General features: G+C 68.1%; 116 protein-coding genes, 1 tRNA gene and 2 pseudogenes (2 of these 119 running past the window's edge). 57 read left to right on the forward strand and 62 right to left on the reverse strand.

All coding sequences use genetic code 11. The annotated features are described in order from the left end of the window. The 5 genes from gad to EGT67_RS13340 form a co-directional block, all read right to left on the reverse strand. Window positions 1-565 carry the beginning of a glutamate decarboxylase gene (gene gad, locus EGT67_RS13320; protein ID WP_127916546.1) on the reverse strand. 812 nt of this gene lie to the left of the window's left edge, so only the first 565 of its 1,377 coding nucleotides appear in the window; the start codon lies at window positions 563-565; its stop codon lies off the left edge, out of view. Between the two features lie 81 nt (window positions 566-646). Continuing rightward, the gene (locus tag EGT67_RS13325; protein ID WP_127916547.1) at window positions 647-2,632 is read right to left on the reverse strand and encodes a YhgE/Pip domain-containing protein; all 1,986 of its coding nucleotides are present in this window, start codon (window positions 2,630-2,632) and stop codon (window positions 647-649) included. A gap of 3 nt (window positions 2,633-2,635) precedes the next feature. Then, the gene (locus EGT67_RS13330; RefSeq protein ID WP_241566014.1) at window positions 2,636-3,316 is read right to left on the reverse strand and encodes a hypothetical protein; all 681 of its coding nucleotides are present in this window, start codon (window positions 3,314-3,316) and stop codon (window positions 2,636-2,638) included. A 164-nt stretch (window positions 3,317-3,480) separates the two neighbouring features. After that, the gene (locus EGT67_RS13335) at window positions 3,481-4,761 is read right to left on the reverse strand and encodes a metal-dependent hydrolase family protein (RefSeq protein WP_127916548.1); all 1,281 of its coding nucleotides are present in this window, start codon (window positions 4,759-4,761) and stop codon (window positions 3,481-3,483) included. 229 nt (window positions 4,762-4,990) lie between these two features. Further along, window positions 4,991-5,638, reverse strand: coding sequence for a hypothetical protein (locus tag EGT67_RS13340; RefSeq protein WP_127916549.1), 648 nt, complete (start codon window positions 5,636-5,638; stop codon window positions 4,991-4,993). A 233-nt stretch (window positions 5,639-5,871) separates the two neighbouring features. On the opposite strand from EGT67_RS13340, the gene EGT67_RS13345 reads away from it, so the two are divergent. Then, complete coding sequence (locus EGT67_RS13345; RefSeq protein WP_127916550.1) at window positions 5,872-6,342, forward strand: SRPBCC family protein; 471 nt, start codon at window positions 5,872-5,874, stop codon at window positions 6,340-6,342. A 1-nt stretch (window position 6,343) separates the two neighbouring features. Here EGT67_RS13345 and EGT67_RS13350 read toward each other — a convergent pair whose 3' ends face one another. The 4 genes from EGT67_RS13350 to EGT67_RS13365 form a co-directional block, all read right to left on the reverse strand. Then, a complete protein-coding gene (locus EGT67_RS13350) occupies window positions 6,344-7,030 on the reverse strand; it encodes a hypothetical protein (RefSeq protein WP_127916551.1) in 687 nt (228 codons plus the stop codon). A 110-nt stretch (window positions 7,031-7,140) separates the two neighbouring features. Beyond that, window positions 7,141-7,758, reverse strand: a complete 618-nt coding sequence (locus EGT67_RS13355; protein WP_127916552.1) for a LysE family transporter — start codon at window positions 7,756-7,758, stop codon at window positions 7,141-7,143. Window positions 7,759-7,806: 48 nt separating this feature from the next. Continuing rightward, complete coding sequence (locus tag EGT67_RS13360) at window positions 7,807-9,108, reverse strand: glycoside hydrolase family 1 protein (protein ID WP_127916553.1); 1,302 nt, start codon at window positions 9,106-9,108, stop codon at window positions 7,807-7,809. Between the two features lie 10 nt (window positions 9,109-9,118). Continuing rightward, window positions 9,119-10,744, reverse strand: a complete 1,626-nt coding sequence (locus EGT67_RS13365) for a GMC oxidoreductase (protein WP_241566015.1) — start codon at window positions 10,742-10,744, stop codon at window positions 9,119-9,121. Window positions 10,745-10,960: 216 nt separating this feature from the next. Here EGT67_RS13365 and hisD point away from each other — a divergent pair, with 216 nt between their 5' ends. From hisD to hisI, 11 genes are read left to right on the forward strand one after another with little or no spacing between them, the layout of a single operon-like run. Continuing rightward, window positions 10,961-12,283: a histidinol dehydrogenase gene (gene hisD, locus EGT67_RS13370; protein WP_127916554.1), complete on the forward strand. Its 1,323-nt coding sequence runs from the start codon at window positions 10,961-10,963 to the stop codon at window positions 12,281-12,283. After that, on the forward strand, window positions 12,280-13,413 hold the full coding sequence (locus EGT67_RS13375) for a histidinol-phosphate transaminase (RefSeq protein ID WP_127916555.1): 1,134 nt from the start codon (window positions 12,280-12,282) through the stop codon (window positions 13,411-13,413). Before hisD ends, EGT67_RS13375 begins: the two co-directional genes overlap by 4 nt. Next, window positions 13,410-14,024 carry an imidazoleglycerol-phosphate dehydratase HisB gene (gene hisB / locus EGT67_RS13380; protein ID WP_127916556.1) on the forward strand — a complete coding sequence of 205 codons (615 nt, stop codon included), beginning with the start codon at window positions 13,410-13,412 and terminating at the stop codon, window positions 14,022-14,024. Before EGT67_RS13375 ends, hisB begins: the two co-directional genes overlap by 4 nt. Before the next feature lie 4 nt (window positions 14,025-14,028). After that, window positions 14,029-14,181 carry a hypothetical protein gene (locus EGT67_RS25085; protein ID WP_164877562.1) on the forward strand — a complete coding sequence of 51 codons (153 nt, stop codon included), beginning with the start codon at window positions 14,029-14,031 and terminating at the stop codon, window positions 14,179-14,181. After that, a complete protein-coding gene (locus tag EGT67_RS13385; protein ID WP_127916557.1) occupies window positions 14,181-15,344 on the forward strand; it encodes an MFS transporter in 1,164 nt (387 codons plus the stop codon). Before EGT67_RS25085 ends, EGT67_RS13385 begins: the two co-directional genes overlap by 1 nt. Beyond that, complete coding sequence (gene hisH, locus EGT67_RS13390) at window positions 15,341-15,976, forward strand: imidazole glycerol phosphate synthase subunit HisH (RefSeq protein ID WP_127916558.1); 636 nt, start codon at window positions 15,341-15,343, stop codon at window positions 15,974-15,976. Before EGT67_RS13385 ends, hisH begins: the two co-directional genes overlap by 4 nt. Further along, window positions 15,973-16,257, forward strand: a complete 285-nt coding sequence (locus EGT67_RS13395) for a hypothetical protein (protein ID WP_421958128.1) — start codon at window positions 15,973-15,975, stop codon at window positions 16,255-16,257. The genes hisH and EGT67_RS13395 overlap by 4 nt, the downstream gene beginning before the upstream one ends. An 18-nt stretch (window positions 16,258-16,275) precedes the next feature. Then, entirely contained in the window at window positions 16,276-17,010 is a 735-nt protein-coding gene (priA, locus tag EGT67_RS13400) for a bifunctional 1-(5-phosphoribosyl)-5-((5-phosphoribosylamino)methylideneamino)imidazole-4-carboxamide isomerase/phosphoribosylanthranilate isomerase PriA (RefSeq protein WP_127916559.1), read from the forward strand. Between the two features lie 14 nt (window positions 17,011-17,024). Next, the gene (locus EGT67_RS13405) at window positions 17,025-17,858 is read left to right on the forward strand and encodes an inositol monophosphatase family protein (protein ID WP_127916560.1); all 834 of its coding nucleotides are present in this window, start codon (window positions 17,025-17,027) and stop codon (window positions 17,856-17,858) included. Next, window positions 17,855-18,628 (forward strand): imidazole glycerol phosphate synthase subunit HisF, encoded by a 774-nt coding sequence (hisF, locus tag EGT67_RS13410; RefSeq protein WP_127916561.1) that lies wholly within the window; start codon window positions 17,855-17,857, stop codon window positions 18,626-18,628. The genes EGT67_RS13405 and hisF overlap by 4 nt, the downstream gene beginning before the upstream one ends. Beyond that, window positions 18,625-18,972, forward strand: coding sequence for a phosphoribosyl-AMP cyclohydrolase (hisI, locus tag EGT67_RS13415; protein WP_127916562.1), 348 nt, complete (start codon window positions 18,625-18,627; stop codon window positions 18,970-18,972). Before hisF ends, hisI begins: the two co-directional genes overlap by 4 nt. A 17-nt stretch (window positions 18,973-18,989) precedes the next feature. Here hisI and EGT67_RS13420 read toward each other — a convergent pair whose 3' ends face one another. Then, window positions 18,990-20,456, reverse strand: coding sequence for an aminotransferase class I/II-fold pyridoxal phosphate-dependent enzyme (locus tag EGT67_RS13420; protein WP_127916563.1), 1,467 nt, complete (start codon window positions 20,454-20,456; stop codon window positions 18,990-18,992). Window positions 20,457-21,107: 651 nt separating this feature from the next. On the opposite strand from EGT67_RS13420, the gene EGT67_RS13430 reads away from it, so the two are divergent. Next, on the forward strand, window positions 21,108-22,076 hold the full coding sequence (locus EGT67_RS13430; RefSeq protein WP_127916565.1) for a TIGR03557 family F420-dependent LLM class oxidoreductase: 969 nt from the start codon (window positions 21,108-21,110) through the stop codon (window positions 22,074-22,076). A gap of 98 nt (window positions 22,077-22,174) precedes the next feature. Beyond that, window positions 22,175-22,282: pseudogene (locus EGT67_RS25315) on the forward strand (ChaB family protein); the annotation flags it as partial. A 60-nt stretch (window positions 22,283-22,342) separates the two neighbouring features. Here EGT67_RS25315 and EGT67_RS13440 read toward each other — a convergent pair. The 4 genes from EGT67_RS13440 to mbp1 form a co-directional block, all read right to left on the reverse strand. Beyond that, complete coding sequence (locus EGT67_RS13440) at window positions 22,343-23,359, reverse strand: iron-containing redox enzyme family protein (protein WP_127916687.1); 1,017 nt, start codon at window positions 23,357-23,359, stop codon at window positions 22,343-22,345. A 33-nt stretch (window positions 23,360-23,392) separates the two neighbouring features. After that, entirely contained in the window at window positions 23,393-23,635 is a 243-nt protein-coding gene (locus EGT67_RS13445; RefSeq protein WP_127916566.1) for a CDGSH iron-sulfur domain-containing protein, read from the reverse strand. After that, a complete protein-coding gene (locus tag EGT67_RS13450; protein WP_421958129.1) occupies window positions 23,632-24,273 on the reverse strand; it encodes a HemK2/MTQ2 family protein methyltransferase in 642 nt (213 codons plus the stop codon). The genes EGT67_RS13445 and EGT67_RS13450 overlap by 4 nt, the downstream gene beginning before the upstream one ends. A gap of 78 nt (window positions 24,274-24,351) precedes the next feature. Continuing rightward, complete coding sequence (gene mbp1 / locus EGT67_RS13455; RefSeq protein WP_127916568.1) at window positions 24,352-24,597, reverse strand: microaggregate-binding protein 1; 246 nt, start codon at window positions 24,595-24,597, stop codon at window positions 24,352-24,354. Between the two features lie 226 nt (window positions 24,598-24,823). Here mbp1 and EGT67_RS13460 point away from each other — a divergent pair, with 226 nt between their 5' ends. Then, the gene (locus tag EGT67_RS13460; RefSeq protein WP_127916569.1) at window positions 24,824-26,002 is read left to right on the forward strand and encodes a zinc-dependent alcohol dehydrogenase; all 1,179 of its coding nucleotides are present in this window, start codon (window positions 24,824-24,826) and stop codon (window positions 26,000-26,002) included. A 28-nt stretch (window positions 26,003-26,030) separates the two neighbouring features. Here the strand turns inward: EGT67_RS13460 and EGT67_RS13465 are convergent, their stop codons facing one another. The 16 genes from EGT67_RS13465 to EGT67_RS13540 all read right to left on the reverse strand — a co-directional run bounded on the left by EGT67_RS13465 (window position 26,031) and on the right by EGT67_RS13540 (window position 35,894). Next, a complete protein-coding gene (locus EGT67_RS13465; RefSeq protein ID WP_127916570.1) occupies window positions 26,031-26,516 on the reverse strand; it encodes a CinA family protein in 486 nt (161 codons plus the stop codon). A 183-nt stretch (window positions 26,517-26,699) separates the two neighbouring features. Then, window positions 26,700-27,434 (reverse strand): GAF and ANTAR domain-containing protein, encoded by a 735-nt coding sequence (locus EGT67_RS13470; protein ID WP_127916571.1) that lies wholly within the window; start codon window positions 27,432-27,434, stop codon window positions 26,700-26,702. Between the two features lie 31 nt (window positions 27,435-27,465). Then, the gene (locus EGT67_RS13475; RefSeq protein ID WP_127916572.1) at window positions 27,466-27,807 is read right to left on the reverse strand and encodes an STAS domain-containing protein; all 342 of its coding nucleotides are present in this window, start codon (window positions 27,805-27,807) and stop codon (window positions 27,466-27,468) included. A 350-nt stretch (window positions 27,808-28,157) separates the two neighbouring features. Beyond that, window positions 28,158-28,934: a SigB/SigF/SigG family RNA polymerase sigma factor gene (locus tag EGT67_RS13480; protein ID WP_127916573.1), complete on the reverse strand. Its 777-nt coding sequence runs from the start codon at window positions 28,932-28,934 to the stop codon at window positions 28,158-28,160. Then, window positions 28,931-29,371, reverse strand: a complete 441-nt coding sequence (locus tag EGT67_RS13485; protein WP_127916574.1) for an ATP-binding protein — start codon at window positions 29,369-29,371, stop codon at window positions 28,931-28,933. The genes EGT67_RS13480 and EGT67_RS13485 overlap by 4 nt, the downstream gene beginning before the upstream one ends. Before the next feature lie 117 nt (window positions 29,372-29,488). Next, the gene (locus EGT67_RS13490; protein WP_127916575.1) at window positions 29,489-30,706 is read right to left on the reverse strand and encodes a glycosyltransferase; all 1,218 of its coding nucleotides are present in this window, start codon (window positions 30,704-30,706) and stop codon (window positions 29,489-29,491) included. 30 nt (window positions 30,707-30,736) lie between these two features. Beyond that, on the reverse strand, window positions 30,737-31,000 hold the full coding sequence (locus EGT67_RS13495) for a gas vesicle protein K (RefSeq protein ID WP_127916688.1): 264 nt from the start codon (window positions 30,998-31,000) through the stop codon (window positions 30,737-30,739). Between the two features lie 71 nt (window positions 31,001-31,071). After that, window positions 31,072-31,275: a gas vesicle protein GvpJ gene (gene gvpJ, locus EGT67_RS13500; RefSeq protein ID WP_127916576.1), complete on the reverse strand. Its 204-nt coding sequence runs from the start codon at window positions 31,273-31,275 to the stop codon at window positions 31,072-31,074. Further along, window positions 31,272-32,054: a GvpL/GvpF family gas vesicle protein gene (locus EGT67_RS13505; RefSeq protein ID WP_127916577.1), complete on the reverse strand. Its 783-nt coding sequence runs from the start codon at window positions 32,052-32,054 to the stop codon at window positions 31,272-31,274. The genes gvpJ (EGT67_RS13500) and EGT67_RS13505 overlap by 4 nt, the downstream gene beginning before the upstream one ends. Beyond that, complete coding sequence (locus EGT67_RS13510) at window positions 32,041-32,457, reverse strand: gas vesicle protein (protein ID WP_127916578.1); 417 nt, start codon at window positions 32,455-32,457, stop codon at window positions 32,041-32,043. The genes EGT67_RS13505 and EGT67_RS13510 overlap by 14 nt, the downstream gene beginning before the upstream one ends. Beyond that, window positions 32,454-32,774, reverse strand: a complete 321-nt coding sequence (locus EGT67_RS13515; protein WP_127916579.1) for a gas vesicle protein GvpO — start codon at window positions 32,772-32,774, stop codon at window positions 32,454-32,456. Before EGT67_RS13515 ends, EGT67_RS13510 begins: the two co-directional genes overlap by 4 nt. Window positions 32,775-32,777: 3 nt before the next feature. Beyond that, on the reverse strand, window positions 32,778-33,023 hold the full coding sequence (locus EGT67_RS13520) for a gas vesicle protein GvpG (RefSeq protein ID WP_127916580.1): 246 nt from the start codon (window positions 33,021-33,023) through the stop codon (window positions 32,778-32,780). A 3-nt stretch (window positions 33,024-33,026) separates the two neighbouring features. Then, complete coding sequence (locus tag EGT67_RS13525) at window positions 33,027-33,809, reverse strand: GvpL/GvpF family gas vesicle protein (RefSeq protein WP_127916581.1); 783 nt, start codon at window positions 33,807-33,809, stop codon at window positions 33,027-33,029. Then, complete coding sequence (gene gvpJ, locus EGT67_RS13530) at window positions 33,806-34,207, reverse strand: gas vesicle protein GvpJ (RefSeq protein ID WP_127916582.1); 402 nt, start codon at window positions 34,205-34,207, stop codon at window positions 33,806-33,808. Before gvpJ (EGT67_RS13530) ends, EGT67_RS13525 begins: the two co-directional genes overlap by 4 nt. Next, a complete protein-coding gene (locus tag EGT67_RS13535) occupies window positions 34,204-35,265 on the reverse strand; it encodes an SRPBCC family protein (protein WP_127916583.1) in 1,062 nt (353 codons plus the stop codon). The genes gvpJ (EGT67_RS13530) and EGT67_RS13535 overlap by 4 nt, the downstream gene beginning before the upstream one ends. 5 nt (window positions 35,266-35,270) lie before the next feature. Further along, on the reverse strand, window positions 35,271-35,894 hold the full coding sequence (locus EGT67_RS13540) for a hypothetical protein (protein WP_241566018.1): 624 nt from the start codon (window positions 35,892-35,894) through the stop codon (window positions 35,271-35,273). Window positions 35,895-36,109: 215 nt separating this feature from the next. Here EGT67_RS13540 and EGT67_RS13545 point away from each other — a divergent pair, with 215 nt between their 5' ends. After that, entirely contained in the window at window positions 36,110-36,367 is a 258-nt protein-coding gene (locus EGT67_RS13545) for a DUF6480 family protein (RefSeq protein ID WP_127916585.1), read from the forward strand. A gap of 224 nt (window positions 36,368-36,591) precedes the next feature. Here EGT67_RS13545 and EGT67_RS25530 read toward each other — a convergent pair whose 3' ends face one another. The 4 genes and pseudogenes from EGT67_RS25530 to EGT67_RS25090 all read right to left on the reverse strand — a co-directional run bounded on the left by EGT67_RS25530 (window position 36,592) and on the right by EGT67_RS25090 (window position 38,129). Then, window positions 36,592-37,068 carry a hypothetical protein gene (locus EGT67_RS25530; protein ID WP_338324861.1) on the reverse strand — a complete coding sequence of 159 codons (477 nt, stop codon included), beginning with the start codon at window positions 37,066-37,068 and terminating at the stop codon, window positions 36,592-36,594. Next, a pseudogene (locus tag EGT67_RS25535) lies at window positions 37,046-37,231 on the reverse strand (DNA topoisomerase IB); the annotation flags it as partial. The pseudogene EGT67_RS25535 and the gene EGT67_RS25530, both read right to left, overlap by 23 nt. A 52-nt stretch (window positions 37,232-37,283) precedes the next feature. After that, window positions 37,284-37,862: a hemerythrin domain-containing protein gene (locus tag EGT67_RS13555; protein WP_127916586.1), complete on the reverse strand. Its 579-nt coding sequence runs from the start codon at window positions 37,860-37,862 to the stop codon at window positions 37,284-37,286. 111 nt (window positions 37,863-37,973) lie between these two features. Then, complete coding sequence (locus tag EGT67_RS25090; protein WP_164877563.1) at window positions 37,974-38,129, reverse strand: DUF6131 family protein; 156 nt, start codon at window positions 38,127-38,129, stop codon at window positions 37,974-37,976. Window positions 38,130-38,358: 229 nt separating this feature from the next. Here EGT67_RS25090 and EGT67_RS13560 point away from each other — a divergent pair, with 229 nt between their 5' ends. Then, on the forward strand, window positions 38,359-38,826 hold the full coding sequence (locus EGT67_RS13560) for a DUF6098 family protein (protein WP_241566020.1): 468 nt from the start codon (window positions 38,359-38,361) through the stop codon (window positions 38,824-38,826). A 202-nt stretch (window positions 38,827-39,028) separates the two neighbouring features. Further along, on the forward strand, window positions 39,029-39,208 hold the full coding sequence (locus EGT67_RS13565) for a tautomerase family protein (protein WP_127916587.1): 180 nt from the start codon (window positions 39,029-39,031) through the stop codon (window positions 39,206-39,208). A gap of 16 nt (window positions 39,209-39,224) precedes the next feature. Here the strand turns inward: EGT67_RS13565 and EGT67_RS13570 are convergent, their stop codons facing one another. After that, window positions 39,225-39,719 carry a MarR family winged helix-turn-helix transcriptional regulator gene (locus EGT67_RS13570; protein ID WP_127916588.1) on the reverse strand — a complete coding sequence of 165 codons (495 nt, stop codon included), beginning with the start codon at window positions 39,717-39,719 and terminating at the stop codon, window positions 39,225-39,227. 149 nt (window positions 39,720-39,868) lie between these two features. Between EGT67_RS13570 and EGT67_RS13575 the strand changes: the two genes are divergently transcribed. Continuing rightward, on the forward strand, window positions 39,869-40,636 hold the full coding sequence (locus EGT67_RS13575; RefSeq protein ID WP_127916690.1) for a dioxygenase family protein: 768 nt from the start codon (window positions 39,869-39,871) through the stop codon (window positions 40,634-40,636). A gap of 7 nt (window positions 40,637-40,643) precedes the next feature. Here the strand turns inward: EGT67_RS13575 and EGT67_RS13580 are convergent, their stop codons facing one another. Then, the gene (locus EGT67_RS13580) at window positions 40,644-41,102 is read right to left on the reverse strand and encodes a peroxiredoxin (protein ID WP_127916589.1); all 459 of its coding nucleotides are present in this window, start codon (window positions 41,100-41,102) and stop codon (window positions 40,644-40,646) included. A 58-nt stretch (window positions 41,103-41,160) separates the two neighbouring features. On the opposite strand from EGT67_RS13580, the gene EGT67_RS13585 reads away from it, so the two are divergent. The 12 genes from EGT67_RS13585 to EGT67_RS13640 all read left to right on the forward strand — a co-directional run bounded on the left by EGT67_RS13585 (window position 41,161) and on the right by EGT67_RS13640 (window position 58,464). Next, window positions 41,161-42,762, forward strand: a complete 1,602-nt coding sequence (locus EGT67_RS13585) for an anthranilate synthase component I (protein WP_206612370.1) — start codon at window positions 41,161-41,163, stop codon at window positions 42,760-42,762. Next, on the forward strand, window positions 42,755-43,477 hold the full coding sequence (locus EGT67_RS13590; protein ID WP_127916591.1) for a TIGR02234 family membrane protein: 723 nt from the start codon (window positions 42,755-42,757) through the stop codon (window positions 43,475-43,477). Before EGT67_RS13585 ends, EGT67_RS13590 begins: the two co-directional genes overlap by 8 nt. A 79-nt stretch (window positions 43,478-43,556) precedes the next feature. Further along, window positions 43,557-44,366: an indole-3-glycerol phosphate synthase TrpC gene (gene trpC / locus EGT67_RS13595; RefSeq protein WP_127916592.1), complete on the forward strand. Its 810-nt coding sequence runs from the start codon at window positions 43,557-43,559 to the stop codon at window positions 44,364-44,366. Window positions 44,367-44,427: 61 nt separating this feature from the next. Next, on the forward strand, window positions 44,428-45,747 hold the full coding sequence (trpB, locus tag EGT67_RS13600) for a tryptophan synthase subunit beta (RefSeq protein ID WP_127916593.1): 1,320 nt from the start codon (window positions 44,428-44,430) through the stop codon (window positions 45,745-45,747). Next, window positions 45,744-46,547 carry a tryptophan synthase subunit alpha gene (gene trpA, locus EGT67_RS13605; RefSeq protein ID WP_127916594.1) on the forward strand — a complete coding sequence of 268 codons (804 nt, stop codon included), beginning with the start codon at window positions 45,744-45,746 and terminating at the stop codon, window positions 46,545-46,547. The genes trpB and trpA overlap by 4 nt, the downstream gene beginning before the upstream one ends. A 5-nt stretch (window positions 46,548-46,552) precedes the next feature. Beyond that, on the forward strand, window positions 46,553-47,533 hold the full coding sequence (gene lgt / locus EGT67_RS13610) for a prolipoprotein diacylglyceryl transferase (protein WP_127916691.1): 981 nt from the start codon (window positions 46,553-46,555) through the stop codon (window positions 47,531-47,533). Beyond that, a complete protein-coding gene (locus tag EGT67_RS13615; protein ID WP_421958131.1) occupies window positions 47,530-47,766 on the forward strand; it encodes a hypothetical protein in 237 nt (78 codons plus the stop codon). The genes lgt and EGT67_RS13615 overlap by 4 nt, the downstream gene beginning before the upstream one ends. Before the next feature lie 263 nt (window positions 47,767-48,029). Continuing rightward, entirely contained in the window at window positions 48,030-52,616 is a 4,587-nt protein-coding gene (gene gltB / locus EGT67_RS13620; protein ID WP_127916595.1) for a glutamate synthase large subunit, read from the forward strand. Next, on the forward strand, window positions 52,609-54,114 hold the full coding sequence (locus tag EGT67_RS13625; RefSeq protein ID WP_127916596.1) for a glutamate synthase subunit beta: 1,506 nt from the start codon (window positions 52,609-52,611) through the stop codon (window positions 54,112-54,114). Before gltB ends, EGT67_RS13625 begins: the two co-directional genes overlap by 8 nt. A gap of 72 nt (window positions 54,115-54,186) precedes the next feature. Continuing rightward, window positions 54,187-55,605 (forward strand): pyruvate kinase, encoded by a 1,419-nt coding sequence (pyk, locus tag EGT67_RS13630; protein WP_127916597.1) that lies wholly within the window; start codon window positions 54,187-54,189, stop codon window positions 55,603-55,605. Between the two features lie 14 nt (window positions 55,606-55,619). After that, window positions 55,620-56,516, forward strand: a complete 897-nt coding sequence (locus EGT67_RS13635; protein WP_127916598.1) for an acyl-CoA thioesterase — start codon at window positions 55,620-55,622, stop codon at window positions 56,514-56,516. 94 nt (window positions 56,517-56,610) lie between these two features. Further along, a complete protein-coding gene (locus tag EGT67_RS13640; RefSeq protein ID WP_127916599.1) occupies window positions 56,611-58,464 on the forward strand; it encodes an ABC transporter ATP-binding protein/permease in 1,854 nt (617 codons plus the stop codon). Between the two features lie 72 nt (window positions 58,465-58,536). Here EGT67_RS13640 and EGT67_RS13645 read toward each other — a convergent pair whose 3' ends face one another. The 4 genes from EGT67_RS13645 to EGT67_RS13660 form a co-directional block, all read right to left on the reverse strand. Further along, on the reverse strand, window positions 58,537-58,866 hold the full coding sequence (locus EGT67_RS13645; RefSeq protein WP_127916600.1) for a transglycosylase family protein: 330 nt from the start codon (window positions 58,864-58,866) through the stop codon (window positions 58,537-58,539). Window positions 58,867-59,311: 445 nt separating this feature from the next. Next, window positions 59,312-59,971 (reverse strand): cysteine hydrolase family protein, encoded by a 660-nt coding sequence (locus tag EGT67_RS13650; RefSeq protein ID WP_127916601.1) that lies wholly within the window; start codon window positions 59,969-59,971, stop codon window positions 59,312-59,314. A gap of 98 nt (window positions 59,972-60,069) precedes the next feature. Then, window positions 60,070-61,263: a lipid-transfer protein gene (locus tag EGT67_RS13655; RefSeq protein ID WP_127916602.1), complete on the reverse strand. Its 1,194-nt coding sequence runs from the start codon at window positions 61,261-61,263 to the stop codon at window positions 60,070-60,072. Further along, window positions 61,260-61,712 (reverse strand): Zn-ribbon domain-containing OB-fold protein, encoded by a 453-nt coding sequence (locus EGT67_RS13660; RefSeq protein ID WP_127916603.1) that lies wholly within the window; start codon window positions 61,710-61,712, stop codon window positions 61,260-61,262. The genes EGT67_RS13655 and EGT67_RS13660 overlap by 4 nt, the downstream gene beginning before the upstream one ends. A 397-nt stretch (window positions 61,713-62,109) precedes the next feature. On the opposite strand from EGT67_RS13660, the gene EGT67_RS13665 reads away from it, so the two are divergent. Further along, window positions 62,110-62,952 carry an alpha/beta fold hydrolase gene (locus EGT67_RS13665; RefSeq protein WP_127916604.1) on the forward strand — a complete coding sequence of 281 codons (843 nt, stop codon included), beginning with the start codon at window positions 62,110-62,112 and terminating at the stop codon, window positions 62,950-62,952. An 18-nt stretch (window positions 62,953-62,970) separates the two neighbouring features. Here EGT67_RS13665 and EGT67_RS13670 read toward each other — a convergent pair whose 3' ends face one another. Together EGT67_RS13670 and EGT67_RS13675 are read right to left on the reverse strand one after the other, a co-directional pair. Beyond that, window positions 62,971-63,324, reverse strand: a complete 354-nt coding sequence (locus EGT67_RS13670; RefSeq protein WP_241566021.1) for an SRPBCC family protein — start codon at window positions 63,322-63,324, stop codon at window positions 62,971-62,973. A 222-nt stretch (window positions 63,325-63,546) separates the two neighbouring features. Continuing rightward, a tRNA-Leu gene (locus EGT67_RS13675) sits at window positions 63,547-63,623 on the reverse strand. Window positions 63,624-63,728: 105 nt separating this feature from the next. Between EGT67_RS13675 and EGT67_RS13680 the strand changes: the two genes are divergently transcribed. Both EGT67_RS13680 and polA read left to right on the forward strand, forming a co-directional pair. Next, window positions 63,729-64,349 (forward strand): ANTAR domain-containing response regulator, encoded by a 621-nt coding sequence (locus EGT67_RS13680; RefSeq protein ID WP_127916605.1) that lies wholly within the window; start codon window positions 63,729-63,731, stop codon window positions 64,347-64,349. 70 nt (window positions 64,350-64,419) lie between these two features. After that, window positions 64,420-67,158 (forward strand): DNA polymerase I, encoded by a 2,739-nt coding sequence (polA, locus tag EGT67_RS13685; RefSeq protein ID WP_127916606.1) that lies wholly within the window; start codon window positions 64,420-64,422, stop codon window positions 67,156-67,158. Between the two features lie 47 nt (window positions 67,159-67,205). Here polA and trxA read toward each other — a convergent pair whose 3' ends face one another. Further along, window positions 67,206-67,577: a thioredoxin gene (gene trxA, locus EGT67_RS13690; protein ID WP_127916607.1), complete on the reverse strand. Its 372-nt coding sequence runs from the start codon at window positions 67,575-67,577 to the stop codon at window positions 67,206-67,208. Between the two features lie 110 nt (window positions 67,578-67,687). Continuing rightward, window positions 67,688-68,215, reverse strand: coding sequence for a 2'-5' RNA ligase family protein (locus EGT67_RS13695; RefSeq protein ID WP_127916608.1), 528 nt, complete (start codon window positions 68,213-68,215; stop codon window positions 67,688-67,690). 20 nt (window positions 68,216-68,235) lie between these two features. Between EGT67_RS13695 and EGT67_RS13700 the strand changes: the two genes are divergently transcribed. The 4 genes from EGT67_RS13700 (at window position 68,236) to EGT67_RS13715 (ending at window position 72,079) form a co-directional block, all read left to right on the forward strand. Continuing rightward, window positions 68,236-69,333: an isocitrate/isopropylmalate dehydrogenase family protein gene (locus EGT67_RS13700; RefSeq protein ID WP_127916609.1), complete on the forward strand. Its 1,098-nt coding sequence runs from the start codon at window positions 68,236-68,238 to the stop codon at window positions 69,331-69,333. Window positions 69,334-69,432: 99 nt separating this feature from the next. Further along, window positions 69,433-70,359 (forward strand): ABC transporter substrate-binding protein, encoded by a 927-nt coding sequence (locus EGT67_RS13705; protein WP_127916610.1) that lies wholly within the window; start codon window positions 69,433-69,435, stop codon window positions 70,357-70,359. 20 nt (window positions 70,360-70,379) lie between these two features. Beyond that, entirely contained in the window at window positions 70,380-71,318 is a 939-nt protein-coding gene (locus EGT67_RS13710) for an amino acid ABC transporter permease (RefSeq protein ID WP_127916611.1), read from the forward strand. Window positions 71,319-71,326: 8 nt separating this feature from the next. Continuing rightward, window positions 71,327-72,079, forward strand: coding sequence for an amino acid ABC transporter ATP-binding protein (locus EGT67_RS13715; protein WP_127916693.1), 753 nt, complete (start codon window positions 71,327-71,329; stop codon window positions 72,077-72,079). Between the two features lie 19 nt (window positions 72,080-72,098). On the opposite strand, the gene EGT67_RS13720 is transcribed toward EGT67_RS13715, so the two are convergent. After that, window positions 72,099-72,947, reverse strand: coding sequence for a class I SAM-dependent methyltransferase (locus EGT67_RS13720; protein ID WP_127916612.1), 849 nt, complete (start codon window positions 72,945-72,947; stop codon window positions 72,099-72,101). A gap of 320 nt (window positions 72,948-73,267) precedes the next feature. Here EGT67_RS13720 and rpsA point away from each other — a divergent pair, with 320 nt between their 5' ends. Further along, window positions 73,268-74,740 (forward strand): 30S ribosomal protein S1, encoded by a 1,473-nt coding sequence (rpsA, locus tag EGT67_RS13725; protein WP_127916613.1) that lies wholly within the window; start codon window positions 73,268-73,270, stop codon window positions 74,738-74,740. Window positions 74,741-74,908: 168 nt separating this feature from the next. Here the strand turns inward: rpsA and EGT67_RS13730 are convergent, their stop codons facing one another. Then, complete coding sequence (locus tag EGT67_RS13730; protein WP_127916614.1) at window positions 74,909-75,121, reverse strand: hypothetical protein; 213 nt, start codon at window positions 75,119-75,121, stop codon at window positions 74,909-74,911. Window positions 75,122-75,249: 128 nt separating this feature from the next. Here EGT67_RS13730 and coaE point away from each other — a divergent pair, with 128 nt between their 5' ends. Then, window positions 75,250-76,473: a dephospho-CoA kinase gene (coaE, locus tag EGT67_RS13735; protein ID WP_206612371.1), complete on the forward strand. Its 1,224-nt coding sequence runs from the start codon at window positions 75,250-75,252 to the stop codon at window positions 76,471-76,473. Window positions 76,474-76,483: 10 nt separating this feature from the next. Here the strand turns inward: coaE and EGT67_RS13740 are convergent, their stop codons facing one another. Next, complete coding sequence (locus EGT67_RS13740; protein ID WP_127916616.1) at window positions 76,484-77,068, reverse strand: ribonuclease FAU-1 family protein; 585 nt, start codon at window positions 77,066-77,068, stop codon at window positions 76,484-76,486. 103 nt (window positions 77,069-77,171) lie between these two features. On the opposite strand from EGT67_RS13740, the gene uvrB reads away from it, so the two are divergent. The 3 genes from uvrB (at window position 77,172) to EGT67_RS13755 (ending at window position 80,895) form a co-directional block, all read left to right on the forward strand. Then, on the forward strand, window positions 77,172-79,328 hold the full coding sequence (gene uvrB / locus EGT67_RS13745) for an excinuclease ABC subunit UvrB (RefSeq protein ID WP_127916617.1): 2,157 nt from the start codon (window positions 77,172-77,174) through the stop codon (window positions 79,326-79,328). A gap of 21 nt (window positions 79,329-79,349) precedes the next feature. After that, a complete protein-coding gene (locus EGT67_RS13750) occupies window positions 79,350-80,219 on the forward strand; it encodes an SCO6745 family protein (protein WP_127916618.1) in 870 nt (289 codons plus the stop codon). Between the two features lie 223 nt (window positions 80,220-80,442). Next, window positions 80,443-80,895 (forward strand): universal stress protein, encoded by a 453-nt coding sequence (locus EGT67_RS13755; protein WP_127916619.1) that lies wholly within the window; start codon window positions 80,443-80,445, stop codon window positions 80,893-80,895. 9 nt (window positions 80,896-80,904) lie between these two features. Here the strand turns inward: EGT67_RS13755 and EGT67_RS13760 are convergent, their stop codons facing one another. Both EGT67_RS13760 and EGT67_RS13765 read right to left on the reverse strand, forming a co-directional pair. Further along, on the reverse strand, window positions 80,905-81,327 hold the full coding sequence (locus tag EGT67_RS13760) for a DUF732 domain-containing protein (protein WP_164877564.1): 423 nt from the start codon (window positions 81,325-81,327) through the stop codon (window positions 80,905-80,907). A gap of 109 nt (window positions 81,328-81,436) precedes the next feature. Then, the gene (locus EGT67_RS13765) at window positions 81,437-83,725 is read right to left on the reverse strand and encodes a HelD family protein (RefSeq protein WP_127916621.1); all 2,289 of its coding nucleotides are present in this window, start codon (window positions 83,723-83,725) and stop codon (window positions 81,437-81,439) included. 170 nt (window positions 83,726-83,895) lie between these two features. On the opposite strand from EGT67_RS13765, the gene EGT67_RS13770 reads away from it, so the two are divergent. Beyond that, a complete protein-coding gene (locus EGT67_RS13770) occupies window positions 83,896-85,323 on the forward strand; it encodes an NAD-dependent succinate-semialdehyde dehydrogenase (RefSeq protein ID WP_338324859.1) in 1,428 nt (475 codons plus the stop codon). Between the two features lie 63 nt (window positions 85,324-85,386). Continuing rightward, window positions 85,387-86,037, forward strand: a complete 651-nt coding sequence (locus EGT67_RS13775) for an HhH-GDP family DNA glycosylase (protein ID WP_127916623.1) — start codon at window positions 85,387-85,389, stop codon at window positions 86,035-86,037. A 16-nt stretch (window positions 86,038-86,053) separates the two neighbouring features. On the opposite strand, the gene EGT67_RS13780 is transcribed toward EGT67_RS13775, so the two are convergent. The 3 genes from EGT67_RS13780 to otsB all read right to left on the reverse strand — a co-directional run bounded on the left by EGT67_RS13780 (window position 86,054) and on the right by otsB (window position 91,241). Further along, window positions 86,054-86,332 (reverse strand): DUF7218 family protein, encoded by a 279-nt coding sequence (locus EGT67_RS13780; protein WP_127916624.1) that lies wholly within the window; start codon window positions 86,330-86,332, stop codon window positions 86,054-86,056. A 30-nt stretch (window positions 86,333-86,362) separates the two neighbouring features. After that, complete coding sequence (locus EGT67_RS13785) at window positions 86,363-87,211, reverse strand: DoxX family protein (RefSeq protein WP_127916625.1); 849 nt, start codon at window positions 87,209-87,211, stop codon at window positions 86,363-86,365. A 115-nt stretch (window positions 87,212-87,326) separates the two neighbouring features. Further along, a complete protein-coding gene (gene otsB, locus EGT67_RS13790) occupies window positions 87,327-91,241 on the reverse strand; it encodes a trehalose-phosphatase (protein WP_127916626.1) in 3,915 nt (1,304 codons plus the stop codon). A 257-nt stretch (window positions 91,242-91,498) separates the two neighbouring features. On the opposite strand from otsB, the gene EGT67_RS13795 reads away from it, so the two are divergent. Beyond that, a complete protein-coding gene (locus EGT67_RS13795; protein WP_241566022.1) occupies window positions 91,499-92,917 on the forward strand; it encodes a wax ester/triacylglycerol synthase domain-containing protein in 1,419 nt (472 codons plus the stop codon). 9 nt (window positions 92,918-92,926) lie between these two features. Here the strand turns inward: EGT67_RS13795 and EGT67_RS13800 are convergent, their stop codons facing one another. Continuing rightward, a complete protein-coding gene (locus tag EGT67_RS13800) occupies window positions 92,927-93,619 on the reverse strand; it encodes an MBL fold metallo-hydrolase (protein WP_127916627.1) in 693 nt (230 codons plus the stop codon). 166 nt (window positions 93,620-93,785) lie between these two features. Between EGT67_RS13800 and uvrA the strand changes: the two genes are divergently transcribed. Beyond that, window positions 93,786-96,740, forward strand: coding sequence for an excinuclease ABC subunit UvrA (gene uvrA, locus EGT67_RS13805; protein WP_127916628.1), 2,955 nt, complete (start codon window positions 93,786-93,788; stop codon window positions 96,738-96,740). 628 nt (window positions 96,741-97,368) lie between these two features. Here uvrA and EGT67_RS25470 read toward each other — a convergent pair. The 3 genes from EGT67_RS25470 to EGT67_RS13810 form a co-directional block, all read right to left on the reverse strand. Beyond that, window positions 97,369-97,494: a hypothetical protein gene (locus EGT67_RS25470; RefSeq protein WP_277750152.1), complete on the reverse strand. Its 126-nt coding sequence runs from the start codon at window positions 97,492-97,494 to the stop codon at window positions 97,369-97,371. 183 nt (window positions 97,495-97,677) lie between these two features. Then, window positions 97,678-97,815: a hypothetical protein gene (locus EGT67_RS25095; RefSeq protein ID WP_164877565.1), complete on the reverse strand. Its 138-nt coding sequence runs from the start codon at window positions 97,813-97,815 to the stop codon at window positions 97,678-97,680. Between the two features lie 215 nt (window positions 97,816-98,030). Continuing rightward, window positions 98,031-98,408, reverse strand: a complete 378-nt coding sequence (locus EGT67_RS13810; protein WP_127916629.1) for a DUF1844 domain-containing protein — start codon at window positions 98,406-98,408, stop codon at window positions 98,031-98,033. 360 nt (window positions 98,409-98,768) lie between these two features. On the opposite strand from EGT67_RS13810, the gene infC reads away from it, so the two are divergent. The 8 genes from infC (at window position 98,769) to EGT67_RS13850 (ending at window position 105,945) form a co-directional block, all read left to right on the forward strand. After that, window positions 98,769-99,413, forward strand: a complete 645-nt coding sequence (gene infC, locus EGT67_RS13815) for a translation initiation factor IF-3 (protein WP_206612372.1) — start codon at window positions 98,769-98,771, stop codon at window positions 99,411-99,413. Window positions 99,414-99,466: 53 nt separating this feature from the next. After that, entirely contained in the window at window positions 99,467-99,661 is a 195-nt protein-coding gene (gene rpmI / locus EGT67_RS13820) for a 50S ribosomal protein L35 (protein WP_127916630.1), read from the forward strand. A 60-nt stretch (window positions 99,662-99,721) separates the two neighbouring features. Then, window positions 99,722-100,111: a 50S ribosomal protein L20 gene (rplT, locus tag EGT67_RS13825; RefSeq protein WP_031938929.1), complete on the forward strand. Its 390-nt coding sequence runs from the start codon at window positions 99,722-99,724 to the stop codon at window positions 100,109-100,111. Window positions 100,112-100,134: 23 nt separating this feature from the next. Beyond that, a complete protein-coding gene (locus EGT67_RS13830) occupies window positions 100,135-100,935 on the forward strand; it encodes a TrmH family RNA methyltransferase (RefSeq protein WP_127916631.1) in 801 nt (266 codons plus the stop codon). A gap of 105 nt (window positions 100,936-101,040) precedes the next feature. Then, window positions 101,041-102,111 carry a phenylalanine--tRNA ligase subunit alpha gene (gene pheS / locus EGT67_RS13835; RefSeq protein ID WP_127916632.1) on the forward strand — a complete coding sequence of 357 codons (1,071 nt, stop codon included), beginning with the start codon at window positions 101,041-101,043 and terminating at the stop codon, window positions 102,109-102,111. Between the two features lie 31 nt (window positions 102,112-102,142). Further along, window positions 102,143-104,632: a phenylalanine--tRNA ligase subunit beta gene (gene pheT / locus EGT67_RS13840; RefSeq protein ID WP_127916633.1), complete on the forward strand. Its 2,490-nt coding sequence runs from the start codon at window positions 102,143-102,145 to the stop codon at window positions 104,630-104,632. A gap of 67 nt (window positions 104,633-104,699) precedes the next feature. Next, window positions 104,700-105,152: a hypothetical protein gene (locus EGT67_RS13845; protein ID WP_127916634.1), complete on the forward strand. Its 453-nt coding sequence runs from the start codon at window positions 104,700-104,702 to the stop codon at window positions 105,150-105,152. Between the two features lie 127 nt (window positions 105,153-105,279). Further along, window positions 105,280-105,945, forward strand: a complete 666-nt coding sequence (locus tag EGT67_RS13850; RefSeq protein ID WP_127916635.1) for a DUF6891 domain-containing protein — start codon at window positions 105,280-105,282, stop codon at window positions 105,943-105,945. A 76-nt stretch (window positions 105,946-106,021) separates the two neighbouring features. On the opposite strand, the gene EGT67_RS13855 is transcribed toward EGT67_RS13850, so the two are convergent. The 6 genes from EGT67_RS13855 to EGT67_RS13880 all read right to left on the reverse strand — a co-directional run bounded on the left by EGT67_RS13855 (window position 106,022) and on the right by EGT67_RS13880 (window position 110,159). Further along, window positions 106,022-106,417, reverse strand: a complete 396-nt coding sequence (locus tag EGT67_RS13855) for a hypothetical protein (protein ID WP_206612387.1) — start codon at window positions 106,415-106,417, stop codon at window positions 106,022-106,024. A gap of 46 nt (window positions 106,418-106,463) precedes the next feature. Then, window positions 106,464-106,784 (reverse strand): transcriptional regulator, encoded by a 321-nt coding sequence (locus EGT67_RS13860; RefSeq protein WP_127916636.1) that lies wholly within the window; start codon window positions 106,782-106,784, stop codon window positions 106,464-106,466. Continuing rightward, a complete protein-coding gene (locus EGT67_RS13865) occupies window positions 106,777-107,244 on the reverse strand; it encodes a hypothetical protein (protein WP_127916637.1) in 468 nt (155 codons plus the stop codon). Before EGT67_RS13865 ends, EGT67_RS13860 begins: the two co-directional genes overlap by 8 nt. Before the next feature lie 39 nt (window positions 107,245-107,283). Beyond that, window positions 107,284-107,892, reverse strand: a complete 609-nt coding sequence (locus EGT67_RS13870; protein WP_127916638.1) for a hypothetical protein — start codon at window positions 107,890-107,892, stop codon at window positions 107,284-107,286. A 27-nt stretch (window positions 107,893-107,919) separates the two neighbouring features. Beyond that, a complete protein-coding gene (locus EGT67_RS13875; RefSeq protein ID WP_206612373.1) occupies window positions 107,920-108,375 on the reverse strand; it encodes a bacteriocin immunity protein in 456 nt (151 codons plus the stop codon). Window positions 108,376-108,488: 113 nt separating this feature from the next. Next, entirely contained in the window at window positions 108,489-110,159 is a 1,671-nt protein-coding gene (locus tag EGT67_RS13880) for an acyl-CoA dehydrogenase family protein (RefSeq protein WP_127916639.1), read from the reverse strand. A 115-nt stretch (window positions 110,160-110,274) separates the two neighbouring features. Between EGT67_RS13880 and EGT67_RS13885 the strand changes: the two genes are divergently transcribed. Next, the gene (locus EGT67_RS13885; RefSeq protein WP_127916640.1) at window positions 110,275-111,813 is read left to right on the forward strand and encodes a class I adenylate-forming enzyme family protein; all 1,539 of its coding nucleotides are present in this window, start codon (window positions 110,275-110,277) and stop codon (window positions 111,811-111,813) included. A gap of 55 nt (window positions 111,814-111,868) precedes the next feature. Further along, window positions 111,869-112,478: the 5' portion of an N-acetyl-gamma-glutamyl-phosphate reductase gene (argC, locus tag EGT67_RS13890; RefSeq protein ID WP_127916641.1), read on the forward strand. Its footprint extends 473 nt past the window's final position; only the first 610 of its 1,083 coding nucleotides appear in the window; the start codon lies at window positions 111,869-111,871; its stop codon lies off the right edge, out of view.

Genomic DNA, 112,478 nt, shown 5'->3' on the forward strand with positions numbered 1-112,478 from the left:
AGCGTCCCTTCTCCATCGGGAGGTACTTCGGCTCGACGTCGAAGTAGCGGCAGAACTTCTCCCACACCACCTGGACGTTGCTGCCGAGGACGAGGTTCGGACGGAAAGTGTCCTTGCCGGCCGCCCGGCGGGCCTCGCGCCACCTCCACTTGAGGGCCAGGCCCGCGAGCATCACCGCCTCGGACGAGCCGACGGTCGAGACACCGGTGGCCGAGGTGGGATCGGAGTCGGACAGGCCCTCCGCGTTGAAGAGGGCGGCAACCATGTTGACGCAACGGGTTTCGATCTCGGCGGTGGCCGGGTACTCGTCCTTGTCGATCATGTTCTTGTCGAACGTCTCCGCCATCAGGCGGTCGGCCTGCGGATCCATCCAGGTGGTCACGAAGGTGGCCAGGTTCAGTCGCGAGCTTCCGTCCAACATCAACTCGTCGTGGATGAACCGGTAGGCCGCTTCGGGCTCGGTCTCGGCCTTGGGCATTCGCAAGGCGGGAATCGGATCGGTTCCCAGTCGTCCCGTGTATGCGGGTGCCAGCGTCTCAGTTGGAGCGGCAAAGTTGTTCGACATCTTCTCTCCTCCGATACTTCGAACGATCTGTGGATGGAACTGGTCGTGATTGTGCCGGAAACTCAAGGTGCAGGTCTGGATTCAGACCTCGATGGGCGGGTACAGGCGCTCCATCGTGTACCGCCGGTTGCGGCGGACCGAGAGGGCGCTGACGGTGAGGCTCACGAGCAGGATGCCGGTGAGCACCGCGATCGCGATCCACAGTCGCGAGTCGACGTGTTCGGCGACGGTGAGCTGGCGAAGACCGTTCACCGTGTAGGTCATCGGGTCGAACGGATGGATGACCTGGAAGGGCGTCGCGGTCGTCGGGACAGGGTAGATGCCGCCCGCCGACACGAGCTGGAGCATGAGGAAGGCCAGGGTGACCACGCGTCCGACGGCGACTCCGAACAGCGCGTTGAACGCCTGGATCATCGCGAGGTACGTCGCCGAGATCAACATCAGGAACAGGATCGTGCCGACGACGTGTTTGACGTCCAGTCCGACGCCGAAGTGCACGACCGTGTACATGACGACCACCTGCAGGATGCCGACCAGGAGTGCCGGCCAGTACGACGCGAGCACTGTCCGGTACAGCCCGACACCGCCGACGGTGGGACGGGACTGCAGCGGGGTCAACAGCATCCAGGTGATGATGCCGCCGACGAAGAGTGCCAGCGAGAGGAAGAACGGTGCGAAGCCGGTGCCGAACGTCGGAGCCACGTTGGTGTAGTCCTGCTGGAGCGCAACCGGGGTCGACAGGGTCTCGGCCGTTGCGGTCCGCTGTTCGTCGGTCCAGGTCGGCACCTGGCCTGCGCCCTGTTGCAGCGCGGTGGCGAGTTCCTTCGACCCGGACTGCAACTGTTCGGTTCCGGCGGCCAGCTGGTCCGCGCCGCCGGCAAGTTGGAAGCTACCGTCCGTCAGCTGCCCCATGCCCTGACTGAGCGTCGAGGCCCCGGAGCTGAGTTGGTCGGCACCGTTGCGTAGTTGCCGAACGTCGGACGCGAGTCCGCCGTTCTGCAGCATGGCCAGGCCGCTCTGCAGGGGGCTGTTCGGATCGGTCAGCTGGTACTCGAGCGCCTGTGCGTCGGAATGGAGTGCCTGGAGTTCCCCACGGATGTCCGCCGCGGGTGCGGCCACAGTGCGGGTGAGCGGTATGAGTGCCGCGACGGCCTGCTGCACGATCGGGTCGGAACTGCGATTGAGGACGCTGATCACCTGTTCGACCGCCTGGACGGTCGGTGTCGGTGGTTGGTCGGCCGGGGCCCGGCTCGCGAGATCGGCCAGCGACTGGCGGAGCTGGGCGACCTGACCGCCGACGTCCGGCAACGCGCCCCCCTCGAGCGCGTTGAGCAGAGGGTCGGCGACGCCGTCGATCGCGGTCGCCAGCTGGGAGGCGCCCGCGGCCAGGGCATCGGAACCGTTGCGCGCCGTGACCATGTTGTCGGCGAGCGTGTGGGCGCCCGACGCGAGTTGATCCGCGCCACTGTTCGCCTGGTCGATGCCCGTGGCGAGCTGTTCGGCCCCGTCCGCAGCCTTCCCCAGGCCGGACCCGGCGCTCTGCAGACCGGTGAGAACCTGCCCCACCCCCTGCGCACCGATCGTCGAATTGACCTGGTTGATCACCTGTTCCGACGCGTCCTGACCGATGATGGTCGCGAGATAGTTGTTCGCGTCGTTGAAGGTGAAGACGAGGTTCGCCTTCTCGGGGTGTTCGCCGTTCGGTGACGAGACCGCGGCGCTGAAGTTTTCGGGAAGGGTGATCGTGTAGTAGTACTTGCCGTCCGAGAGCCCCTTCTCGGCGTCCTCCTGGGACACTTCCGCGAGGTCGAGTTGGCCGGAAGCGATGAGCGACTTCACGACCTGGTCGCCGGCGTCGAGTTCCTGACCGGCGGCGGTCTTGCCGGTGTCGTTGTTGACGATCGCGGCCGGAATCTTGTCCACGGCGCCGAACGGATTCCAGAAGGCCCACAGGTACATCGCGCCGTAGAGCAGCGGCATGAGGATGATCGTGATGATGGCGATTCGCGGCATCGTGCCACGGAAGTAGCGCTTCGAATCGCTGCCCAGGGAAATTCCTGCAAGCATCGGCTACCTCGACTCGGTCATGACGCCGATGTCACCGGCGTTCAGAAGCTGGTGCAGGTCCACGACGGCTCGCACCGAACTCCCCGGGGGGAGCGGGTTCACGTCGGCGGTGATCACGGACTGGCTCTGGCCCAGTGCCTCGAGTCTTTCCAGAACCTTGAGGCGCTCGTCGTCGTCGGCGATCCTGTCGATCCTGCCGACGACCAGCAGGGGTGGACGTCGCGTGTTGGCCACGGCGATCCGCAACAACAACTGCTGGATCTCGGGCAGATCGTCGACGAACGCGTTGAGCGGCGGCAGCGGGACGTCGCCGAACACCTCGCCGCACATCTCCTCGACACCGCTCGTCCCGACACGCGGGACGAACCGATACCAGGGGGAGTTCCACCTCAGTTGTTCGGTGACGAGATCGCGCACGGTGACCGATGGACGGACCTCGTCGAGTTCGTTGAGGCACGCGATGGCCGAGTTGCGGAACACAGCCATGGGTTTGTCCTCGAACCCGAGGACGGTGAGGGATCCGGCGGTCAGGCGCATCCGTCCGCACAGCGCCATCAACAGCGCGGTACGCGCGGCACCCGCCGGCGCCGCCAGCACGGTGACGCCACCGATGTCGATGTCGAGATCGAGCGGCCCGAACACGTGGCCCCACGGGCCGTGAAGTTCGATTGCTCTGGCGGACAACAAAGTTCCTGAGATCGGTTCCCACGGGGGCTGGTAGCCCTCGACCTGTGTTTCGACCAATTCGCACTCCACATTCCCTCGTCGTTCCATGAACGACGACATGTTCGGCTGCTGTCCCTGTCCCTCACTACTTCGAAATCGGCGTCGGATCGGCGGTCAGGCCGTCACAGGCTGTTCTTGACGACCTGGCCGTTCTTGACGATCACCGACAGGTACTTCTCCGGGTCGGCCAGCACGCTCAGGTCGTCGAGCGGGTTGCCGTCGACGAGGAGCAGGTCGGCCCAAGCCCCCTGCGCCACGACGCCGAACGGGGCGTCCCGGTACGGATCACGTTCACCGGCGAGCCGGAACAGTTGCGCGTTGCCGGAGGTCAGCATCCGCAGGGCGTCGACATTGCTGTAGAAATCGCCCAGTCTGGCCGCCATCTCGCTCTGTCGCTTCGCGAACTGCGGCTCGAGCAGCAGATCGGTGCCGAAGGCCACCTTGACCCCGTACTTCTGCGCCCAGCCGTAGATCCGGTCCACGCCGCTGCAGATCTGGCGGTTCTTCTCGGCTCGGTCGGCGTCGGGATAGTGGTGATCGTCCTCCGCGAAGGGCTGCATCGACAGCCAGACTTCGCGCTCGGCCATCAACTTGACGGTGGCCTCGTCGGACAGGTGGCCGTGCTCGATCGACTTGACTCCGGCCTCGATCGCACGCCGGATGCCGGTGACGTTGTAGACGTGCGTGGCGACGTAGGTGCCGTAGTCGGTTGCCGCGTCGACCCCCGCTCGCAGTTCGGCGTCCGTGAACTGCACGGTGTACAGCGGGTCGTACGTCGACGCGGCTCCGCCGCCGACCATCATCTTGATCTGCGAGGCGCCCTTCTTGAGCTGCTCGCGTACAGCAGCCAGGACGCGCTCCTCGCCGTCGGCGATCCGCATGAAACCGATTGTTTCCGAGCGATTCTCGGCACCTCCGAGAGCGGAGGGAGTGTCGTAGACGTTGCCGAAGTCGCCGTGACCGCTGGTCTGCGAGATCGCCGCCTGACACGGGTAGATGCGCGGCCCGGGGAATTGGCCGCGATCGATTGCGGACTTGATGCTCGCGGTGTCGCCGGCCATGTCGCGGACCGCGGTGAACCCTCTCATCAGCATGTTCTTCGCCTCGGCGACGCCGTTGAGGGTGATGTGCCCCTCCGTGCCCATGAGGAGGTCCACGTACGAATTGGCGTTGCCCACCAGGTGGACGTGTGCATCGCTCATCCCGGGCATCAGGACCCGGCCTCCGCCGTCGATGACGACAGTTTCCCTGCCGGGATCGTCCCCGATGGGGGAGGTCGACACGGCGGCGACCTTGTTGCCGTCGATCAGAACATCCCCGTTGCTCAGGTCTGCGGATACGCCGTCGAACACCCGGACGTTGCGAAACAGTAAACGCTTCTTGCTTTCCGGAAGAGTCGTCATACCTCGCAAAGCTAACAGCGGGTGCGTCGGGTCGCGCCCCGTCGATGACCGCCGGGTCGGAATTAACCCCCTACTTCACCCGTTCTCGAGGTGTCGGTGATCGCCACGGCGGCGGCGGAAAGACCCGTGACAAGTGACGGTGCGACGCAAAGGATTCCGGGCGCAGAACCGCCGATCCCGCTGCCCTCGGCAAATGCGTCGCGGCAGCGGCATCGGCGGTGGACCTGGGTCAGAGCGTCTCGACGGGCTCCCGCGCCGGGCGGCGTGGCTTGCCGAGGAAGATGACGGACGCCGCAAAGAAGAACACGGCTCCGACGAACGTGCCGGCGTTGGCGAGGGCCGCGTCCTCGACGCTTCCCGACTGGGTGATGAACGCCCCCGCGGCGGAGAGGCCGAATGCGAGTGAACCGAGGGCGTTGAACCAGGCGCTCTGCCAGTCGAGGGAGCGCGGAGCCCAGTAGTTCTTCGCCCGGACGAGCATCAGGATCGCCAGATAACTGCTGATCAGGAACGCAATCGAGCCCTCCGCGTTCGGCGTCCACACCAGGTGCTTCTCGCCCGCGATGGTGTGGGCGTGCAGGGCGGCCCCGGTGCTGACGTTGAACAGCACCGTGCCCAGGAACTGGGTGGCCGCGGCGAGCCATTCGGCGCGTATCGCGGGCTTGCCGGTGGCGGTGTCCGTCGTCGTGGCCGCGCCGCTGAGGATCAACTGTATGAACGCGGCGTAAGTGAAGAACCACGAGCCGACGAAGAAGGCCGTGTTGGCGGTGGCCGTGCCGAGGGCGGGCGCGAGCACCGGCGCCGAGCCCAGTGCGAAGAGCAGCGACCCGATCGTGAATCCCCACGATTGCATCCGCAGAGTCGGGTGAATCAGCATGTGCGGCAGTATAGGTCGCAATCCGCGGTGATACGCCAATTCGGGCGAACAGGGAGGCCGAAGCGTCGCTCGAATCAGACTGTTGTGCAGCACAAGACGATGGTGGAACGACGACTGGTCCTACAGCCGTTGGGATTACGTTCACCCGGGGTTCGCCGTGTCGACGGCGCGTCCGGTGCGCGCGGCGGCAGTTCGCGGATGCCGATCTGCTCGGTGCAACGTACCGTGGACTCATGAGCGGCTCGAACGTGACGGTGGTCGATCGCGGACCGCGCAGGATTGCCCGCCGGGTGACCGTCGACGCACCCGCGTCGACGGTGTTCGACCTGATCGCCGACCCGCGGCGCCACCACGAACTCGACGGCTCCGGGACGGTACGACACACCGTGGCCGGGCCGGACCGCCTCGACGAGGGCGCCACCTTCACGGTCGCGATGAAGATGTTCGGCGCGCCGTACCGGATCACGAGCCGGGTCGTCGACTTCGACGACGGGCATGTCGTCGAATGGAAGCACCCCTTCGGGCATCACTGGCGGTGGGAGTTCGACGAGACCACTCCCGGCCACACCGAGGTGACCGAGGTGTTCGACTATTCGATGGTCAGGTTCCCGCAGTGGGTGGAATGGATGGGCTTCCGCTCGAAGGACGAGCAGGGCATCACGGCGACCCTCGAGCGCCTGCGCGTGCGATACACCGACGGGTGACTCACAGCGGCGTGAAGTACGTCTCGCCGATCGCGAACACACCCCGCTGCGGCAGCCAGAATCCGCCGAGCCGGGCCTGTTCGGGAAGGGGACCCGGCGGGCCGACATCGACGCCGTCAACCGTTGCCCGGCTGCGTTCCACGGCCCACAGCCGGCGTGGATTGGCCCGGAAGGAGTGCCCACTCGGAGTCTCCCCGGTAAGCCCGATCCGTCCCACGCCGAGCAGTGGTCCGGCGACCCGGGACATCAGTGTCAGCACGCGGTCGTTGCGCCACAGCGCGGCGGGCAGCAGCGATCCGGCAGCGGTCATCGCGCGGGTGGCGAGGGACCGAGCCAGCGTCATCGACCAGTCGATCGTGTCGTCGACGGTCACGCCGAACGAGTTCGGTCCGGTCCAGGTGATGGTGATGTCCGCGGTTCGAGATTCCGCCAATGCCCGGCCGAAGTAGCGCGGGCAGGAGGACTCCGGCGCTGCGCTGATGTACATGACCCACCGGCCGGCCGGGTCCCGGTGCCACACCGAGTCGTAACCAGGGCCGATCGAGCTCGCGGGGAAGTGTCGGAGGGCGAGGTAGTGGCCGGTCGCGAACGGCACGCCCATCACGGCGTATCCGGCGAACCGCTCGAACTCGTCGCCCGGCGGGAGATCGGGCAGTTCTTCGGCAAGGGTTCGCGGGCTGATGCTCATGGTCGCTCCCGACGGTCGGCGGGCTTCCGGTCGGCGTGCGAGCCCGCGCGTACTGCATCGTCAGCGTAGGCACACCACCGTCCGTGGCGGTAGGGCCACGTCCGGCCGTCTCACACCGCGGTAGCGAGCGCGGCGGCGGCCGTGAAGAACAGGGTGGCGAACACGCGGCTGGTGACCTGCTGCTGACGCGGCGAGCGCAGCAGACGGAGCACGCGCGCGGCGAGGCCGGTGTACCCGGTCATGACGACGGTGTCCACGGCGACCATGGTGGCCGCCATGAGCGCGTACTGCGGCAGGAGCGGTGCGGTGGGGTCCAGGAACTGGGGCAGCACCGCCAGCATGAAGACGATCGCCTTCGGGTTGCTGGAGTTGATCAGGAAGGCCCGCAGCACCAGCCCCGCGGCGGTGGCCCGGCCGTCGTCCGGTGCGGCCTCGAGCGGTGTCGGTGCCGAGCGCCACTGCCGCACGCCGAGATACGCGAGGTAGGCGACGCCGAACCACTTCACGATCAGGAACGCCGTCGTCGATCCGGCGAGCAGGGCGCCGACGCCAGCCGCGACGACGGCGATCTGTAGGAGCAGTGCCAGCTGGAGGCCGAGGATGTTCCAGTACCCGCGTAGGAATCCGTGCTGCAGGCCGGTGGACATCGACGCGATCGCGCCGGCTCCCGGTGACAGACTGATCACCCAGCTGGCGCCGAAGAACGCCAACCAGACCTGCCACGACACGGGCGGAGAGTCTATGCCCGCCCCTGCCGTCCGGCCGCGGCGGGGCGGCTACGAACCGCCCCCGGAACCTCCCGACGATCCGGAGCCGACGCAGCTTCGCGGCGGATCGACGAGCGAGCAGAACGCCTCCGCCATCACGGGCCGGTAGTCGGCGGGTACGCCGCCGCCGGCGATGATCGTTCGGTAGGTCTCGACGGCGTCGGTCGGGCGGCGGGTCAGCGTCGGATCGGTGAGCGCATCGACCGTGTACAGGCCGAATCGCGGACGGTACGAACCCCACTCGTAGTTGTCGGTGATCGACCAGTAGTTGTAGCCGATCACGTCGGCGCCGTCCTCGCGGGCGCGCTCGATCCAGTAGACGTGATCGCGCAGGTGATCCGAGCGCGTGTAGCCGTCCGCGCGCGGCTTGCCGTCGTCGGTGGACATCCCGTTCTCGACGACGTACAGCGGCATGCCGGGCAGCTTGCGGTGGTAGGCCATGAGCGCGTGGTAGATCCCGTCCGGTTGTGGGACGACGTCGTAGAAGCGGTCGGTGGCCGCGGCGATCGCCGAGACGTTGTCGAGCGAGACGCCGTAGTAGTAGTCGATCCCGAGGAAGTCCAACTTGTCGGTGACCCGGTCGACGAACAACCCGTCGAGCGGGCCGAAGACGGCTGGGATGAACGCGAGGTTGCTGCCGACGCGAGCAGACGGGTCGAGTTGGTGGATACGGTCGTAGATCGCGCGGTGGGCGCGGGTCATGCCGTCGAACATCTTGTGCACATCGCCGAGCGAGATTCCGCCGAACGTCAGTTCGCGCTGCGCGTACGTCGTCGGCTCGTTGAACGTGATCCAGATCGCCCCGACGTCCTGGTAGCGGTCGACGACCTTCTCCGCGTTCGCGAGCCAGTCGTCGACGGTCCGGGGATCGGCCCAACCGCCGCGATCGGCGATCCAACCCGGATACACCCAGTGGTCGAGCGTGATCATCGGCGTCATCCCGTGGCTCCGGATGCGCCGGACGACGTCGTCGTAGTAGGCGAACTCGGCCTCGTCCCATGTGCCCGGGTTCGGTTGGACGCGGGCCCACTCGATGCCGAAGCGGAACACGTCGACACCCAGCGCGGCGGCGTTGTCGATGTCCTCGCCGTAGCGGTGGCGGAAGTCCACCGCGTCCCCGACCTCGTCGTCGGTCTTGCCCGACGCCGAGTACCGCGCCCAGTTGCTGTCGGGGGACGAACCCTCGGACTGGAAGCCGGAGGTGGCGACGCCCCAGAGGAAGTCGTCGCCGAGTGGTCCGGCGTGCGCGGCGGGAGCAGCGAGCAGCGTCGCGGCGAGGGCGACGATCGTGGAACGCAGGACGGCCTTCACGCTCACTCCTTCAGAAGACGGTGCCGACGTCGGCGGCCACGAGGGTGTCCATGCTGTGCTCGGCAAGTGCCGCGATCGTCATCGACGGATTGCACGCGCCGGTCGAACCGGGGATACGTGAGCCGTCGAGGACGTAGAGGCCCCGATGCCCGTGAACTCGCCCGGCGTCGTCACACACCGTGCCGAACGTGGCGCCGCCGAGCGGATGGAATGTGTTGGTGTCGAACGCATTCACGTCGGCCGCGACCACGCCGAACCCGGTGCCGACGATCTGTTCGATCCGGGCGCGGATCGCGTCGGTCAGTCTGCGGTCGTAGGCCTGGTCCCAGGTCAGGACGGCGTCGTCGCGATTCGGGTCGTAGTTCCACACCCCGAGGCCCGGCACGACGCCGTAGCCGATGACCGAGGTGGTGTGCACGTCGACGGGGAAGGGCACCGGGCCGGTGACGATCGTCAGCGCACCCGCCGGGTTGTCCCAGTCCTTGACGCCGACGCAGGCGGGCCCGCCCTGCCACGCGCCGGGGCTGCCGGCGGCGCGGGTGATCATGAAGATGCGATCGCCGTTGTTGCCCCACCCGGTGCCGACGGCGTCGGGCAGGTCTGGGACGAGGTTCTTCGCCCGCGCCTTGACGAGCAGGCGCGTCGTGCCGGGGGACGCGGCGGCCAGGAAGAGCGCGTCGGTGACGATGCGCTTGCGTTCGAGCACGGCGCCGTCCGTGCCGATCCGGTCGCAGTGCACGATCCACGTTCCGTCGCGGACGAGTTCGACGTCGTTCACCCGGTGCAGCGGTGCCACCTCGACCCGGCCGGTGGCCCGGGCCTCGGCGAGATACGTGACGTCGAGCGAGTGCTTGCCGCCGTTGTTGACCCCGTAGATGAGGTCGCCGTTGGTGTACGACGGGCGCATCTCGCCACGCAGTTCCCGGCGCGCGAACTCCCAGTCGATCGGCATCGGCACCCGGAACGTGTCGAGGCCCTGCGCCGCGGCCGCCTCGAGGAACTGCCGCGACGAGAGGTACTGCGGGCTGCCGAGGACGTCGTCCGGGATGGTGGCGATGCGTAGCATCCGTGCCACCCGCGGGTAGTACACCTCGTCCATAAGTTGGTAGTCGATCGACGACGACACGCACGCGGCGAAGTTCTCGCCGTCCGGCTGCATCGTCATGCCGTGGTAGACGAGCGACCCACCACCGACGCCCGCGCCGCACAGGACGTCCATGCCGTTGCCCGGGATGCGTTCCATGATCCCGGTGAAGGGCGCGAACACCGCCGGGGGCGCGCCGGTCATCACCGGGTGCGGCTGCAGCCATGCCGACCGCTGGTCGGGGGCGAACATGTGGGGGAAGGTCTCGGCGTTGGGGCCGGTGGGCCACCAGATGCCGCGCTCGAGGATCAGCGTGTCGACGCCGGCCCGCGCCAGGTGCCATGCGGCGATGGAGCCGCCGAACCCGCTGCCGACGACTACGGCGCGGCGCCGCTCCTCGGTCACCGGCGGGCCCGCCGGGGGCGCGGCCGCGGCCGGGTGCGCGGCGGCTGCGGCGAGGGTGGTGGCCGCAGCACCACCGAGGCCACCGAGGAACGCGCGCCGGGTCACCCCGGAGCGGGCGGACGTCGTGCGAGTCGGGTCTGGGATCACTGCGGCTCCCTGGCGTCTGTGGGTACGGGGTCTCGCAGGTCGCGACTCTAGGGTGGACACGTGTCCAGTGGGGTGTCTTTCGGATAAATCGCAGTTCAGACATGCCGCTCGCCGCCGGAGGTGACCCGTTCGACGCGCGCGTGGGGCCGGAGCGAAAGCAACTTGCACCTATCACGGATAATCGGTGTAAACCCCGTTCTCCAGAGAGGACCTCTCATGCTTGCCCGCACCGACCTTCGCGGTCGTACCCCTTCCACCGCTGAGCTCCGAGGCGCACTGCCTCGTGGCGGAGTGGACGTGGACGCGGTGCTGCATCAGGTCCGTCCCGTCGTCGAGGACATCCGTGACCGCGGCGCCGAGGCCGCCCTCGAGTACGGCGAGAAGTTCGACGGCGTCCGCCCCGCGACGGTCCGCGTCCCGCAGGCCGAGCTGGACCGCGCCCTCGCGGAACTCGACGCCGACGTGCGCGCCGCCCTCGAGGTCGCGATCGAGCGGACCCGCAAGGTCCACGCCGACCAGCGCCGCACCGACACCGTTACCGAGGTGGTGCCCGGCGGCACCGTCACCGAGCGCTGGGTGCCGGTCGAGCGCGTCGGCCTGTACGTGCCCGGCGGCAACGCCGTGTACCCGTCGTCGGTCGTGATGAACGTCGTGCCGGCCCAGGCCGCGGGCGTCGAGTCGCTCGTCGTCGCATCCCCGCCGCAGGCCGCGTTCGGCGGCCTGCCGCACCCGACGATCCTCGCCGCGGCCGCGCTGCTCGGTGTCGAGGAGGTGTGGGCCGTCGGCGGCGCGCAGGCCGTCGCGCTGCTCACCTACGGCGGCACCGACACCGACGGCTCCGAACTCGCGCCGGTCGACCTCATCACCGGTCCCGGCAACATCTACGTCACCGCCGCCAAGCGGCTGTGCCGCGGGCTGGTCGGCATCGACGCCGAGGCCGGGCCGACCGAGATCGCGATCCTCGCCGACCACACCGCCGATCCGGTGCACGTGGCCGCCGACATGATCAGCCAGGCCGAGCACGACGTCATGGCCGCGAGCGTGCTGGTGACCACCAGCACCGAACTGGCCGACGCCGTCGACAAGGCGCTCGCGGCCCAGCTCGAGATCACCAAGCACCGTGAGCGCGTCGAGACCGCGCTGCGCGGCAGCCAGTCCGGCACCGTCCTCGTCGACGACATCGCGGCCGGCCTGAAGGTCGTCAACGCCTACGCCGCCGAGCACCTCGAGATCCAGACCGAGAACGCGTCCGCCGTCGCGGCGCAGGTGCGTTCTGCCGGTGCGATCTTCGTGGGACCGTGGGCGCCGGTCAGTCTCGGCGACTACTGCGCCGGCTCCAACCACGTGCTGCCCACCGCCGGTTGCGCGCGGCACTCGTCGGGTCTGAGCGTCCAGACGTTCCTGCGGGGCATCCACGTGGTCGACTACTCGGAGTCCGCCCTTAAGGAGGTCTCCGGTCACGTCATCACGCTCGCCAACGCCGAGGACCTCCCGGCGCACGGAGAGGCCGTGCGTCTGCGTTTCGAGGCTCTCAAGTGAGCGCCGGGGTGATCCCCGGATCGGGCGTCGGCATCGACGACCTGCCCATCCGGGAGAGTCTGCGCGGCCAGTCGCCGTACGGGGCACCGCAGTTGACGGTGCCGGTGCAGCTCAACACCAACGAGAACCCGCACCCGCCCTCGCAGGCGCTCGTCGACGACGTCGCCGAGGCCGTGCGCGCGGCGGCCGCGGACCTGCACCGCTACCCGGACCGTGACGCCGTCGCGCTGCGCACCGACCTCGCCGCGTACATGACCCGACAGACCGGCGTCGCGCTGGACGTGTCCAACGTGTGGGCGGCCAACGGCTCCAACGAGGTTCTGCAGCAGTTGCTGCAGGCGTTCGGTGGGCCCGGCCGGAGCGCGATCGGCTTCGTGCCGTCGTACTCGATGCACCCGCTGCTCGTCGCCGGCACCCAGACCGAGTGGATCGCGGCGACGCGCCACGACGACTTCTCGCTCGACACCGCGGCCGCGGTGCGCGTCATCGAGGAGCGGCGTCCCGACGTCGTCTTCGTCACCAGCCCCAACAACCCGACCGGGCACAGCATCGGGCTCGAGGACCTGAAGCAGATCCTCGCGGCCGCACCGGGCATCGTGATCGTGGACGAGGCGTACGCCGAGTTCTCGTCGGTGCCCAGCGCCGTGGGCCTGATCGACGAGTTCCCGACCAAGCTGGTCGTGAGCCGGACGATGAGCAAGGCGTTCGCGTTCGCCGGTGGCCGGCTCGGCTACCTGGTCGCGGCGCCGGCGTTCATCGACGCGATGCTGTTGGTGCGCTTGCCCTATCACCTGTCGGTCGTCACGCAGGCTGCGGCGCGGGCCGCGCTGCGCCACGCCGACGAGACGCTCGGGAGCGTCGCCGAACTCGCGTCCGAGCGCGATCGCGTGAGCGCCGAGCTGACCGCGATGGGGTACACCGTCGTCCCCAGCGACGCCAACTTCATCCTGTTCGGACGCTTCGAGGACGCCGCCCGCACGTGGCAGCACTACCTCGACGAGGGTGTGCTGATCCGCGACGTCGGCATCCCCGGCCACCTGCGCGCCACGATCGGCCTGGTCGCCGAGAACGACGAACTGCTGCGCGTCAGCAGGAAACTTGCCTCCACCGAATTGAAGGGATCCCGATGAGCGATCGGATCGCGCGCGTCGAACGCACGACCAAGGAGTCGAGCATCGTCGTCGAACTCAACCTCGACGGCACCGGAATCGTGAACGTATCGACCGGAATCCCGTTCTTCGACCACATGCTGACCGCGCTGGGCGCGCACGCCAGCTTCGATCTGAACGTGCAGGCGAAGGGGGATGTCGAGATCGACGCCCACCACACCGTCGAGGACACCGCGATCGTCCTCGGCCAGGCGCTCGGTCAGGCGCTCGGCGACAAGCGGGGCATCCGCCGATTCGGCGACGCGTTCATTCCGATGGACGAGACCCTCGCGCACGCGTCGGTCGACGTCTCCGGGCGTCCCTACTGCGTGCACACCGGTGAGCCGGAACACATGCTGCACAGCGTGATCGGCGGCTACCCGGGTGTGCCGTACTCGACGGTGATCAACCGCCACGTGTTCGAGTCGATCGCCCTCAACGCGCGCATCGCGCTGCACGTGCGCGTGCTGTACGGGCGCGACCAGCACCACATCACCGAGGCCGAGTTCAAGGCCGTCGCCCGCGCACTGCGCGAGGCCGTCGAACCGGATCCCCGCGTGACGGGCGTGCCGTCGACCAAGGGCGCGCTGTAGAGCCATGGATACCGTCTTCATCTACATCCTGTTCCTGGGTGCGGGTTTCGCCATCGGCGGCGCGTACTCGCTCTGGAAGGTCAACAAGCTGGCCTCGGGCGTGCTCGTGGCACTCGCGATCCTCGCCGCGGCATCAGGGATCCTGCGGCTGATCTGATGCGTGAACTCCTGCGTACTCGCGGGATCCTGGTTGCTCTGCTCATGGGTGCCACCACGTTCGGTGGGTGGTCGCTGCTGCTGCCGGTCGTCCCGCTGGCCATCGCCGACGGCGGAGGCTCCGACGCCGCCGCGGGCGCCTCGACGGCCGTGTTCATGGCGACGACGGTGGCCACCCAGCTGAAGGTGCCGGCCCTGCTGCGCCGCTACGGTTACCGGGCCGTGCTCGCGATCGGCTGTGTGCTGCTCGGGCCGCCGTCCCTCGCCTTCCTGTGGAGCACGGCGACCGCCCCCGCACTGGTCATCTCCGCGGTCCGCGGCATCGGATTCGGTCTGGTCACCGTCGCCGGGATCGGACTGCTGGCCGAGTTGGCCCCGCGAAAGCTGCTCGGCCGCGTCACCGGCGCGAACGGTGTCGCGATCGCGGCGGCCCAGATGATCGTCCTGCCGCTCGGTCTCGCGCTCTACGAGTCGGGGTCCAGCACGGCGGTCTTCGTACTGGGCGCGCTGATCCCCACGCTGTCGCTCGTGACGATCACGCGGCTACCCGCGGTCGCGAAGCCGGGGCTGCCGACGGGGCGCAAGGGGCTGCCGGTGAAAGTGCTGCTGGTCCCGTGCGTCTCGATGTTCGTCGTCGCAGCCGCATACGGCGGCATGTCCTCGCTGCTCCCGATCGCCACCGAGAGCCGCGCCGCGATCGCCGGATTCGCGCTGTCGGCGGCGGCCGGCGCCATGCTGGTCGGCCGCTACGGGGCGGGTGTGATCGCCGACCGTATCGGTGCGGGACGGACGCTGGTGCCTGCGCTGGTGTCCGCGGCGGCCGGGATGGGTCTGCTGGCGCTCGCGGTGGCGGGCATCGGCGGCGACGTCGTGCTCGTCCTGGGTGCCATGGCCTTCGGCGGCGGATTCGGCGCCGTCCAGAACGAGGCGCTGCTCACGCTGCTCGCGTCGGCCGGCCCCGATCGGGTGGGTGCGGCGAGCGCCGCGTGGAACATCGCGTACGACGGCGGCACGGGCGTCGGCGCGCTCGCACTCGGCGTGGTCGCGGGACTGGCGGGTTACCCGGCGGTGTTCACGTTCGCCTCGATCGCCGCCCTGGCCGTCGCACCCGCCGCCCTGGCGGCGCGGGGGCCCGGCCCGGTCCCCGATAGAGTTTCCCCATGACCGCACGCAAGGTTGCCCTCCTCGATTACGGCTCCGGAAATCTCCACTCGGCGCAGCGCGCCCTCGCCCGCACCGGTGCGCAGATCGAGGTGACCGCCGACCCTCAGGTCGCGCTCGCCGCGGACGGACTCGTCGTGCCCGGCGTCGGCGCCTTCGCCGCGTGCATGGAGGGCCTGCTGGAGGTCAGGGGTGAGCGGATCATCGGGCAGCGCCTGGCCGGCGGACGCCCGGTCCTGGGCATCTGCGTCGGCATGCAGATCCTCTTCGAGCGTGGCGTCGAGTTCGGTGTCGAGGCCGAGGGGTGCGGCGAGTGGCCCGGCACCGTCGAACGCCTCGAGGCCGACGTCCTGCCCCACATGGGCTGGAACACCGTCGAGGCCCCCGAGGACAGTGTCCTGTTCGCCGGAATGGACCCGGAGACCCGGTTCTACTTCGTGCACTCCTACGGTGTGCGCAAGTGGGAGTTGCCGCCGTCGGACATCATCGCGCCGCCGAAGCTGACCTGGGCCGAGCACGGCGACCGCTTCCTCGCGGCCGTCGAGAACGGGCCGCTGTCGGCCACCCAGTTCCACCCCGAGAAGTCCGGCGACGCCGGCGCCCAGCTGCTGGAGAACTGGGTCCGTAGCCTGTGACCCGCGACCCCGACGACGACGCGCGCGGGGACCTGTCGATCGCTCGGCTCGCGCTCGCGACGATGGGAACCGCCGCCACGGTCCTGGTCGTGGTCGCCGCGGTGATCGTGATTCTGGAACCGGGGCCCGTCGTCGGGCTCGTGATCGCGCTCGCGGGGGTGGTCGGGGCCATCGCGGGGATGGGTGCGGTATCGAAACGCATGACCAGGCGCGCCTACGGGGACCGGCGAGGTCACCGTGACGAGCCCGGTGGCGACCCGAAACCCGGACCGGGGCGGTGACCCACTAGGATCGGCGCAGTGAGCCTGGTCCTTTTGCCTGCTGTAGATGTCGCCAACGGTGAAGCTGTTCGCCTCGTTCAGGGAGAGGCGGGGAGCGAGACCAGTTACGGTGCGCCCCGCGAAGCCGCCCTCGCGTGGCAGAACGACGGTGCCGAGTGGGTGCATCTTGTCGACCTCGACGCCGCGTTCGGGCGTGGATCCAACCGTGAGCTGCTGGCCTCCGTCGTCGGCGAGCTCGACGTGAAGGTCGAGCTGTCCGGTGGTATCCGCGACGACGAGTCCCTCGAGGCCGCTCTCGCGACCGGGTGCGCCCGCGTCAACCTGGGTACCGCCGCCGTCGAGAATCCCGACTGGTGCGCTCGCGCCATCGCGAAGCACGGCGAGCGCATCGCCGTCGGCCTCGACGTCAAGCTGATCGACGGCGACTACCGCCTGCGCGGCCGCGGCTGGGTCTCCGACGGCGGCGACCTGTGGGAGGTCCTCGAGCGTCTCAACCGTGACGGCTGCTCGCGCTACGTCGTCACCGACGTCAGCAAGGACGGCACCCTCACCGGCCCCAACCTCGAGCTGCTCAGCGCGGTGTGCGCGGCCACCGACGCGCCGGTCGTCGCCTCCGGCGGCGTCTCGACCATCGCCGACCTCGAGGCCATCGCCGGTCTCGTCGGCCAGGGCGTCGAGGGTTCGATCGTCGGAAAGGCGCTCTACGCCGGACGATTCACGCTCCCCGAGGCGCTGGCCGCGGTCTCGCGCTAGGAACGATCGCCGCGATGAGCCTGCCCCGGGATCCGCTCGAACTGCTCGCGATCGCGAGCGAGGTTCTCGACGGCGTCCGGGACCGGTTCGTCGCGGGGCTCGGCGCGCCGAGTGCGGTTCGCAAGGGCCCCAAGGACTTCGCGACTGCTGTCGACCTCGAACTCGAGAGGTCGGTGTCGGCAGAACTCGAGCGGCGTACCGGCATCGAGGTCCACGGCGAGGAATTCGGCGGTCCCGAACTCTCGAGCGGCGACGTGTGGATCCTCGATCCGATCGACGGCACGTTCAACTACTCGGCGGGCCTGCCCATCGCGGGCATCCTGCTCGCGCTGCTGCGGGACGGCGTTCCTGTGCTGGGGCTGACCTGGTTGCCGCTGACGGGGGAGCGGTTCGCCGCCGCCGAGGGCGGGCCGATGTACCGCAACGGGGTCGCCCTGCCGCCGCTCGAACGCAGCGAACTGTCGTCGGCGATGATCGGCTTCGGAGCGTTCAACCTCGACAGCCGCGGCCGCATCCCGGGCACCTACCGCTTCGACCTGCTCGGTCAGCTGAGCCGCGTCTCGTCCCGGATCCGGATGCACGGATCGACCGGGGCGGATCTCGCCTACACCGCCGCCGGAATCCTCGGCGGCGCCGTGGTGTTCGGACATCACGTGTGGGACAACGCGGCCGGCGTCGCGCTGGTGCGGGCCGCCGGTGGTGTGGTCACGGATCTTCGCGGCGACGACTGGCACGTCGGTTCGCGCTCGGTCCTCGCCGCCGCGCCCGGCGTGCACGGCGAACTGCTCGACATTCTCCACTCTCTGGGCGACCCGGAGGGCAGGCCTGAAGGAGGGCCACCACAATGACTTTGGCTGTTCGCGTGATCCCGTGCCTCGACGTCGACGCGGGTCGCGTCGTCAAGGGCGTCAATTTCGAGAACCTGCGGGATGCAGGTGACCCGGTCGAGCTCGCCGCGACGTACGACGCGCAGGGCGCAGACGAGCTGACCTTCCTGGACGTCACCGCCTCCAGCGGTGACCGCGGCACGATGCTCGACGTCGTCACCCGCACCGCCGAGCAGGTCTTCATCCCGCTCACCGTCGGTGGCGGCGTGCGGACCGTCGAGGACGTCGACCGCCTGCTGCGCGCCGGCGCCGACAAGGTCAGCGTCAACACCGCCGCGATCGCCCGCCCGGAGGTGCTGCGGGAGATGTCGGAGCGGTTCGGTTCGCAGTGCATCGTGCTGTCGGTCGACGCCCGCACCGTTCCGGAGGGGCAGGAGCCCACCCCGTCGGGCTGGGAGGTCACCACGCACGGTGGCAAGCGCGGCACCGGGATCGACGCCGTCGAGTGGGCGATCCGCGGCGCCGAGTTGGGCGTCGGCGAGATCCTGCTCAACTCGATGGACGCCGACGGCACCAAAGCCGGCTTCGACCTGAAGATGATCCGGGCCGTCCGTGCCGCGGTGCACGTGCCGGTCATCGCCAGCGGCGGCGCGGGCGCCGTCGAACACTTCGCGCCCGCCGTCGAGGCAGGCGCCGACGCCGTCCTGGCGGCCAGCGTGTTCCACTTCGGGGACATGACGATCGGGGACGTCAAGGCGTCCATGCGTGCAGAAGGGATCACCGTCCGATGAGCCTCGACCCGTCGATCGCCGCCCGTCTCAAGCGCAACGAGGCCGGGCTGTTCAGTGCCGTCGCGCAGGAGAAGTCCACCGGCGACGTCCTGATGGTCGCGTGGATGGACGACGAGGCACTCGCGCGCACCCTCGAGACCCGCAAGGGCACCTACTACTCGCGCTCGCGTCAGCAGTACTGGGTCAAGGGCGAGACGTCCGGCCACACGCAGTACGTGCACGAGGTGCGCCTCGACTGCGACGGCGACACCGTGCTGCTGATCGTCGACCAGGAGGGTGCCGCGTGCCACACCGGCACGCACACCTGCTTCGACACGGACGTGCTGCTCGCCGCCGAGTCCTGACGACGATCGTCGGAAGGTCATCGTTCGACGACGACGCGGAAGTGTTCGAGCGATCTGTCGGAGGCGTCCGGGATCTCCATGCCGGCGTCCACACCGCTGCGCAGATAGTCGATTACGGCCTGGCCGAGACGTTCACCCGGGACCACCGCGGGAATACCCGGCGGATACGGGGTGATCTGTTCGGCCGCGATGCGTCCGGCGGCGTGGTCGGCGGCGATCATTTCCACGCTGCCGAAGAAGGCGTCGCGTGGCGATTGCACCGACTCGAGTTGCAACTCCTCGGGACTCGGCAGTGCAATCTGTGGCGGCGGATCGAAGGATGCTGCAGCCCGGGTCACGGACCGGAGGGATTCCACGAGTCGGTCGACGGTGGTGTCGTCGTCGGCCGTCGACAACGTCGCCAGAACCCTTCGGTGATCGGTCATGCCGAGATCGACGTGGCAGTGGTCCCGGAGCCAATCTGTGCATTGGTACCCGGACACGCCGAGTGCACTGACGTCGACGAGTATCTGCAATCGGTCCAGATCATGGGAGGCCTGTTCACCGAGCAAGCGGTCGTCGAGCACGGCGAGTCCGCCGATGCCGCCGATTCGCTCACGTTCTTCGCCCGCGAGAGAGAGTGCGCGGCCTAGCAACTCGGTGCCGCGTTCGACCATCTGTCTCCGCCACCCGTCCATCGCCGAGTACAACATCACGTTCGGGCTCGTGGTCATCAGCAGATCCGCACACTGCGACAGGTGCGCGCCGTCGACCAGATCGCCCTGCACGTGATAGACCGACCCCTGCTCGAAGCCGGCGCCCATCTTGTGGATGCTCACCACGCAGACGTCGGCGCCCGCGTCCATGGCCCACGTCGGCAAGTCGTCGTGGAAGGGGAGGTGCGCTCCCCACGCCTCGTCGACGATCAGCGGCTTGCCTCGTTCGTGGCACACGTCGGCGATGGCCCCGATGTCCGCGCAGGTGCCGTACGGGCTGGGGCTCACGATCAATGCGCCGGCCGCATCCGGGTTCTCGTCCCACGAGTCGCGTACCTGGCTCGGGGAGGGCGGATGTGAGAGGTGCTTGTCCTCGTCCCACCGTGGGGTGATCCACCGGGGAGTGACACCACTGAAGATCAACCCCGCGACGATCGACTTGTGCGAGTCGCGCGCCACGAGCAATCCGCCGGGATCGTTTCCCGCGACCGCCATCATCGCTGCCTTGACGGACAGCGAGCTACCGCAGGTGGAGAAGAATGCCTGGTCGGCGCGCACCGCCTCGGCCATCAGTTGCTCGGCGGCGGCCAGATAGCCGTTGGACGACTTCCGGTCGTCGAGACCGCCCGAGGCAAGTACGTCCGAACGGAAAGGATCGGTGCCGAGGGCCTCGAGCACTCGGGCGTCCACACCACGGCCTTGGCGATGCCCGGGCGGCGAGAACCCGTAGCGGTTCAATCGGTGATACTGCTCCAACGCCTCCAACAGGGGTGCCTGTGATTGATCCATGACTTCCGCATACCCCGCGCCGCTCCCGAACAATCTCTTCGTGACGGCAGGTCGGCTCGCGGTCGCCGGCCGTGGCGAGGTTTGTCCCGCCCCGGTTCGGGTAGGTCACTGTCATCACGGAATCCGCTTCGCATTCACGTAGCTGTGCCGGCGAATCGTCTCAGGAGTAGGCATGTACATTCTCGGACTCGTCCTACTGATCGTGGCCGTTGCGATCGGTGTGGCGGGAGTTGTCACGAATACCGGAACCAGCCACATGGTGGGCGGCGAATTCTCCGTCTTCGGAGTGCACATGACCGGCTCGACCGGAGCCTTGTTCCTTGTGGGAATCGTCGTGGGTGCGGCCGGAATGCTGGGACTGAGCATGGTGCTGGCTGCGTCGCGACGCCGCGCGCGTCAGTCGCGCCAGACTCGACGGGAACTCGAACGGACTCAGGCGGCGCTCAACGTGGATCGAGGTGACGCTGCCGCACCGACCCGCGCACAATCTGCGCCCGACACGGCGCCCCGGATGTCGCGAAGCTGGAAACATCCGTTCGGTGGGGCTGCGCGGTCGACACTGTCCCCGTCCCATTGACGATCTTCTCGTACAGGCTTACCGGATCGGCGAAACCTTCTCCGGCGCAGCGCGATAACGGGAGCGGAAGCACCGTGAAGATCGGATACAAGCTGTTCGCGGAGGCGTATTCGCCGACCGAGTTGGTTCGGCAGGCGGTACAGGCCGAAGCTGCAGGTTTCGACTTCGTCGAGATCAGCGACCACTACCACCCGTGGCTGCACGACCAGAACCATTCGGGTTTCGCATGGTCGATTCTCGGTTCGATTGCGGCGAGGACGGCGACCCTGGGTCTCGCCACCGGGGTGACGTGTCCGTTCATCCGATACCACCCGGCGATCATCGCTCAGGCAGCCGCGACGACCGCACTCTTGTCCGGAGGAAGGTTCGTCCTCGGGGTCGGGAGCGGGGAGCGGCTCAACGAACACGTCGTTGCACGGGGGTGGCCGTCGGCATCGACGCGCTCCGAGATGCTGCGCGAATCGATCGAGGTGATCCGTCTGCTGTGGAGCGGCGGTTACCACAGCTACCACGGCAGGCACATCGACCTCGAAGATGCCCGGGTGTTCGATCTGCCCGACCCCCTGCCGCCGATCGTGGTCGCGGCATCGGGAGGACGCTCCGTCGTGATCGCCGCCGAGTCCGGAGATGGGCTCTTCGCGACGGAGGCGGATCCCGAACTGGTGGACGAGTACAGCCGAGCCGGCGGTGCGGGGCCACGTTATGCCGAGGTCTCGCTCGCGTGGGCGCCCACCGACAAGGAGGCGCTGGAATCGGCCCACCGGCTGTTTCGGTTCTCGGCTGCAGGTTGGAAGGTCCAGGCCGAACTGCCGAACCCGATCAACTTCGAGGCTGCGGCATCGGTGGTCCGTGAGTCCGACATCGCCGAGAGCTTCGGATACGGGCCGAATGTCACACGCCACGCTGAACGGGTACGAAAGTACGCCAAGGCGGGATTCGACCATCTCGCGTTGGTCAACGCCGGCCCCGATGTCGACGGGTTTTTCCGCTTCTATGCCGATGAGCTCGCGCCGGCCTTGTCGTCCAGCGCTATCGGTGAGTGACAGCGCGAGACGCGGTTGGTTCGGACCCGGAACAAAGAGCGACAGAGCGTTTTTCGCCGCGGTGAGAAGGGAGAGGTTTCCGATGCCGAAGACGAGTCGTCGTTCAGCGATTGCACATCGAGGGACGCTCCACAATGAGCAAAGACGAACTGGTCGAAGCGATCGAGAAGGAGAATCGACGTCGAAGCGCCGCGGATCGGGGTTGATGGATGCGGCGCCGGCTGACGTCTCCGCCCGGCCCGATCATCCGTCTCCGCCCGGCCCGATCATCGCGTGCGAAGTGAGGTAACGCCGCGAGACCAGGCCCGACTCATGTGCGCGCCGAGATGCTCGTCGAAGACGAGACAGGTCGCGGCGCCGAAGAGAATGTCGTCGCGGTACGAGGGTTGCTGCATGGCGAGCCCACCGGCGAGATCCCGAACCGCGATCTGTTCGTGCACCGAATCGGCCTCGACGTGTTCGTCGAAGAATTGCGTCGCCCCGACGCCGAACCCGAGTCGTCGCAGTCCGGCCGCCAGTCTCTTGCTCGGCAGCGCCGACGTTGTTTCGACGGCACACAGGTGACCCACGAGTGCGCCGAGGCGGGCGCGATGGATGCCGAAATACGACAACGCATTCAGAGACGCCAGCGTGAGCGCGGGAACAGCGTCGACATAGTGGGCGTAGTGCGCCGACAGGCCGAGCGCACCCATGGTCCGGGCGAACAGTCGAGAGTGCATTCGATCGAACCGCCCGCCGCCGTACTCGTCGGACTGGATCTCGACCAGCGCCGCCTTCGGTGGTCCCTGGAGTCGCGGGATCCCACACGTATGGAGGTCGGCCTCCCGCAGTTGGTTGAGGGACCGGTGAACGACGAACTCGCGAAACTGTTCGATGTCTGCATCCGCCGCCATGAATCCCGCCAGGCCGGGGTCCGTCGTCGGCGCCGTCATCTCCCACAGCGCCGACACCACGTCGTCTCCGAATTCGGATCGCGCAGCGAGCGTGATCGATTCGGCTTGGGCGCGTAGCGCGGCATCGAACGGAACCTCGAGACTTCGCCGCAGGCCGAGCAGCTGCGCGTTCCATTCCCACGAATCGTCGACGCCCGCGATGCCGGCAAGATGCAGTTCGTACAGCATCGTGAGCGCCAGTTGGGCGTCGTCGTCGAGCAGCATCTCCGCAGCCTCGCCCCGGTATCGATCATCGACGGAAGGGGGCGGCAGATCGTCGGGGGAGCGCTCGGCGCGCAGGACGTCGACGACGCCGGCGCTCAACGGACCCCGCGGCTCGGGCATGGGCATGGGTTCGAACTTGTGCTCGGCGACGACATCCACCTAATCGCTCCCTTCGTTCTTCGGCGGTCCGATGTCAATCCGGCGATCGGTGCGCCTACGGCGTTTGTGCGTTCCGTCGCAGAACGGGGGGCGGGCTGTCCGTCCACACCGGCACAGTGCACAGATCCTCGGTCGTGAGGAGATCTGCCGGCCTGCGCCATCGACTACGGCGACGGATCCCCGCACGAGCAGTGGTCCGTCGGGGCACACCGAGATCGTGACATCCTCATCGGCGCTGGTCATTTCACAGCCCTGAGGACCACGATGTCTTCGTGGTCCTCGTTTCCGAGTAGGCCCCGCTCGCGAAGCATGGCAGCTCTCGCGGTAAGTACCGGACCGAACGGGATACTGGCGGCGGCAACGACGTCGACGTCGAGACCTTGTTGTTCGAGAAGCGAGCGGGTGGCATCGATTCCGCAGAGTGTGGACTGGACGAGCAGCAGAACACCTCCGGATGCAAGGAGTTCCGGGACGTCCCTGCAGATCCGGTCGATGTATGCGCGGCCGTCTCGCCCGGCATCCCAGCATCTCGCCAAGCCCCTGGTCGGCAGGTGTTCTTCGGCAGTCGGCACGTACGGGGGATTGGTGACGACGACGTCGAATTGGCTTCCGTGCAGTGGTCGAACGAGATCTCCGTGCACCACCCGTACGCGGACACCGTTCAGCGCCGCGTTCAATCGTGTGTTCAGCAGGGAGCGGCGGTCGACGTCGACCGCGGTGATCCGGGCCGTGCCCGCGAGTCCGGCGGACACGGACAGGAGACCGGTACCGGCACCCACGTCCAAGACGCGGGTCCGGTGCTCGATCGGTTCGCATACAAGTGTGCGCGCCAAGAGGAAACTGTCCGCTTGGGGCGGATAAACCCCAGGTAGCCGCACCAATCGATGCGGGCGCCGCGGACGTCCGGTGAGTTCACCGGATCGGCGCGTGGGCCGGGCCGTCGTCCACCGCATCGGATGCTACTTGTCCTGGTGGGCTCGCTGTCGTGCTTCCTGAGCCGACGCCTTGCCGCGTGCCTTCTCTGCCTCGGCCTCCTTCGCTGCCGCTTCGCGCTGTGCCGAACCCTTCGCCTGCTGGGCCTTCCCCTCGCGGACCATGTCGTCCTGACCGGTCACTGCGCCGGCAGCCTCTTTGGTCTTGCCTTTGACGCCTTCGACGACGCCCTTGACCGCCTCCGCGGGTCCTGACTTCTTCTTGTCTGTCATGATCATCGATTCCCTTCGTCCGACAACGACTTCGTAGCGCTACCCGAATGGAGCATCCGGCAAACATCGCCAATGCGCTCGACCCCTCAGTGGCCGACCTGGTCGGAAAGCGAGGCGTTGTCGTCAGACCCAGAGTGGCGACGGCGAGGCCAACGAGTGCGGACGACGTTTGCTACCAGCCGTTCGGGGTACGCATTCGAGAGTAGTGCCGAGTGGAGGAGCTCCCGTGAAAGCTGTGACCTGGCAAGGAAGACGACACGTCAGTGTCGACACGGTCCCGGATCCTGCGATCAGAGAGTCGACCGATGCGATCGTAGAAGTGACGACCACGAATATCTGCGGCTCCGATCTCCACCTGTACGAGTTGCTCGGGCCGTTCATGAATCCCGGCGACATCCTCGGGCACGAGCCCCTCGGTGTCGTCAGAGAAGTCGGTCGCGAAGTCGGGGATCTCTCGGTGGGTGACCGGGTGGTCATACCGTTCCAGATCTCGTGTGGGCATTGTTTCATGTGCGAAAGTGGCCTTCAAACCCAGTGCGAGACAACGCAGGTGAGGTCCGAGGGAACGGGAGCAGCCCTGTTCGGCTACTCCAAACTCTACGGAAGCGTACCTGGCGGGCAGGCCCAGTACCTGCGGGTCCCTCAGGCACAGTACACCCACATCAAAGTTCCGGAGGGGCCCCCGGATGACCGCTTCGTCTACCTGTCCGATGTGCTGCCCACTGCCTGGCAGGCGGTAGCGTATGCGGGCGTTCACGGCGGTCAGTCGTTGACCGTGTTCGGCCTCGGTCCCATCGGCGACATGGCGGCTCGTATCGCCACGCAGCGAGGGGTGCGGGTCATCGGGGTCGACTTGGTTCCCGAACGCCTTGCGCGACTGCGGGATCGTGGTATCGAGGTACTCGACCTACGCGAACACGATGACATCGGTGCAACCGTCAGGGACCTGACCGACGGCCGGGGTTCCGATGCCGTGATCGACGCGGTGGGCATGGAAGCGCACGGGTCGGCCGGCGCGAAGCTTGTGCAACAGGCGGCTTCGTACATGCCCGATGTGGTTGCTGCGCCACTGTTCACCCATGCCGGTATCGACAGGCTCGCCGCATTGAACGCGGCGATCGACGTCGTCCGCCGGGGCGGGACGATCTCGATCGTCGGCGTCTACGGGGGTGCCCTCGACCCGCTGCCGATGTTCGAGATCTTCGACAAGCAGATCCAGATTCGGATGGGGCAAGCGAATGTCAAGCGTTGGGTGGACGACATCCTCCCGCTCCTGATCGATGGCGATCCGCTCGGTGTCGAAACGTTCGCCACCCATCGCCTTCCGTTGAGCGACGCTCCGCACGCGTACGAGATCTTCCAGAAGAAGGAAGACGGCGCAGTGAAGATCCTCCTGCAGCCCTGACGTCCGCCACAGTGCCGTCCTCGATCGGTCATTCATCGGCGATGCAGTGCGCGAGCATGTCCAGCGCGTGTCCCGCGGTCGTCTCGACCACGTCGTCCGGGTGGCCGGCGAATGTCTTCATCTGCGTGGTCACGGTGCCCCGGTCGTACAGACCGAACCACACTGTTCCGGGATCCTGGCCATCGTGCGCCCCCGGTCCGGCGGCGCCCGTCACTGCGATCACCGTGTCGGCGCCCAACAGGCGGGCGGTGCTGGCGGCCATCGTCGCCGCGCTGTCCGCCGAGACGACGGGACCCGGCGGGACCTGTAACAACTGATGTTTGACCTCGCGGGAATACGCGACGATGCTGCCGCGGAACCAAGCGGAGGAATTCGGCGCCGCTCCCAGTAGGCATGAGATGCGGCCGCCGGTCAGAGATTCTGCGGTGGCGACCTGTCGCCCGGACGAAGCAGCGAGGTCGGCCACTTTCTCGGCCAGCGAGGACGGCGTGTCATCGTCTGGGGCACTGGTCATTGTTCGGTTATACCTCCCCGGTGTCCGTCGGCTTCCGGCATCGTCCACGCCCGCATCGCTTCCTCCCTGGCTGCGGTGATCCTCTGGGATCATCACTGCAACAGCAGCTTTGGTGGTGATTGCTGCGGTGGCCCTGGCCGCGCTCGCCATATGACGGGTGCATCAGCCTGGTCGGCGGAACCGTCACTCCGATCCGCCGGTCACCTTGTCCAGGAGTTGGTGGGCGACGGCACGCAACTTGACGTTCGACTCTTGAGAGGTGCGGACCAATCGGTCGAACGCGTCCTGTGAGGAAACGCCGTGAAGCGCCATGACGACACCGATCGCGTGGTCGATGTCGGCCCGTGAGGTGAGCGCTGCCTGAAGGTTTCGAATGGAACGCACTGCCCGCCGGTGTCGCTCCGCCTGCAGCAATGCCGTCACCGCCGCTGTCGTGAAGACCTCGAGGATCGATTCGTCCAGCGACTGGAAGCCCTGGGGATCGTTGCTGTAGAGATTGAACGAACCATGGGTCTCGTCGGAGAGCACCAGCGGAAGTGCTATGAAGCTCTTGATGCCGATTCGGGCTGCGGGTTCCACCAGTTCCGGCCAGGCGGCGCGGACTTGTTCCATGTCCGCTATCACGGGCCGGCCCTCTCGGGCAGCGGCCAGGCACGGTCCTCGGTCGCCCGAGTACTGGACCGCATCGACATCCCGAACGTGCGGATGGTTTGCCGCGACGGTTTCGGCGGTGCCGTCGGTCAGGAGCATGATGCCTGCCAGATCGGCATCCGGAACGATCCGCACAACGCTGTCGACGAGGTGTTGGAGTACCACCACGAGGTCGTCGTACTCGTCCAGAACGTCGGACAACTCCTGCAGGGCGGCGTTGAGGTCGTCGAAGCGCTCATCCAACGAGTCGATCTCGTCGGTGTTCATTCCAGCCTCACTTCAGAGCACGGCCGTGGGATCAGGACATCTGGCCAATCGGATCGCAGCCCACTGCGGATTCGACCGTCGGATGGCACGCGATGAGTTGACCGGCCCCGGTAGCCGCGAGGGCACGGTCGACTCCCCTTGTGGCAGTGACGAGTTTGAATTCGAAGCCGTGGTCGCGAGCACGTTCCTTCGCTTCGACGAGTGCGGATGTGGCATCGATACTGACGAAGTCGATCCGCGACAGGTCGAGCACGATAAGGTCGCCGTCGGTGAAGCCGTCGGCGGTGACTTCCTCGAGCACCGCGTTGTAGGTGTGGCGGAAGCGGTCGATGGAGTTCATGTCCAAGCTGGCGCTGAACTCGATGACGGCCACGGCAGGGGGTGAAGTCCACGCTGGCCGCTCGCAATCGGTCCCTGGGGCGTCCGATCGAACTGAGGTGTTTGCGGGGATAGCAGAATCAGGCACACCGTGCCTCCGTCCCGTACGAACGAATGTCCCGGGGAACGCGCCGGCTCGATCCCGCGCCGGTGGCCAGAAGATTCGTCTCTGGTGTAACTCGAGGCTGTCTGCTCAACCCACTTCGATCTCCTATTCGACCGTACCCCTTCTGCCGGTGAAACGGTGGACGGGTTTCCGGGAAGGAGGAATGGGTAGTCCGTCGGCGGACGGTTCTTCTGCAGAGCCGTACCGCGGATCTGGCCGGGATCGTGGAGCGAAAGGATCTATCTCTCCGCCTGCTCGCGAAGCTTGGCGAGTGTGCCCGACAGGATGCGTGAGACATGCATTTGGGAGATTCCGATCCGCTCGGCGATCTGCGACTGTGTCTGGTTACCGAAGAAGCGCAGCAAGAGCACGGTCCGTTCCCGGTCGGGCAGGTCTTCGAGCAGGACTCGCAGCACCTCGCTGTTCTCGACGTCGGCGAGATCGCTGTCGAGGTCTCCCAGTACGTCGGCGAGGGTCAGTCCGGTTTCGGTTCCCGCTGCCTCGGCGTCCACGGAGAGGGTTCGATAGCCGCTCGCGGCCTGCAGGCCCTGGACGACGTCCTCCTCGCTGACGCCCAGTTCGGCGGCCAATTCGCGTGTGGTCGGTGAGCGCCCCAGCCGCTGCGACAGGCTCGATGCGACCTTGGCGATGTCCAGGTGCAGTTCCTTCAACCGTCGCGGCACACGAACTGCCCAGCCGGCATCCCGGAAGTGGCGGCGCACTTCGCCCATGATCGTCGGTACCGCGAACGCGAGAAAGTCCGATCCGCGATGGACGTCGAAGCGATCCACCGCATTGACGAGGCCGAGACTGGCTACCTGTAGGAGGTCGTCGAACGGCTCGCCGCGTCGGTCGAAGCGGCGCGCGATGTGCTCCGCGAGCGGTAGGCAGCGGGTGATGATGTCACGGCGCAGATCCAGGCGGATCGGATCGTCCGGGTCGAGTGAACTCAACGACACGAACATCGGTTTCACATCGCTGTACTCATCGGGCCGGTCGGCGACGTGTCGGCTCACGTCATGTCACCGCCACGCAAGGAGAAGGAGATCGTCACCGTGGACGAGTTGCCGTCACCGTTGCCGAGGTGTCGGTGCAACTCGAGTTCGTCGGTGAGCGTCCGCAGAACGTGCCACCCGAATCGACGCTCGTACGGCCAGTCGACGTCCGACCTCGTGGTCGAGACGCCGGCGGAGAACCGGAACTCGTCGGGAGAAAGCCTAAAGCAGCAGACGATCTCGGTTCCCGAGAGTGCGATTCGCACGAGGGTACTGCAGGCCTCGTCCACGGCGAGGCGCAGATCGGCAATCTGATCGAGATTCATGTTGCACTGTCCGGCGAGGGCTGCAGACACCCCGCGGATCGGGCCCAGCTGTGAGGCTTCAGCTGGGGTACGCAGTTCGATTACCGGTCCAAAATTCTCGGACTCTCTCCTGCTCGCGCAACTCTGAGTCATGATCCCTCGCTCGAAAGCGATCCGGCCGCGGCCTTGATGGGTGGCTCGACGGCTCCGACCATTCAGAAGTTCCCGCGCCAGACGATTCCAAACGTGTGTTCGGGGTTCTGTCACGGTTCATCGACCGACACTGCCCGCCGAGCGCGCGAGATGATGCCTCGTGACCGACTCGTAGATCCGTTCGGTTTCGTCGGCTATGCGATCCCACGAGTAGCGTTGCACGGCTCGATCTCGCCCGGCATGACCGAACTCCTCACGCCGCACCGGTTCACCCAGGAGTCCGTGCAACGCCCGCGCGAGCGCGTCGGAATTGCGCGGCGGAACGTGGATTCCGGTGATGCTGTCGACGACCGTGTCGGTGAGCCCACCCACTGCGCTCGCCACGACCGGCTTCGAACAAGCCATCGCTTCGAGCGGAACGATCCCGAACGGCTCGTACCACGGTGAGCAGACGACCACATCGGTCGACCGCAGCAGTTCGGGCATGAGGGTTCTCGGTATCGGTCCCGGCATCGCCAGTCGGTCGGCCACGCCCAGATCGACTGCCAGCGCGAGCAACCTCTGTCCCTCGACGTCGTCGGCGACGTCGCCGTCCGCGGGCCCCCCGGCGATCACGAGCTCGGCATACGGGAGCTTCGGCAGCGAGCGGATCGCAACGTCGAATCCTTTGCGGGGGACCAGCCGCCCGATGCTCGTGAGCCGCAGGCGATCGCTGCGCGGAGCACGGGGACCGTCCGGTCGGAACTCCTCGACGTCGACGCCTGACGGCACGACGGTGATGTGCGAGCGCGGGACCCCCATGCGAACCAGTTCGAAGACCTCGTCCGAGCATGTCGCGGCTACCGCGTCCACGCTCTGTCCCAGTTTGCACTCCAAGGGGATTCGCTCCGGTGGGCTCGTATCCGCAGCGCCCTGATAGCGCCTCTTGACGATGCCCAGCGCGTGGAAGGTGTGGACGACCGGGAGATTGCAGGTCCGGCTCGCGAGGCTGGCGGTCAGTCCGGACGTCCAGAAGTGCGAGTGGACGACGTCGAAGTCGTACCGGGAGAAATGGTCCCGCAGACCACACGCGAACTCCTGCATGTGAGGGAGAAGCTCGTCCTTCGGGACCTTTTCCGGTGGTCCGGCCGGCACGTGGACCAGGTCGTACCCGTCCGGCGCCCGGACCACGTCCGGTGCCGCCTCGCTGTCCCGACGCGTGAAGACGACGACTTCGTGGCCATGCCCGACCAGCGCGGCGGACAGCGCCGCCACGTGGACGTTCTGTCCGCCGGAGTCCACCCCGCCCATGGCGGCGAGCGGATTGGCGTGACAGGAGACCATCGCGATCTTCATCGGCTAGTACCTCCGTCACGAGTCTTCCCGTCATTCATCGGCCAGGAGCGGACCGAGCGGACCGAGATCGATGTTCAGGTCCTCGGGGGTGAGTCCGAAGTGCTCGCGTAACTCCTCCATTTTCTCCTCGAGCCGCATCAGCGTGGTCCCGATCCGCTCGATCTGGGCATCGGACAGGTCGCCGACATCGACCCGGCGCAGGGCCTGTCGCTCCATCAGTTGACGCAGCAGCTCGACCAGCGTGAGCACCAATGCGACGAGACCACGTTCGACGGACTCGGGATCCGAATCGATTCGCTGCCGTAACGACGGCGCCCGTCCCGGGGCCGGATCGACCTCCGGCGTGTCCCTGTCGTCGGGATCCTTCACTGGCCTCGGTCCAGCGTCTGCTCGGGCGGCGGCATCAGCGCGCTGACCGACGACACCAGCGTTCGCAGCGATATGTGGACCATGTCCACGTCCGCGATGGACAGGGTGATCTCGCCGGCCACCACGACACCGCCGCCGAGGACACGATCGAGCAGGTCCACCAGCGCGATCCGGCGATCTGGATATGCAGCGACGCTCATTTCGTTCTCGATTCGTCGGCGGTGAACGAGTACGGCGGCCACGGACCGGTGATGACCGTCTCGGCACCCTCGATGCGGTCGTTGATCGCCTCGACGGCGGAGGTGAACTCGCGGGTGCGACGGTTGTCGACCAGATAGGACGCGTTGAGAATCTCCCAGGACTGTTCGGGGGCCAGACCGGGGGCCGACGGGCGTTGTCGAACGGCGGCGACTGCGACGCGCTCCAGTTCCGAATAGATTTCGTCGGCAATCGCCGCAGCGGCGGATTCCGCGTCCTCCCGAGCAGCGGCCTGCGCTCGTCTGCGCATGAGATACGCGGTCCCCGAGGTTGGTCCGCTCTCGTCCGAGGCGGGAACCTTCTCGGCGAGCCTGTCACGGTGTCCGTAGGATCGCACACCCCATTCCGTCCGGTCCGCGATTCTGTCCAGCGCCGCTTCGAGTTCATCCACCCTCTCGCGCAACATGGCTCGCACACGTTCGTCGTCGTAGTACACCGTGGCGAGACGAAGGGGTATGGTCGCGCCCCCTGCGCAGATGGCGGCAACGACCGCGTCGTGACGGCGTGCGGTATCCGAGAGCCAATCGAGATCCTCGAGGTTGCGGTGCAGCGCGGCCTCCCCGAATTCGTCGAGAGCGACCGACCCGACGACGGCCGCCAAACCCGAGTCGGCCACGGTGCGCAACGATTCGCCCGCTACACCCCGGATGCCGGAGATGCCGCCCGGGAAGGAACCGTCGGACGTGACCGCATAGACCCACACGCCCTCATTCCCGGTCACGACGGTGCTCCTGGTCCTCCGGCTGGTCGGCCTCGACCGATTGCCGGCCGGGAGCGGCGAGATCCCCGGCGGTGCGGTTCCCCGCCTCCAGTGCGGCGATGCGGTCACGCAGGCGGCGGTTCTCCAGTTCGAGGTCGTTGCTACCTCCGGTGAGCCAGGGATCGTGCTCCCACCAGTCGATTCCGACCTCGCGCGCGGTCTCCAACGAGGCGATGACCAAGCGGAGCTTGATGGTCAGAAGTTCGATATCGAGAAGGTTGACGCGAATGTCGCCGGCGATGACGATGCCCTTGTCCAGGACGCGTTCGAGGATGTCCGCCAGATTCGCCGGTTCGTGTCCGGCGCCACCGAGACCCTGACCGTACGGTTGCGGGTAGCCGGCTCCGCCTCCAGCCCGCGTCACCGCTCCGCGCCCCTCGGCGACCGGCCACGCGTGTACTGCTGAATCCGCTTGTAGGAAAGCAGCATTCCGTCCAAGTCCATGTCCACGGCGTAGATCGCCAGGACGTCGGACGACGACGGAATCCTGCGATCCTCGACGACCTCTACCTCGACGGACCATCCTTCGTCGCTGGGCGCGACGGATACGGCCCCGACGGGCGGACACCCGGTGAGCTCGGCGATCTGACGGGATGCTTCCGCGGCGGCCTGCGGTGCGGTCAGATCGGGACTCGCACCGGCGTCGTTCGGCATTTCATCTGGATCTCGTGGACCGGACATTCCTCACTCCGTTCCGCCGCTTGTCTCACGCCCCGTCATTCGGGCAACCACTTGCTCCTCGGCGCGCGCGGCCTCTTCCTCGGAGATCTGCCCCGACGCGCGAGCATTGTCGATGTCGTCGAGCTGGCGTCGCAGGGCGGCTGGGCTGTAGAGCTCCTCCTCCACCTGTCGGCGAACTATGTCTCCGAGCCACACCACGCCGCGCACAGGCGCCAGGGGGAGTCCGAGGACGGCAGAGAAGATTCCCATGGCTCAGCTACCGGGGGCTCGTGTCTTCGCGAAGTCGTATGCCGCGAGCGGGCCGAGAACGCTGAGATCGACTCGGCCCTCCCACTCCTGGTTCAGGCGCTCCACCGTCTTGTCCAGAGCATCGACGTTGTCCGCGGCAATCAGGACGGCCACCGAACCGGCATCCTCGTCATCGGTCACGTCACGGACCCTCACGTCCTCGGCCACCTGTTCGAGTGCCTCGAGAAGCTGCTGTGTGTCCTGCCCTCGTTTGGTTTCCAACTCCTGTGCGATGCGCTCGCCGAGCGCAAGTCGCGCGTCGCGCGTGACCTCCTCTGGCTGGTCCCGGATGATCTCCCGGAGCCGGTTGGCCTCATCGTCCCCCGACAGGATCTCGCGCAGGACGGCGTCTTCGACGTACTTGCCCTTCACCACGTACTCGACGAGCCCCTCGAGTTGGTCGAGCGCGTCGGTGAACTCGTCGCGATAAGGTTCCAGCAGTTCGGACACCACCGCGTCGGCATCGGTCATCACCGCGCCGAACTGGAACGGCAGCACCGGTGCGACCGCGGCAGTGGTGTCGAGAATCCTGGCATGGGCACGTAGATCTTCCGGTGTCCCCACCGGGCCGTCCGGGTCGATCTCGCTGACGAGCGCCGCGATGTCGTCGAAGGTGACGGTGGACAGCGGGGCGGGAGGCGTGCCGATGCCGGTGGCGTCCGGCTTCACCTCGACATCCGCCGGCACCAGTCCGTAGACGTATACCGCCGTAGTGTGGTCGCCGCTCTCGGATTTCTGGTCGGTCATTGCTCGCTGCCTCCGCGGGATCGTCCTCGTGGCTGCTTTTCGCGGGCCTCTTCGACACTGCCGAGGAAGTCGGCCACCTTCTCGCCGGCCGCCTCGATCGCGCCCTTGGACTTGGATCGTGCGGCACCCTGGGTCATGCCGTCCACCATGTCCGGTAGACCCTTGGGTTGGGTGCTGGAGATCTCCAATCGATTGACTGCCTCGGCGAAACGCAGATAGGTATCGACGCTGGCGACCACGACGCGCGCATCGACGGTGAGAATTTCGATGCCCACCAGGGACACGCGGACGTACGCGTCGATGACGAGACCCTTGTCCAGGATCGTGTCGATCACGTCGGCGAGGCTACTGGAACTCGGGCCTCCGCCCGCACCTCCGCCGCCTTGCATGATGGTCATCGGGCTGCCCCCTGCTTCCGGCGTCGCCCCGTTTGCGGCTCCGCCTCGTCTTCGTCCTCGTCTTCGTCGTCGGGTTCCCGATCGCCTTCCCGCTCGTCGTCAGGCGCCTCGTCCGAAGCGGCGCCTTCCATGTCCGCGCGGTCGCGACCCTCTTCTTCTTCTCCTTCCTCTTCTTCCTCTCCGTCCAGTTCTTCCGGTTCCTCGAGTTCCTCCTGCTCCCTCTGCTCTTCCAGTTCCTCGGGCGGCACGACCTCGCTGTCGTGGATTTCGCCGTGCCAGCCCTCCACGTCGTCCGGGTGCAGCACCGTCTGCATCATGACGTGGCGTTGAAAGTGCTTGAGCTCCAGTCTGATACGGCGACCTTGTGCCCGCCAGATATTGCCGGTCTTCTCGAAGAAGCCCTGTGGGTGGTACTCGATGATCACCTGAACACGCGTCAGTCCGGGTGCGAGTTCGTGGAAGGTGACGGCGCCGTCCAGATAGCCCTTGGCTCCCTTGGAACGCCACACGATGCGTTCGTCGGGGACCTGCTCGAGGATCGTCGACTCCCACGAACGATGCGACCAGAAGACCTGCGCCTTCCACTGCAGTTTCTCGTCCGAGACCTGCTCGACCTGTTCGAGTTTCTTCATGAATCCGGGGAAATCGGTGAACTGTGTCCACTGGTCGTACACAAGATCGATCGGAGCGCCGACGTCGATCTGTTCGACGATGTTGACGATCTTGCGGCCCTTGCCCTTCCCCTTGCCCTTGCCTCCGGTCAGGGTCTCCTTGAGGTCGCGGCCCTTCTCCTTGATCTTGCCGGTGAGGCTCGACCACCCCGCCTTCATCGCGGCTTTGGCTGGAGATTCGCCCTGCGCCAACCCTGTCACCGCGGTGGCGAGGCCTCCTTTTCCGCCGCCGGCAGTGAACTCGTCGAGGTGCCCGACCGTCGACGCCACGGTGTCCGTCAGTGACTTCACACCCTTCTCGGTGACTGCTCCGACGAGGTGCTGGAGTGAGTCCTTGAGTTGGTCCGTACCGCTTGTCGACTTCTTCGCTTCCTGGGTCGTGGCCATGCCGTTCACCTCCCGGTGCGCCGCACCGGCGCGTCGTCCGAGGAGGCGGATCGCGAAGTTGTCCGGGTCTTCGGTTGGGCAGCTTTGCGGGTTCGGGGACTGCTACTCCGAGTCGACCTTGCCCGAGTCGATGTGGATCGGCGCCGTGGTGCTTCGGTGTGCCCGTCGCCGTCGTGGTGTTCGCCCGCTCGATCCTCGTCGTCGCGATCGGCGGCCGTCGACTTCTTCGGTCGTTCCTCGGACGCGGTTCCCTTGTCGCGGGCCGAGTCGTCTTCAGCCTCGGATGCTTCGGTGTCCTCGTGTTCCTCCTCGGGCGCCAGCACGCCGGTCACGCCCTTGGTGACACCCTCGGTCACCCCTTCGATCCGATCCGTCAGGGCGTCGATCCGGTTGCTCGCCGCTGCGACCGCGGCGTGCTTGGCGGCGTCGACCAACTCGCCACGCAAGCTTTCTGCGAGCTTCGATACCTCGGCGGAGTTGCCCAGTCGTTTCACGCCCTCACGTACCAGCCCCTGTGAACTGCTCGGAAGCCGACCGGTCGCTCCCGCGCCGGCGAGCATAAGCGCGGCCTTCATCTTGCGTGTGCGGCCGAGGAAGTATCCGGCCGCCACGGCGAGGGCGACACGCATGCCACCTTTCATGACCGTGGTCTCCTCTGTGGATTCAAATCGGGTCTCCGGTACCCCGACGGTCCGGATCGACGCCGACTCACGGGAGGGTTAACCAACGTGGTGGGCCCGCAAACACGAAACGGCGGAAAAGTCGCGGAGAGGCCGTAGGGCGCGGACGGCGAATGAAACGGCTCGAGAACGGGTATGCGCGAGGCGTTGGTGAGGAGGCCGTCATGACCGAACCGAGCGCATCGCGCGGACCGGACCCTGATCCGCGCAACACCCCCGACCTCGAGCCGGGCGGGGGAGTTCCTACCGGATCCACACCGCCGGCATCGGGAGGAACCCACAGGGTGTCCGAGCACGAGCCGGACACCCGTGATCACTTCCCCGCGACGGGTGTGGCGACGATCGTGGTCGTCGCCGCCATCGTGGTGGTGTTCCTCGTCGTGGTGGTGGGGCTCATCCTGATGGCGACCGGGGTCTGGTGACGGGCCACGTCTTCAGGATGCCGCTCGTTCTTCGACCGAAGCGATCAGGTCGACGACCTCTTGGTCCAACACTGCCCGCCGCTCCGCCCTCACATTGATCTCGGGCCAGCTGTCGATCGGTCGGATGGTCCGGCCCGCTTCGAAGGCCGTCACGACTCGTGGGTCCACATACGAAGCCCGCGCTACTGCTGCGGTGTTGCCGAGTTCGGTCGCGACCGTCCGCATCACTGCGAGTTCGGTTCGGCGCAGTGCTCGGCGGGACCTCGGGATCTCCGTGTCGGCGAGGGTCGCCGCCGCGAATACCGTTGCGTTCCAGGTGCGCAGATCCTTGGGGGTGAACTCATCACTGAGTAGCTCATGGAACCGTTCGCCGATCTCGTCAGCTCGATCGTGCCAGCCTTCGGGCGTCCGATAGGCCAGAAATCTGGCGTCCGGAGGACGCCCTCGACGTTGCCGATACGAAAGGCGCCGAGATCGAGGAGCCGCAGCGCGACGTGAACGACCCTGCTCCGCGTCGCACCGCGGTCGGCGAGACGGTCGACCACCTCCTGCCGGAACGTCGGAAGGTTCGGCTGCAGCCTCAGGACCCTGTCGTACTTCTCCCGGTCCCGCTGCTCGCGCCACCGCGGGTGGTAGACGTACTGGCGCCGTCCGGCGTCGTCCGTGCAGATGCCCCGACGGATCCGCGCAGATCCACACATCGCGCCAGGCAGGGGGGACCGCCAGAGATCGAATTCTCTCCAGAGTCGCGTCGTGCAGTCGAGCGCCGGAGGCGTCACGGTACTCGAACCCGCTCCCGCGCCGGCGGCGCGAGATTCCGGGTTCGTCGACGTTGCTGCGACGCAGTCCGTCGAAATCGGTCATGCTCGGCGGATACCCGCGCGACGTCAGAGTCGGATCTCTCGACGTCCAGCGATCAGCGTTCGGTACCCCGTCGGCTGACTGCGTCCCGCATGCGGTCGAGAATGCCGGTGATGGGGCCGAGGAGCAGGTCGCCGGGAGGTTCGTCCGGTGCAGACGGGTGAGGACGGGTCGGCGCCAGCTTCTTCACGGACTCGACTTTGCGGCCGAGATCGACGAGTTCGTCCGGAGTGAAGATGGTCCGCATGTGCGGGAAGATCTCGGACTCCTCCTCCTGGACGTGTTCGCGGATCTCGTGCATCAAGAGAGCCAGTTCCGCATCGAACTGCGGATCGTCCGGGTCGAGGCTTTCCAAGCGTTTCATCGTCTGCTCGGCCTCGGCATGTTCGTGCTTCGCCCGTTCTGCCTCGGAGGCGCTGACCTTCCGCTTGACGGCCGGGTACACCTCCGCTTCCTCCGCGACCGAGTGCTTCACCAATTCGATCACCGTCTGGTCGACCAGATCTTTGCGGCGCGCTCTCGCCGCATCGCCGCCGGAGTCGTCGAGCCCTTCGAGTTCGGCGAACATGCGCTCGACTTTGCGGTGGTCCTCGGTGAGAAGCTCGATCACGTCTGGTTCTCCTCGTGGAGCCATCAGGGTCTCCTCTCGCTGGTTCTGATTGTGGGTGTCGTGCTTCGGGGGACGGTCGGCCGGAACCCGGATCGGCAACCCGACCCGAGTTGGGACTGTGTGGTCACTGTGTGGTCAGTACCAGTAGCGGCGGCCTCCGACCGCGCGTCCGGTGGCTCCCAGCAGCGCGAGAATGGCGCCGACAACGACCAGTACGATGCCGATGATCCAGATGATCTGGATCCCGGTCAGGAAGCCGATGAGAAGCAAGATCAAACCCAGGATGATCATCACCGCACCTCGATTCACGTCAGGGCGCGTCTCTCGGTTCGCACTTCGACGACACCCTTTGGCGGAGAGTTCCCGGCTGCCGGCCGGTGAAACATAGCAGCGGAGAGTCGGGTCGAAGCAGACATGATTGTGAGCGCACCCTCGTGGGTGCAGCATCCCGGTGCACGCATCGTCGTAGTTTCAGTCTCACGGCGACGTCCGGCGAGGAAAGGATGCTCGAGGTGAGGACGTGACCGGATACCTCACGGATCATGAACTCCAGAATGGTCGCCTTGTCACGATCACGACATTGGGTGAACTGGTGGCCCTGACAGTATCGACGCACGGAATCTTCCTTCGCTATTCGGCCGGTCCCGGCGCGGATGCGGCCGACTGCAGAAGCTTCGATCGCGAATCGGGTATCGACATGCCGGGTCTCACGGTTACGCCGCTGTCGCCCGAGAAGTGGTGGTCGCGATCACCGGAGGAATGGATTGCCCGGCGCCTGCACCGCTGCTGTGATCTGGGCGACGATGCGGATCGCTTCCCCTGGCTCCTCACCGGCACCGTGATCGGTCACAGCCTGGACTTCGAACCACTGGTCGCGCAGTTCCGGCCGCTGGCCCGCATCGAGCAATCGGTTCTCGACGAGGCGGCGTGTCTGTACGAGCAACGGTTCGGACCGTTTCGTTCCGGATACCCAGGGACGAACCGGTGACGAGGTCTGAGGCAGCGCACGCCGGAGGCCTTCCGAAACACAAGGGAGAGTTCGCATGAAGAAGCTCATTGTTGCCGCGATCTACGACATGGTCACTCCCGCCTGCCCCTGACCGTTCGATTCTCGACCCCGCAGGAAGCATGCACGATCGCCGACCCGGCACCGACTTCGACGCCAACCGGATTTGGCACAATCTTCCGTCATGCCGATGATTCAGATCAGCCAGACGCCCGGCCTCACGAACGAACAGAAGCGTGCCGTGATCGCCGCGGTGACCACGGCGTACGCGGAGGCCGCCGGGAAGGATCCGTCGAAGGTGTGGGTCACCATCACCGAGGTGCCGCGCGAGAACTGGGGCGTGGGCGGCGAACCGCTCGGATGACGGACGGCCGGACCGTCTAGGCCTTGCCGGTTCCGGCGGCGATGCCCTTGTCGAGTTGGGCGACCATCGCGGTGCCCAGCTCGGACAGCTGGGCCACCTGGCCGTCGTCGAGTCCCTCGAACACGAGCGCCTGCACGGTCCGGACGTGTCCGGGTGCGGCCTCGACCACCTTGTCGTACCCATCGTCGGTGAGGACCGCGAATGCTCCCCGCGTGCCGGGTACGGCCTCCCGCCGGGCCCACCCGCGCTTCTCGAGTCGCGTGACGACGTGCGACAGGCGGGACAGCGACGCGTTGGCCTGGCATGCCAGTTCCGACAGGCGAAGTCGGCGGTCCGGCGCCTCGGACAGGACCGCCAGGACGAAGTATTCGAAATGCGTGAGGTCGGAGTCGCGCTGCAACTGGGTGTCGAGCGCGGCGGGCAGGCGCGTGACCAGTGAGACCAGCGTCCGCCACGCCTCCTGCTGGGCTTCGGTGAGCCACTTGGTGCCGGTGCTGTCCTGCGCGCCCATCGGGTCGGTCTCCGATCAGTGAATGTCAGTGATTGCCTACAGCGTGTCAAACAGGTGCCGCCGCGTGCGCGCCGGGGAATAGGCGGCGTCCGGGTGCGTTGACTCCCATGTTAACTTGAAGCTTCAATAAAGGAGTTCACGTGAGCGACATGCCGGCCATCTTCCTCAGCCACGGCGCACCGCCGCTGGTCGACAGCGAGCGGTGGGTCGCCGAGCTGTCCGGCTGGTCCGCGGACCTGCCCCGCCCGACGGCGATCCTCGTCGTCTCCGCGCACTGGGAGTCGGCGCCGCTCACGATCGGTGCCACCGAGACCGGGACGCCGCTCGTGTACGACTTCGGGGGTTTCCCGCGGCGGTTCTACGAGGTGACGTACCGTTCGCCCGGAGCGCCCGACCTGGCCCGTCAGGTCGCCGCGCTCATGCCCGACAACGAACCGGTGTACCACCAGCCGAACCGCGGGCTCGACCACGGCGCGTACGTGCCGCTCACCGTCATGTACCCCGACGCGGACGTCCCGGTGCTGCAGATGTCGATGCCGACCCTCGATCCCGAGCGTCTGCTCGAACTCGGGCGGCGCCTGCGGCCGCTGCGCGAGCAGGGCGTGCTGATCGTCGGATCGGGCTTCACGACGCACGGGCTGCCGTTCCTGCGCGACCCGTCGCCCGACGCGGCCGCGCCCGGCTGGTCGGCGGAGTTCGACGCGTGGGCGGCGGAGCGACTGGCGGCCGGTGACGTCGACGCGCTGATCGACTTCCGTGCGCAGGCGCCCGGCATGCCCTATGCGCACCCGACGATCGAGCACTTCGCGCCGTTGTTCGTCACGCTCGGTGCGTCGAGCGATCCGGAGCAGATCGCCCAGCAGGTGATCGACGGCTTCTGGATGGGGCTCGCCAAGCGGTCCATCCAGGTGGCCTGAGCCCGGATCAGGCGCGGCTGCGGACGAACTCGAGTGCCCGGTCGGCGTGCAGATTCGCGCGCAGTTCGCTGGAGATCACCTCGAGTACCGTGCGATCGGTGTCGATGACGAACGTGCTCCGCTTGACCGGGGTGATCCGGCCGAGCAGGCCGCGCTTGACGCCGAACTGTGCGGCGACGGTGCCGTCGACGTCGGCCAGTAGCGGATAGTCGAACGACTGGGCTCGCGCGAAGCCGGACTGCTTCTCGACGCTGTCGCGGCTGATGCCGGCGACGGAGGCCCCGGCCGCGGCGAACTCGCGCGCCAGGTCCCGGAAGTGGCAGGCCTCCGCCGTGCACACCGGCGTGGAGGCTGCCGGGTAGAAGAACAGCACGAGCGGTCCGTCCGCGAGCAGTGACGTCAGCGTGCGGCGGGTGCCGTCCTGGTCGGGAAGATCGAATTCGGGCGCGCGATCACCGGGCTTCATGAGCGCCGAGGCTACCCGCGACCGCGGCCGTGATCGGTCCCCCTGGGATGATGGGTGCATGCGCGGCGAGTCCACCACCATCCCAGCAGCACCCTCGGCGTCCCCCGGCGGGCCGGCACCACACGATTCGACGACCACCCGCGAGCAGTTCCGCGCGCTGGCGGCCGAGCATCGGGTGGTCCCCGTCATTCGAAAGGTGCTGGCGGACGCCGAGACCCCGCTGTCGGCCTACACCAAGCTGGCCGGCAGCCGACCGGGCACGTTCCTGCTGGAATCGGCCGAGAACGGGCGGTCGTGGTCGCGGTGGTCGTTCATCGGCGCGGGCAGTCCGGCCGCGCTGACCGTTCAGGACGGCGAGGCCGCCTGGTTCGGCAGCGTCCCGGCGGGTGCGCCGTCCGGTGGCGATCCGCTGCTCGCGCTCGGGCGCACGCTCGAGCTGCTGCGCACCGAGCGCCTCCCGGACCTGCCGCCGCTGACCGGCGGCATGGTCGGTTTCCTCGGTTACGACGCCGTCCGCCGGATCGAGCGACTGCCCAGTCACGCCGCCGACGACCTGCAGATCCCCGAGATGGTGATGCTGCTCGCGACGGATCTCGCCGCCGTCGACCACCACGAGGGCGCGATCACGCTCATCGCCAACGCGGTCAACTGGGACGGCTCCGACGAACGGGTCGACGCCGCCTACGACGACGCCGTCGTCCGCCTCGACCGGATGACCGATGCGCTCGCCGCGCCCGCGCCGTCGACCGTGTCGACGTTCGCCCGGACCCAGCCCGAGTACCGGCGCCAGCGCACCACCGAGAGCTTCGGAATGGATGTGCGCCGGCTCATCGGCGAGATCGAGGCCGGCGAGGCGTTCCAGGTCGTGCTGTCGCAGCGCTTCGAAATGGACTGTGCTGCAGAACCGATCGACGTCTACCGGATGCTGCGGGCCTCGAACCCGAGCCCGTACATGTACCTGGTGCAGGTCCCCGGCGCCGACGGGCAGACGGCCTTCTCGATCGTCGGGTCGAGCCCGGAGTCGCTCGTCACGGTGAAGGAGGGTGTCGCGACCACGCATCCCATCGCGGGGACGCGGTGGCGCGGCGCCACCGAGGAGGACGACATCCTGCTCGAGAAGGATCTGCTCGCCGACGAGAAGGAGAACTCCGAGCACCTGATGCTGGTGGATCTCGGGCGCAACGACCTGGGGCGGGTGTGTGAGCCGGGTACCGTGAAGGTGCACGACTACCGGCACATCGAGCGCTACAGCCACGTGATGCACCTGGTCTCGACGGTGACCGGACGCCTCGCCGAGGGCAGGCACGCCCTCGACGCCGTGAAGGCGTGTTTCCCGGCCGGCACGCTGTCGGGCGCCCCCAAGGTGCGCGCGATGGAGTTGATCGACGAACTCGAACCGACCCGGCGCGGGATCTACGGCGGCATCGTCGGCTACCTGGACTTCGCGGGAGACGCCGACACGGCGATCGCGATCCGCACGGCGCTGATCAAGGACGGCACCGCGTACGTGCAGGCCGGTGCGGGTGTGGTGGCGGACTCGGATCCGGTCTACGAGGACACCGAGGCGAAGAACAAGGCGATGGCCGTGCTCAGTGCCATCGCGGCAGCGCAGACGTTGCGGCCCTTCGGGGGCCGACCGGAGGTGAGCAGCGGTGAGTGAGAACAGGACCGGCGGTCGTCGAGCCGTTGGGATCGCGGCGCTGTTGCTCGCGGTGGCGGCGGTGTGCCTGTGGGGCTCGTCGCGCATGACGTGGGTGACGGTCACGTCGTCGGACGGACTGGGTGAGGACCGGGTCACGAGCCTCGACGGCGGCACGTGGGCGGCGGCGACCACTCCGCTGGCGCTCGTCCTGGTCGCCGCGATCGCTGCCGCATTCGCGGTGCGCGGCTGGATGGTCCGGGTGCTCGGAGTCCTGGTCGCGGTCGTCGCGGTCGTCGCAGCGATTCCCGCCGTCGGTCTGCTGACCGGTGGTGCGTCGAACGAGCGTGCCGCGGACATCGCCGGCTTCGAACGTGTCGGCACGGAGGTGACGGCGACGGACGTGTCGACCGCACCGGCGCTGCTGGTGCTGCTGGGCTCGGTCGCGGCGCTCGCCGCGGCCGTGGTGCTGATCCGCAAACCGGCTGCGACCGGGGGGCTCTCGTCGAAGTACGACAGCCCGGCCGCGCGCCGGGAGGCGGCCGCGAAGCGGGAGTCCGACGGCGGGAAGCCGGACGAGCAGACGCAGCGCATGCTGTGGGACGCGCTGGACGCGGGGGAGGACCCCACCGTCGACGGCGCCGACGAGGACCCGACCAGCGGTGGATCGACCCCGCGGGCGGGCGATGTGAGCAAGGACACCGGCCCTGCGGGTACCCGCCCGGAGGGTGAATAACCGCGACCTCTAGGCTGAGTCAAGATCCGATGAGGTTCCTCACATCGGTATTGACATGCCGGAAAGGACTCGAGCCACGATGACCGTTCTCGACTCGATTCTCGACGGGGTGCGCGCCGATGTCGCCGCCCGCGAAGCCGTTCTCGACCTCGCCGCGGTGAAGGCCGCCGCCGCTGCTGCGCCGCCCGCGATCGATGCCGCGGCCGCGCTGCGCGCGCCGGGCATCGGCGTCATCGCCGAGGTGAAGCGGGCGAGCCCGTCGAAGGGCGCGCTCGCCGACATCCCCGATCCGGCGGTGCTCGCGGCCGCCTACGAGGCCGGGGGCGCCCGGGTGATCAGCGTGCTCACCGAGGAGCGCCGGTTCCAGGGTTCGCTCGCCGATCTCGATGCGGTCCGCCGCGCGGTGAACATCCCGATCCTGCGCAAGGACTTCATCGTCGGGCCCTACCAGATTCACGAGGCACGCGCCCACGGTGCGGACGTCATCCTGCTCATCGTCGCGGCGCTCGAGCAGAGCGTGCTCACCTCGCTGCTCGATCGCACCGAATCGCTGGGCATGACGGCGCTCGTCGAGGTCCACACCGAGGAGGAAGCGGACCGCGCCCTCGAAGCCGGCGCCAGCGTCATCGGCGTCAACGCTCGCAACCTCAAGACCCTCGAGGTCGACATGGACACCTTCGGCCGCATCGCGCCGGGGCTGCCGACGGACATCGTCAAGATCGCCGAGTCCGGGGTGCGCGGCACCGCGGATCTGCTCGCGTACGCGGGTGCCGGGGCGGACGCGGTTCTCGTCGGCGAGGGGCTGGTGACCAGCGGTGACCCGCGGGCGGCCGTGGCGGAACTGGTGACCGCGGGTGCGCATCCGTCGTGCCCCAAGCCGGCACGCTGATACGTCGCGCCGACAGGGACCCGACCACTCGTTCTCGTGGGCGTTGGGGCAGACTGGAGGGGTGACTTCACGCAATGACTCCCTCGTCTCCAAGGGTGGGAATCTGCCCACTGCCAGCGTCGGTCTGACGGAGCGCTCCGGTCACGAACCGGACCCAGGCGGCCATTGGGGTGTCTTCGGTGGGCGGCACGTCCCCGAGGCGCTCATGGCGGTCATCGAGGAGGTCACGGCGGAGTACGAGAAGGCCCGCTCCGACGATTCGTTCCTGAACGAGCTCGATCGCCTGCAGCGCGACTACACGGGTCGCCCGTCGCCCCTCTTCGAAGCGACCCGGTTGCGTGAGCATGCCGGCGGCGCCCGGATCTTCCTCAAGCGGGAAGACCTGAACCACACCGGATCTCACAAGATCAACAACGTGCTCGGGCAGGTGTTGCTCGCCAAGCGCATGGGCAAGACGCGCATCATCGCCGAGACCGGCGCCGGCCAGCACGGTGTGGCCACGGCGACCGCGTGTGCGCTGCTCGGTCTCGAGTGCATCGTCTACATGGGCGCGGTCGACACCGCTCGGCAGGCACTCAACGTGGCCCGGATGCGGCTGCTCGGCGCCGAGGTCGTGTCGGTCGAAACGGGTTCGGCCACTTTGAAGGACGCAATCAACGAGGCGCTGCGTGACTGGGTCACCAACGCCGACCGGACGTACTACTGCTTCGGCACCGCCGCCGGTCCGCACCCGTTCCCGATGCTCGTGCGCGACTTCCAGCGTGTCGTCGGGCTCGAGGCGCGCGCGCAGGTCCAGGCGATGACCGGGCGCCTGCCCGACGCGGTCGTCGCGTGCGTCGGTGGCGGATCCAACGCGATCGGCATCTTCCACGCGTTCCTCGACGATCCCTCGGTCAAGCTCGTCGGCTACGAGGCCGCGGGCGACGGCGTCGAGACCGGTCGCCACGCGGCCACGTTCACCGGTGGCACGCCCGGTGCGTTCCAGGGCGCGTACTCGTACCTCCTGCAGGACGAGGACGGGCAGACCATCGAGTCGCATTCGATCTCGGCCGGCCTGGACTACCCCGGTGTCGGACCCGAGCACGCGTACCTCAAGGACACGGGACGGGCGTCGTACGACCCGATCACCGACACCGAGGCGATGGACGCGCTGCTGCTGCTCTCGCGCGCGGAGGGCATCATCCCCGCGATCGAGTCCGCCCACGCGGTGGCCGGTGCGCTCCAGCTGGGTCGTGAGCTCGGTGAGGGCGCGATCATCGTCGTGAGCCTCTCGGGCCGCGGCGACAAGGACATGGACACCGCCGCGAAGTGGTTCGGTCTGTTCGACGACGAGGACGCCGCCGCCACGAGTGCTTCGAACAAGGAAGGTACCGCCAAGTGAGCCAACGAGAGTCACGCCTCGCGCCGACGTTCGCGCAGTGCCGGGAGGAGAAGCGGGCGGCCCTCGTCGGCTACCTGCCCGCCGGTTACCCGGACGTGCCGACGTCGATCGACGTGTTCAAGGCGATGGTCGATTCCGGCTGCGACATCATCGAGGTCGGCGTCGCGTACTCGGATCCGGTGATGGACGGGCCGACCATCCAGACGGCCGCCGAGACCGCGCTGCGCAACGGTGTGCGTCTGCGTGACGTGTTCACCGTCGTCGAGCAGATCGCCTCGGTCGGCGGCAAGCCCGTCGTGATGACGTACTGGAACCCGGTGCTCAAGTACGGCGTCGACGCCTTCTCCCGCGACCTCGCGTCCGCCGGTGGTCTGGGCATGATCACGCCGAATCTGATCCCGGAGGAGGCCGGCGAGTGGATGGAGGCGTCCGAGCAGCACCACCTCGACCGCATCTTCCTCGTCGCGCCGTCGTCCACCGAGGAGCGGTTGGCGATGACGCTCGAGGCCAGCAGCGGCTTCATCTATGCCGCGTCGACGATGGGTGTGACCGGTGCGCGTGACAGCGTCTCGTCGATGGCCCCCGAACTGACGGCACGCATCCGGGCGCACTCGGACATCCCGGTCGGTGTCGGCCTGGGCGTTCGTTCCGGTGCGCAGGCAGCGGAGATCGCGTCGTACGCGGACGCCGTGATCGTCGGTTCGGCGATCGTCTCGGCGGTGGAGCAGGGCCTCGATGCAGTGCGCGCGATCACTGCCGAACTCGCGGAGGGTGTGCGCTCGGCTACCGTGGCCCGGTGACTCCGATGGCGACCTCGACGCAAATCCTCGCTTACATCCCGAGCCCACCGCAGGGCGTGTGGTACGTGGGGCCGCTGGCCCTGCGCGCCTACGCGCTGTGCATCATCGCCGGCATCATCGTCGCGATCGTGTGGGGCGATCGGCGTTGGGTCGCCCGTGGTGGTGAGAAGGGCACCGTCCTGGACATCGCGGTCTGGGCGGTGCCGTTCGGCCTGATCGGTGGCCGCCTGTATCACGTGATGACGGACTGGCCGACGTACTTCGGCCCCGGCGGCAACCCGGTCGACGCGCTCAAGATCTGGCAGGGCGGCCTGGGGATCTGGGGTGCGGTGGCACTCGGCGCCGTCGGCGCCTGGATCGGCTGCCGGCGCCGCGGCATTCCGTTGCCCGCGTTCGGCGACGCGATCGCGCCGGGCATCATCCTCGCGCAGGCGATCGGGCGTCTCGGCAACTGGTTCAACCAGGAGTTGTACGGGCGCGAGACGACGGTGCCGTGGGGCCTCGAGATCTACGAGCGCACCGATGCGTCGGGTCGCATCAACACCCTCGACGGTGTGTCGAACGGCGTCGTGCAGCAGGTGGTCCACCCCACCTTCCTGTACGAGCTGGTGTGGAACCTGCTCATCGTCGTGCTGCTCGTCGTGGTCGACCGCCGGTTCAAGATCGGCCACGGCCGACTGTTCGCGCTGTACGTGGCCGGATACTGCGCGGGCCGGTTCTGGATCGAGCTGATGCGTTCGGACCACGCGAGCCACATCCTGGGCATCCGGGTGAACTCGTTCACGTCGGCGATCGTCTTCGCGTGCGCCGTGGCCTACTTCGTCCTGGCCACCAAGGGACGCGAGGATCCGGCAGAGTTGAAGCCACACTCCCGGGACGACCGTGTGGCCGTCGCACCGGCGGACTCGACGCCCGGCGACGACTCGTCGGCCGATACCGAGCGCGTCGACGGCGACCAGCCCGAAGTGAAGGGGGAGAAGAAATGACCGAACCGTTCGACTACGACGCGACCGCGGACGCGTCACTGACCGAGTCGACGTCGGGCACCTCCGCGGTGCCCCCCTCCGGTGGGAACACCGCAGGACCGGGCTGGGACACCTACTCGGGCGTCGGTAACGGCCCCGGCTGGGGCAGTGGGCCCACCTACCCGCCGCCCGCGGACAACCCACCGCAGCCCGCCTCCGATCCGGCGGAGAAGGCCGACGAATCGGGGGAGTGAACACACCGCCCGCGCCGTTCTCCGGCGCGGGCGGTGCGCATTTTCGCCATCGCTTCGGGTGGCCTCGGCGCGGTAAACTGGCCCGGCCGGGTATGGAACTCGGCAACCTTCACGGGTCGACAGCAGTGCCGGTGGACCCCGATCGATGCAGTCAGCACCCGTAGCTGGTGACCCCGCCAGGGGCCGCCAGAGAAGTGCGCGACGCGCGATGGTCCGCAGCGAGGCTCTCCGGAGCTTCCCGCGGGCCGGTGTGGAGGTGTTCGGTGCTGTACTCTCTGCAACCCGACTCACGCGGCCTGTACGTCCGAGATCACGAATCCGATTCGTGTGGCGTGGCGATGGTCGCGGACGTCCACGGTCGCCGCTCGCACACGATCGTCGCCGATGCGCTCCTCGCGCTCGACAACCTCGAACATCGTGGTGCCGCGGGAGCAGAGGTCAACAGTGGCGACGGTGCGGGGATCCTGATCCAGCTCCCCGCCGGTTACTTCCGCGACGTCGTCGAGTTCGATCTGCCGGCGCCGTCGCCGGACGGCACCGAGACGTTCGCGGCCGGCATCTGCTTCCTGCCACAGGACCCCGATCGCCGGGCCGCGGCGCGGCGGCGGATCCGCGCGATCGCGGAGGACGAGGGCGTCGACATCCTCGGCTGGCGCGACGTCCGGGTCGATCCGATCGGTGCCGACGTCGGCGCGACGGCGCTGTCGTGCATGCCCCACATGACCTACCTGTTCGTGGCGCCGTCGCCGCCGGTGGACGGTGTCCGGGTCGGCGGCGTGGAGCTGGACCGACGGGTGTACGGGCTGCGCAAGCGGGCCGAGCGGGTGACGCCGGAGATCACCGACGCCGGCACCGGCGTGTACTTCCCGTCGCTGTCGAGCCGGACGCTGACCTACAAGGGCATGCTCACGACGGCACAGCTGGCGCTCTACTTTCCCGAGCTCCGTGACGAGCGGATGATCAGCGCGATCGCGGTAGTCCACAGCCGGTTCTCTACCAATACGTTCCCGTCGTGGCCGTTGGCGCACCCGTTCCGCTACATCGCCCACAACGGTGAGATCAACACCGTGCGCGGCAACCGGAACCGGATGCGGTCGCGGGAGGCGATGCTGGCGAGCACCCTCATCCCCGGTGACCTCGAACGGCTGTACCCGATCTGCACCCCGGACGCCTCGGATTCGGCGTCGTTCGACGAGGTCCTCGAACTCCTGCATCTGGGCGGGCGTTCGCTACCGCACGCGGTCCTGATGATGATCCCGGAGGCGTGGGAGAACCACACCTCGATGACCGACGAGCGGCGCGCCTTCTATCAGTTCCACGCGTCGCTGATGGAGCCGTGGGACGGCCCGGCGTGCGTGACGTTCACCGACGGGACCGTCGTCGGTGCGGTCCTCGACCGCAACGGGCTGCGGCCGGGGCGGTGGTGGCACACGTCCGACGGGCGCGTGGTGCTCGCCTCCGAGAGCGGCGTGCTGCCGATCCCGCAGTCCGAGGTGATCGCGAAGGGGCGACTCGAGCCGGGCGAGATGTTCCTGGTCGACACGGCGGCCGGACGGATCGTGCCCGACGCCGAGATCAAGGCGCAGTTGGGCGCGGAGCAGCCGTACCGGGAGTGGCTGCACGCCGGCCTGCTCGACCTGCGGTCGGTGCCCAGCCGCGGTCGGATCCCGCACGACCACGAGTCGGTGATGCGGCGTCAGCAGGTGTTCGGCTACACCGAGGAGGAGCAGCGCGTGCTGCTGGCGCCGATGGCGACGGCGGGCGTCGAGCCGCTCGGATCGATGGGGACCGACACCCCGATCGCGGTGCTCTCGCAGCGACCGCGCCTGCTGTTCGACTACTTCGTGGAACTGTTCGCGCAGGTCACCAACCCGCCGCTGGACGCGATCCGTGAGGAGATCGTCACCTCGCTGCGCCGCGTGATGGGTGCCGAGCAGAACCTGCTCGAGCCGACCGCCGCGTCGTGCCGGCAGATCGTGCTGTCGTGGCCGGTGCTCGACAACGACGAACTCGGCAGGATCATCGACATCAACGCCGACGGCGACTGCCCGGGCTTCGCGGCGACGGTGCTGCGCGCGCTGTACGACGCGGACAGAGGCGGCGAGGGCATGGCCGAGGCGATCGAGGATCTGCGGGGGGCGGCGAGCGCCGCCATCGCGAACGGGTGCCGGACCCTCGTGATCTCGGATCGGGACTCGGACCACCTGCGCGCCCCGATCCCGTCGCTGTTGGCGGTGTCGGCGGTCCACCACCATCTGGTCCGCACCAAGGAACGGACCAAGGTCGCGCTCGTGGTCGAGTCGGGCGACGCGCGGGAGGTGCACCACATCGCCCTGCTGATCGGGTTCGGGGCGGCCGCCGTGAACCCGTACCTGGCGATGGAGTCGATCGAGGACCTCGTCGCGGAGGGCGAGTTGACCGGCGTCGAATCCACGGTCGCGGTCCGCAACTACCTCACGGCGCTGGGCAAGGGCGTGCTGAAGGTGATGTCCAAGATGGGCATCTCGACTGTCGGATCCTACACCGCCGCACAGGTGTTCGAAGCCATCGGGCTGTCGCGGGAGGTGGTGGACGAGTACTTCACCGGCACCGTCAGCCGCCTCGGTGGGGTGGGCCTGGACGTCCTCGCTCGCGAAGTGCAATTGCGGCATCGCGCGGCGCATCCGGAGAATCCGTCGTCGCTCGTGCACCGTCGCCTCGACGTCGGCGGCATCTATCAGTACCGGCGCGGCGGCGAACTGCATCTGTTCACGCCCGAGACGGTGTTCCTGCTCCAGCACGCCACCCGGACCGGGCGGGAGGACGTCTTCGAACGGTATTGCGCGGAGGTCGATCGGCTCTCCGCCGAGGGCGGCACGCTGCGTGGGCTGTTCGAGTTCCGGCGGGGTCTGCGCCCGCCGGTCCCGCTGTCGGAGGTCGAACCGGCGGAGGCGATCTTCGCGCGTTTCAACACCGGGGCGATGAGTTACGGCTCGATCTCGGCCGAGGCCCACGAGAGCATCGCGGTGGCGATGAACCGGATCGGTGGGCGGTCGAACTCCGGTGAGGGCGGTGAGGACGCCGACCGGCTGCACGACCCGCTGCGCCGCAGCGCCGTCAAACAGGTGGCGAGCGGCCGATTCGGCGTGACCAGCGACTACCTCGTGAACGCGTCCGACATCCAGATCAAGATGGCCCAGGGCGCCAAGCCCGGTGAGGGCGGCCAGCTTCCGGCGTACAAGGTGTACCCGTGGATCGCACGGACCCGGCACTCCACCCCGGGGGTGGGGCTGATCTCGCCGCCACCGCACCACGACATCTACTCGATCGAGGATCTCGCGCAGCTCATTCACGATCTGAAGAACGCGAACGAGAACGCGCGCGTGCACGTCAAACTCGTCAGCTCGGTCGGCGTCGGCACCGTCGCCGCGGGGGTGAGCAAGGCACACGCCGACGTCGTCCTGATCTCCGGCCACGACGGGGGAACCGGCGCGTCGCCGCTCACCTCCCTCGAACACGCGGGGCTGCCGTGGGAGGTCGGCGTCGCCGACGCGCAGCAGACGCTGGTGCTCAACGGGCTGCGCGACCGGATCACGATGCAGTGCGACGGCGGTCTGCGCACTGCGCGCGACGTCGTGGTCGCGATGCTTCTCGGCGCGGAGGAGTACGGCTTCTCCACCGCGCCGCTCATCGTCGCCGGCTGCATCATGATGCGGGTGTGCCACCTCGACACCTGTCCGGTCGGGGTCGCGACCCAGAACCCGGAACTGCGCAAGCGGTTCACCGGCAAGCCCGAGTTCATCGAGGCGTTCTTCCGCTTCGTCGCCGAGGGCGTCCGGCAGCACCTCGCGGACCTCGGCTTCCACAGCGTCGACGAGGCGGTGGGGCACCCGGAGATGCTCGAGACCGCGGTCGGGGTGGCGCACTGGAAGAGCCGAGGCCTCGACCTGAGCCCGATCTTCGTGACCGAGGCCCCGCAGACGGGCGGCGGCGTCCCGCAGCGCCGACGGGTGCGCGCACAGGATCACGGCCTCGACCTCGCACTCGACCGCACCCTCATCCAACTGGCGGAGGGCGCACTGGAGGACGCGCTGCCGGTCCGCCTGGAACTGCCGGTTCGCAACGTCAACCGCACCGTGGGGACGCTGCTGGGATCGGAGGTCACCCGGCGCTACGGGGCCGCCGGGCTGCCCGACGACACGATCCGCGTCCAACTCGAGGGATCGGCGGGGCAGTCGCTGGGCGCGTTCCTGCCCCCGGGAATCACGCTCGATCTCGTCGGTGATGCGAACGACTATGTGGGCAAAGGTCTCTCGGGCGGGCGCATCGTGGTCCGACCGGCCGACGACGTGCTGTTCCTGCCGGAGACCCAGGTGATCGCGGGGAACACCCTGCTCTACGGTGCGACGTCAGGGGAGGCGTACCTGCGGGGGTTGGTGGGGGAGCGGTTCTGCGTGCGGAACTCGGGTGCGATCGCGGTGGCCGAGGGCGTCGGCGATCACGCGTGTGAGTACATGACCGGAGGGCGGGTCGTCGTGCTCGGACCGATCGGCCGGAACATGGCGGCCGGCATGTCGGGCGGGATCGCGTTCGTGCTCGACGCCGATCCCACGAAGATCAATCAGGCCATGGTGACGCTGCAATCGCCCGACGGTGACGACCTGCAGTGGCTGCGGGTGGTGGTCGAGCAGCACCTGCGCTGGACGGGGTCGGCCGTCGCGGCGTCCGTCCTCGCCGACTGGCCGAGGCGTTCGGCGCTGTTCACGAAGATCATGCCGGTCGACTACCAGCGCGTTCTCGAGGCCACCCGAATGGCTCGGGCCGAGGGCCTCGACGTCGACACCGCGATCATGGAGGCGGCTCGTGGCTGATCCGCAGGGGTTTCTGCACGCCGTCAAGAAGGAGGCGCGCAAGCGCCCGGTCTCCGAGCGCGTGCACGACTGGCGCGAGGTCTACGAGCCGCAGTCCGCGGCCGAGCGTGCCCGCGAGGTGGCCGAGCAGGCGAGTCGGTGCATGGACTGCGGCATCCCGTTCTGCCATTCCGAGAGCGCGGGATGTCCGCTGGGAAATCTGATCCCGGAATGGAACGACCTCGTCCGCCGGGGCCGGTGGGATGCCGCGGCGGAGCGGTTGCACGCGACCAACAACTTCCCCGAGTTCACCGGCCGGGTCTGCCCCGCGCCGTGCGAGGCTGCGTGCGTGCTCTCCCTGGCCGACACCCACACCACCGGGAGCGTGACGATCAAACGGATCGAGCAGGCCATCGCCGACACCGCGTGGGAGAAGGGTGACGTGGGTCCCGCGCTCCCGGCGCTCCACACCGGCAAGCACGTCGCCGTGGTGGGCTCCGGTCCGGCGGGACTGGCTGCGGCACAACAGCTTACCCGTGCCGGGCACGAGGTCACCGTGTACGAGCGCGACGACCGGTTGGGGGGTCTGCTGCGGTACGGTATCCCGGCGTTCAAGCTCGAGAAGTCCGTCCTGGACCAGAGGCTGACCCAGATGCGGGTGGAGGGAACACATTTCGTCACGGATGTCGAGGTGGGAGTGGAGCTCCCGGTGTCGTCGCTGAGATCGCGGTTCGATGCGGTGGTCCTGGCGACGGGCGCGCTCGAAGCGCGGGACAACCGCGATCTGGTCGGCCGGGACCTGGACGGTGTGCACCTCGCGATGGAGCATCTGGTCGCCTCCAACCACGAGTGCGAGGGCGACGGGCCGTCGCCCATCACGGCGCGGGGCAAGCACGTCGTGATCATCGGTGGCGGCGACACCGGCGCCGACTGCCTCGGGACGGCGCACCGTCAGGGTGCGCTGTCGGTCACACAGCTCGACTATCACCCGGCACTGCCGGCGGAGCGGGACGAAGCCTCCGCCCCGTGGCCGGCGTGGCCGATGGTGCTGCGCACCTCGCCCGCGCACGCCGAGGGCGGCGTGCGGCGCTACGAGGTTGCGGTTCAACGGTTCCTGGGAGACGCGGAGGGCCATGTCCGGTCGATGATCCTGGCGGAGGTGCGGCTGGGTCGCGACGCCGGCGGGCGGCGCACGATCGTCCCGGTGGGCGAGGAAATCGAATTGCCCTGCGATCTGGCCCTTTTCGCGATCGGTTTCGAGGGGACGGAGGGCGGCCCCCTGCTCGACGACCTGGGCATCGAGAGAAACCGGCGCGGATCGTTGTCGTGCGGATCGGACTGGCAGACCGCTGCTCCGGGCGTGTTCGTGTGCGGTGACGCACATCGGGGAGCGTCGCTGGTGGTGTGGGCGATCGCCGAGGGACGATCGGCCGCGCACGGCGTCGACGCGTTCCTGACCGGCAGTTCCGAGCTGCCCGCGCCGGTCCATCCGACCGCGCTGCCGTTGACCGTCGTCTGATGCTCACTCGGCCGTCACCCGGCGTTGGTCCGCCGAATAGAGTTCGTTCCTGAAGTTGACTAGGCTTTCCTCGTGACCCGACGCACGAAGATTGTCTGCACTCTTGGCCCTGCAACCGCCTCCGGCGACCGCGTTCGCGAGCTCGTCGAGAGCGGGATGGACGTAGCACGACTCAACTTCAGCCACGGTGAACACGCTGATCACGAGGAGAACTACCGGCGCGTGCGCAAGGCGTCGGAGGTGACCGGCCGCGCGGTCGGTATTCTCGCCGACCTGCAGGGGCCGAAGATCCGCCTCGGCCGGTTCGTCGAGGGCAAGACGGTCTGGGAGACCGGTGAGCAGATCCGCATCACCGTCGCCGACTGTGACGGCACCCACGACCGGGTCTCGACCACCTACAAGCAGCTTGCCGAGGACGCCAAGCCCGGTGACCGGTTACTCGTCGACGACGGAAAGGTCGGCCTGGTCGTCGACTCCGTCGACGGCGACGACGTGGTCTGCCGGGTCACCGAGGGCGGACCGGTCTCCAACAACAAGGGCGTCTCGCTGCCGGGCATGAACGTCTCGGTGCCGGCGCTCTCGGAGAAGGACATCGAGGACCTCGAGTTCGCGCTGCGCCTCGGCGTCGACTTCATCGCGTTGTCGTTCGTGCGCTCGCCCGCCGACGTCGAACTGGTGCACGACGTGATGGACCGGGTCGGTCGCCGCGTCCCGGTGATCGCGAAGCTCGAGAAGCCCGAGGCCATCGAGAACCTCGAGGCCGTGGTGCTGGCGTTCGACGCGGTCATGGTCGCCCGCGGCGACCTGGGCGTCGAGCTGCCGCTCGAGCAGGTTCCGCTGGTGCAGAAGCGGGCGATCCAGATCGCCCGCGAGAACGCGAAGCCGGTGATCGTCGCCACCCAGATGCTCGAGTCGATGATCGAGAACTCGCGTCCGACGCGCGCCGAGGCGTCCGACGTCGCGAACGCGGTGCTCGACGGCGCGGACGCGGTGATGCTGTCCGGCGAGACCTCGGTCGGCAAGTACGTCATGGAGACGGTCCAGACCATGGCCCGGATCCTCGAGGCCGTCGAGACGGATCCTGCGCGCGTGCCGCCGCTGACGCACGTCCCGCGCACCAAGCGGGGTGTCATCTCGTACGGCGCCCGCGACATCGGCGAGCGCCTCGACGCCAAGGCCCTGGTCGCGTTCACCCAGTCCGGTGACACCGTCCGCCGGCTCGCGCGGCTGCACTCGCCGCTCCCGCTGCTGGCGTTCACGCCGCTGGAGGCGGTGCGCAGCCAGCTGGCGCTGTCGTGGGGCACCGAGACGTTCATCGTCGACCCCGTCAAGTCGACCGACCAGATGTTCTTCCAGGTCGACCACGCGTTGCTGTCCCTCGGCCGGTACAACCGCGGCGATCTCGTCGTGATCGTCGCAGGATCGCCGCCCGGCACAGTAGGCTCGACCAACCTGATCCACGTCCACCGGATCGGGGAGGAAGACCACTAAGAGGGGGTACCCGGGTGAGTGACGTCGAGGCGGGCGTGCGTCCGGCACGATCGGCCGACCTGGAGACGCTGCTGGCGCTCCTGGATCTCGAGCAGATCGGTGAGGACACCTACCTCGGCCGACACCCGGAGCAGGTGGGTAGTCGGACGTTCGGCGGCCAGTTGGTGTCGCAGGCGTTGGTGGCGGCGGGTCGGACGGTCGACGGTGACCGTCCGGTCCACGCGATCAACGCGCACTTCATCCGGGGCGGCGACGTCAAGGCGCCGATCGAGTACCGCGTCGAGCGGCACCGGGACGGGCGCGCGTTCGCCAACCGCCAGGTGACGGCCTACCAGGACGGGAACGTGGTGTTCTCCATGCTCGCGGCGTTCCAGGACTGGGGTAGCGGACTCGAGCACAGCTTCGACATCCCCGACGTCGCGGGCCCGGAGGATCTGCCGTCCTTCGACGACCACATCCTCGGGTACGAGGATCGTCTCCGCATGTTCGTCGACGCGCTCAAGCCGATGCAGATGCGGTACGCGAACGATCCGGCGTGGGTGCTCAAGGGCACCGGCGAACGGCTGACCCACAACCGCGTGTGGATCCGGACGGACGGGGCCCTGCCGGACGACGCACTGGTCCACAGCGCCGCACTGGCGTACTCGTCCGACACCACCGTGCTGGACTCGATCCTCACCACCCACGGCCTGTCGTGGGGTCTCGATCGGATCGTGGCGGCGACCGTGAATCACTCCATCTGGTTCCACCGACCGTTCCGTTTCGACGAATGGGCGTTGTACGCAACGGAATCGCCGGTTGCATCCGGTTCGCGCGGATTGGCGACCGGGCGGTTCTTCACCCGCGACGGCCAGTTGATCGCAACCGTGGTGCAGGAGGGCGTGATCCGGCACTTTCCGGCCCGCCGGTGACCGCGATTCCGCGATGATGCTCCGCCCCGATGTGCCCGCTCGCTAGAATTCTGGTTCTCCAGACACGGCACGCCATCGTCGATGGGGGAGCCTCATGCAGAACGAACCGATCGACTGGAACAACGAGGTAGTCGCCAGTCTGATGTGGACGGCGCGGGCATTCGGGATCGCGTGCGTCTGCCTGGTGATCGTCGGATACCTCCTCGTCCGCCACACGCAGTGGGGCAGGCAGTTCTGGACGATCACCGGCGCGTACTTCACCGGCCGCGACAGTTGGCGTCAGTGGGCGACAGTGGCCGCGATGCTCTTCCTCACGGTGCTGGGTGTGCGGTTGACGATCCTTCTGTCGTATCAGGGCAACGAGATGTACACCGCCCTGCAGTACGCCGCGCAGGCCTTCTCGGGCGGTGACGCCACCGCATTGGGCGAGGCGAAGTCGACGTTCTGGCGTTCGATCGTCGTGTTCACGGTGCTGGCGACGGTCCACGTGCTCCGGTCGCTCCTCGACTACTACGTGGGGCAGGCGTTCGTGATCCAGTGGCGGGTCTGGCTGACCGACCGGGTCGCGACCGACTGGCTCGACGGCCGCGCCTACTACCGTGGCCGATTTATCGACAAGGGGATCGACAATCCGGATCAGCGCATCGAGACCGACATCACGAACATGACCACGGTGTCGCAATCGCTGTCGATGGGACTGGTGACCGCGGTGACGTCGGTTGTCGCGTTCACCAAGATCCTCTGGGATCTGTCCGGCCCCATGACGCTCTTCGGCGTGGAGGTTCCGCGCGCGATGGTGGTGCTGGTCTACGTGTACATCCTGACCGCAACCGCGATCGCGTTCTGGATCGGGCATCCGTTGATCCAACTGAACTTCCTCAAGGAGCGATTCACCGCGAACTTCCGTTATGCGCTGGTGCGGCTCCGGGACCGGGCCGAGAGTGTCGCCTTCTACCACGGCGAATCGGTCGAACGCGGAGGGCTGCTCGGACGGTTCGGAGCGGTCATATCCAACGCATGGCGAATCGTCTTCCGTACCTTGAAGTTCGATGGTTTCAACCTGGGCGTGAGCCAGGTGGCGGTGGTGTTTCCGATCGTCATCCAGGCGCCGCGCTTCTTCGCCGGGACGATCACGCTCGGCGACATCACCCAGAGCGCGGCCGCCTTCGGGCAGGTCTCGGACTCGCTGTCGTTCTTCCGGCAGTCGTACGACGCGTTCGCCGGCTACCGGGCGAGCCTGATCCGATTGAACGGACTGATCAGTGCGGACGAGCGGTCGCGGGCGCTGCCCGAGCTGCGCACCGAACGTTCGGACGGAGTCCTGGAGTTGTCCGCGGTCAGCGTCAACCTGCCCGACGGGCGCCCCCTCGTCGACGGACTGGATCTGCGTCTGACGTCGGGCGAGGCGCTGCTGGTGTGCGGCGCATCGGGAAGTGGTAAGACGACGCTGCTCCGGACGCTCGCGCAGATGTGGCCGTACGCGACCGGGACGGTGCGCCGGCCGACGGGTGCCGAGGCGATCTTCCTGTCGCAGTTCCCGTACCTGCCGCTCGGTGATCTGCGCGACGCGGTCGCGTACCCGGCGCACGCCGCCGATCTGGGCGACGACACCATCCGGGAGGCGCTGCAGAAGGTCGCGCTCGGTCACCTGGTGCATCGCCTGGGCGAGCAGGAGGACTGGGCGGCGATCCTCTCGCCGGGTGAACAGCAGCGGGTGGCCTTCGCACGGATCCTGCTGATCCGACCCCAGGTGGCCTTCCTGGACGAGGCCACGTCCGCGGTGGACGAGGGGCTCGAGTACCAGTTGTACCGACTCGTCCGCGAGGAGGTGCCCGAGTGCATGCTGTTCAGCGTCAGTCATCGCAGCACCGTCGACCAGCATCACACCCGCCGACTGGAACTGCTCGGCGACGGGCCGTGGCGGATGTCCGAGGTGGCGGTCAACTGATGTCCAGGCCGGAAGGCGCACGGCCGCAGGGGCCTTCGCGCGAAGACCGGCGCGAAGGCCCCTGCGGTGACGTCAGAGGTACTGGCTGCACGACGGCCAGGCGCCGGCACCCTGGCCCGCCAGGATCGACTCGGCCACCTGGATCTGCTCCTCGCGGGAGTTGTTGTGTGGCAGTCCGGTTCCGCCGTGCGCGTTCCATGTTCCGGGGCTGATCTGCAGGCCGCCGTAGTAGCCGTTGCCGGTGTCGGCGCCCCAGTCGCCGCCGCTCTCGCATTGCGCGACGGCATCCCAGTCGCCGCCGGCGGCGTTGGCGGGAGCCGCGGACAGTGCGAGCGGTGCGGTCACGAGTGCCGTCGAGGCGGCGACGGTGCCGATGGTGCGCGTGATGGTGAACTTCGACATGGATGATGTCCTCTCCGTGGTTGATGGCGGGGACTCCGGTGCTGCCGACGTCGAACGGTCGCCGGATCGGCCGGAGCTGGTTCCCTCGCCGTGCCCCTGAAAGGTCTTCGATTCCGGTCCCGCTGGGGCAGAACAGTTGTGAAGCGGGACGGTGTGCTCGGTCGACTCGAGCTGGCCACGACGCTAGGACGGATCGACCGACGCGTCACCAGTGGATTTTCTGGCACGTCGGTGCAGCAATAGTGGTCAGCGGGCGGCGTGTCCGCAGGTCGAGCGGTGATCTTGAGCCGTCCGGAGGAGTGAACGGGTGTTCATTCTGTGGTCAGGGTCACGTTTGGGGTGTGATGCACGACACTCTCGAGCCCTCTCGAGTGGCGCATTCGTCCCGGTTGCGCTCAACTGTCGCCAAACGTGCATCGGTGTCCAAGCGGCACAGAATGATTCGTCAGTCGGTGCCGACGACGGCCGCGATCTCGGCCACCGTGAGCGGCACAACTCCGATGGACCGGGCATCGGCAAGGCGGTCCGGCGTGATGCGGGACGTGGCGTCGGTCGCGAGCACCAGGCGATAGTCGCGGCAGGATGCATCGAAGAGCGTCGAGCGAGGGCAGTTCGGGAAGTTGCAGCCCGCGACGACGACGGTGTCGATCGCCGCGCGCTGGAGGTGCGCGTCCAGGTCGGTGCGGTGGAAGGCGCTCCATCGTGGCTTCCACATCACGGTCTCGTGCGGCCCGGCCGCCTGGAAGGTCCCCGCTGTCAGCAGCGTCGGGTCGAGTGCCGGTGCGCCCGGCGGCAGCAGGCCGGAGAGGATCCGGGATCCGGTCGTGCCGGGCCGTGCGATCGGCGCGTCGTCGCGGGTGATCGCGGTCCTGCGCACCCGATCGACGTCATCGCCGTCGTAGAGACGTACGACGTGCACGATCGGGCGGCCGGCGTGGCGATATGCGTCGAGAAGCGTCCGCAGGCGCGGCACCAGCCCGGCAGTGCCCGGAACCGGACACGGGCCGTCGTCCGCGAAGTCGTTCTGCATGTCGATGACCAGCAGCGCGGACGAATTCAGATGGGGGAGAACGTGGTCGTCGAGATCGGCCGTCGAGTCGGTCATGCGTCGAACCTAGCGGTCGATGGACGCCGGAGACGCGAAACGCTCCCCACTCCGAGGGGTGGGGAGCGTTTCGACGGTGAGAATCCGTGCGGCCCGGCCTAGACCGAGACGATCACCGACGAGCCGTGGCCGAACAGGCCCTGGTTCGCGGTGATGCCGACGCGGGCGCCCTCGACCTGACGGCCCTCGGCCTGCCCGCGCAGCTGCCAGGTGAGCTCGCAGACCTGCGCGAGCGCCTGTGCGGGGACGGCTTCGCCGAAGCAGGCCAGACCGCCGGACGGGTTGACCGGGATGCGGCCGCCGATGGTGGTGTCACCGGCGCGCAGCAGGTGCTCGGCCTCGCCGCGCTTGCACAGGCCCAGGTCCTCGATCCAGTCGAGCTCGACCGAGGTCGCGAGGTCGTACACCTCCGCGACGTCGACGTCCTCGGGCGAGATACCGGCCTCCTCGTAGGCGGCGTCGCCGATCGACTCCTTGAACGTGCGCTCCGGGGCGGGGACCGCGGACGCCGACTCGGTCGAGAAGTTCGGCATGTCCATGATGGTCTGCGGGAACGTCGGCGTGACCGTCGAGATCGCCTTGATCCGAACGGGATCCACGATGCCCTTCTTGCGGGCGTACTCCATCGACGTCAGGATGATCGCCGCGCCGCCGTCGGAGGTGGCGCAGATGTCGAGCAGGTGCAGCGGATCGGCGACCATCGGCGAGGCGAGGACGTCCGCGGCCGCCACCTCCTTGCGGTAGCGCGCGTACGGGTTGTTCAGGCCGTGCTTGGCGTTCTTCACCTTGACCGCAGCGAAGTCCTCCACCGTGGCGCCGTACAGGTCGATGCGACGGCGGGCGTTGAGCGCGAAGTAGCCGGGATTGGTCATACCCATCAGCCGGAAGCGCAGCCAGTCCGGGTCGTCCCAGCGCTCACCGGCGTTCGGGGCGAGGAAGCCCTTCGGGGTGGTGTCCGCGCCGACCACCAGTGCCACGTCGGACAGGCCGGCCAGGATGCGGGCACGGGCGGTGTCGAGGGCCTGCGCGCCGGTGGCGCACGCCGCGTACGACGTCGCGACGCGGGCGCCGTTCCAGCCGAGGGCCTGTGCGAAGGTGGCGCCGGCGACGTATCCGCCGTAGCCGTTGCGGACCGTCTCGCCGCCGACGATCAGGTCGACGTCCTTCCAGTCGACGCCGGAATCCGCGAGCGCGGCGCGGGCGGCGGCCACGCCGTACTTGACGAACGAGTGGCCCCACTTGCCCCACGCGTGCATGCCGACACCGAGGACGGCCACATCGTTGTTGCTCATGCCTGTGCCCCGTTCTCTGCTGCCGCGATCGGCTTCCAACGCCAGATGCTGCGGTCGCCCGTCTCGTCCGTGTAGAGGGTCTCGACGACCAGCTCGACCGGGTTACCCACCTTGAGGTCCGCCACGCCGAAGCCGTCGGCCACCTGGCCGAGCACGACGAGGCCCTCGGGCAGTTCCACGGCCGCGAGTGCGAACGGCACGTACGGATCCGTCGTCGGGATGTACGGCGCCGGCGGCTTGTACTGCGCGTCGGTGTACGACCACACCGTGCCGAAGCGGGACAGCTCGACGTCGTCGAACTCCTCGCCGGAGCAGGCCGGGTTCTTGCAGAAGGTGGTCTCCCGCGGGAACGAAATCGTGCCGCAGGACCGGCACTTGGTGCCGATCAGGGCCGGCTCCGGCCCGGTGGTGAACCAGCCTTCGACGGCCGGTGTGGCGGTGTCGCTCATGCAAACCTCATCTGCTTGTCGAGCCTGATCGGCCGGTCGTCACAGGTGACCGGCAATGGAACGGGTTGCAGTATGGCATGAGTTAACTGATTCCCGATGTGCGATCCCATCCACCGGACGGCCGACCGGTTGGAGCATGTCGTCACCGGTCCCGTCGTCCGCGTCGGTCCGCCCAGTGGGACTCGTCCGGGTCGGGAGCGGGCGGCCCTCGAATCCGAACAAACGACCATAGGCGACACGGGCGCTCGGGATCGGCCGCGCGGCGCGCTGTACTGGGGCGAAACACGCCGACATCGAACGGTGGAACTCCGCCGATGTCGGGCGACCGACCGTTAGGGTGGGTGCGACTCGTCGGAGGTGCGTAGTGCCCAGAGTGACTGTCAGGCCGGAGGATCGGGTGATCAGTCTGCGAGACGGTCGGTCGATGGGATTCGCCGACTACGGACCCGCGGACGGATTCGTCGTGGTCAACGCCCACGGCGAATTGTCGTGCCGACTGGACGTCCGGGCCGCTACGCCCATCGCCGAGGCCGCCGGCGTCCGCCTGATCTCGCCGGATCGACCCGGGATCGGGCTCTCCGATCCCAGCCCGGGACGCACCGTGCTGGACTGGGCTGCCGACGTCGAACAACTACTCGACCGACTCGAAGTCGAACGCGCGGGTGTTCTCGGGTGGTCGATGGGAGGCCAATACGCCGCCGGACTCGGCTATGCGCTCTCGGAGAGGATCAGTCGCGTCGCCATCGTCGCGGGTGCCCTGCCGCTGAGCGAGGACGGCGCGATCGCCCGGTTGGGGTCGATGGACCGTTGGTGCACCCGGATCTCCAGGCGATGTCCCGGCCTGGCCACCGGATGGTTTCGGGGCATGTCGCTCCTCGCCCGCTCGATGCCGAGGCCGTTCACGCGCATGTTGGCGCGGTCGGTCGGGACGACCGACGCCGAGGTGCTCGAGAACGTCCTCGACGAGTTGGTCGAAATGACCGGCGAGGGACTGCGCATCCCGTCCGGTGTGGTCGAGGACTACCGCGCGTGGTCGCGGCCCTGGGGCTTCGCACCGGAGGATCTGGAGGTGCCCGTCGACGTCTGGTGGGGCGCCGCGGACCGAATCGTCCCCAAGGAATGGGTGACGGAGCTGGCGAGCCGAATCCCCAAGTCCACCTTGAACATCGGCATGGGTGGACACTTCTTCGCCCAGCTGCACTACCGGGAGATCCTGGACTCGCTCGCCGAAGTGCGGTGACTCCCGGGGCTCGTCGCCCTATCGCGCTGCTTCGGCCCGCGCCGCGATGTCGGCGAGGTCCTGCATCATGACCTTCGCGGTGACCCGCATGCCCAGGCGCCCGAACACCGCCATCATGATCTGCTCGAACCCGGACGGCGCCGATTGGCTGGGGCTGAACGTCATGGCGAGATCGGTGCTCCCGCCGAGATCCGTCATGCGGCGCGTCTCTCGCCACCTGGTGCCGACCTCGTACCCGCTTCCCGCGACACGCTCGACGCGTGACACACCGCTGAGCGTCTCCGCGTCCCGGTCGATCTCCGTCAGGACGGTCCACACGGCGGCCGGCGTTGCGTCGACGACATGGTGCAGGCGGATCTCGTTGCTCGACACCGACGACCTCCACGCTCCGGGTTGGTTCGGGCCAGCATAGGAGCCGGTGCCGACACGAGCGGGTCTCGCGCGAGGCCCGGTCGGCCCCATGGCTGTTCGGTGTTCGCCTTCCGGCACGGCTCGGCGCACGGATCGTGACCCGGATATGGAAGGAGACCCGGAGGTCGGTGGTCCATCTCGACTGGATGGTGGTGGACGGACCGGCATTCGGCTGGTCCTTCGTGGTGCCCTCGGTGAGACTCGAACTCACACTGCACGGGTTTTGAATCCGTTTCCTCTGCCAATTGGGATACGAGGGCGTGCGGGTTCCCACTCTAGAAGATCACGGCCCACAGTCAAACCACCGGTACCCTCGAAGCGTTCGCGCCCTGATCGGCGGGCGCCGATCAGAGGAGAATGTCACCATGAACGCTTCCGCTCCGCAGGGCACGGAACGACAGTCGCGGCGCGTGGTGGTGGCGGAAGACGAGGCGTTGATCAGGCTCGACCTCGTCGAGATGCTCCGCGAGGAGGGCTACGACGTCGTCGGTGAGGCCGGCGACGGGCAGCGTGCCGTCGAGTTGGCGGAGGAGTTGCGCCCGGACCTGGTGATCATGGACGTGAAGATGCCGCGCCGCGACGGGATCGATGCGGCGTCGGAGATCGCCGCGAAAAGGATTGCGCCCGTGGTGATCCTGACCGCCTTCAGTCAGCGTGAGCTGGTCGAGCGCGCGCGGGACGCCGGTGCGATGGCGTACCTCGTGAAGCCGTTCTCCAAGGCCGATCTCGTGCCGGCGGTGGAACTGGCGGCGAGTCGGTTCACCGAGATCGCGCTGCTCGAGCGGGAGGTCTCGACGCTGTCCGAGCGGCTCGAGACCCGCAAGGTCATCGAGCGCGCCAAGGGCATGCTGATGCAGTCTCAGGGGCTGAGCGAGCCGGAGGCGTTCAAGTGGATCCAGCGCGCCGCGATGGATCGTCGGACGACGATGAAGGTGGTCGCCGAGGTCGTTCTCGACACGCTCGGGGGTGCCGCCGCGGGCGAGTGAGTCGGCCCGACACCCGACGCGCGGGGAGGAAGGGCGTGCCTGTCGGCGCGGCTCCCTAGACTGGTCAACCGTGAGCCCCGCAACCACCTCCTCGTCCACTGCTTCCGCGACCGCTGACGCGTCCGGTTCCGATCGGCCGACGCTGCTGCTCCTCGACGGGCACTCGCTCGCCTACCGTGCGTTCTTCGCGCTGCCGGCCGAGAACTTCAAGACGCACAGTGGTCAGTCGACGAACGCGGTGTACGGGTTCACGTCGATGCTGATCAACCTGCTGCGCGACGAGCAACCGACGCACGTCGCGGCCGCGTTCGACGTCTCACGGCAGACCTTCCGCGCCGAGGCGTTCCCCGAGTACAAGGCGAATCGCAGCAAGACCCCGGACGAGTTCAAGGGGCAGGTCGAGATCACCAAGGACGTCCTGGGCGCCATGGGCATCCCGGTGATGGCGATCGAGGGCTACGAGGCCGACGACATCATCGCTACGCTCACCACGCAGGCCACCGCGCTGGGCTACCGCGTGCTCGTCGTGACCGGCGACCGGGACTCGCTGCAGTTGGTCACCGACGACGTCACCGTGCTCTACCCGCGCAAGGGTGTCTCCGACCTCACCCGCTTCACGCCGGCGGCGGTCGAGGAGAAGTACGGCCTCACTCCGCAGCAGTATCCGGACTACGCGGCGCTGCGTGGCGACCCGAGCGACAACCTCCCCGGCATCCCTGGCGTCGGCGAGAAGACCGCGGCCAAGTGGATCCGCGAGTACGGCTCGTTCGAGAACCTGGTGAACGAGGTCGACAAGGTGAAGGGCAAGGTGGGCGAGTCGCTGCGGGCGAACCTGCCCGCCGTGGTCCTCAACCGCCAGCTCACCGAGATGGTGCGCGACGTCGCGCTGCCGTACACCCCGGACCAGTTGGCGCTGGCGCCGTGGGACCGCGAACGCATCCACGCGCTGTTCGACGACCTCGAGTTCAAGGTGCTGCGGGACCGGCTGTTCGCGACGCTCAGCTCCGCCGAGCCGGAAGCCGAGGAGGGCTTCGAGGTGCGCGGCCGGGCGCTGGCGCCGGGCGAGGTCGCGGCGTGGATCGCCGAGCACGCGTCGACGGGGGAGCGGCACGGGCTGTCCGTGGTCGGCGCCGGCACGCCGTACGGCGGCGACGTCACGGCCGTCGCGATCGCAGCCTCCGACGGGGAGGGTGCCTACATCTCGACCACCGCCGCGACGCCCGAGGACGAGGCCGCGCTGGTGGCCTGGCTCGCCGATCCGCAGCAGCCGAAGGCGCTGCACGAAGCCAAGCGCGCCATGCACGCGCTGTGGGGACGCGGGTGGACCCTCGCCGGCCTGACCAGCGACACGGCGCTCGCGGCGTACCTCGTGCGTCCGGGACAGCGCAGCTTCAACCTCGACGACCTGTCGCTGCGCTACCTCAAGCGTGAGCTGCGTGTGGAAGAGTCGGGGCAGCAACAGCTTTCGCTGTTGGACGACGAAGAGGCGGCGGACGCCGAAGCGGCCGAGGGCGAGATCCTGCGCGCGCGTGCGGTCGTCGACCTGGCCGCCGCGCTGGACACCGAGCTGGCCGACATCGAGGCGACCGGGCTGCTGGCCGACATGGAGCTGCCGCTGCTGACGGTGCTCGCTGAGCTCGAAGCCACGGGCATCGCTGTCGACAGCGGGCACCTGCACGATCTGCAGTCGACGTTCGCGGCGCGGGTCGCGGAGGCCGCGGACGCCGCCTACGAGGTGATCGGCAAGCAGATCAACCTCGGTTCGCCGAAGCAGCTGCAGGTGGTGCTCTTCGACGAGCTCGACATGCCCAAGACCAAGAAGACGAAGACCGGGTACACCACCGACGCCGACGCGTTGCAGTCGCTGTTCGAGAAGACCCAGCACCCGTTCCTCGAGCACCTGCTGGCGCACCGCGACGCGACGCGGCTGAAGGTGACGGTCGACGGCCTGCTCAAGACAGTCGCCGAGGACGGCCGGATCCACACCACGTTCAACCAGACCGTGGCGGCCACGGGTCGGCTGTCGTCGACCGAGCCGAACCTGCAGAACATTCCGGTCCGCACCGACGCCGGCCGGCAGATCCGCGACGGCTTCGTCGTCGGCGAGGGTTTCGAGACGCTCCTCACCGCGGACTACAGCCAGATCGAGATGCGCATCATGGCGCACCTCTCGCGCGACGAGGGGCTGATCGAGGCGTTCAACACCGGCGAGGACCTGCACAGCTTCGTCGGCTCGCGGGCGTTCGGGGTGCCGATCGAGGAGGTCACGCCGGAGCTGCGGCGGCGCGTGAAGGCGATGTCGTACGGCCTGGCGTACGGGTTGAGCGCGTTCGGGCTCGCCGCGCAGCTCAAGATCTCTACCGAGGAGGCCCGGCAGCAGATGGAAGCGTACTTCGCGCGCTTCGGCGGCGTCCGCGACTACCTGCACGAGGTCGTCGAGCAGGCCCGCAAGGTCGGCTACACCGAGACGCTGTTCGGTCGGCGCCGCTACCTGCCCGACCTCAACAGCGACAACCGGCAGCGCCGCGAGGTCGCCGAGCGGGCCGCGCTCAACGCGCCCATCCAGGGCACGGCCGCCGACATCATCAAGGTTGCGATGATCGACGTGCAGCGGGCGCTGCAGGGGGCCGGGCTGAAGTCGCGGATGCTGCTGCAGGTCCACGACGAACTGGTGCTCGAGGTCGCGACCGGCGAACGCGACGCGGTGGAGGCGTTGGTGCGCGACAAGATGGCGTCCGCGATCGAACTGTCGGTCCCGCTCGAGGTGTCGGTCGGCACCGGACGCAGCTGGGACGCCGCCGCGCACTGACTCGTGCGCGGGACGGCGTCCCAGTGGATGCTGCGATCAGTCGTCGCTCAGTTGCCGGCCGGTGACTGGGCGGCGATCTCCTCGCGGACCGCGTCCATGTCGAGGGCCTTCACCTGAGTGATCAGATCCTCGAGTGCGGCGGGCGGCAGCGCACCGGCCTGGTTGAACACGAGGATGCCGTCACGGAAGGCCATGATGGTCGGGATCGATCGGATCCCGGCGCCAGCAGCGAACTCCTGCTCGGCCTCGGTGTCCATCTTGCCGTGGACGATGTCGGCGTGCTTCTCCGACGAGGCCTCGAAGGTGGGTGCGAAGGAGCGGCACGGGCCGCACCACGACGCCCAGAAGTCGACGAGGACGATGTCGTTGTCCTCGATGGTCTGCTTGAAGTTCTGCTGGGTCAGGGTCTGGGTAGCCACGAAGGGTCCTTTCCGGGGAGTTGGTCGGATGTCTGGTCCGTTGGCCAGTGCAACGCTCCCGCCTCGGGAATTCTTCCGCATGCCCGATTCGAGCGGTTCCGCGGTTCCTGTCACGGACGGCGGGTGATCCGCCACTCCCGCTTGGCGACCGAATCCCAGCGTCGGACGCCGTCGGACGTGCCGACCACGTCGCGATTTCCGGCGCGTGTGACCACGACGGCAGTGCCGAGGTCGGTCGCCTGGATCCGTCGGGACAGCGTCACGTGCGGCGTCCACTCGCCGGGCACGATGTGCGGGGGCACGCCCTCGCAGTCCATCATCAGTTCGTAGACGATGCGCTGCAGCGTCAGGAGTTCGGTGGTCGGCACGACCAGCCGGGCCAACGTGAGACGGCGGCCCCCGAACACCACCACCCCGCCCAGGCGCAGTGGCAGCGGCGCCGACGGCAGTTCCCGCACGAGGGCGGCGTCGACGTCGGGCGGTATCCGGCTCGCCACCCCCAGCGTGACGTGCGGCCGATTCGATTCGGCGGTGATGCGGTCCTGGCTGGGCAGGCGCGCGGCGGAGAGGCGGCGCCACTCGGCTCGTACGGTCGCGTCGACGTCACTGTCGAGAAGCAACTCCACGGACTGGACCATCGTGAGTAAATAATGGACCGATGGGGAGCCCTAGTACAGACGACGTGCGGAATCCACGGATCGGTTTGTTGCAGGGCGACGGCATCGGGCGGGAGATCGTCCCCGCGACCAGAGACGTCGTCGACGCGGCGATGGCCGCGGTGGGACTGCCGGAGGTCGACTGGGTCCCGCTGCCGATCGGATTCGACGCCATCCCCACCTACGGCACCCCCACCCCGGAGCACACGCTCGTCGAACTGGCCGAACTCGACTCGTGGATCCTCGGCCCCCACGACAGCGCGTCCTACCCCGAGCCGTTCCAGATGCAACTGACCCCGGGCGGCGCGATCCGCAAGCGGTTCGACCTCTACGCGAACATCCGGCCCGCGCGCACCCTGCCCGGGGTGCGCGCGGTGTCGCCGCGCATGGACCTGGTGATCGTCCGGGAGAACACCGAGGGCTTCTACGCCGATCGGAACATGTTCGCCGGCAGCGGCGAGTTCATGCCCACCCCGGACGTCGCGATGGCCGTGGGCGTCGTCACCCGGCAGGCGTGTGAACGCATCGCCCACACCGCCTTCGAGCTGGCCCGACGCCGCCGCCAGCGGGTCACGGTGGTGCACAAGGCCAATGTCCTCTCGACCACGACCGGGCTGTTCCGGGACGTCTGCCGGGAGGTCGGGCAGCACTATCCCGACGTCGTGCTCGACGACGAGCACGTCGACGCGATGGCCGCGCACCTGGTGCGCCGCGGCGAGGAGTACGACGTCATCGTCACCGAGAACATGTTCGGCGACATCCTGTCCGACCTCGCGGGGGAGCTGTCCGGCTCGCTCGGGACCGCGGCGTCCATCAACGCGTCCGAGGTGAAGGCGATGGCGCAGGCCGCGCACGGGGCGGCCCCGGACATCTCCGGCCGCAACCGCGCCAACCCGACCGCGCTCATCCTGTCGGCGGCGATGCTCCTCGAGTGGCTCGGTTCCACACGGCACGAGGCGGGGTTGGCCGCCGCGGCGGTGCGGATCCGCAGCGCTGTCGAACGGACCGTCGAGGCAGGTGTCGCCACCGCCGACCTCGGCGGACTGGCGTCGACGAGCGAGTTCACCGAATCGGTGATCGCGCGGGTGTTTCGACGATGACCAAGATCGATTTTCGCGGACCATGATCGACTTCTTCACCGGTGGGTCGAACCAGTAGGGTTTCGGGGTCCAAAAGGCCGGAGATGGGAGGAGTGACCGATGTTCGGACGAGTGGCCGCCGCCACCGGCGGTCGGCGAACACGGTCGGTCCGAACGGTCGTCGGTGCCTTGCTGGCGCTGATCGCGTTGACGGCGACCGGGTGCGTCAGGAACAACGAGGGCCTCGTTCCGGTGCTGCCGCCGATCGACGTCCACCCCGTCGACGCGATCGCCGCTCAACTGCCGCCCGAGATCGCCGCGGCCGGTCGCCTGCGCGTCGGTACCAACCCGCCGTACGCGCCCAACGAGTTCAAGGACGAGGACGGGACGATCGTCGGATTCGACGTCGACCTCCTGACTGCCGCGGCGGCGGTCCTCGGCCTGACGCTCGACGTCAAGGAAACCGACTTCGACAAGATCATTCCCGCTGTGCAGGCGGGAACCCTGGACGTCGGCATGTCGTCGTTCACCGACACGCTCGAACGCGAGAAGTCCGTGGACTTCGTCACCTACTTCAGCTCCGGCGTGCAGTGGGCGCAACGGGCGGGGGACGACGTCGACCCCGACAACGCCTGTGGGCTGCGCGTCGGCGTGCAGACGACCACCATCGAGGACATCGACGAGGTGCCGGCCAAGAGCGCGGCCTGCGAAGCCGCCGGTAGACCGCCGATCCGGAAGGTCAAGTACGACAGCCAGGACGATGCCGCGAACGCGCTGATCCTGGGCCGCGTCGACGCGCTGTCGGCCGATTCGCCGGTCACCGCGTACGCGATCAAGCGCAGCAACGGGCGCCTCGTGCCGGCGGGCGGAGTGTACGACGCAAGCCCCTACGGGTGGGTGATCGCGAAGGACTCGCCCCTCGGCCCGGTCCTGCAGCAGGCCCTGCAGTACCTCATCGACGGAGGCCAGTATCGCGCGATTGCCGAGGCGTGGGGCGTCGAAGCGGGAATCATCGAAACGTCGGTCGTCAACGGCGCCACGCAGTGAGCACGGGAGAGGGAACGGTCATGCCAGCCAACGAGAGTCGGCCACCGGACATGGCGGCCGAGCCGGAGCCGATCAAGGCGGTCCCGCTGCGGCACCCCGGGCGGTGGATCGCGGCGGTGATCGTGGTCGGGCTGTTGGGGCTGTTCGTCTACGGGGCCGCCACCAACGAAGCCTTCCACTGGGACGTGTACCGCCAGTACCTGTTCGACGCGCGGATCACCGAGGCCGCCTGGAAGACGATCCAGCTCACGGTGCTGGCGATGACGATCGCGATCGTGCTCGGCGTACTGCTCGCCGTCATGCGATTGTCGCCCAATCCCGTGCTCCGATCCGCCGCCTGGGTCTACCTGTGGGTGTTCCGCGGTACGCCGGTCTACGTCCAGTTGGTGCTGTGGGGGTTGTTCCCGGTCATCTACCAGACGATCACCCTGGGCATCCCGTTCGGACCCCAGTTCGTGCACCTCGACATCAAGACCCTCGAGGCGGCTTTCCTGTTCGCGGTGATCGGACTGGCCCTCAACGAGGCCGCGTACATGGCCGAGATCGTCCGGGCCGGCGTCGGCTCGGTGAACGAGGGCCAGATCGAGGCATCGACCGCGCTCGGGATGTCGTGGTCGCAGACCATGCGCCGTACCGTGCTGCCGCAGGCGATGCGGGTGATCATCCCGCCGACGGGCAACGAACTGATCAGCATGCTCAAGACCACGTCGCTGGTCGTGGCCGTGCCGTACAGCGGTGAACTGTACGGACGGGCCCGCGACATCTCCGGCGCCAACTTCTACCCGGTGCCGCTCCTGCTGGTCGCGTCCACGTGGTACCTGGCCATCACCAGCATCCTGATGATCGGTCAGTACTACATCGAGCGGCACTACTCGAAGGGCGTCTCGCGAACCCTCACCGCCGGGCAGCTGCAGGCCCTCGCGGAGGCGCAGCGCAGCGACGAAGGCGGTGCGCAGTGACGACGCCGATGGTCCGCGCCGAGCGGGTCTGCAAGAACTACGGCGCCCTGAAGGTGCTGCGGGGGATCTCCCTCGAGATCGATCGCGGACAGGTGCTGTGCCTCATCGGACCGTCCGGTTCGGGCAAGTCGACGTTCCTGCGCTGCATCAATCATCTCGAGCAGGTCAACGCCGGCCGTCTGTACGTCGACGGCGAACTGGTGGGCTACGCGGAACGTGGCGGCAAGCTGTACGAGCTGAGCCCCCGTGCGGCGGCCCGACAACGGCGCGACATCGGGATGGTGTTCCAACACTTCAACCTGTTCCCGCATCGAACCGCGCTGGAGAACATCATCGAAGCGCCCATGCAGGTGAAGAAGGTGCCGCGGGCCAAGGCGATCGAGCGCGCCCGGGACCTGCTCGATCGGGTGGGGCTCGTGGAGAAGGCCGATGCCTACCCGGCGCAACTGTCGGGCGGGCAGCAGCAGCGGGTCGCCATCGCCCGGGCGCTGGCGATGGATCCCAAGCTCATGCTGTTCGACGAACCCACCTCGGCGCTCGACCCCGAACTGGTCGGTGAGGTGCTGGGCGTGATGAAGCAACTCGCGAAGGACGGCATGACGATGGTCGTCGTCACCCACGAGATGGGTTTCGCGCGCGAGGTCGCCGACCAGTTGGTCTTCATGGACGGAGGCGTCGTCGTGGAGGCCGGTGTACCCCAGGAACTGCTGGCGAACCCGCAGCAGGAGAGGACGAAGGCGTTCCTGTCGAAACTGCTGTGACGGCTGTGACCGCCGTGCGTCAGGCCGGTTTGCGGGTGACGAAGATCGCGGTGCCCGGGAACAGCTGACCGCGCAGCGGGCTCCACTGCCCCCACTCGCGGTCGAGCCATTCGGGCCACTCGGGCTCGATGATGTCGCGCACCTCGAGGCCCGCGCCGACAGCCTCGCGGACTCGATCGCCGATGGTGCGGTGGTGCTCGACGTACGTCGGTACCCCGTCGTTGTCGACCTCGACGTACGGCGTCCGGTCGAAGTACGGGAGCGTCGCGGTCAGTCCGCCGGGGCCCGGGTCGTCCGGGAAGATCCATCGGATCGGGTGGTTGACGGCGAACACCCACAGGCCGCCCGGGCGCAGCACTCGTGCCACCTCCCGCATCACCTGAGCGGAATCCGCGACGAACGGAACCGCACCGAAAGCCGAACATGCGTGGTCGAAGCTCTCGTCGGCGAAGGGCAGCGCTTCCGCGCCGGCCTGGACGAGGGGGACACGCGGGCCCCCGCGTTCCATCGCCTCGACCCCGCGCCGGAGCATGCCCATCGAGATGTCGAGTCCGACGACCTCGGTGCCCTGGCCGGCGAGCCAGCGCGCACACGGGGCCGAACCGCAGCCGACCTCGAGGATCCGCTTGCCGGCGACGTCGCCGAGCAGCTGGACATCGCCCTCGTGGAGGCCTTCCGGGCACCACACGAACTCGCCGTCGGCCGAATCGACGCCGAGGAACTCGCCGTGCGTGCGGTGGTAGTCGTCGGCGTCGGCGTCCCACCATGCGCGGCTGGCGCGCTCGCTCGCCTCTGTTCCGATGCGAGTGCGGGTCACCCCGCTTGTGCCGAGGACGGAGATGGCGGCGGCGTGACGATCGTCGGACATGCTGTCAGCGTAGAGTCCGCCGGGGCGCGCGGAACCGCGAGACCCCCAGATGCATCGGTGGTGGAACCGCCAGGTGAACCGATCGCCTGTCGGCAGGGTTTGCCCAGCTAGCCGAAGGTCGCGTACCCTGTTGCTCGCGAGTGTCTTCGGTGCAGTTCCTCGCCGGTCGGAGTTTCGATCGACAGGGTCGCGCCGGAGCCTCGTGGTGGTCTGGAAGACCGGGCGATTCCGGCGTCGAGTCGGAATCTAACGCATTCCGGTCTGCCTGTCTGACAGAACGCCATCAACCGACTAACAACCCGTCCGGAGCAACTCAACACATGCCCTCCAACACCGTGACCTCGCCGCAGGTAGCCGTCAACGACATCGGCTCCGCCGAGGACTTCCTCGCCGCCATCGACGCCACGATCAAGTACTTCAACGATGGCGACATCGTCGAAGGCACGATCGTCAAGGTCGATCGTGACGAGGTCCTTCTCGACATCGGTTACAAGACCGAAGGCGTCATCCCTTCCCGTGAGCTCTCCATCAAGCACGACGTCGACCCCAACGAGGTCGTCTCCGTGGGCGATGAGGTCGAAGCCCTGGTCCTCACCAAGGAGGACAAGGAAGGCCGTCTGATCCTGTCGAAGAAGCGCGCTCAGTACGAGCGTGCCTGGGGCACCATCGAGGAGCTCAAGGAGAAGGACGAGGCCGTCAAGGGCACCGTCATCGAGGTCGTCAAGGGTGGCCTCATCCTCGACATCGGCCTGCGTGGCTTCCTCCCCGCTTCGCTCGTCGAGATGCGTCGCGTCCGCGACCTCCAGCCGTACGTCGGCAAGGAGATCGAGGCCAAGATCATCGAGCTCGACAAGAACCGCAACAACGTGGTCCTGTCGCGTCGCGCATGGCTCGAGCAGACCCAGTCCGAGGTCCGCAGCGAGTTCCTGCACCAGCTGCAGAAGGGCCAGGTCCGCAAGGGCGTCGTGTCCTCGATCGTCAACTTCGGTGCGTTCGTCGATCTCGGCGGCGTCGACGGTCTGGTTCACGTCTCCGAGCTGTCCTGGAAGCACATCGACCACCCGTCCGAGGTTGTCGAGGTCGGCAACGAGGTCACCGTCGAGGTTCTCGACGTCGACCTGGACCGCGAGCGTGTCTCCCTGTCGCTGAAGGCGACGCAGGAGGACCCGTGGCGTCAGTTCGCCCGCACCCACGCCATCGGCCAGATCGTGCCGGGCAAGGTCACCAAGCTGGTTCCGTTCGGCGCGTTCGTCCGCGTCGAGGAGGGCATCGAGGGCCTGGTGCACATCTCCGAGCTGGCCGAGCGCCACGTGGAGGTTCCGGACCAGGTTGTGGGCGTCGGCGACGATGCGCTCGTCAAGGTCATCGACATCGACCTGGAGCGTCGCCGCATCTCGCTGTCGCTGAAGCAGGCGAACGAGGACTACAACGCCGAGTTCGATCCGTCGAAGTACGGCATGGCCGACTCGTACGACGAGCAGGGCAACTACATCTTCCCCGAGGGCTTCGATCCCGAGACCAACGAATGGCTCGAGGGCTTCGACAAGCAGCGTGAGGAGTGGGAGTCCCGCTACGCCGAGGCTGAGCGTCGCCACAAGATGCACACCGCTCAGATGGAGAAGATGGCTGCCGACGAGGCTGCCGAGGCTGCTGCCGGCGCGTCCGGCACCAACTACTCCTCCGAGTCGGGCTCCGACGAGGGCGTCTCCTCGTCGTCCGAGTCGGCTGGCGGCTCGCTGGCGAGCGATGCCCAGCTCGCGGCTCTGCGCGAGAAGCTGTCGGGCAACGCCTGATAGCGGCAGCCTGAGCATGCCTCAGGCCTGATCGACCGGAAGACCCCGGCCCCGGGATACCAGGGCCGGGGTCTTCTGCATTTCCTGCCACACGTTCCCAGGGAAAAGGCAGGAACGACAGTGGCCCGATCCCTACCGGGATCGGGCCACTGTGTGCGTGTGTGCGGGTCAGTTTGCCGCGGCTGGCACCCATCGGGTGGGCATGGTTGCCGTTCGCTTACGGATCGCCGTGAAGCTGTGGCGGGCAGGGGTCAGCACGCTGGTGAACCAATTGCGGCGGTGCTCCGCGAGCGCGGTTGCAACCTCCGGGATGAGGATCGCGTGAATGCCGTTCTCCATGCCGAGACGGTGCCGACCGGGACGGGTGGGATTGCTGCGCATGAGCGCCTCCTACTCGCATGTGAATCGGCTGGTCGGACGGTCGAAGCAAGGGTATCGGACCAGGTGGTCCAACGCATCATATTGGTCCGTTGATGATCTTCGGCGTGTTTGGTGCGACACTGGTCGGCGTGTTGAGAGTGGGCCTCACGGGAGGCATCGGAGCCGGCAAGTCGACCGTGTCGAAGGTCCTCGCGGAGTTGGGTGCGGTCATCGTCGACGCGGACCTCATCGCACGGGAGGTCGTCGAGCCGGGGACCCCCGGTCTCGCAGCGCTCGTGGAGGCGTTCGGCGACGGCATCCTGCATCCCGACGGCACGCTGAATCGACCTGCCTTGGCCGAGAGGGCGTTCGGCAGTGACGAATCGCGGCTGCTGTTGAACTCGATCCTGCATCCGCGCATCGGTCAGCGCACCGCAGAACTCGTCGACGGCGCGCCCTCCGACGCGATCGTCGTGCAGGACATCCCGCTCCTGGTCGAGGGGCGGATGGCGCCGGTGTTCAACCTCGTAGTCGTCGTGTACGTCCACGAGGCCGAGCGCGTCCGCCGACTCGTCGAGTTGCGGGGTATGCCGGAGGCGGACGCGCGTGCACGGATCGCGGCCCAGGCAACCGATGACCAGCGGCGGGCAGCGGCGGACGTGTGGCTCGACAACAGCGGCGCCCCGGAACTGATCGACGCGCAGGTTCGCGCGCTGTACACGGACCGGTTGCTGCCGTTCGAGCGGAACCTGCGCACGCGCACGGCGGTGTCGGTGCCGCCGATCGTGCGGCCGGCCGACCCGGAGTGGGCGGCTCAGGGCGAGCGTCTGGTCGAGCGACTGCGCCTGGTGTGTGGAGACCGGGCGGTGCGGGTCGACCACGTCGGGTCCACCGCCGTGCCAGGCCTCGACGCACGCGATCTGATCGACGTGCAGATCACGGTCCCCGATCTCGCGACGGCGGACGCTCTGACCGAACCGCTCGCGGCAGCCGGCTTCCCACCGATCGTCGACGCCACCCTCGACGAGCCGAGGCCGGCGTACGGTGTCGGCGGCGAGGCGGATCCGGCGCTGTGGGACAAGCGCACGCACGGCGGTGCCGATCCGGGCAGACCTGTGGAGATCAGCCTGCGTGTCGACGGCTGGCCGGGTCAGCGGTTCGCGCTGCTGCTTCGCGACTGGCTGCGCGCCGACGCCACCGCCCGGGCCGAGTTCCTCGAGGTCAAACAGACCGCGATGCGCTGGGCGGCCGCCGACACGCGCGAACCGGACGCCACGGTCACCTACGCCGCGGCGCTCGACCCGTGGTTCGATCTCGGCTACCAGCGTGCCTGGGAGTGGGCCGAACAGAACGGCTGGTCGGCGCAGGGCTGACCGGGCGGCGTCAGCGCCACGAGACCGGCATGCCCTTCGAGGCCAGCCATGCGTCCATGTCGTGGCCGTGGGCGGCGATCCCGTCCACGGCCGACACCGCACGCTGGATCGCGCGGTCGGCGGTGCGCGGAGAGATGTAGCCGTGCGCCGTCGCCGAGATCAGTTCGTCGACGTCGAGCAGTTCGGTCTCGCGTCCGGTCCGGACCACGAGATCGAGATAGTGGTCCTCCGACTTCCAGACATCCGGGCTCCGCGTGAAGTCGCCGATGTCGATGTAGTGGTCCTGGTCCCGCTGGTGGTACGGGTGGAAGTGGAAGATCGACGCGCGAATGCCGAGGTCCGGGATCAGCCAGGACTCGAGGTAGTGGAACGAGGGGTGGTCGGCCGTGCGGGCCATGTACAGCCCCCACGGTTCGAGCCGGTAGTGGTCGACCGGACGCACGTAACCCTTCGGGTCGGTGTTGGTGCGTTCGGTGATGTTGAAGTACTCGACCTTCGGTCGGTGCGCCGGAACCAGGTCGATCGTCGGCACGTAGATCGACGCAGGGGGATCGGTCGGCGTGGCTGCGGCGGTGACTGGTTCGACGTTCTCCATACAGCAAGAAAGTACCGGTAATCGCGGGGCCGGGCACCAACGATCGGAGCCGTCCCGCACAGCGTTATCAGAACTTGTCGGAAGCGGCGCATACCCTGGTCTCATGGCGTTCGCATCCGAGCACCCCGTGGTGGCGCATTCCGAGTTCCGGCCGGTCAGCGAGATCGAACGGGCCGACGCCCGCTTCCAGGTCGTCAGCGAATACGAGCCGGCCGGTGACCAGCCGGAAGCCATCGACGACCTCGAACGACGACTGAGGGCGGGGGAGAAGGACGTCGTCCTGCTCGGCGCGACCGGTACCGGCAAGTCGGCGACGACGGCGTGGCTCATCGAGCGCGTGCAGCGCCCGACGCTGGTGATGGCCCCGAACAAGACGCTGGCGGCGCAGCTCGCCAACGAGTTGCGGGAGATGCTGCCGAACAACGCCGTCGAGTACTTCGTCTCGTACTACGACTACTACCAGCCCGAGGCGTACATCGCGCAGACGGACACCTACATCGAGAAGGACTCGTCGATCAACGACGACGTGGAGCGGTTGCGCCACTCGGCCACGTCGAGTCTGCTGTCCCGGCGCGATGTCGTGGTGGTGGCGTCGGTGTCGTGCATCTACGGCCTCGGCACGCCGCAGTCGTACCTGGACCGTTCCATCGAGCTCGAGGTCGGGGTCGAGGTCGACCGGGACGCGCTGCTCCGGCTCCTGGTCGACGTGCAGTACAACCGCAACGACATGGCCTTCACCCGCGGTTCGTTCCGGGTGCGCGGCGACACGGTCGAGATCATCCCTTCCTACGAGGAACTGGCAGTCCGGATCGAGTTCTTCGGCGACGAGGTCGAGGCGCTCTACTACCTGCACCCGCTGACGGGCGATGTGGTGCGCCAGGTCGACACGGTGCGGATCTTCCCGGCCACGCACTACGTCGCCGGCCCGGAGCGGATGGAACGCGCCGTGAAGGACATCGAGATCGAACTCGAGGAACGGCTCGCCGACCTGGAGAACCGCGGCAAGTTGCTCGAGGCGCAGCGGCTGCGTATGCGGACGCAGTACGACCTGGAGATGATCAAGCAGGTCGGCTTCTGCTCGGGCATCGAGAACTATTCGCGGCACATCGACGGCCGCCCCGCAGGGTCGGCGCCGGCCACGCTCATCGACTACTTCCCGGAGGACTTCCTCCTGGTGATCGACGAGTCCCACGTGACGGTCCCGCAGATCGGTGCCATGTACGAGGGCGACATGTCCCGCAAGCGCAACCTGGTCGAGTTCGGGTTCCGTCTGCCGTCGGCCACGGACAATCGCCCGCTCACGTGGGAGGAGTTCGCCGGCCGGATCGGCCAGACGGTGTACCTGTCGGCGACGCCGGGGCCGTACGAGCTCGGCCAGGCGGGCGGCGAGTTTGTGGAGCAGGTGATCCGACCCACCGGCCTGGTCGACCCCGAGGTCGTCGTCAAGCCCACCAAGGGCCAGATCGACGACCTGGTGCACGAGATCCGTCAACGGACGGAACGCGACGAGCGTGTCCTGGTCACGACGCTCACCAAGAAGATGGCCGAGGACCTGACGGACTACCTTCTCGAGCTCGGTATCCGGGTGCGTTACCTGCACTCGGACATCGATACGCTCCGACGGGTGGAGCTGCTGCGGCAGCTGCGGTTGGGCGAGTACGACGTCCTGGTCGGCATCAACCTGCTGCGTGAGGGCCTCGACCTGCCCGAGGTGTCGCTGGTCGCGATCCTCGACGCGGACAAGGAAGGGTTCCTGCGCAGCACCACCAGCCTCATCCAGACCATCGGCCGCGCGGCCCGCAACGTCTCCGGCCAGGTCCACATGTACGCCGACAAGGTCACCGACTCGATGCAGCGCGCCATCGAGGAGACCGAGCGTCGCCGCGAGAAGCAGATCGCGTACAACCTCGAGAAGGGCGTCGATCCGCAGCCGTTGCGGAAGAAGATCGCCGACATCCTCGACCAGGTGTACGAGGAGGCCGACGACACCGAGGTCGGCGTGGGCGGATCCGGTCGCAACGCGAGCCGCGGTCGCCGCGCCCAGGGTGAGGCGGGACGCGCGGTCAGCGCCGGCGTGTACGAGGGCCGCGACGTGAAGTCGATGCCGCGCGCCGAGCTGGCCGATCTGGTCAAGGAACTGACCGACCAGATGATGAACGCCGCGCGGGACTTGCAGTTCGAGCTCGCCGGGCGGCTGCGCGACGAGATCGCGGACCTGAAGAAGGAGTTGCGCGGGATGGACGCGGCGGGGCTGAAGTAGCGCCCGCTAACGTCTTGGGTCATGGACGCTCATCTCGCCGGTCGGACCGCACGCTCTCTGGAACTGCTCCACTCGCTCAGCTACTTCGCACCCGAGGTGGAGACCGAACTGGTCGGGGTCGGTTTGGAGCCGGGTCGGATGACGTACTTCGCGGGGCGTGCGGCCCCGATGGGTGCGGTCGGTGCCGGCGTTGTGGCCGCGACCTTCTACAACTTCGATCCCGCGTTGATCGGCGACGCGATCCCGCGCGCGTGGAATCTGGCCGACCCCGACGAGATCGTCCGGGCGCGGTACCGCGGCGTCGATGCCGCCTATCGGGCGTTGTTCGGGGACGCCGTCACGTCGGCCGACATGTCGGAGGCGGCACAGCTGGCGGCGATCGCGGCGCAGGGGATTCCCGGTGTCAACGGTCGACCGCTGTATGCGGGCTACGCCGCCCTCGACTGGCCGGACGAACCGCACCTCGTGCTGTGGCACGCCCTGACCCTGCTGCGGGAGTACCGCGGAGACGGGCATGTCGCGGCGTTGCAGACCGCCGGGCTCAGCGGCCTCGAGGCGCTGATCACCCACACCGCGGCCGGGATCGGATTCCAGAAGAAGTTCGCGCAGACCCGGCGAGGATGGTCGCAGGCTGCATGGGACGCCGCCGTCTCCGGGCTCCGCGACCGCGAACTCCTCGACGGGCGAGGCGAATTGACCACCGACGGCCGCGAGTTGCGTGACGTGGTCGAGGATCTCACCGACGAACTGGCGGCGGCGCCGTGGACCGAACTGGGCGAGGACGGCGCCGCGCGCCTCGCGGAACTTACCGAGCCGTGGCGGAAGTCGGTGCGCGAGTCGGGACTGTTCCCGGCAGCGCTGTTCGGCCCTCGGTACGGCGAATCGCGCTGACGACTCCGGCTCCACCCTGTCGCCGTGGTGAAATGGTGCGTCAGGGGTGGAGCCATCCACCGCGACACAGGGTGGAGCCATCCACCGGGGGATGAAGCATGTTGTGCCGCAATTCCACCAGGCTGTGCGCCGATGAGGCTAATGTCAGCGCAGCAGTTGGGGATCTCGGTCGACCAGGGCACCACGGCCACCGTCCTCGATCAACGCACATATGGAGGAATGAATGAGCGCCTACCGGACCGTCGTCGTCGGAACCGATGGATCGGACTCGTCGTATCGCGCGGTGGAAAAGGCCGCTGCGCTGGCCGGGGACGCCGAGGCCAAGCTCGTGATCGCGTGCGCGTACTACCCGGCCGATCCCAAGGACACCGAAGTGGCGCAGGACACCCTCGGTGAGGACGCCTACCAGGTCACCGGGTCGGCCCCCACTTTCGAGATCCTGCGGACAGCGCGCGAGCGGGCCACCGCGGCCGGCGCCAAGAACATCGTCGAGCGCGCGATCGTGGGCGCGCCCGTCGACTCGCTGCTCGCCCTCGTCGACGAGGTCGAAGCCGACCTTCTGGTGGTCGGTAACCGGGGGCTCAACACGATCACCGGGCGTCTCCTCGGGTCGGTTCCGTCGGATGCGGCGCGCAAGTCCACGTCGGACGTTCTGATCGTGCACACCGTCCGCTGAGTTCGGCTGTCAGCAGAAGTCCGCGCGGGCTCCGTCGAGCAGCAGTTGCGTGGCCGCGTCGGGGGTGAGCGTGCCACCCGAGAGGCTCGCACCGTAGGCGCCCACGGACCGTAGATTGTCGAGGATCGTCGAGTCGGGTGTGCCGGCGGCAGATTGCCGGCACACCCCGTCGGCCAGCGCGAACAGCGTCGAGCGCGGTACCGCGTCGGGAAACCCACCCGCAGTGAGGGCGTCCGCATAGCGCGTGACGCGGGCATCGGCGACCGCTGTCGCGGACACGGTTTCGGCCGCGACCGGTGTGGCGGGATGCGGCGCGTCGTCGGTGGCGGTCGCCGACGTACACCCGACCACCACGATCGAGGTGACCACTCCGACCACACTCACCGTCGCCGAGCGCAGCGCACGGCGGGAAACGGTCGAACTCGTCGGCATGGTTTTCTGTCCCGTCTTGGTGCGCGATGGTGTGGTGTGAGGCCCGATCGGCTCGAGGGCCCCTGGCACGGTACCGCTTCGGCCGATTCCGCGAGTGTCGGTTCGCCGATCAGCTTCCCGACGGCACGACCGACACGTCGAGCGATCCGAGTGCCGTCGGCAGCGGGCGGGCGTGCACGATCCCGAGGCGCTGGGTGGCGCGGGTCAGCGCGACGTACAGGTCGTTGATTCCGCGCGGCGAGTCGTCCAGCATGTCCTGCGGTTCGACGATGATCACCGAGTCGAACTCGAGTCCCTTGGCGTCCTTGACGGTCAGCACGCTCACCGACTCCGACCGCAGGTCGGCCAGGTGCTCGACGTGGTCGTGCCCCGCGAGGACCGCGGTGAGGCCGGGCCCGGTCTCGCCCGCGACCCGGCGCCGCACCTCGTCCAAGATCTCCGACTCGTCCACGTGCTGCGCCCACGGTGCGAAGCCCGATTCCCGAACCGACCGGGGGACAGTCTGATCCGGATCGATCTCCTCGAGCACCCGATGCGCGAGTTCCATGATCTCGGCCGGGGTCCGGTAGTTCACGGTCAGTTCGGTCAGCTTCCAGCGCTGCGCCACGTACGGTCCCAGCACGTCCTGCCACGACGAGCTGCCCGCCGGATCGCCGGTCTGGGCCGTGTCGCCGACCAGTGTCATCCACCGATTCGGGATGCGCCGCATGAGCATTCGCCACGCCATCTCCGACAGTTCCTGCGCCTCGTCGACGATGACGTGGCCGTAGGTCCACGTGCGGTCGGCCGCGGCACGTTCGGCCGTCGTGCCGTGGCGGCCCATCTCCTGGCGTTCCGCCAACTGGCTGGCGTCGATCAGGTCGTACGCCATGAGGATCTCGGGGTCGAGGTCGTCCTCGAGATCCTGCGGTGCCGAGCCGGTGAGGATGTCCAGCGCACCCTGGGCGTCGGCGATCTGTGATCGCCAGCGGCGCTGCGCGCGTTCGCGTTCCGCGGCGTCGTCGACACCGAGCAGCTCGGCCAGTTCGTCGAGCAGGGGCGCGTCGGCGGCACTGAAGCCGACCCCGGAGGTGCGCAGCAGCGTTGCACGCTCCTCGGCACCGAGGTCGGGGGCGGCCGTCGCGAGCCGTTCGGGGGAGCGCAGCAGGTCGGTCAGCACCTGCTGCGGCGTCAGGTCGGGCCACAACGCGTCGAGGGCCGCCATGATCGACGCGTCCTCGCGCATCTCGTCGCGCATGTCGGCGATGTCGTCACGGCTGAGCAGGTTGCCGCCGTCGACGATGTTCGCACCGAGGGTTGCCGCCAGCTGATCCGCGAGGGCCTCGATCGCCGCGGACACGAAGATCGGCCGCGCCAGGTTGTGCGGTCGCCTCGACGACCGTGCGCGGCCGCGAGCCCGGGTGACGACCTTGCGGTCGAGGGTGATCGGGTACGTGTCGAATCGCAGCTCGATCGGCTGCTTCGGCACCTCCTGCCGGTCCCGCACAGCCTTCTTGAGCACGTCGATCATCGCGAGCGAGCCCTTCAGTTCGCCCGCCGCCAGCGAGTCCTCACGGGTCGCCCGCACCCCCGGGTAGAGGTCTCCGATGGTCGACAGCAGCACGCCGGTCTCGCCGAGCGACGGCAGCACCTGACTGATGTAGTCGAGGAACGTCGCGTTGGGGCCGATGATGAGGACACCGGACTTCTCCAACTGCTGGCGGTACGTGTAGAGCAGGTAGGCGGCGCGATGCAAGGCGACCGCGGTCTTGCCGGTGCCCGGCCCACCCTGCACGACGAGCACGCTCTTGTGGTTCGAGCGGATGATCGTGTCCTGCTCGCCCTGGATCGTCTCGACGATGTCGTGCATCTGCCCTGTGCGAGCGGCGTTCAGGGCAGCGAGCAGCGCGCTCTCACCCGCCACGCCGCCGGCGCCGCTGCCGCCACCGTGCTCCTCGGCCGCAGCCAGATCCAGGTACTCGTCGTTCAGGGCGGTCACCGTGCGACTGCGTGTGCGGATGTGGCGGCGGCGGGTCACGCCGTCGGGCGCGGCCGGGGTGGCCAGGTAGAAGGGGCGGGCGAGCGGCGCACGCCAGTCGAGGAGGAGGGTCTCGTAGTCGTTCGCCTCGTCGAGGATGCCGATTCGGCCGATGTAGCGCGGCTCGTTGTCGTCGTCCACGTCGATCCGGCCGAAGCACAGGCCGTTCTCGGCGGCGTCGTAACGCGTGAGGTCCTCGGAGTACATCTGCGTGAACGACTCGCGTTCGCTGCGCGCCTGAGGTGTGCCGCCGGTCTGGAGGAGGACCTGGCTCAGCCGCTTCTGCGCATAGGCGCGTAGTTCGTCGAGGCGCTCGTACAGCGTCGACACGTAACCCTGCTCGTGGTCGAGATCGGGGTGCACACGGGCCTCGTCGGGCAAGAGGTCTCCTAGGTTGGAACGGCAGAAAAGCGCCCAAGCAGTCTAGTGCGATGTGCGGCTGCTCCGCAGAACTGCTGGTTGACCCGACGTCTTTGCGGGTACGTCACGGACGAACGTAACCGAGCGAGCCGACGGGAGAGGAACGCATGACCTCGACGACCATGCAACCGATGAGCGCATCCGGACCCGATCCGACACCCTTCCACACGGTCGACCCGTTCACCGGGAGATCGATCGGGGAGTACCCGTACCTGGTCGGCGAGCAGTTGGACGCGATCGTCGATCGTGCCGCCGCCGCGTTCGAGATCTGGCGCGAGGAATCCGTCGAGCGACGTGCCCGGGTCTTGGCGCGGGCGGCGGAACTCCTACGCGAACGAAAGGAGGACCTGGCGGCGTCGGTGACCCGGGAGATGGGCAAACTGATCGGCGAGGCCCGAGTCGAAGTCGATCTGTCGGCGGCGATCTTCGACTACTACGCCGAACACGGGCCCGGACTCCTCGGTTCCCGGCGGATCGACGTCGAGGACGGAACCGCCGAGGTCGTGAACGAGCCGATCGGCGTGTTGCTCGGCATCGAACCCTGGAACTTCCCGATCTACCAGGTAGCACGCTTCGCGGCACCGAACCTCCTGCTGGGAAACGTGGTGTTGCTCAAGCACGCGAGTTCGTGCGCTCAGACCGCGCTGGAACTCGAGAAGTTGCTCGCCGACGCAGGGACCCCGGAAGGGGTCTACAGCAACCTGTTTCTCCGGATCTCGGACGTCGAGCGGGTCGTATCGAATCCCGCCGTGCAGGGCACATCGCTCACCGGCAGCGAACGAGCCGGCACGTCCCTGGCCGAAATCTCCGGACGACACCTGAAGAAGTGTGTTCTCGAACTGGGCGGCAGTGACCCGTTCGTGGTGCTCGACGCGGACGACCTGGACGCGACGCTCGATGCTGCCGCCGCCGGCCGCCTCGGCAACACGGGACAGAGTTGTGTGGCCTCGAAGCGGTTCATCGTGCCGGAAGCGATCTACGACGATTTCGTCGCCGGACTCTCGCGGCGCTTCTCCGAGCTGGTGGTGGGCGATCCGTCCGACCCGGCGACCACCCTAGGTCCGCTGTCGTCGGAGGATGCGGCACAGACGCTGCTCGCGCAGATCGAGGACGCGCTCGGTAAGGGGGCTGCGGTCACGATCGGCGGATCGCGCCCGAGCGACCGCGGGCCCGACGGGAAGGGCGCGTTCGTCGAGGCGACGATCCTCACCGACGTCACCCCCGAGATGCGTGCGTACGGTGAGGAGTTGTTCGGACCCGTAGCGGTCGTCTACCGGGTCGAGGACGAGGACGAGGCTGTCGACCTCGCGAATTCGACCCGGTTCGGTCTCGGCGGCACGATCTTCGGTGCGGATCCCGATCATGCCCGCGCGGTCGCGGACCGGATTCGCAGCGGCATGGTGTGGATCAACCGTCCCACCTCGACCGAACCCGAACTCCCCTTCGGTGGAGTCAAGAGCTCCGGATTCGGTCGCGAGTTGGGCGACCTGGGCCTGTTCGAATTCGCGAACCGCAAGTTGATTCGCTCGGTGCCGCCGGCACCGGCTGATCGACCGTAGTAGTCACCGGCGGAGCCACGACCTTGCCCGTTTCATCCGTCCGGCGGTCGGGTATCCACTGATATGGGCACGTCGCGCAACGAATCGGCTATCGTCCACGACCTCCTCGGCCGCGCCGGGGAATCGTATGCGCAGGAGGCACAGATCACGCTGAAGGATCAGCCGAAGCCGTTGTTCCAGTTGCTGGTGCTGTCGATGCTGCTGAGTGCTCGGATCTCCGCGGAGATAGCGACACGTGCAGCACGGGAACTGTTCCATGCCGGCTGGCGGACCCCGGAGGCGATGGCGAGTGCGCCCCGCGCGGAGGTCATCGCCGCATTGAAACGGGGTCACTACTCGCGTTACGACGAGAGCACCGCCACGCGACTTCGCGAGGCGGCTGAGCGTGTCGGGGACGAGTATCGCGGGGACCTGCGCAAGCTCGCCGAGCGAAGTGGCCACGACGAGTCCGCGGCCGCCCGCCTGCTCGAGGAATTCGACGGAATCGGGCCCGTCGGCGCGGAGATCTTCATGCGTGAAGTCCAGGACACGTGGCCCTGGTTGCGGCCGCACATGGACGAGCGGGTACTGCGCGGTGCCGACGAATTGCATCTGCCGCAGGACCCGTCGAGGTTGATCGAGTTGTCGGGGTCTCGGGAGGTTGCGCCGCTCGCGGCGGCCCTGGTTCGGGTCACCGTCGATTCGGAGTTACGTGACGCGGTACTGGCGAATTGACGGGCGGTGCACCGGGTCAATGGTTGCGAAGTTTCGAGATCAGCTCGGACTTGTTCAGCGACGAATACCCTGAGATGCCGAGTTCCTTTGCACGGTCGCGCAGTTCGTCGACCGTGCGGTCCTCGTAGTTCTCCGCCTCGCCGCCCTTGCGTCCGACCGACGAGCGTCCTTCGCCGGCGGCAGCATTGGAGATACGCGCTGCCTTCTCCTTCGAGTCACCTTCTTCCCGCAGCTTTTCGTACAGTTCCGGATCCTTCAGACGAGGATCGGATTCCCGGGGTTCGTTCGTGGGCATTCTCGCTCACCTCGCAGTGGTGTCTCGATGTCAATCCTGCAACTCGGCTGCCTTCGCCCGTGCGGTTGCCAGGGCTCGCTCGGCTTGTTTGCGCGCCCGCCTGCTCAGTTCCTCGCCCTGTTCGCTGGCTGTGGCAGCCCACTCGGTGCCGCGTTCCCGCGCCAAATGCGCGAACTCCGTGCCGCGCTCGCGCGCGAGTTCTGCCAGCACCGGTCCGCGCTCACGGGCGACTTCGCCGAGTTCGGTGCCGCGCTCCATGGCCAGGTGGGCCAGGGCGGCGCCGCGAACTCGTGCAGCGTCGAGTAGTTCGCCGCCTCGTTCACCGGCTTGCTCGGCGGCCGCGCGCGCCCGGTCGGACACCACGTGCAGGGTGTGCTCGGTATCGGGTCCGTTGTTGCTCGACAACGCATCTGAGACGGCGGTCTGCGCCTTGCGTGCGGCACGCCTACCGCGCCAACCCAGCGAGGGCTTGCCCTCGGTGTCGACCGCCGCGATCAGCAGGCCCCCGAGAATCGTCATGTTCTTGAAGAACTGCATGCGCTGCATCGCGCGCTGTTGCGGGTCGTCGACGTTCCAGAAGTCGTGTCCGGCGACGGTGGTCGGGATCAGCGTCCCGGCGAGGACCAGCGAGGAGGCGCGGGGCGCCTTGCCGATCGCGAGCAACGCGCCCGCGCCGATCTGCACGGCTGCATTGATCTTGACCAGTGTCTCGGGGTCGGACGGCAACTTGTCGGTCACCGCACCCGGCAGTGTCTCGATGCTCTTCTCGAGGAACGGTCCCGCAGCCTGTGCTGGTGGGGAAGGGCTCCGGAGCGCTCCGATGCCACCGGCGATGAAGACGGTGGACAGCAATGGGCGGGCAATTCGGCGAACGAGCATTGGCTGCCTCCCAACCTAGGTTCCCTCTACCGTATCCGTGTGGGCGGAGTCCGGCAGGAGACGAATCGAAAAGGGGATCGTCGGCGCGCACGACCGGTGCGGCCTCCGGCGATGTCTAGCTCAGGCTCACTGTGGAACCCGGATGCAGTTGTGCCACCTGCCCACGACACTCGATCTCGATCGACGGCTGGTTACCGGGCGCTGCGCTGACCTCGATCCGGCGACCGTTGATCGTCAACCGGAGGCGGTGCCCGCGGTAGAAGATCGGAAACTCGAGCGTCCCCAGCGTTGCGGGCCAGTCCGGGGAGAACACGAGCCGGTCGCCGCGGACCTCGAGCCCGGAGAAGCAGCGTTGCACGAGGTCGACACTGCCCGCCATCGCCGCCAAGTGGATGCCCTCCGAAGTGGTGCCGCCCTGGATGTCGGCGACGTCGGACGCGAGCACGCGGTCGAAGAACTCCATCGCCTGGTCGCGACTGCCGCGGGCCAGCACCCAGGAATGGACGACGCTGCTCAGCGTCGAGCCGTGTGAGGTTCGTGCAATGTAGTAGTCGATGGTCCGTGGGATGGCGTCCGCTGCGAAGCTGTAGCCCAACCGCTGCAACAGTTCTCGGAGTTCGTCGGCGGAAAGCAGGTAGAAGAGCATGAGCACGTCCGCCTGTTTCGAGGCCTGGTAGCGGTTCACATCGTCGTCTTCGGCCTCGAGAATCCGGTCCAGGCGTTGGATGTTGCCGTAGCGCAGGCCGTAGTCCTTCCAATTCAGTTCCGCCAACTCGCCGTAGCCCTCGAACTGGCTGATCACCCCGTCGTGGAACGGGACGAACATGCGGCGGCTGACGTCCTCCCACCGGGTGATCTCCTGCGTCGGCAGCCCCAGCGCCTGGGTGAGATCCGAGCGGATCTGGCGCGGGATGACTGCGAGTGCCTCGATGGCCCGCAACAGCACCCACACGGTCATCACATTGGTGTATGCGTTGTTGTCGATCCCGTCGTACGGGGCGCCTGGGTATCCTGCGTGGAACTCGTCCGGTCCGATCACGCCGCGGATGACGTACCGGGCGCGGTCTGCATCGAACTCCGCGAGGCCTGCGTAGAAGCGGGCGATCTCGATCAGCATTTCGGCGCCGAGTTCGATGAGGAACTCGAGGTCTCCGGTGACCTGGTAGTACTGCCAGACGTTGTAGGCGACAGCGATGCCGGTGTGCAGTTGGCGGTGGCTCGGATCCGGCTTCCAGCGTCCGGATATCGGATTGAGATGCAGCTGTTGGCTTTCCTCCCGGCCGTCGCTCCCCGACTGCCACGGGAACATCGCTCCGGTTCGTCCGGCCTCGCGCGCCGTGCGCCGGGCCTCCCGAAGACGCCGGTAGCGGTACCGCAGGAGTGACTTGGTCAGCGTGGGGAGTCGCAGGTTCAGTACCGGGAACACGAACAGTTCGTCCCAGAAGATGTGACCTCGATACGCCTCGCCGTGCAGTCCACGGGCCGGTACGCCCGCGTCGAGGTCGGCGGTGTTGGGCGACACCGTCTGCAACAGTTGCAGCAGGTGGAATCGGACGATCCGCAGGGCGTGACCGTGGCCCTCGAGGTCGATGCCGAGGCTGTCCCAGAGCCGGGCCCAGGAGAGGACATGGCCGTCGAGCACCTCCTCGAACCGACCTACGCGAGCAAGCCATCGCGCGGCCTCGTCTGCGGGCTCCGACACTGCGCTGTCGCGACCGGTGAAGACCGTGACCATCTTCTCCGCGGTCACAGACTGGCCGGCCGCCAGATCGACGGTGATGTCGTGTCCGATACGTCCGTCTCCCTCGACCAGGCGATACGAAGTCGGCGGACATTCGTTGTCACGCCACAGGGTGGTGCGGGCGGCGAGCGCGACGGGAATGCGGGAACTCGTGGTCTGCACGGCGATCAACACGGAGTCCGCGGAAAGTTCAGTCGCTTGCACCGGTTCCAGATGCTTGCTCGCCAGTTCGCGGTAGCGCCCGACGAGGGTGTTGTCGACGGCGCCGTCGAGTTCGGATCGCAGTTCGAGACGACCCGACCAGTCCACTGCGGAGATCGTGGTTTCCAGCGCGCAGACGTGGGGGAGGTGCATCGCGACGAACCGCCGCTGCACGACCGAGGTGGTGCGGCCGGCCCCGTCGCGGAACCGTAGCCGTCGGACGAAGACCGCTCGTCTCAAGTCGAGGTACTGACGGTACTCGAGCAGTTCGGTGCGGTCGACGTCGAACCAGGGTCCGCCGTCGACGCGGAACGTGAACGGCAGCCAGTTGGGCAGGTTCACCATGCTTTCGTTGTCGATGACGCGGCCCGCCTTCTCCTCCTGGAGGCGATTGAAGATGCCTGCCGCGTAGGTGCCCGGATAGTGCACCGCTCCGGCGCGTGATTCCGGCGCGCACCCACGCGTGGCGAACGCGCCGTTCCCGACTGTGCACAGCGCCTCACGCAGCTTCTCCGATTTCGGGTCGTAACCTTCGAAGAACACCGTCCAGGGGTCTTCCGGAGGCGGCTCCATGTGTGGATCGCTGCCGACCAGATCAGCGAGTCGCTGTAGAAGTTCGTGGACCTGCGCTGGGCCGTCGACCGCGAACTGTGCCGACGACCGCCTGTCGCCATCTTCGGAGTGCCGCACCACGATCCCGAACCCGGTGTCCTCGATCGCATCGAATGCGTCCTCGTCGGTCAAGTCGTCTCCGACGTAGATCGGGAGCAGATCCTCGGATTCGGTGACGTGGTCGAGCACCCACGACAGCGCCCGTCCCTTGTCCCACTCGACGTCGGGACGCAACTCGGTGACCTTGCGGCCACTCGTGGCGCGAAGTCGTGGTTCGTCCGCGGCGACCGCGCACACCGTTGCGATCACCTCGTCCACACGGTCCGCGTCGACGTTGCGGTGGTGGACTGCTACGGCGAACCGCTTGTGCTCCACCAGAACTCCGGGAACGGACTGCAGCCGATCACGCAGCGTCGAGACGACGCGGTCCAGATCCGGTTCGGCGGCCAGGGCCAGGTCGTTCTGGTAGTGGCGACCGTCCGGGCCGACGAGTTCGAATCCGTGGCTGCCCGCATACCAGAGGCCGGGAACGGCGACACGGGCCTGAACATCTGCAAGATCCCGACCACTGATGATCCCGACCGGACAGTTTCGGGCGAGTCGGGTGAGTTCGGTGGCCACGCCGTCGACGAGGGCGGCCGCGGTGGGTTGGTCGACGATCTCCGCGACCGTGCCGTCGAAGTCGAGGAAGACGGCGGGTCGCCGGGTACGCAGGATCGCGGCGGACTGGTGCCGGGAGGTGAGGGCATCCGGGATCTCGGAGATCCGGTGGGTTCCGCCACGGAAGTCGATGTGCGCCGTGTCGTTGACCACCACGTCGGCCCCGACGCCACGGAACGGCTCCCCGCGGCCCGTGCGGTCGACTCCGATCACCAGCGCGAAGCCGGCCAGACGGCCCGCAACGATGCCAGCGGGTGTTCCGTGTACGGTCCCCGTCCGAGCGGGGCGGCTGCCGAGATCGAGGGCAGTCGCAAGAAGTGCCGCCGGGTCGGTCTCGTCGGGTAATTCCGCGCTCGGCCCCTCGCAGAGCTCGCCGATTCCGGCGGCTTCGAGGATCTGCGGGCCGTGGCGATTCGACGAGCACACGGCAACTCCCAGGCCGGCGCTGCGCAGTCGCCGCACCAACTCCACGGTGGGCGCGAACACCGGCACTTCGTCATGTGCGATCCGGTTCCGGAACGCCTCGTCGACGCGGTTCGCCACCCCCCACTCCGTCTCGGCGATCGGGGAATCGGAGGGAGTGCCGCGGGGCAGTTCGATCCCGCGTGACGCCGCGACGGCCGCGACGGCATCGATCTCGGACGAGCCCTCCACCAATCGGCGGTAGTCGTCCTCCGTGAACGCCTGGTGGGCCACGTAGTCGCCGAAGACCTCGGACCACACGGCGATACTGATCGCGGCGGTATCGACGATCACGCCTTCGAGCGCGAAGATCATCGCATCCACGCGGCGGGGATCGATCACAGAAGGAGTCATCGATCGCACCCCTCTGCGGTCTGCATGGCCCCGCCTTCCACCCGCCGGTCGCGACCGGGAACCGAACCCAGGCCCCGTTTGTCGATACGACCTGCACAGTCGGGCATAACTCGATGGTCCTCAACCTACGCCGGTCCGGCAGCCTCGAACACGCTTTTCGTCGCCGGCAGCGCCGCCGAACGGCCCTATCCGAGCGGGCCCCACTGCCACTAACTTCGACGTTGTACGGCCGTCACCGAAGACGAGGGTGATGCACCATGACCACACGCGATACGCATATGACCCAGTCGGACTACTTCTCCTGGAGCATGGAGCAAGATCCGATTCTGCGGTCGACGATCGTAGCTGTCGTCGTTCTCGACACCACCCCTGATTGGGGTCGACTGGTCACCATGATCGATCGCGCGACGCGAGTGGTGCCGAACTTTCGGCACCGTATAGTTCGCGCGCGGTGGAGCCTCGCCCCACCCCGCTGGACACTCGATCCCGACTTCGACCTGTCGTGGCACCTGCGGCGGATGGCACTTCCCGAGCCGGCCGACCTCGACGCCGTGCTCGAGGTCGCGCGTAGGAGCGCGATGGAAGCGTTCGACATGGCACGTCCGCTGTGGCAGTTCACGCTGCTGACCGGTCTCGACGACGGCCGGGCCGCGTTGGTTCTCAAGGTCCACCATTCGCTGACCGACGGTCTGGGCAGCGTCCAGATCGCCGGCGAGATCGTCGATTTCGCGCGCGAGGGGACGGATCGGGGACCGCTACCGGATGTTCCTGGACCGGCGGAGTTCAGCGATCTCGTGGACACGGCGAAGTGGGCGTGGGAGACCGGCGGCGTCCTGGTCCGAAAGGGTGCAGGTGCGGCCGTGCCGACGCTGCGTCGCGCGTTGGTGAATCCGCTCCGGGCCCTGCAATCTGCCACGACTACCGCGATCGCGGTTGCGCGTTTTGCCCGTCCCATCCCGAGCACACTTTCGCCCGTCATGACCGAACGCAGTCTCCGACGACGTCTCGCGGTGATGGACGTGCCGTTCGAGGATTTGAGTCGGGCTTCGAGAATCGGCGACGGGTCTGTCAACGATGCGTTCCTCGCCGCGCTGCTGCTCGGGATTCGCAGGTACCACGAACGTCAGCACTCCCGTGTCGAGCGACTGCGCGTGACGGTGCCGGTGAGTCTGCGAACCGAATCGGACCGGATAGGGGGCAACCGAATCACTCTCGTTCGGCTCGAGTTCCCCGCGAACGTCGACGATCCGGTCGAACTGATGCACAGGATCGACTGCATCGTCGACAGGTCTCGCAGCGATCCAGCGCTGCCGCTGTCGAACACCATCGCGGGCGCCCTGAATATGCTCCCCACCGACTACCTCGCATCGGTCTTCAAACACGTCGACTTCCTCGCCTCCGACGTCCCCGGTTCGCCGGTCCCCATGTACGTCGCAGGCGCGGAGATCGAGCGGTACTACGCGTTCGGTCCCACGCTCGGCACCGCCCTCAACATCACCCTCATGTCACACGCGGGCACGTGCTGCGTGGGAATCAACGCGGACACGGCCTCCGTGCGGGATCTGCCGGTCATGATCGAGTGCATTGTCGAGGGCTTCCGCGCAGTTCTGCGTGTCGGTGCACCGGCCGGCGCGACGCAGATCGACCTGATGCCGTCCTGGGGAGCGAGCGCCTAGAACCGGCTTTCACCAGCCGCGCTCGCGCCATTCGGCGAGGTGCGGGCGTTCGGTGCCGAGCGTGGAGTCCTTGCCGTGGCCCGGGTAGAAGACGGTGTCGTCGGGGAACCGGCCGAACAGCTTCGCCTCGACGTCGTTCATGAGCGACGCGAACCGCTCGGCGTCCGGTGTCTTGCCGACCCCTCCGGGGAACAGGGAGTCGCCGGTGAACAGGTGGACCCGTCCGCGGTCGTTCTTCTCCGTCAGCGCGAGCGTGATGCCACCCGGCGTGTGTCCGCTCAGGTGGATCACCTCGAGCGTGAGATCGCCCACGGTCACCGTGTCGCCGTCCACGAGGCTGCGCGTCGGCGTGACCGACAGGATCTCCGAGTCCAGGGGGTGTGCGGCGGTGGGCAGTCCGGTCTTGCCGGCGACCTCGGCCAGCGCGAACCAGTGGTCGTGGTGCTGGTGTGTCGTGACGATCAGTTCGAGCTGCGGTGCCTGCTCGTCGATCAGCTGCAGGATCCGCTCACCGTCGTTCGCGGCGTCGATGAGCAGCGACTTCCCGGTTGCGGAACACGTCACCAGGTAGGTGTTGTTGTCCATGGGGCCGACGGACATCTTGATGATCGTGGCGCCCGGGACGGTCCGGCGTTGCGCGGCCGAACCGCCGGACAGATCGCCGGTGTAGTCGTCGTCGATGGTGATGCGCTGCTGCTCCATGATCGGGAGGTTACCGTCGAATCGCGGCGTCGCCGCCCACTGCCGCCGATCGTCGGGGAACCCGCTGGTCGGCGAGTTTGTCGGTGCCCGCGCCTACCATGGGCTGCGCCCGGACGAGTGTCCGTGCCGCGCCGGGCAGCCTGGTCGAACCGAGAAGGGAATACGTGTGGCGGATCGCCTGATCGTGCAAGGTGCACGTGAGCACAATCTGCGAGGGATCAATCTCGATCTGCCCCGGGACAGCCTGATCGTCTTCACGGGACTGTCCGGCTCCGGAAAGTCCAGTCTCGCGTTCGACACGATCTTCGCCGAGGGACAGCGGCGTTACGTCGAGTCGCTGTCGGCGTACGCGCGCCAGTTCCTCGGGCAGATGGACAAGCCCGACGTCGACTTCATCGAGGGTCTCTCGCCCGCGGTGTCGATCGACCAGAAGTCGACGAACCGCAACCCGCGGTCGACTGTCGGCACCATCACCGAGGTGTACGACTACCTGCGCCTGCTGTACGCCCGTGCCGGCACTGCGCACTGCCCGGTGTGTGGTGAGCAGATCGCGCGGCAGACGCCGCAACAGATCGTCGACCAGGTGCTCGAGATGGAGCAGGGCACCAAGTTCCAGGTGCTGGCCCCGGTCGTCCGCACCCGCAAGGGCGAGTTCGTCGACCTGTTCGACCAGCTCAACACCCAGGGCTACTCCCGGGTCCGCGTCGACGGGGTGGTGCATCCGCTCACCGATCCGCCCAAGCTGAAGAAGCAGGAGAAGCACGACATCGAGGTGGTCGTCGACCGTCTCACCGTGAAGGCGAGCGCGAAGCAGCGCCTCACCGACTCGGTCGAAACCGCCCTGCGGCTGGCCGAGGGCATCGTGGTGCTCGATTTCGTCGACCGCGACGAGGACGCTCCCGACCGTGAACGCCGGTTCTCCGAGAAGCTCGCGTGCCCCAACGCACACCCGCTGTCGATCGACGACCTCGAGCCGCGCTCGTTCTCGTTCAACTCGCCGTACGGTGCCTGCCCCGAGTGCACGGGCCTCGGTATTCGCAAAGAGGTCGACCCCGACCTCGTGGTCCCGGATCCGGAACTGTCGCTCGACGACGGCGCGATCGCACCGTGGTCGATGGGGCAGAGCGCCGAGTACTTCGGCCGCCTGCTGTCCGGCCTAGGCGACATCCTGGGCTTCGACATGCAGACGCCGTGGAACAAGCTGCCGGCCAAGGCCCGCAAGGCGATCCTCGAGGGCAGCACCGAACAGGTGCACGTCAAGTACAAGAACCGCTACGGGCGGACCCGCTCGTACTACGCCGAGTTCGAGGGCGTCATGCCGTTCCTGCACCGGCGGCTCGAGCAGACCGAGTCGGAGCAGATGAAGGAACGCTACGACGGGTACATGCGCGACATTCCGTGTCCGGCGTGCAACGGCGCACGTCTGCGTCCCGAGATCCTGTCGGTGTCGATCACGTCGGAGACGTACGGCCAGAAGTCGATCGCCCAGGTGTGTGAGCTGTCGATCGCCGATTGCTCGGCGTTCCTGAACAGCCTCACCCTCGGCGCCCGCGAGGAGGCCATCGCGGGGCAGGTCCTCAAAGAGGTCCAGGCGCGACTCGGGTTCCTGCTCGACGTCGGCCTCGACTACCTGTCGCTCGCGCGTGCCGCCGGCACCCTGTCGGGCGGCGAGGCGCAGCGCATCCGCCTGGCCACCCAGATCGGCTCGGGCCTGGTCGGTGTGCTGTACGTGCTCGACGAGCCGTCCATCGGCTTGCACCAGCGTGACAATCGCCGTCTGATCGAAACCCTCACGCGCCTGCGGGATCTCGGGAACACCCTGATCGTCGTCGAGCACGACGAGGACACCATCCGGACCTCGGACTGGGTCGTCGACATCGGCCCGCTCGCCGGCGAGCACGGTGGCCGCGTGGTCCACAGTGGGTCGTACGAGGAGCTCCTCACGAACGCCGAATCGCTCACCGGTGCGTACCTGTCCGGGCGCAGCACCATCGACGTCCCGGCCGAGCGCCGCGCCGTCGACCGGAAGCGGCAGGTCACTGTCGTCGGCGCCCGCGAGAACAACCTGAAGGGCATCGACGTGAGCTTCCCGCTGGGTGTGCTGACGTCGGTCACCGGGGTGTCCGGCTCGGGCAAGTCGACGCTGGTCAACGACATCCTCGCGACGGTGATGGCGAACAAGCTCAACGGCGCCCGCCAGGTGCCCGGTCGGCACACGCGGATCAACGGCCTCGACCAACTCGACAAGCTGGTCCAGGTGGACCAGTCGCCTATCGGCCGGACACCGCGCTCGAACCCGGCGACCTACACCGGCGTGTTCGACAAGATCCGCACCCTGTTCGCTGCGACCACCGAGGCGAAGGTGCGCGGCTACCAGCCGGGACGCTTCTCGTTCAACGTCAAGGGCGGCCGCTGCGAGGCCTGCTCGGGCGACGGCACCCTGAAGATCGAGATGAACTTCCTGCCGGACGTCTACGTGCCCTGCGAGGTGTGCCACGGGGCGCGGTACAACCGCGAGACGCTCGAGGTGCACTACAAGGGCAAGACCATCGCCGAGGTCCTCGACATGCCGATCGACGAGGCCGCCGAGTTCTTCGAACCGGTCACGTCGATCCACCGCTACCTCAAGACCCTCGTCGAGGTCGGACTCGGCTACGTGCGGCTGGGTCAGCCGGCGCCGACGCTGTCCGGTGGTGAGGCGCAGCGCGTCAAGCTCGCCGCCGAACTGCAGAAGCGCTCGACGGGCCGCACCGTCTACGTGCTCGACGAACCCACGACGGGCCTGCACTTCGAGGACATCCGCAAGCTGCTCAAGGTCGTGAACGGGCTCGTCGACAAGGGCAACACCGTCATCGTGATCGAGCACAATCTCGACGTCATCAAGACGTCGGACTGGATCGTCGACATGGGCCCCGAGGGCGGATCCGGGGGCGGCACCGTCGTCGTCGAAGGAACCCCCGAGGATGTCGCGGCGGTTCCGGAGAGCTACACCGGCCGGTTCCTGAAGGAGGTCCTCACGGCTCCCGCGGTGGCGAACGGTGCGGCCGCCGGCAAGGCGACGGCCCGGAAGGCCACGTCGACGCCGCGCAAGCGGGTCCGGAAGCCGGCCGCGGTCGGTTAACACGCGACAGCGGTGGGGGACCGAGCGTCCCCCACCGCTGCGGTGGATCGGTGGTCCTGACTTGCTGGACCGGGACCTCCTAGGAGCCGAAGCCCAGTACCGCCGAGCCGTAGCGCAGTGCCAACGAGCCGTGCATCAGGAACGAATCAAAGGCGGAAAGTTCGGGCATCTCGGGTGAACCAAGCATGATGTGTGGCTCCTTCGGTGTGGGTTCTCCTGGCGGGGAAACCCTGTGTGGTGGTGGTGCGTGACCGGTGTCAGGCAAACGGCACGGTATCAATGCGAGGCAGTAGCGGGGCCGGTTTCGCCCGGTCGGTCTCTCCACGGTGATTTCAGGCGTTTCCGCCGGTCAGCGCGAAAGTGGACATGTGTCTAACGCTTGATGTGTCGCACGCGCTTCGCCTCCCGGCCGGCGAGGTCGATTGCCGAGGTATCCGCCCGGTTCGCTGTCAGGCGGGCGGTCGCCGTCGGGTGGTCGAAGTCGATTCGACGCGCGGTGTTGCGTGGACCGGGGGCGCCTGTGGGCGGGCTGCAGTGGGGTGGCACGCGAAAGCGGTGGGGGACCGAGCGTCCCCCACCGCTTCGGTGGATCTGGCTTGCTGGATCGGGGCCTATCGCAAGGCCTCGATCACAGGTCGCCCAGGCTGCTGAGGTCGACGCTGCTCAGAAGGACGCCGGGCAGGGGGTCGAGCGAGCCGAGAAGGACGTGGATCTGGGGCTGCAGGGCGTCGAGAACGGCGTAGAGCGATCCCATCCAAAGCTCCTTCGATACGGGTTCTCCCGGCAGGTGAACCGCTGTGTGGTGGCGCATGACCGGTGACACGCGAGGAGCACGGTATCAATGCGGGGCCGTAACGGAGGCGGGTTCTCCGAACTGACCCGTTCTGGTGTTTCCGCCGGTCAGCCCGCGAGGAGTGTGCCCAGTCGGGCCTGAGATCTACGGAGTGGTGGCCGGCGGCTGATTCGCGGCGACGGACGCGGCGAGGGCCTGATCGAGCAGCTTGGGGAGGGCGGCGAGGAGCTCCTCCTTGACGTCGAAGCCGAGCAGTTGGGCGATCTGGAGGAGCGATCCCATTCGTGTCTCCTGGGTCTCGGCCCGGCTCGAGCCGGGCTTGTCGGGCGGAGAAGTGATCTCCGTCATGCCGTCGGGCACGGTATCAACCGAGCGGGAACGATCGACGCGATTTGGCGCAATCCGCAGTTCCGTCGCATTCGACCGGCCGAGCGCACGAAGCCCGCACCCGGGAATCCGGGCGCGGGCTTCGTCTGACGTGGAGAGAAGGGGTCGGCTCAGTAGACCGGGCCGGTGTACTTCTCGCCGGGGCCCTTGCCTGGCTCGTCGGGATGCGCGGACGTCTCGCGGAACGCGCGCTGGAGCGCCTGCAGTCCCTCGCGGATCGGGCCGGCGTGCGGGCCGAGGTACTCGACGGATGCGGTGACGAGGCCGGCGAGGGCCGTGATCACCCGTCGGGCCTCGTCGAGGTCGAGGTGCGGGCTGTTCTCCGGATCGGCGTCCGACAGACCCAGCTTCTCGGCGGCCGAGCTCATGAGCATGACGGCGGCGCGGCTGATCACCTCGATGGCGGGAACGTCGGCGAGATCGCGCACGTCGTCGAGGTCGTCCTCGGCGTGCTGGACGGCTTCGGCAGGGTCGGGGTTCTGCGTCATGCTTGTCAGGATTCCATCGCGGACGGTCGCGGATTCGTCCGGGTCGCGGCGGCCGACGCGATTCGATGCGCGGACCGTTTGATGTTAGGCTGTGCGTCACGACCGCCCTCGGCTCCGGCCAGGGCAGCAAAGTGGAGTCCGACTCCCACCTCTGCGCGGCACCGATCGGTGCAGTTCAGTGGTCCGGTCGCCGCCAGGGCACTTCCCCGGGCGGCTCCTTCGGTCACACGAAGGGATATCAGGTCCGATGTCTCGGAACTGGTGTCGCACCGGTCGACATCGGGCCCCGCACGGCGAGCACCTCGCCGACGCGGGGCTTTCTTGTTGGGGTAGCGGGCGCACGGGCTGCGGCGCGGTCACGTGACTGCACCGCACTACCTAGGAGGCCCCATCAGCACTGAGACCCGCATCAACGAGCGCATCCGAGTTCCCGAGGTTCGCCTCATCGGACCCGGTGGTGAGCAGGTTGGGATCGTGCGTGTCGAGGATGCGCTTCGCGTAGCACTCGAGGCCGACCTCGATCTGGTAGAGGTGGCTCCCGATGCCCGTCCACCGGTCTGCAAGATCATGGACTACGGCAAGTTCAAGTACGAGACGGCGCAGAAGGCGCGCGAGTCGCGGAAGAACCAGCAGCAGACCGTCATCAAGGAGCAGAAGCTCCGTCCCAAGATCGACGATCACGACTACGAGACCAAGAAGCGGAACGTCATCCGCTTCCTCGAGGCCGGTTCGAAGGTCAAGGTCACGATCATGTTCCGTGGTCGCGAGCAGTCCCGGCCCGAGCTCGGGTTCCGTTTGCTGCAGCGTCTCGGCGCCGATGTGGCGGACCTCGGATTCGTGGAGACCTCCGCGAAGCAGGACGGCCGCAACATGACGATGGTGCTCGCCCCGCACAAGGGCGCGAAGACGCGCGCGAAGGCCCAGGAGGGTGCGCAGGCCGCGCAGCCTGCGCAGCCGAAGCCGGCCGCGGGTGACGGTGGCGCTGCGCCGGCGCCGAGCGCCTAGCCCGACCACTTCACGCAAGACCGAAGTACAGAAACACAAGAACTGAGGACTCCATGCCCAAGTCGAAGACCCACAGTGGCACCGCGAAGCGATTCAAGGTGTCCGGTAGCGGAAAGATCCTGCGCCAGAAGGCCGGACGTCGCCACCTGCTCGAGCACAAGAGCTCGCGCGTGACCCGTCGCCTCGACGGCGTTGCCGTCGTCGCAGACCAGGATGCGCCCCGCATCAAGCGTCTGCTCGGCATCTGAGCACTTCCCCTACTTGACCACCCGGGGCGGCAGCGCCCCGAAGATTGACAGGATTTTGCAGTGGCACGCGTAAAGAGGGCAGTCAACGCCCAGAAGAAGCGTCGTTCGATTCTCGAGGCCTCGAGCGGCTACCGCGGACAGCGTTCGCGCCTGTACCGCAAGGCCAAGGAGCAGCAGCTCCACTCGATGACCTACGCCTACCGTGACCGTCGCGCGCGCAAGGGCGACTTCCGGAAGCTGTGGATCGCTCGTATCAACGCTGCGGCTCGCGCCAACGACATCACCTACAACCGCTTCATCCAGGGCCTGAAGGCTGCGGGTGTCGAGGTCGACCGCAAGATCCTCGCCGAGCTGGCCGTCTCCGACGCCGCTGCGTTCGCCGGCCTGGTGGCCGTCGCGAAGGCCGCCCTGCCGGCCGACGTCAACGCTCCGGCCGGAGAAGCGGCCTGAGTCAGCTGTTCCGGAATCGACCCGTGGACCCGTTCACCGAACGGACTCCACGGGTCGTTTCTGCTGTCAAGCTCCTGCGCGGCGCAGAGCGCAGGAAGACGGGACGGTTCCTCGCGGAGGGCGAGAACTCCGTCGCCGAGGCGCTGGTCAGCACCACCGTGCACGAGCTGTTCTTCACCGAACACGCCGGTGAGCGGTACCCCGATTTGATCGAGACCGCGCACGGCGCCGGGATCCGGACATCGCTCGTCACCGATCGGGCGATCCGGGCGATGAGCGACACGGTCACGCCGCCTGGCGTGATCGCGGTCTGTGATCTGCTGGACGTTCCGCTCGCCAGCGCGGTGACGGCCGACACCCGCCTGCTGGCCGTGCCCGTCGCGATCGCCGAACCGGGCAACGCCGGCACCGTGATCCGGGTGGCCGACGCGGTCGGGGCCGACGCCGCGATCCTCGCCGGCGACAGCGTCGACCCGCACAACGGCAAGTGCGTGCGGTCCTCCGCCGGAAGCCTGTTCCACCTCCCGATCGTGCGCGAACGCGACACCGACGCCGTCCTCGACGCGCTCACGGCCGCGGGTATCCAGATCCTCGCGACGGCCGCGGACGGCGAGGTGAACCTCGACGAGGCCGACGACCTGCTGGCCCGTCCCACCGCGTGGCTGTTCGGCAACGAGGCCCACGGACTCGATCCCGCGGTCGCGGCCCGCGCCGACCATCGGGTGCGGATCCCGATCCGGGGTCGTGCCGAGAGCCTCAACCTGGCGACCGCGGCGTCCATCTGCCTGTACGCGAGCGCGCGCGTCCAGCATCGGGGCACGTGACGGTCCGCCGAACTCGTTCGAACCGTCCTGGGCCGATCGCCTAGGATTCGAGTGTTGTGCCCGCGCGCGCTGATATCCATCGATAGACAAGGAGTTGCACCGGTCGTGGCTAAGAATGAGGGCGGTGCCCCGCCGACTGTCGATGCGAACGCGCTGACCGAGGAGGCGCTCGGTGCCGCGGCAATCGCCGCCGAGGAGGCGTTCGCGGCGGCCGCGGATCTCGACGAACTCGCCAAGGCCAAGATCGATCACCTGGGCGACAAGGCGCCGATCGCGCTCGCGAAGCGCGGTCTGGGTGCGCTGCCCAAGGAGGAGCGGTCCGAGGCCGGTAAGCGGGTGAACGTGGCCCGCACCCGGGTCGCCACCGCGTTCGACGCGCGCCGCGAGGTGCTGCTCGCCGAGCGTGACGCGGCCGTGCTGGTCGCCGAGGCGATCGACGTGACGCTGCCGTCCGATCGTCGGCCCGCCGGTGCGCGGCACCCGATCACGATCATCTCCGAGCAGATCGCCGACGTGTTCGTCGGCATGGGCTGGGAGGTCGCGGAGGGCCCCGAGGTCGAGACCGAGCACTTCAACTTCGACGCGCTCAACTTCCTGCCGGACCACCCGGCACGCACGATGCAGGACACCTTCCACATCGCGCCCGAGGGCTCGCGTCAGGTGCTGCGCACCCACACCTCGCCGGTGCAGGTCCGGACGATGCTCTCGCGGGAGATCCCGATCTACGTGGTGTGCCCCGGGCGGACGTTCCGCACCGACGAACTCGACGCGACCCACACGCCGGTCTTCTCCCAGATCGAGGGTCTGGCGGTGGACAAGGGCCTGACCATGGCGCACCTGCGGGGCACGCTCGACGCCTTCGCCCGCGCGCTGTTCGGGCCGGAGACGCGAACCCGCATGCGCCCCAACTACTTCCCGTTCACCGAGCCGTCGGCCGAGGTGGACGTGTGGTTCCCGAACAAGAAGGGCGGCGCCGGCTGGGTCGAGTGGGGCGGCTGCGGCATGGTGAACCCGAACGTGCTGCGCGCGTGCGGGATCGACCCCGAGGAATACTCCGGCTTCGCATTCGGCATGGGTCTGGAGCGGACGCTGCAGTTCCGCAACGGCATCCCCGACATGCGCGACATCGTCGAGGGCGACGTGCGGTTCACGCTGCCCTTCGGTGTCCAGGCCTGAGACCACTCACGAGCGAGAGAGCTGAGTAGACGTGCGAGTAGCGCAATCGTGGCTGACCGAGATCCTGCAGCGGGCGACGCCGGACTGGCAGGTGACCGCCGACGAACTGGACGCCGGGTTCGTCCGCGTCGGCCTCGAGGTCGAGGAAGTCGATCCGCTCGAGCCCGTGACCGGTCCGCTGGTCGTGGGCCGGGTCCTGGAGATCGAGGAGCTCACCGAGTTCAAGAAGCCGATCCGCTTCTGCAAGGTCGACGTCGGAGCCGACGAACCGCAGGAGATCGTGTGCGGCGCCCGGAACTTCGCCGAGGGTGACCTCGTCGTCGCAGCCCTGCCGGGCGCGGTCCTGCCGGGTGGTTTCGCGATCGCCTCCCGCAAGACGTACGGCAAGGTGTCCAACGGCATGATGTGCTCGGCCTCCGAGCTGGGCATCGGCAAGGACCACTCGGGCATCCTCGTCCTCGAGCCGGGGACCGCCGAGCCGGGCACCGACGCCAACGAGCTGTTGGGCCTCGACGACACGATCATCGAGCTGAACATCACCCCCGACCGCGGCTACTGCTTCTCGGTGCGCGGTCTCACGCGGGAGCTCGCCTGCGGTTTCGATCTGGGCTTCGCCGATCCGGCCGCGGTGCCGGCGCTGCCGTCCGACGGCGGCGAGGCGTGGTCGATCCAGCTGGAGCCGGAGTCGAAGGCCACCCGTTTCACGGCCCGCCGGATCACCGGAATCGACCCCAAGGCCGTCAGCCCGTGGTGGCTGCAGCGCCGGCTGCTGATGTCGGGTGTGCGCCCGATCTCGCCGGCGGTCGACGTCACCAACTACGTGCTGCTCGAGCTGGGCCAGCCGCTGCACGCGTTCGACGCCGCGAAGGTCCAGGGCGGTCTCGTGGTGCGCCGCGCCGAGGCGGGGGAGAAGCTGACCACCCTCGACGGCGTGGAGCGGACCCTCGATCCCGAGGACGTCGTGATCGCGGACGACTCCGGTGCGGTCTCGCTCGCCGGTGTCATGGGCGGCGCCACCACCGAGGTCCACGACGGCACCACCGACATCCTGCTCGAGTCCGCGACGTGGGATCCGCTCGCGGTGTTCAAGACGTCGCGTCGACACAAGCTGATCAGCGAGGCCAGCAAGCGGTACGAGCGCGTCGTCGACCCCGAGGTCGCGCTCCCGGCGCTGGACCGTGCGGCGGCGCTGCTGGTCGAGATCGCGGGCGGCACCGTCGAGCCGGTGCTGACCGACGTCGGTGGTGTCGCGCCGGCGGGCCAGATCCGCATGGACATCGACCTGCCCGACCGTGTCGCCGGCGTCGCCTACCCGAACGGCACCGCCGCGCGGCGGCTGACGCAGATCGGCTGCGTCGTCGAGGTCGGCGTCAGCGAGTCCGGGCACGGTCAGCTCGTCGTGACGCCGCCGTCGTGGCGCCCCGACCTGGTACAGCCGGCCGATCTGGTCGAGGAGGTGCTGCGCCTCGAGGGTCTCGAGCAGATCCCGTCGGTGCTCCCGCACGCCCCCGCCGGTCGCGGCCTCACCCCGGAACAGCGCCGCCGCCGCACCGTCGGCAAGATGCTGGCCGCGTCGGGGTTCGTGGAGATCCTGCCGCCGGTGTTCCTGCCGCACGCCGTGTTCGACACGTGGGGCCTGGACGCCGACGACCCGCGCCGCAACACCACCCGGGTGCTCAACCCGCTCGAGTCCGATCGTCCCGAGCTCGGCACCACGCTGCTGCCCGGCATGCTCGAGGTGCTGGCCCGCAACGCTTCTCGCGGTCAGCGCGACCTGTCGCTGTACGGCATCGCGCAGGTGGTGCAGCCGGGTCCGGACACCAAGCCGGTCGACGCGCTGCCGGTGGACCGCCGTCCCACGGACGAGCAGATCGCCGAGCTGTTGAAGTCGCTGCCCGCGCAGCCGGTGCACGTCGCGGTGGTGCTGTCGGGTCTGCGGGAGCCGTCCGGGCCGTGGGGTGCGGGCCGTCCCGCCGAGGCGGCGGACGCGTTCGCCGCGGTGCAGACGATCGCCGACGCCGCCGGGGTCGCGGTGGAACTGCGCGCCGCGCAGTACCTGCCGTGGCACCCGGGCCGCTGCGCCGAGGTCGTGTTCGACGGAAAGGTCGTCGGGCACGCCGGCGAGCTGCACCCGGCGGTGCTCGAGCGGGCCGGGCTGCCGGCGCGCACGTGCGCGGTCGAGGTCGACCTCGACGCGCTTCCTGTCGCCGAAGTTCTTCCGGTGCCGCGGATCTCGCCGTTCCCCGCCGTCCTGCAGGACGTCGCGGTGGTCGTCGACGCCTCGGTTCCGGCGGCTGCGGTCGAGGCGTCCCTGCGGAGCGGCGGCGGTGAACTGCTCGAGGACATCCGCCTGTTCGACGTCTTCGAGGGCGCGCAGGTGGGCGAGGGCCGCAAGTCGTTGGCGTTCGCACTTCGATTCCGCGGCACCGACCGCACACTGACCGAGGACGAGGCCAGCGCCGCACGCGATGCGGCGGTCGCGGCCGCGGCGGACGCCGTCGGGGCCGTTCTGCGCGGCTGACACCCGAGTTCGACCGATGAGGGGCTCCTCTCGCTAGCCTGGAAGGCGCCGGCGAGAGGAGCCCCTCATGGTTGACACGGACAGTGGCGGATCGGATGCCGTGCTCGCGCGACTGCACGGTCTCGACGACGCCGAATTGCTGGCGGTCGTGCTTGCCGCGACGGCCGGACGCCCGGCGCTCGCCCCGGTGCACGCGGCCGCGTCCATGCTGTCCGCCGGCGTCGGCCACACCCCGGACATACCGCCGGATCCGTCCCGGCCCACCGCGCCGCCGGACGTTCCACCGCCGTTGACGATGGCCGGCGGAGCGGTGCCCGGCCCCGACTACACCGATGCCGGAGTCCCGACGTTCGACCGCGTCCGCGACACGATCGAGGAACGCTTCGGCACCGCGCTCGGCTCGGAGGAACTCGAGCGCGGCAGCCAGGCGGGGCGGGACCTCGACGAGCAGTGGCAGGCACGGGAGAAGGCCGCCCACGAGCGGCTCGACGAGATCCGCCGGTCCATGAAGAACGAGTAGCGCAGGCGACGTCGTGCCGGGTCGGTATCGCTTCGTCGAGCGCAGTACCGACTTGTCGGTCGACGACGCTACCCTCCTCGCTGCCGGGCACATCGCCTGGTTCCGCTCGATATCTGGAGGTCGCGCTGTGAGCGCGTTGTCGAACCCGAACGTGATTCCGTCCTACGCCACCCTGCCCGCCCTACCGCTCGACGAGGACGACCGCGCGGAGCTGACCCGGCAGATCTGGGATCAGCTGATCACCGGCCGCGATGACGTCGACGACTTCATCGACTGCTACGGCGAGGACTACGACCTCACCGACGAGCAGCTCGGGGCGGCGTTCGCCGCACTCCGCACCGTCCGGCTACGCCAGCAGAAGGAAATCGGCGCCTACACCTCCCGCACCATCGCCGCGTTCGAGGAACTGAATGCCAACGGAGTGGTCGCCCGCGCGGACTTCTCCTGCTGCGGCACCTGCGCATCCGGCGAGATCTGGGACGAGCGTGACGACAGCCGCCACTGGAGCGGCTATGTCTACTTCCACCAGCAGGACACCGACCGTCTCCTCGAGGACGGCACCACCTACATCGGTTACGGTGCGTTTCCGCCCGAGGCGTTCGACGAGGCCGCGTACGACGCGCTCAGCGAAGCGGCGAAGGAAGACCTCTACACTGCGGACGTGACGCGCCTGCTCGACGACGTGGTGTTTCCAGTCCTACGGCGGCACGGCATCGAGCCGGAATGGAATCGGGACCTGGGCACGCGGGTGCTGCTCGAGAACGCCGACTGGTACGCCCCGATCGAGGCGTAGCGCGATCCACCGGTCGACCCGACGGAGCCGAGTCGGCGGGCCCGGCTCGCCGGCCGGCGGACGCGGCGTGAATCCTCTACTGCGGGCGGACGATCGGGACCGGTGAGTCGTGGCTGACCAGGGCGACCGCGACCTTGTGCTCGGCGGCGAGTTCGCGGAACATCTCCGTGGCGCGCTCTGCCTGCGACCAGCCGAAGGATGCGTAGACGATCGTCGTTCCGATGCTGTAGTCGGTGAGGCGTCCCTCGAGGCTCGCGTCTGTGGCGAGCTGCTCGTCGTCGGGAGCGTCGGGGCCGTTGAGCGGCGGGAAGACCTCGGCGATCGCGGTGTAGAACGCGCGGAGGTCGGGCGTGGTCACCGCGACGTCGCAGTAGTCGTGGTCCTCGGCCCATTCGGTCTGCGCGTCGTACCAGTCGAGGAAACCGCTGTCCGTCGTGGCGGCGGGGTCGAAGGCGACGATGTCGTAGCTCACGCGCGGAGATGGTACCGGTCGTGCTGTTCTCTCCGGCGGCCCCGGGCTACTCGATACTGCGCCGGTCGGGCAGGCCGGTGATTGCCTGGAGAGCGCGAACATGCGCGTCGAAGGCGGAACGGCCGGCCGGGGTGAGGGAGAGCCACGTCAGCCGTCGCGCGTCGCTCCGATCCAGGGACGCGGCCTTGGTCGACGAAACATATCCGGCGACGACCAACGCCTTGAGATGCTTGGACAGGGCGGCGTCCGCAATCCCCAAGGCGTCACGCATCACCGCGAAGTCGAGTTGGTCGACGGGTCTGAGCAGACCACAGATTCGGAGTCTGGCGGGTGCGTGGATCAGCTCGTCGAATGCAGCCTCAGCCACGGCGGATCTTTGCGAGCGCCGCCCGATACGCGACCCCGGACAGCAGAGTCGTCACGACGAAAGCGCCGAGACTCGTCAGCACGACAGCCCAACGGAGACCGAAGGATGCCAGCCCCAGGGACGCGCTGAACAGGATCAAGCACGTCGCGATGATGCCGGTCACCGCCCACGCCGCCCGGGCACCGATCGCGCGGAAACGGATACCGGTCTCCCGCCGAACGAGGTAGGCGATGACGAGCGCCGCGACCGGCGCCCACCAGCTGGAGGCCGGCGGTTCGTAGTCCTCGCCCGGGCGCGCGGTGGCCGCCGAAGCAACCCACCACGCGCCGGCCGCGCCGAACGCAGCCAGGAGCGGCCACCGCACCCACGCGTTCTCGACGAGTCGATCGCGGTCCGCCTGCAGTGCCTCGAGCACCTCGACCGCAGCCTGGGGTGATGAGCCGGCAAAGTGACTTTCCATGGCGGAAAGTCTATGCGGGGCACGCCGTGAGCTCGCGGGCTACCCCCAGAAATCGGTCTTCGTGTATTCGGAGAGCGGGGAGAATCCCAGTCCGCGCAGCTCCGCCGCCTCGCAGGCGCGCTTGAACTCGTCAGTGCAGACGAGCGCGTGGTCGACATCGGTGCACATGAAGGCCGCCGCCTCGGGAACGCGCGCCTCCGCGATCTCGAACCGGGCGACGGACTCGAACGTCGGCGCGTCCGGGATGTTGCGATTGCGGGACGGCTCACCGCTGGCAGGGTCGAACTCGAGCTCGACGTCGGATGCCGCCAGGTCGATCACCGACGCCCACTCGCCCCAGCGGAGGTGGCTGTACCGCTTCGCCGTCGGCACCCCGCCGGACTGCAGCACCCGCACGGGGACCGTCACGAGCCGGAGCCCGAAACCGCGGCAGATCCGCACGAACTCCTCCGACGCGAGCCAGTTCACGCCCCAATAGTCGACGTCGAGCCGCCGATTCGTCGTGACGAGCTCGTAGTCCCACTCGGCCGGAGACGCGGCGGGCCGGGGATCGAACGCGTCCCAGTCCCACGGCCGGTTGAGCTTCCCCTTGAGGACCGGCGGGCAACCCGGCTCCCCGGCAACGTACTCGACGATCCACAGAGTCATGGCGTCACTCTGCACCGACGCGGCCGGTCACAGCGCGATCGGACGATATCGGAGGGCCTCGTCGACGATCTGCTCGGCCGAGGCTTCCCGCAGCTCGGCCGGAGGATGGTAGATCAGGTCGCTGACTCGGGGATGCGGCACGTTGGTGTCCAGAACCCGGAGGTAGTAGTCGCTCTCCGGGTCGCCGGCCAGGAGTCTGCGGACGATCTCGACGAGTTCGTCCGAGGTGATGTCCGTGATTCGGGGCCGGGCTGGCCGGGCGGCCTCCAGCGCGAACTCGGCCAAGTCCCGGCCGCCGTCGTACTCGGCGAAGTCGAGAGCCGAATAGGCGTGGCCCGTCCTCGCGTTGAACGTCTCGATCTCCTGTCGCGCGCTCTCGGATCCGCGGAGCACCAGGTCGGCGATCCGCGAGATCGCACGGCACAGCTCGTCCAGTCGCTGCCGGTCCACCGACGGGGGCATCAGTTCGACTCTCAGATCCACGGCACGGATTATGCCGAGCGGATCCCGAACGCTGCCAGTGCGGCGACGGCCGACGGCGACGCGGCCGCCCCAGCCGCGGTGGTTCCGGGCTGGGGCGGCGGGGTGTGGTTGGGTCAGTGGCGTTCGAGGATCGCCGCGAAATCGGTTCCCGCGGGCAGTGATCCGTACTCGAGGTCGCGGTCGGCACCCAGCCGCGCGCCGATGAACGCCTCCGCGACCGCGGTGGGGGCGGTGCGCAGCAGCAGCGAGCCCTGCAGCCCGAGCGCCATAGCGGCGGCCACCGGCCGGGCCCGGAACTGCGCGGTTCCGGGATCGAGGGTCGCGAGTTCGGCGAGCATCGCGCGCACCCGGTCGAGGTGCGCGTCGAACAGCGTCGACGCGCCGCGCGCGAGATTCAGTTCGGCGTCGAACGCCTGCACCGACTCGGGCTCGCGGGTCATCGCCCGCAGGACGTCGAGCGCGATGACGTTGCCCGATCCCTCCCACACGGCCATCACCGGCTGCTCGCGGAACCGGCGGGCCAGCGGGAACGCCTCGGTGTAGCCGTTGCCGCCGAGGCACTCGAGCGACTCGTAGGCGTGGTGCGGTCCGCGCTTGCAGATCCAGTACTTGCTCACGGCGGTGGCCAGGCGGCGGAACGCCTTCTCGGACTCCGACGCGTCGTCGTCGTGGGCGCGGGCCAGACGCAGCGCGGTGGCCGTCGCGGCCTCCGACTCGAGCGCCAGGTCGGCGGCCACCGCGGTCATCGCGGGCTGGTCGACGAGCGTCGCGCCGAACGCGGAGCGGTGCCGCACGTGCCACAGGGCCTCGGCGACCGACTGCCGCATGCCGGCGGTCGAGCCGTAGACGCAGTCGAGGCGGGTCCGCGCCACCATCTCGATGATCGTGCGCACGCCGCGGCCCGGTTCCCCGACGATGTGGCCGATCGTTCCGTCGAGTTCGATCTCCGACGAGGCGTTCGACTTGTTGCCGAGCTTGTCCTTGAGGCGCTGGATGCGGAACACGTTGCGGGTGCCGTCCTCGAGCACGCGCGGCACCAGGAAGCAGGACAGGCCCTCGGGCGCGTTCGCCAGGACCAGGAATGCGTCCGACATCGGTGCCGAGCAGAACCACTTGTGCCCGGTGAGCGTGTAGGTGCCGTCCGAGAGCGGCTGCGCCGTCGTGGTGTTCGCGCGGACGTCGGAGCCGCCCTGCTTCTCGGTCATCGCCATGCCGAACAGCACGCCGGGCTTGTCGCCGGGCGCGGCCAGGGCGCCGTCGTAGCCGCGCGAGTAGAGCCGGGGGAGCCAGCGCTCGGCCAGGTCGGGGGCCAGCATGAGCGAGGGCACCGCCGAGTGCGTCATCGAGATCGGGCAGGCGTGGCCGGGCTCGACCTGCGCGAACAGCATGAACGTCGCCGCTCGCGCGACGTTGGCGCCGGTGCGGGGCTCCGCCCACGCCGCCGTGTGCGCGCCGTGCTCGACGGCCGCGGAGATCACGCGATGGTAGGCGGGGTGGTACTCGACCTCGTCGATGCGGTGACCGTAGCGATCGTGCGAGTTCAGCCGCGGGACCTCGGTGTTCGCGAGTTCGGCGGCGTGCTGGAACTCGGCGGTCCCGACCAACGCGCCCACCTCGGTGAGGTGCGCGCCGGCCCACTCGGCGTCGTACCGGGTGACGCCCTCGACGAGCGGGGCATTGCTCGTGAACTCGTTGACGTCCACCCGCGGCGGTGCCTGGTTGAACACCTCGTGGGTGCGGTGTCCGCGCGGCGCCGCGTTCGTCAAGTCGTCGGTTGTCGTCATCTTCGAGCCCTTCCGCAAAGCAATGAATCATGATTCACTTCTTGTTGAGTGACTGTAGAACGGATTCGCGCGACGGGCAACGGACCCCCGCCCGGCCCAGTGAAGGAGACCCCCGGTGCATCTGAACGTGCTGCTGGAAAGTGCCTGCAGGAAGTCCCCCGAGAAGGACGCCCTCGTCTACGGGGCGCAGCGGATGAGCTACCGCGATCTCGAGGCCGCGTCGCGACGGGCCGCCGAGGTGTTCCGGCGCGAAGGGATCCGCCGCGGCGATCGGGTCGCGGTGATGACCTACAACTCGCCCGGCTTCCTGATCGCCGCCTTCGGTATCTGGCGCGCGGGCGGCGTGCTGGTGCCGGTGAACCACAAGCTCACCGCGCCCGAGGTGGAATACACGATCGCCCACAGCGGCGCCCGGGTCGGCGTCGTGTCCGCCGACCTGGTGTCGGCTGCGCGTGGGGGAGCGCCGCAGGCGCGGTGGCTGCTCACCGAGGCCGCCACGCACGGCAGCGACGTCGAGGCGGCCGACGACTTCGACGCCGCCGTCGCATCAGCGCCCGAATGGGACGGCGTGGACGGCACCGAGGACGATGTCGCGCAGATCCTCTACACGTCCGGCACCACGAGCGCGCCCAAGGGGTGCGTGCACACGCATCGCACCATCGCGTCGGTGCCGCCGCTGATCGTCGCCACGATGGGGCTGACCCGCGACGACCGGTTCCTGATCGCGATGCCGATCTGGCACGCGTCGCCGCTCAACAACTGGACGCTGACGACGTTGTTCCTCGGCGGCACGGTGATCCTGCAGCGCGAGTACCACCCGATCGAGTTCCTCGAGACGGTGCAGCGCGAGCGGGCCACCGCCTTCTTCGGCGCGCCCATCGCCTACCTCGCGCCGGTGCAGATCGCGAAGGCGCAGGGCGTCGACCTCACCACCTACGACCTGAGTTCGATGCGCCGCTGGATCTACGGCGGGGCGCCGATCGGCGCGGAGACCGCCGAACTGCTGGCCGAGGTCTATCGGTCGGACGACTTCTACCAGGTGTACGGGATGAGCGAGATGGGCCCGGTCGGGACCGCGCTCTACCCGCACGAGCAGATCGCCAAGGCCGGTTCGATCGGGCGCGGTGGCATGCCCGGCGTCGACCTGCGGGTGGTCCGGGCGGACGGCGTCGACGCGGCGCCGGGCGAGACCGGCGAGATCTGGCTCAGCGCCGACACCCGGATGCGCGGCTACCTCGACAACGACGCCGCCACGGCCGATGTCTTCGACGGGCGTTGGTACCGCACCGGGGACATCGCCCGTGTCGACGCCGACGGCTACCTGTTCATCGTCGACCGCCTCAAGGACGTCATCATCACCGGCGGCGAGAACGTCTACTCGCAGGAGGTGGAGGAGGCGATTCGTCCGCACGACGACGTCGTCGACGTCGCGGTCATCGGCCGGCCCCATCCGGAGTGGGGCGAGACGGTGGTCGCCGTTGTCGTTCCGGTCGCGGGGAGGACAATCGAACTCGACGATCTGCGCGGGTACCTGTCGGACAAGCTCGCCCGGTACAAGGTGCCGCGGGAGCTGGTGCTGGTCGACGCGCTGCCGCGGAACCCGTCGGGCAAGCTCACGAAGCACGTGCTGCGCGGTGCGGTGCTCGCGGACTGACCGTGGCCGGAATCCCGCTATGAATGAGTTTGCATGATGGTGCATAATCATCCGTATGGGTACTTCTGGAGACTCCGAAGCTTCGACGGCCGGTGACCGGTCGCCGATCAAGGTCGCGATCGCGGGCGCCAGCGGGTACGCGGGCGGCGAGATCCTGCGCCTGCTGCTCGGCCACCCCGCCTACCGTGACGGTTCGTTGGTGATCGGTGCGCTGACGGCGGGCGGCAACGCCGGCACCACGCTCGGCTCGCACCACCCGCACCTGCTGCCGCTCGCGGACCGCGTCCTCGGCCCCACCGACATCGAGACCCTGTCCGGGCACGACGTCGTGTTCCTCGGCCTGCCGCACGGCAACTCCGCCGAGATCGCCAAGCAGCTCCCCGAGTCCACCGTGATCATCGACTGCGGCGCCGACTTCCGGCTCACCGACGCCGCCGCGTGGGAGAAGTACTACGGCAGCCCGCACGCGGGTAGCTGGCCGTACGGTCTGCCCGAGCTGCCGGGTGGACGGGACAAGCTGGTCGGTGCCACCCGGATCGCGGTGCCCGGCTGCTACCCGACGGTGTCGTCGCTCGCGCTGGCGCCGGCGGTGGCCGCGGGCGTCGTCGAGCCGCGGGTCAACGTCGTCGCGGTCAGCGGCACGTCCGGCGCCGGCAAGGCGCCCA

The sequence above is a fragment of the Prescottella agglutinans genome, assembly GCF_004011865.1.
In the GTDB taxonomy this organism is placed as follows: domain Bacteria; phylum Actinomycetota; class Actinomycetes; order Mycobacteriales; family Mycobacteriaceae; genus Prescottella; species Prescottella agglutinans.

Bases quoted from the DNA above. Each gene is read 5' to 3' on its own strand.
- EGT67_RS13535 (WP_127916583.1), bottom strand. From the start codon at position 35,265: ATGGCCACGACCCAGGAAGCGAAGAAGTCGACAAGCGGTACGGACCAA.
- EGT67_RS13580 (WP_127916589.1), bottom strand. From the start codon at position 41,102: ATGAAGCCCGGTGATCGCGCGCCCGAATTCGATCTTCCCGACCAGGAC.
- EGT67_RS13870 (WP_127916638.1), bottom strand. From the start codon at position 107,892: ATGACTCTGTGGATCGTCGAGTACGTTGCCGGGGAGCCGGGTTGCCCG.
- EGT67_RS13520 (WP_127916580.1), bottom strand. From the start codon at position 33,023: ATGGGAATCTTCTCTGCCGTCCTCGGACTCCCCCTGGCGCCTGTGCGC.
- EGT67_RS13515 (WP_127916579.1), bottom strand. From the start codon at position 32,774: ATGTCCGGTCCACGAGATCCAGATGAAATGCCGAACGACGCCGGTGCG.
- EGT67_RS13880 (WP_127916639.1), bottom strand. From the start codon at position 110,159: ATGACGACAACCGACGACTTGACGAACGCGGCGCCGCGCGGACACCGC.
- EGT67_RS13345 (WP_127916550.1), top strand. From the start codon at position 5,872: ATGAGCGGCTCGAACGTGACGGTGGTCGATCGCGGACCGCGCAGGATT.
- EGT67_RS13525 (WP_127916581.1), bottom strand. From the start codon at position 33,809: ATGACCGACCAGAAATCCGAGAGCGGCGACCACACTACGGCGGTATAC.
- EGT67_RS13540 (WP_241566018.1), bottom strand. From the start codon at position 35,894: ATGCGTGTCGCCCTCGCCGTGGCGGCCGGATACTTCCTCGGCCGCACA.
- EGT67_RS13700 (WP_127916609.1), top strand. From the start codon at position 68,236: ATGGGGAGCCCTAGTACAGACGACGTGCGGAATCCACGGATCGGTTTG.
- gvpJ (WP_127916582.1), bottom strand. From the start codon at position 34,207: ATGACCATCATGCAAGGCGGCGGAGGTGCGGGCGGAGGCCCGAGTTCC.
- EGT67_RS13485 (WP_127916574.1), bottom strand. From the start codon at position 29,371: ATGACTCAGAGTTGCGCGAGCAGGAGAGAGTCCGAGAATTTTGGACCG.
- EGT67_RS13565 (WP_127916587.1), top strand. From the start codon at position 39,029: ATGCCGATGATTCAGATCAGCCAGACGCCCGGCCTCACGAACGAACAG.
- EGT67_RS13340 (WP_127916549.1), bottom strand. From the start codon at position 5,638: ATGCTGATTCACCCGACTCTGCGGATGCAATCGTGGGGATTCACGATC.
- EGT67_RS13760 (WP_164877564.1), bottom strand. From the start codon at position 81,327: ATGCCGACGAGTTCGACCGTTTCCCGCCGTGCGCTGCGCTCGGCGACG.
- lgt (WP_127916691.1), top strand. From the start codon at position 46,553: ATGGCGACCTCGACGCAAATCCTCGCTTACATCCCGAGCCCACCGCAG.
- EGT67_RS13325 (WP_127916547.1), bottom strand. From the start codon at position 2,632: ATGCTTGCAGGAATTTCCCTGGGCAGCGATTCGAAGCGCTACTTCCGT.
- hisD (WP_127916554.1), top strand. From the start codon at position 10,961: ATGCTTGCCCGCACCGACCTTCGCGGTCGTACCCCTTCCACCGCTGAG.
- EGT67_RS13570 (WP_127916588.1), bottom strand. From the start codon at position 39,719: ATGGGCGCGCAGGACAGCACCGGCACCAAGTGGCTCACCGAAGCCCAG.
- hisH (WP_127916558.1), top strand. From the start codon at position 15,341: ATGACCGCACGCAAGGTTGCCCTCCTCGATTACGGCTCCGGAAATCTC.
- EGT67_RS13845 (WP_127916634.1), top strand. From the start codon at position 104,700: ATGGTTGACACGGACAGTGGCGGATCGGATGCCGTGCTCGCGCGACTG.
- EGT67_RS13545 (WP_127916585.1), top strand. From the start codon at position 36,110: ATGACCGAACCGAGCGCATCGCGCGGACCGGACCCTGATCCGCGCAAC.
- uvrB (WP_127916617.1), top strand. From the start codon at position 77,172: ATGGCGTTCGCATCCGAGCACCCCGTGGTGGCGCATTCCGAGTTCCGG.
- rpsA (WP_127916613.1), top strand. From the start codon at position 73,268: ATGCCCTCCAACACCGTGACCTCGCCGCAGGTAGCCGTCAACGACATC.
- otsB (WP_127916626.1), bottom strand. From the start codon at position 91,241: ATGACTCCTTCTGTGATCGATCCCCGCCGCGTGGATGCGATGATCTTC.
- mbp1 (WP_127916568.1), bottom strand. From the start codon at position 24,597: ATGACAGACAAGAAGAAGTCAGGACCCGCGGAGGCGGTCAAGGGCGTC.
- EGT67_RS13640 (WP_127916599.1), top strand. From the start codon at position 56,611: ATGCAGAACGAACCGATCGACTGGAACAACGAGGTAGTCGCCAGTCTG.
- EGT67_RS13785 (WP_127916625.1), bottom strand. From the start codon at position 87,211: ATGCTCGTTCGCCGAATTGCCCGCCCATTGCTGTCCACCGTCTTCATC.
- hisI (WP_127916562.1), top strand. From the start codon at position 18,625: ATGAGCCTCGACCCGTCGATCGCCGCCCGTCTCAAGCGCAACGAGGCC.
- EGT67_RS13795 (WP_241566022.1), top strand. From the start codon at position 91,499: ATGACCACACGCGATACGCATATGACCCAGTCGGACTACTTCTCCTGG.
- EGT67_RS13800 (WP_127916627.1), bottom strand. From the start codon at position 93,619: ATGGAGCAGCAGCGCATCACCATCGACGACGACTACACCGGCGATCTG.
- hisB (WP_127916556.1), top strand. From the start codon at position 13,410: ATGAGCGATCGGATCGCGCGCGTCGAACGCACGACCAAGGAGTCGAGC.
- EGT67_RS13385 (WP_127916557.1), top strand. From the start codon at position 14,181: ATGCGTGAACTCCTGCGTACTCGCGGGATCCTGGTTGCTCTGCTCATG.
- EGT67_RS13335 (WP_127916548.1), bottom strand. From the start codon at position 4,761: ATGACGACTCTTCCGGAAAGCAAGAAGCGTTTACTGTTTCGCAACGTC.
- EGT67_RS13465 (WP_127916570.1), bottom strand. From the start codon at position 26,516: ATGACCAGTGCCCCAGACGATGACACGCCGTCCTCGCTGGCCGAGAAA.
- EGT67_RS13440 (WP_127916687.1), bottom strand. From the start codon at position 23,359: ATGCCCATGCCCGAGCCGCGGGGTCCGTTGAGCGCCGGCGTCGTCGAC.
- EGT67_RS13470 (WP_127916571.1), bottom strand. From the start codon at position 27,434: ATGAACACCGACGAGATCGACTCGTTGGATGAGCGCTTCGACGACCTC.
- EGT67_RS13680 (WP_127916605.1), top strand. From the start codon at position 63,729: ATGAACGCTTCCGCTCCGCAGGGCACGGAACGACAGTCGCGGCGCGTG.
- EGT67_RS13420 (WP_127916563.1), bottom strand. From the start codon at position 20,456: ATGGATCAATCACAGGCACCCCTGTTGGAGGCGTTGGAGCAGTATCAC.
- EGT67_RS13740 (WP_127916616.1), bottom strand. From the start codon at position 77,068: ATGGAGAACGTCGAACCAGTCACCGCCGCAGCCACGCCGACCGATCCC.
- EGT67_RS13705 (WP_127916610.1), top strand. From the start codon at position 69,433: ATGTTCGGACGAGTGGCCGCCGCCACCGGCGGTCGGCGAACACGGTCG.
- EGT67_RS13490 (WP_127916575.1), bottom strand. From the start codon at position 30,706: ATGAAGATCGCGATGGTCTCCTGTCACGCCAATCCGCTCGCCGCCATG.
- EGT67_RS25530 (WP_338324861.1), bottom strand. From the start codon at position 37,068: ATGTGTGGATCTGCGCGGATCCGTCGGGGCATCTGCACGGACGACGCC.
- EGT67_RS13695 (WP_127916608.1), bottom strand. From the start codon at position 68,215: ATGGTCCAGTCCGTGGAGTTGCTTCTCGACAGTGACGTCGACGCGACC.
- EGT67_RS13655 (WP_127916602.1), bottom strand. From the start codon at position 61,263: ATGAGCAACAACGATGTGGCCGTCCTCGGTGTCGGCATGCACGCGTGG.
- gvpJ (WP_127916576.1), bottom strand. From the start codon at position 31,275: ATGAGCGTCGCTGCATATCCAGATCGCCGGATCGCGCTGGTGGACCTG.
- EGT67_RS13755 (WP_127916619.1), top strand. From the start codon at position 80,443: ATGAGCGCCTACCGGACCGTCGTCGTCGGAACCGATGGATCGGACTCG.
- EGT67_RS13645 (WP_127916600.1), bottom strand. From the start codon at position 58,866: ATGTCGAAGTTCACCATCACGCGCACCATCGGCACCGTCGCCGCCTCG.
- EGT67_RS13715 (WP_127916693.1), top strand. From the start codon at position 71,327: ATGGTCCGCGCCGAGCGGGTCTGCAAGAACTACGGCGCCCTGAAGGTG.
- EGT67_RS13770 (WP_338324859.1), top strand. From the start codon at position 83,896: ATGAGCGCATCCGGACCCGATCCGACACCCTTCCACACGGTCGACCCG.
- trpC (WP_127916592.1), top strand. From the start codon at position 43,557: ATGACCGTTCTCGACTCGATTCTCGACGGGGTGCGCGCCGATGTCGCC.
- EGT67_RS13555 (WP_127916586.1), bottom strand. From the start codon at position 37,862: ATGGCTCCACGAGGAGAACCAGACGTGATCGAGCTTCTCACCGAGGAC.
- EGT67_RS13350 (WP_127916551.1), bottom strand. From the start codon at position 7,030: ATGAGCATCAGCCCGCGAACCCTTGCCGAAGAACTGCCCGATCTCCCG.
- EGT67_RS13445 (WP_127916566.1), bottom strand. From the start codon at position 23,635: ATGACCAGCGCCGATGAGGATGTCACGATCTCGGTGTGCCCCGACGGA.
- EGT67_RS13775 (WP_127916623.1), top strand. From the start codon at position 85,387: ATGGGCACGTCGCGCAACGAATCGGCTATCGTCCACGACCTCCTCGGC.
- EGT67_RS13810 (WP_127916629.1), bottom strand. From the start codon at position 98,408: ATGACGCAGAACCCCGACCCTGCCGAAGCCGTCCAGCACGCCGAGGAC.
- rpmI (WP_127916630.1), top strand. From the start codon at position 99,467: ATGCCCAAGTCGAAGACCCACAGTGGCACCGCGAAGCGATTCAAGGTG.
- hisF (WP_127916561.1), top strand. From the start codon at position 17,855: ATGACTTTGGCTGTTCGCGTGATCCCGTGCCTCGACGTCGACGCGGGT.
- EGT67_RS13710 (WP_127916611.1), top strand. From the start codon at position 70,380: ATGCCAGCCAACGAGAGTCGGCCACCGGACATGGCGGCCGAGCCGGAG.
- EGT67_RS25470 (WP_277750152.1), bottom strand. From the start codon at position 97,494: ATGGGATCGCTCTACGCCGTTCTCGACGCCCTGCAGCCCCAGATCCAC.
- EGT67_RS13780 (WP_127916624.1), bottom strand. From the start codon at position 86,332: ATGCCCACGAACGAACCCCGGGAATCCGATCCTCGTCTGAAGGATCCG.
- EGT67_RS13575 (WP_127916690.1), top strand. From the start codon at position 39,869: ATGCCGGCCATCTTCCTCAGCCACGGCGCACCGCCGCTGGTCGACAGC.
- EGT67_RS25085 (WP_164877562.1), top strand. From the start codon at position 14,029: ATGGATACCGTCTTCATCTACATCCTGTTCCTGGGTGCGGGTTTCGCC.
- EGT67_RS25090 (WP_164877563.1), bottom strand. From the start codon at position 38,129: ATGATCATCCTGGGTTTGATCTTGCTTCTCATCGGCTTCCTGACCGGG.
- EGT67_RS13615 (WP_421958131.1), top strand. From the start codon at position 47,530: ATGACCGAACCGTTCGACTACGACGCGACCGCGGACGCGTCACTGACC.
- EGT67_RS13865 (WP_127916637.1), bottom strand. From the start codon at position 107,244: ATGGAAAGTCACTTTGCCGGCTCATCACCCCAGGCTGCGGTCGAGGTG.
- EGT67_RS13585 (WP_206612370.1), top strand. From the start codon at position 41,161: ATGCGCGGCGAGTCCACCACCATCCCAGCAGCACCCTCGGCGTCCCCC.
- EGT67_RS13720 (WP_127916612.1), bottom strand. From the start codon at position 72,947: ATGTCCGACGATCGTCACGCCGCCGCCATCTCCGTCCTCGGCACAAGC.
- EGT67_RS13660 (WP_127916603.1), bottom strand. From the start codon at position 61,712: ATGAGCGACACCGCCACACCGGCCGTCGAAGGCTGGTTCACCACCGGG.
- EGT67_RS13650 (WP_127916601.1), bottom strand. From the start codon at position 59,971: ATGACCGACTCGACGGCCGATCTCGACGACCACGTTCTCCCCCATCTG.
- EGT67_RS13750 (WP_127916618.1), top strand. From the start codon at position 79,350: ATGGACGCTCATCTCGCCGGTCGGACCGCACGCTCTCTGGAACTGCTC.
- EGT67_RS13730 (WP_127916614.1), bottom strand. From the start codon at position 75,121: ATGCGCAGCAATCCCACCCGTCCCGGTCGGCACCGTCTCGGCATGGAG.
- EGT67_RS25095 (WP_164877565.1), bottom strand. From the start codon at position 97,815: ATGGGATCGCTCCTCCAGATCGCCCAACTGCTCGGCTTCGACGTCAAG.
- EGT67_RS13405 (WP_127916560.1), top strand. From the start codon at position 17,025: ATGAGCCTGCCCCGGGATCCGCTCGAACTGCTCGCGATCGCGAGCGAG.